The organism is Sorangium sp. So ce128 (genome assembly GCF_051525245.1).
Lineage (GTDB): Bacteria > Myxococcota_A > Polyangia > Polyangiales > Polyangiaceae > Sorangium > Sorangium cellulosum_B.
Window position 1 is genome coordinate 10,229,030 of the sequence record NZ_CP150313.1, and the last position, 115,343, is coordinate 10,344,372.

Consider the following 115,343-nt stretch of genomic DNA (forward strand, 5'->3'; position numbering starts at 1 on the left):
CGGCTTCGGCATGAACGTCACCGACTTGCCGTTCTTGCGGCCGACGTTCTTGATGACGTACTTGAACCACATGAGGTTGTCGGCCATCGCCGTCAGCGTCGAGAACTTGATGCCGATCTCGCACTGGCCGGCCGACGCCACCTCATGGTGGCCGACCTCGACCCCGATGCCGGTCTCGATCAGCGTGGACATCATCTGCCCGCGCAGATCGCCGAGCGTGTCGGTCGGCGCGACGGGGAAGTAGCCCTCCTTCGACCGGATCTTGTGCCCGAGGTTCGGGCCGGCCTTGCCGGAGTTCCAGACCGCTTCGTCGCTGTCGATCTCGTAGAAGGCGCCGCGCTGCGAGCTCTCGTAGCGGACCGAGTCGAAGACGAAGAACTCGGCCTCGGGCCCGAAGTAGGACGTGTCGGCGATGCCGCTCGCGCGGAGGTGATTCTCGGCCTTCTGGGCGATGTAGCGCGGGTCGCGGCCGTAGGGCTGGCCGGTCACCGGATCGCTGATCTTACAGATCATGCTCAGCGTCTTCTGGGCATGGAACGGGTCGAGCTTCGCCGTCGACGGATCGGGCGTCATCAGCATGTCGCTCGCGTTGATCGGCTGCCATCCGCGCACCGACGAGCCGTCGAAGCCGATCCCCTCCTCGAAGAGATCCTCGTTCAGGCGGGACGCCGGGATGGTCGTGTGCTGCCAGATGCCGGGCAGATCGATGAACTTGAGATCGACAAATTTTACGTCGTTTTCCTTCGCAAACGCGACGACATCTTTCGCCTTCATGATCTTCTCTACCTCGCTGACTCGCTGCTCTCGCTGTATGTGACTCGACGGTGTGCGGGCTCGTGCTCGCTTCTCGGTTGTCGATCTATCGATCTATCGATCTGTCGATCTCTCGATCTCTCGATCCTCGAGCCTGTGACCCGCCGCGAATGCCCTGTGACGCTCTGCCGGCGGCGCGCCTCCTAGATGGCGTCCTCGCCGCGCTCCCCCGTGCGGATCCGCACGGCCTCCTCGACGGGGACGACGAAGATCTTGCCGTCGCCGATCCGACCCGTCTTGGCGCTCTTCTCGATGGCGTCGATCACGTCGCTGACCATGCTGTCCGGCACGACGATGTCGACCTTCACCTTCGGCACGAAGTCGACGACGTACGCCGACCCTCGATAGACCTCTTTCTTGCCGCCGGTCCGACCGAAGCCCTTTACCTCGGTCACCGTCATGCCCTGAATCCCGACCTCGGCGAGGGCGTCCTTGACCTCGTCGAGCTTGAACGGCTTGATGATCGCCTCGACCTTTTTCATTGCGCACGCCTGTGGTGACCGGGTGCGCGCCAGGGTAGAAGACCCGGGCGCTCACCCGAAAGGCCCCGCTGGAGCAGAGCTGGTAAAGGGGGGACACCTCCGCCGGCGGCCTCCCATCGATGTGCCGGGCGCCGCCCGGCTTCCGATCCGTGACGGGGGCGGCCCGGTCCACCGAGCCTTGCCCGACACTGTCAACGACTCAGGGACCCATCCAGCGGAGCCGGATCGGCGACCCTTCACCCCGGACGCTGGCGCGCGACCGAAGGTCCAGGCTGGTGTACCCAAGCTCATGTTTCCGGAATGTTTCGCGCACCGCGCGAGCGTGAGAAAAGTGCATCGGGCGTCAGAAAATCGGAGCCTGCTTACTTTTTTCACAGCTCTACCTGAGCAAGGCAGAGCTCGCCTGCGCGGCGATGGCGCCGGGGGTGGGAACCTGCCTACGCACCGCGCCACCAGAGCGGTGGCCCCGCCCTGGTCCATGACCGGCCCGGGGTGGAATCCGCTTTCACGGTGCCCTCGTGGAAGCGCTGAGCCCGCTCGCGCGGCGCCAGGGAGAGGATCGGGCCCCTCCCCGACGGTCATGCTGCGCTCGCCATTGTTCTTGTGACGCGGCTCGAATAGGCTGCGCTGGCGAATCCAGTCGCGGGACAGCCCTGCCTGATGGCTTTGCCGAACAAAGCGAAGATCCCGGTAGGCACGGTCCTCGCCGGAAAATACCGCATCACACGCGAGATCGGGCGCGGCGGCATGGCTGCCGTGTACGAGGCCGAGCACATCGACATCGGCAAACGCGTGGCGATCAAGGTGCTCGCCCAGGAGCTGACGACCTCAGCCGTCGTGGTCGAGCGCTTTCTCCGAGAGGCCCGGGCCGCCGCGTCGATCCGCAGCCCCTTCATCTGCGACGTCTACGACTCGGGCAAGCTCGACGACGGGCGGCCCTTCCTGGTGCTCGAGCTCCTCGAAGGCGAGTCGCTGTACGAGCGGATGACCGTCATCAGGTACCTCGACCCCGAGACCACCGTGACGGTGGTGTCCCAGGTGTGTCGAGGGCTCACCAAGGCGCACGCCGCCTCCATCGTCCACCGCGACCTCAAGCCGGAGAACATCTTCCTCACGAAGGATGAGGAGGGCCGGCTCTGCGCGAAGATCCTCGATTTCGGCCTCGCGAAGTTCTACGCGCCGGTCGACGGCGGCGACGCGCAGGCGCGCCTCACCCGCGAGGGCGCGGTCTTCGGAACGCCGGCGTACATGAGCCCGGAGCAGGTGCGCGGCCAGGGAGCGGTCGACCACCGCGCGGATCTCTGGGCGCTCGGCTGCATCACCTACGAGTGCCTCACCGGCCGCACCGTCTGGCAGACCGAGCAGGGCGTCGCGATGACGTTCGCGCAGATCGCCAACGCGCCCCTGCCGCAGCCCGCGGCGCTCCGCCCCGACCTCCCGGCGAGCTTCACCACGTGGTTCGAGAAGGCGCTCGACCGCTCCATCGATCGCCGGTTCCAGACCGCGAAGGAGTTCGCCGACGAGCTGTCGGTCGCGCTCGGCGTCGCGCAGCCGCCGCGCGGCGCGGAGCCGTCCCAGGCGGGGCTCGTCATGCCGGGCGGCGACGCGCCGGCCGACCTGTCGTTCGACCCGCCGGGGGTCGTCCGTGTGACCCCCAACGAATCGCGGCGGACCGTCCCGTCGGGTCCGGCGGAGCGCGGGGGAGATCCGTTCGCCGGGCTGGACACCTCGGGCGCGCCCGGCGCCGCGATCGCCGGGCGCATGAGCCAGGGCGCGGGGCAGCAGATCACGTTCTCCGGGGGCTCGGGCGAGACCTCGGTCCCCGATCCGCTGGCGCACGCATCAACGCCGAAGCGAGGCGGCGCGGGACGCGCGCTCGTCGTGTTTGGCGTGCTCGCGCTCGTCGCGGGCGGCGCCTACGCGGGTTACCGCCAGTTCCTCAAGCCGACGGCCCTGCCGCCCGTCTCGTCGAGCAGCGCGGCGCCGCCGGCCATCAGCGCCCCCTCGGCGTCCGCCGGGGCCAACGTGCCAGCGCGCACCGACGCCCGCGTCGAGCCGCCCGCCCTGGCGTGGCCGCCGCTCGTCGCGCAGGCGCAGGAGGCGGTCGCCGCCGGCGATCTCAAGGCCGCGCTCAGGCTGCTGAAGGACGCTCAGGACAAGGGCAACCACCCCGTGCCGCGGACCCTGATCGAGCACGTGCAGGTCGCCCTGAAAGACGCGAGCGGCAAGGCGCCTTGCGCGCTCACCGGCCTCGCGAGGCCGCGCACGCACGATCTGGTGCGCGAGGGCGGCCGCGCCGTCGGGGCCAGCCGGCCCTCGATCGCGCTCGGGCCGCGCGGCGCGGTGGTCACCTGGACGGACTCGCACGAGGGCACCGAGCACGCCTACACGACGACGCTGGACGGCGCGATGCGGCCGTCGTCGCCGGCGCTCGACGTGACGCCCGAGGGCCGCGCCATCGGGCGCCCCGAGCTGACCTCCGCAGGCGATCGGCTGGTGCTCACGTACTGGGACGGCAAGGGGCCGGAGGCCGGCGTGCACGTGCGCTGGCTCGACGCCAACGGGCGGATCGATGGCCCCGCCGTGATGGTCGCGCCCTTCCCTCGCGGAGGGAACTCGTGGCCCTCGCTCGCGCGCGCCGCCGAGGGGTTCCTGATCACGTGGTCGGACGACGGCGACAACGCCTCCGAGGACCTCTTCATGCGCCGCCTCTCGCCGAACCTCGATCCGGCGGGCGAGATCATCCGGCTGACCGACGTCACCCCGACGGGCCCCTCGAAGCCGCGCGTCCGCTTCCCCTCGGTGGCGGTGGCGAACGACGTGATGCACCTCGCCTTCCGCTTCGATCGCGAGCCGACGCGGGTCATCCAGTACATGCGCCTCCCGCTCGCGAACGCCGGCAAGGGGCTCCCGCCGGCCAGCCCCGGCAAGCGCGCCGACCGCGCGCTCGGCGACCTGTCGCTCGTGAACAGCGATCGGGTCCGGAGCGACAGCCCCTCGCTCGCCTGCGGCGCGGGCGGCTGCTTCGTCGTCTGGCACGGCGAGGCGCCGCTCGGGGGCGCATCGGCCGCCTACATCGATCCGGCCAAGGGCCAGCCGCTCTGGCGCAAGCGGTTCTCGAAGTCGGGCGCGCGCCCGTCGATCGCGATCGCGCCGAGCGGGCAGGCCCAGCTGGTCTGGTTCGAGGGGGGCCGCATGCTCACCGCGTCGATCAACCGCGACGGCATCGGCACGCCCACGAAATTCGCCCGCATCAGCGGGGATCAGCCGGCGCCTTCGATGAGCCCCGGCGCGAAGCCCGGAGAGTGGTATGTCGCCTGGCTTGACTACGAGGCGGGTCATCTCGAGCCCTACGCCGCTCGCATCCAGTGCCGGTGACCCCATGCTCATCCTCCCACCTCGAAGCGAGGTTCGCGCCCGTCCCATCGAGACCGAGCGGCTGATCCTCGTGCCGATCGACCCGTCCGACGGGCCCGAGCTCTGGCTCGCGGTCAACGGCTCGCGCGCAATCCTCCAGCGCTGGCTTCCCTGGGTGCAGTTCCACACGGATCCGGCCGCGAGCGTGCGCTTCGCTGAGGCGTGCGCCGCCGACTGGGATCACGGCAGGGCGCTGCGCTTCGTCATCCGCGAGCGCGCGCACCGCTCGCTCGCCGGGGTGGTCGGGCTCGAGGCGTGCGTACACCTGCACCGCTCTTGCGAGCTCGGCTACTGGCTCCGCAAGGAGGCGACCGGGCGCGGACTCATGACCGAGGCCGCGAGGGCCGCGCTCGGGTTCGCGTTCGGCCACATGGGCGCGCACCGGGTGCGGGTTGCGGCCGCGACGGACAACCATCCTTCCCTCGCGGTCATCGGCCGGCTCGGCTTCCGCTTCGAGGGCATCGCCCGGCAGGCCGAGTGGTGCGACGGTCGCTGGCTCGACCACTCCGTCTTCGCGCTCCTGGCGACCGATCCCAGGTAGAACCGCCCACGAGCGCGCTCGCTCCCTTCGGGCGACCGAGGTGGCCCGTGCGCCGCCCGAAGCGCGCTAGCATCCTGACTCCGCCTTGGCCCGCCGTCGTCGCCTCATCCGCTGGCCCCGCGGCACGACGCCGCTCGTGCCGCTCGCGCCCGCGATCGTGATCGTCGTGGGGATCGCCACGGCGGTGGCGATCGCGCTGATCGGCATCGGCCAGCTCGCGAAGATGAGCGATCAGGCCGCGAGCCTGCGCGCCGAGGTGCTGGCCGCGACGCTCTCGGCGCGGCTCCGCGGGACCATCGAGGGGGAGCGGGCGGCGCTCCTGAGGGAGGCGGCGCGGCGGGCTGGGTCGGAGATCCTGCTCGTCGATCAAGGCGGCCACGTGCTGATCAACGAGAGCTTCAGTGCGCCGGCCAGGGCCGGCCTCGTCCAGATGCTCACGCTGGGCAAGGGCGAGACGACGACCTCGCTCGGCCGCGTCCGGTTCGCGGCGCGCCCGCTGCACCCGCCGCTCTCTCACCTCTCGGTGCTCACCTTCGTCTCGGCGCCGAGCCCGCCGCCCGACTCGATCGCGCTCGGCAACGCCGTCGCGGCGCTCACGGTGCTGCTGCTCGGCGTGGCTGTCGCGGTCGCGCTCTCGTTCACCAAGTCGGCGCGCGACGATGTCGACTACCTGCGCGAGCGCATCACGGCGATGGCGCGCGGACAGGGCCAGAGCGCGCTGCCCACGGACGTGATCCAGGCCGAGCCCGTGCCGATCAGGTCGCTCGACCAGGTCGGCCTCCTGACGGCGGCCTTCAACCTCCTGATCACCCGCTTCGCCGCGGCGGAGCGCACCTACCGGGCGGACCTCCAGCAGGCCTCCGCGATGGACCGCGAGCGCTCGGCGTTCCTCGCGGGGCTGAGCCACGAGCTGCGCACGCCGCTCAACGCCATCCTCGGGTTCGCCCACGTCCTGGAGAGCGAGGTCGACGGGCCGCTCAGCCAGGACGCGCGCGAGGCGCTGTCGGTCATCCGGCAGAGCGGCGAGCACCTGCGCACGCTCATCGACGACATCCTCGACCTCTCGGCGCTCGAGACGGGCAAGCTCCAGCTCTCCCGCCGGGCCGTCAACCTCCGCGCCCTCGTCGATCAGGTGATGCGCGAGGCGTCCGCGGCGGCGCGCGACAAGCCCCTCCAGCTGCGCGTCACCGGGGACCACGCCCTGGTCGCGCACGCCGATCCGCGGAGGGTGCGGCAGATCCTCACCAACCTCGTCTCGAACGCCGTCAAGTTCACGGCGCGCGGCTCGGTGACGGTCAACATCACGGGGCGCGGCCGCTATGCGGCGATCGTCGTCCAGGACACCGGCCCCGGCATCCCGCCGGAGGAGACGTCGGCGGTCTTCGAGGAGTACCGGCAGACCGGCGACGTGCGCTCGCGCCGGGCCGGGACGGGGCTCGGGCTCTCGATCGCGCGGCGCCTCGTGCTGATGCACGGCGGGACGATCCAGCTGGAGAGCGAGCTCGGGCGGGGCTCGACCTTCACGATCACCCTGCCGATGTGGATCGTGCAGCGACCCCTGTTCGCGCCGACCCCGCCCGCACCCGACGTGGCGGCGCCGCCGGGGAACGACCCCGGCGCCGGCGGCCCCCAGGGGAGGATCGCATGACCGAGGAGCGCATGAGGGACGACGCGATCCACTTCGCGAGGCGCGTGCTCGTCCGCCAGGCGCTGGTCGGCGTCGCCGCGTTCGGGGCGATCGCGGCGCTCGCGCCGAAGCTGCTCATCCTGGAGCCGCGCGTCGCCGCCAGCGTGCTCTCGGTCGGCGCCAAGATCGCGCTCGCCGCGATCTGCGCGACCACGCTGCTGACGCTGCTCCGGCTGCGCACCCACGAGAACCTGCTGCGCTCGCTCGTGATCGGCTCGCGCGACATCGATCACGAGGAGCTCGAGCGGGTCGCCGGGCTCCCGACCTCGCTGGCGCTGCGCTTCGTGCTGGCGAGCTCGACGATCTCGGGCCTCATGATGATCCCCGGGATCAGGCCAGAGAAGCTCGACGACGGCCGCGCGGTCAGCCTGCTCATCCTCGCGATCACGATCCTCAGCGCGTCCGCGATCCCGCACTACGTGCTGACGCGCGCCGCGGCGTTCAGCCTCTTCGAGATCAGCCCGGCCGAGGCGATCGGCGCTTTGCTCGAGACCGCCGAGCTTTACCAGACGCCGCGCCGGCGGGTCACCTCCAAGCTGCTCCTGGCCGTCGCCACGCCGGTGCTGCTCGTCGGCGTCGGGGCGGTGCTCATCGCGAACGCGCACCTCCAGACGTTCATCGAGCGCAGCCGGCGCTCGACCGCGGGGCTCATCGCGCGCACGGCGCTCGACCCGTCGCTCGGGGCCATCGACGCGGCCGGCCGCAACGACGTCGTGGCCTCGGCGGCGGAGTTCGGGTTCCTCGCGCGCCTGGAGCACGACTGCGTGGGCTCGGAGCCCTCCTTCGGCCGCGAAGCCGACGGGCAGATCGCCGTGATCACGCCGCTCGACTACGGCTGCGTCAACACCCGGTTCTCCGCCGACCTCGAGCCCTCTGCCGCGATCTGGGGCGCGCTCGTCGCGCTGCTCGCGGTGCTGGTCGCCGGCGCGCTCGGCAACCTGTTCGGCCGCGTCCTCGCGGCCGATCTCGTGCACGCCACGAAGCAGGTGCGCCTGCTCGGCACGGACAGCGTGCTGCGCGGCGCCACCCAGATCGCGCGCCCCGCCCGGTTCGCCGTCGTCGCCCGGCTCGGGCACGCCATCGAGGACCTCGCCGAGCGCTTCCGCGTCTTCGCCGCGGCGCAGGAGCGCGCGCTCGAATCCCGCGAGGCGGCGCAGCGCATGCGCGGCCTCCTGTTCGCGAGCGTGAGCCACGATCTCAAGAGCCCGCTGAACGCCATCCTCGGGTTCGCCGAGCTCGTGGGCCAGGAGGACCTGACCCCCGCGCAGCGCGAGAGCCTGGAGCTCATCGCGACGCGCGGCCGGGAGCTCCTTGGCCTCATCGAGTCGATCCTCGACGCCGCCCGCGTCGAGGCCGGGCAGCTCACGCTCGAGCCGCAGCCGACGTCCGTCGGCTGGCTCATCGCGGGCGCGCTCCGCAAGGCGCGCGAGCTCGCGAGCGACGCCGGCGGCGAGGTCGTCATCGAGGTCGGCGACACCCTGCCGCTGATCCCCGTCGATCAAGCCTACGCGACGCGCGCGATCGCGGTCATCGTCGCGCACGCGCTCCGGACGGGCGCGGCCGACCCGTCGGCGCGCCTCGTGCGCCTCACGGCGACGATGGCCGGCGAGTTCAACAACGAGGTCCGCATCGACATCGAGTACGGCAGCCGCGACGTGCCGCCGGACGAGCTCGAGGCCCTGTTCAGCCGGCAGACCACGGCGCGCGGGCGCGGCCTGACGCTGGGCCTCAGCCACGCGCGATCGGTGATCGAGCTCCACGGCGGCTCTCTCGAGGTGGACGGCGCCCCCGACGGCCGGCCGCTCTGCCGCGCTCGTCTGCCGCGCATCCCGCCCCCCCGCCGTCCCCGCCTGTCCTCTGTCCCTGCGCTCGGCTGACCTCGACCAGCGCCCCGCGGCGACCCACGCCGCCGCGCGGATCGCTTCCCTTCGCTGCTTGCACGCGGTACGCCCGTGGCATGCCTGAACGGGCGCTCTCTCCTGCCGAGACAGGCGACGACGATCGCTTCGACCGCCTCTTCCGGCCTGCCTCGCTCGCCGAGTACGTCGGCCAGGTCAAGCACACGGAGAACCTCAAGGTCTTCGTCGAAGCCGCGCGCCGGCGGCGCGAGCCGCTCGACCACATGCTGTTCTGTGGTCCGCCCGGCCTGGGCAAGACCACGCTCGCCCACATCATCGCCCGCGAGATGGGCGTCGCCCTCCATGTGACGAGCGGACCGGCGGTCGAGCACAAGGGCGCGCTGGCCGGCCTGCTGACGAAGCTGGAGCGCAACGACGTGCTGTTCATCGACGAGATCCACCGGCTCACGCCGGCGGTCGAGGAGAGCCTCTACCCCGCGATCGAGTCGTTCAACATCGACATCATGACCGGTGACGGCCCCTACGCGACGACGATCCAGCTCGCGCTGAAGCCCTTCACGCTCGTGGGCGCGACGACCCGCACCGGGCTGCTCACCGCGCCGCTGCTGTCGCGCTTCGGCCACGTCGTCCGCCTCGACTTCTACCCCGTCGAGGAGCTCGAGCGCATCGTGCAGCGCAGCGCCGGCCTGCTCGATGTGCCGATCGACGCCGGCGGAGCGCGCGAGATCGCGGCGCGCGCGCGGGGGACGCCGCGCGTCGCCAACCGCCTCCTGCGCCGCGTACGCGACTTCGCCGAGGTGCTGGGCGACGGCGCGATCACGATGGAGATCGCGCGGAAGACCGCGGAGCGGCTCGAGATCGACGCGGCCGGCCTCGACGAGATGGATCGCCGGCTGCTGCGCGTCATCGTCGATCACTACGACGGCGGCCCTGTGGGCATCGACACGCTGGCCGCGGCGCTCAGTGAGCCGCGCGACACGATCGAGGACGTGTACGAGCCGTTCCTGCTCCAGCAGGGCTTCGTCGGCCGCACGCCGCGCGGCAGGGTCGCGACCCGCCGCGCCTACGAGCACCTGGGCCTCGCGGCTCCTGCGACGAAGCAGGGAGATCTCTTCTCCTGATCCCAGCGCCGCGCGGGCAGCGCAATGCAGTGCGCAACGCCGCGCGCAACGCCGCGCCAAGACCCGGAATTCTCTCATCGCTCAAGCCTGGAGTCGCTAAGCTTGGCGTGTGCCTCGCCGTGATCCTGTGCTCGTCGTGGACGACGACGCCGTCAGCCGGCAGATGCTGCTGCACGCGCTGGCCGACGCGGGCATCGAGGCCGTCGCGGTCACCTCGGGCGCGGACGCGCTCGCCTGGCTCAAGGCGAGCGTGCCCGCGCTCGTGCTGCTCGACCTCGTGATGCCGCCCCCTGACGGCTACGTGGTCCTCAGCGCCGTTCGGGACGCCCCCCGGACGCAGGACGTCCCCGTCGTCGTGCTGACCGCGCTCGACGCGGACGAGGACGTCGCCCGCGCCTTCGAGCTCGGCGCCGACGATTTCATCCGCAAGCCGTTCCGCCCTGCCGAGCTGATCGCGCGCATCCGCGGGCAGCTCCGGATCCGGGACTACGTCGACGCGCTCGCGCGCAAAGAGCACGACGCGAAGGTGGTCCTCGAGCTCACGCAGGCGCTCTCCTCGACGCTGGACTTCCGGAACATCCTCTTCACGGTCGTGCGGCGCATCGCCGAGGTGGCGCGCGTCGACCGCTGCAGCATCGTCCTCGTGCGCGACGCGGGCGACGTCGGCTACGTGGTCGCCGCGAGCGACGACAAGGAGCTGCGGGATCTGCCGATCGATCTCGGCAAGTACCCGGAGATCCAGCGCGTCATGCGCACGGGCGACGTGCTCGTGATCGACGACGCGAAGGCGCACCCGCTGTTCGACATCGTGCGCGCGGAGCTCCCGGAGAACGCGTTCCGCTCGCTGGCGCTCCTGCCGATCTTGTTCGAGGACAAGCCGCTCGGCGTGCTCTTCTTGCGCGGCCGGCAGCCGGTGGCGCCCCACGCGCACGAGCTCTCGCTGGCCCGCACGGTCGCGAGCGCCACCGCGATCGCCCTGCGCAACGCGCGCATCCTGCAGTCGCTCCGCGACCAGACGCAGCAGAGCACCTTCGCGCGGTTCGAGGCGGAGCGCCGGCTGAAGGCGCTCCAGCGCTACGCCGACTTCTTCTATTCGACGGCGGACGGCATCGTCGTCGTCGATCCCGATGGCCACATCCTCTTCTCCAACCCGCGCGCGCAGGCGATCACCGGGCGCACGGCGGAGGACCTCGAGAGGGCGAACCTGGCCGATCTCGTCGACGCGCGCGAGCACCCTCTCCTCGAGGAGATCCGGGCCGGCTTCGCCAGGGGATCGTTCCCGCACATGGTGGATTTCACCGTGCGGCGGGGCGAGCACGAGCGGCTCATCCTGAGCTTCAGCTTCAGCAGCGTCCTTCGCGAGGAGAGCGGCGCCGTCCTGGTCAGCTTCCGCGACGTCACCACGGAGCGCGCCACCGAGGCGGAGCTCACCAAGACCAAGGAGTTCCTGGAGCGCGTCATCGACAGCTCGGTCGACGCGATCGTCTCGGCCAACATGGAGGGCGTCGTCCTGCTCTTCAACCGCGCCGCCGAGCGGATCTACGGGTATGACGCGAAGGAGGTCGTCGGCGTGATGAACGCCCGCGCGCTCTACCCCGACCACAACGCCGAGCACATCATGAGGCTCATCCACGCGAAGGAGCACGGCGGTCCCGGCCGGCTCGAGGGCTACCGGACCGAGGTCCTGGCCAGGGATGGGTCGCGGATCCCGGTGCACCTCTCCGCGGCGCTGATCTTCGAGAACGGCGTCCCGGTCGGCTCCGTCGGCATCTTCACGGACCTGCGGGAGCGGATGCGGATGGAGGCCCGCCTCACCGAGGCGCAGGAGGAGCTCCGCGCTCGCGAGAAGCAGGCCATCATCGCCGAGCTCGCGGGCGCGGCCGCGCACGAGCTGAACCAGCCGCTCACCAGCGTGCTCGGCTACGCCGAGCTGATCTGTCGCCGGATCGACGACGCGTCCCCCATCAAGGGGGCCGCGACCACGATCCGCAGCGAAGCCGAGCGGATGGCGGAGATCGTCCGCAAGATCGGCAAGATCACCCGCTATGAGACGAAATCCTATGTCGGCGCCGCGAAGATCATCGATCTCGACCGATCGAGCGGCGACGACCCGAACAGGGTGATCGGGTGAGCGGAAAGACCGCGGAGCGCCTGGGGGAGCAGCCATTGTCCGACGCTCCCGTCACGCTCCGGAAGCCCCTCACCCGGGACATCCCGCTCGAGTGGGTGGACAGCCTGCTCATCGCGTCGAGCGAGCTGGATCCGTCGGCCTCCATCGAGCAGCGCGCATCGACGCTGCTCGGCGCGGCCGCGAAGGTGCTCACGGCCTGCGGGCTCGGCATCTACATCCCCGGCGCGACGGGGGCGCAGGTGGCCGTCCGGGTCTCGCCGCGCGCTCGCCGCGACGACGGCCACGATCCGGCGCGGCTCCTCCCGGAGTTCGCCTTCGAGCGCGTCGTGGCGATCGAGCCCGGAGGTCGCTCGACGATGCACATCGCGGCCGACGACGCCGCGTACCTCGACAGCGCGCCTGTAGAGGCGCTGGTCGACCGGCTCGTGCTCACCCTGGGTGCGTCGCTCCGCGAGGCGCGCGCGCACGAGTCGCTGCGCGCTCAGGTCATGCAGGCCGAGAAGCTGGCCTCGCTCGGGAAGATGGCCGCAGGCGTCGTGCACGAGCTCAACAACCCGCTCACCTCGATCCTCGCCTACTCCGAGTACCTGCGCCGCAAGGGCGAGCGCGGCGGCTTCGACCCCTCGGACATCGAGCGGCTCGCGAGGATCAACGACGCGGCGGATCGAATCCGCCGGTTCTCGCGCGACCTGATGGCCTACGCGCGGCCGTCCACGGAGAAGCCGGGCGCCGTCTCGCTCCACGACATCATCGAGCGCGCGCTCGTCTTCTGCGAGCACCTCCTCGACCAGACGGGCGTCACCGTCGAGCGGCGCTTCGACGAGATCCCTCCGGTTTGCGGCGTCATTGATCCGCTGACGCAGGTGTTCGTGAACCTGTTCACGAACGCCGCGCACGCGATGAACGAGCGCGGCGGCTGCCTCGGCATCTCCACCGCGATGTCGCCGGAGGACGGCTACATCACGGTGACGATCCGCGACGACGGGCACGGGATCGAGCCCGAGCACCTGCCGAGGATCTTCGACCCCTTCTTCACGACGAAGACCGACGGAACCGGCACCGGGCTCGGCCTGAGCATCGTAAGGAACATCGTTGCCTCGCACGGCGGCAGCATCCGCGCGGATGCGCGCGCCCCGCGCGGGACGGTCTTCTCTCTGGATCTGCCGATCGCGCTGCCGTCCTCGGCCCGCCGCTGAGCAGGGGCGAGCTCCCCTCGACTCAGGGCGCGACCTTGATGCCCAGCACGAGCACGCCGCCCATGTGCTGCTGACCCGCGACGAAGAAGCTCTCGCCGGCCTTGGCGTTCACCTCGAGCAGGGGCAGGAACGTGGTGCCACCTGGCTTCTGGATGCTCGCGCTGACGACGAAGCGCCTCGGCTCGTCCTTCTTCTTCGCGGCGACCACGTCCTTCAGCGACACCATGAGGACGCTGCCGTTCGGCAGCTTCGTCGTGGTCGGCTTCCCCTTCTGCAGGGTGACCTTCAGCCGTTCGAGGAGCTTGTAGCTGTTGTACGCCGAGAACGGCGGCTTCCCGAGCTCGGGCATCTTGCCGATCTTCGGGTCGATGCCTTTCCCATCGTTCGTCGCGTGGAGGATCACGATCTCGGACGTGACCTCGGCGTCCGACGGCGCCGCTTGCGGGGGGGCCGGCGCCTGCTCTTGCGCGACGGCAGGGGAAGGGCTCACGCCGAGCGCCAGGGCCATGGTCGCGGTGATCGCACTCGCAAGAAATCTCATCACTGTCCTCCCGGACCGTCATCGGAGAGCCAGACCACCGTGGTCGTCGGGCCTGAAGCCACGGCCTCCTGCGGGACGTAAAAGATGGTGCCCATGCGTGCCCCGAAGTCGACCGCGGCGATCTCGACGCCGGGCTCGACCTCCCCCTCGAAGCTCGGCGCGGCGTCCGGCTCCTTCGCCGGCGCCGCGAGCAACGCGGAGGGCGTCTCGGGCGGCGGGGCGAGCAACGCGGAGGGCGCCGACGTCGTCAGCTCCGCGGTGGGCGTCTCCACGCCCATCTTGCCCCAGACCATCAAGGCGGCGGCCGCCGCCACGGCGAGCGCCGTCAGCGCGAAGATCCCGCGCGCGTTGTCGTTCGCTGGCGATCCCTGGAGCCGCGCCCGAGCGCGGGGCGGCTCGCCCGACGGCGGCGCCGCGAGCGGCCGCACGGCGCCGCCCCCGTCGGCCCGCACGGCGCCCGCCTGCCCTTCGAGGATCTTCGCCATCACCCCATCGGCGATGCCGTCAGCCGCGCTGGAGGCCAGCGCGCTGTCCCGGACCATGTCGGCCGCGGTGACGAGCGCTGCGACCTTCGCCCGGCAGCGCGGGTCGTGGAGCACGTACTCCTCCACCTGCCGGTGGCGAGCCTCATCGAGCTCACCGTCGGCATAGAGCATCAGCTCCAGATCCGTCGGCGGGGCGCTCGCTTCCCCGTGATTCGCCTTGCTGCTGTTGGCGGTGCTCACGCGATCTCCTCCGGGTCTTCTGCTGGGGCCTTGCCCTCTTCCTCCGCGTAACAGTCGGCGAGGGCGCGCTGAAGCTTCTGACGGGCGTGGAACAGGCGGCTCATGATCGTCCCCTTCGAGACCCCCATGGCCTGAGCCATCTCCTCGTACGACATACCCTCCACCTCCCGCATCAGGATCACGCCTCGGTGGTAGGGCGGCAGCGCGTCGAGCGCGGCCTGGATGCGCCCGGCGATCTCCCGGCGCCGGACGACGTTGAGGGGGTCCGCGCCGTCGATCCGAGCGACGAGCGGGAAGTCGGACTGCTCGTCCGCCGCCTGGTTCTCCTGGAGCTCGAGGTCGCGGCGTCCCGGCTTCCGCATGAGGTCGATCGCCAGGTTCGTGACGATCCTGTAGAGCCAGGTGAAGAACGAGGAGCCCCCCTGAAAGGAGCCGAGGCCCTTGTAGACCCGGAGGAAGGCGTCCTGCACGAGCTCGCGCGCGTCGTTCTCGTCGCGGACGAGCCCCATCGCGATCGCGAACGCCCTGCGCTGGTGCCGTTCCACGAGCGAGCGGAAAGCCGCCTGGTCCCCCTTCTGCGCTCGCTCGATGAGCTCACGATCTTCCTCCGCTTCCCGCCGTCTCGCCTCGCGATTGGACGCACGGGCGGGAGCGCTATTCAGGCGCGGGTGGAACTGCTTCGTTTCGGGGTGGTCGCCCTCCGCGGACAGGTCGTCGCCTTCCGCATCGCCCTCGCCGGGATCACCGGGAGGTGCGACCGGCTCGAGCTCGTCCGGGTGAGAAGGTGCAGTGGCCACGGGGTCAGCTTACCTGAGGAGGCTGGGGGACGAGGGAGGTCGCGGAGCAGGCGGCCACGCACGGCGCGCGGCTGCCGGCGGACGTGCCGGGCGGCAGACAGCGGCCGTTCGGCTCACGGCTCATCGGCCTCGTCGCTGAGCTCGGGCAGCTCGCCCAGCGTGAGGCGGACATCGAAGACCCGCTCCAGCCGCGCGACGCGGAGCGTAACGACCTTGTTCACCCCGGCGATGCTCGCCATCCACCGGAGCTCGTTCGGGTCGGAAATCGTCTTTCCTTCGAAGCCGATGATCACATCGTCCGGCGCGATGCCGGCCCGGTCCGCGGGTCCCCCCGCCACCACGGTCTTCACCCACGCCCCCTTTCGATCGGGGCGCTTGAGCCGCCCCGCCTCGATCGAGTTGAGGACGTCGACGATCACCCCGACCTGGCTCCGCCGGATCTTGCCGTCGCGCAGCAGCATCGGGAGCAGCTGCCGGACCATGTTGATCGGGATCGCAAACCCGATGTTGTTCGCGTTGGCGCGCACGGCCGCGTTGATGCCGACCACCTCGCCCTTGAGGTTCAGGAGCGGGCCGCCGGAGTTGCCGGGGTTGATGCTCGCGTCCGTCTGGAGGAAGTTGAAGTAGCCGCTCGGGTCGAGCCCCTTCACGTCGTCCCGGGTGCGGCCCTTGGCGGAGAGGATGCCCGCCGAGACCGTGTGGGAGAGGCCGAAGGGGTTGCCGATCGCGACCACCCAGTCGCCGACCTCGATGGTATCCGAGTCGCCCAGGGGGAGCGACGGGAGCCCCCTCTCCTCGACCTTCAGCACGGCGACGTCCGTGTGTTTGTCGCGGCCGATGACGGTCGCCTTGATGTCGCGGCCGTCGACGAAGCTCACGAGGATGTCGGTCGCGCCCTCGATCACGTGGTTGTTCGTCAGCAGGAAGCCCTCTGGATCATAGACGAAGGCGGTCCCGAGCCCCTCGGCGACCGTACGGCGGCGGCCGCCCGGTTGCTGCTGCCGCTCGACGCGCGCCTTGACCGTCGCGACCGCTGGATCGGCCCTGCGCGCGAGCGGCGCGAAGGAGCCGGGCATGCCCTCGGAGCGGACGATCGGAGGAGGAGGCGGCGCGGATGGAGGCAGCGGCGCGGTCGCCACCGGCACGGCGCCCGAGGGGACGGTGGAGCTGCTTGCGCTGGAAGAGTGGCCCGGAGAGGCCTTGCTGCACGAGGCGACCAGCGAGGCGAGGAGGACCCCCAAGAGAGCCCTGGCGCCAACGGTCACGATCGTTTCGAGACCTCGAGGTAGCGCATCCGCAGATCGTAGAGCGCCTGCTCGAGCAACCTCTCCTCGTCGCCCGAGAGGTTCCCCTTCGTCTTCTCCTGGAGGAGCGACAGCAAATCGATGTCCTGATGCGCGAGGATCAGGTTCTGCTCTTCCCTGCCGTCGGGGCTGGGCGCGTCGCCGAGGTGCACGTACGCGGAGCCGATGATCGACAGCACGAAGGTCGAGAAGTCGAGCGTCGGCAGCTCCGGGGGGCTCCCTGGCGGAGGGAGCTCTTCCCGATTCTTCGCGTCGCTCACTCTGCCCCTTCGTCGTCGAGGTCGGGCTCGATCCGCGACCCCTGCGCTGACGCGCCGAGCGCCGGCTGGTCGACGGCGATCCCCTCGGCGTGCTCCTCCAGGTCCTGCAAGCCCGCGAGGTGCGCCTCGATGGTCCCCGCGCTGAGCGTCCCGCTCGCCAGGAGGCGCTCGCGCACCCGGCGATCGAGCTGCAGCTCCGTCAGCTTGCCCTTCTCACCTACGGTCATGATGTGATCTCCTCGGACAACCCACCCGTTCGCGGTGGGCTTATGACGACTTCTTCGAGAGCGTCACGAGCACCCCACCATCGCCGTGCTCGTGATGGTGGCTGTGGTCGTGGTCGTGGTCGTGGTCGTGGTCGTGACCGCAGCAGCCCTCGCCCTCGGAGTCCTCGATGCGCTCCTCCAGCTCGGTCTGAGCCTGCGCGATCTCCTCCTCGCTGGCGGCGCGCACGTCCTTGACCTGAACCTGAAAGCGCACCTTCTGGCCTGCCAGAGGGTGATTCGTATCCACCCGGAAGCCCTCGGGGAGGATCTCGATGACCCGGAGCGCGATCGGCGAACCGTCCGGGCCCTGGGCGACGAACTCGTCGCCGACCTCGACAGCGCCCCCATCGGGGAAATCCGCCTTGTCCACCTCGAAGACGCCGGCGTCATCGCGCTCGCCGAACGCATCTTCCGGCTCGACGGTGATCTCGCGCTGCTCACCGGCGCGCAGACCTTCCAGCGCGCGCTCCAGCCCAGGCACGATCTGAGCGTAGCCGTGCGTGTAGACGAGCGGCTCTGCGGTCGATGCCTCATCCACCGTCTCTCCGCTTTCGTTGAAGAGGACGTAGGACAGCGTGACGACCGTATCCGTTGCGATGGGCAGCGACTCCATGGGCGGCGGTTGGTCTGCCACGGCGGTTCCGCGGTTTCAAGCGAGGCGCGCTTGCGCGGCAGCATGCTATGAGGACGTCCGATGGCCGACACCATGGCTCGGGCGACCGGTCGCGACCCCTTCGACGCGTCGCCCCCTGCTGCGCAGGCCACCACGGAAACGGAGCGCCTCCGTCCCGGAGAGGCGGCGCCGGGCGAGACGCGACCGGCCTCGACCGCGCCGGCGCCCCCCGGCGGCGCGGCAGCCCGGGGCCTGCGCGAGGGCGGACCGCGTCCTCGACGCGGGGGAGAGAGCCTGGAGCAGGAGCTCTCCCGGGTAGGCACGAAGCGCTGGCTCGCTCGCCTCGGCGTCCTCGCGACGATCGCAGCGCTCGTCGCGGGGCTCGTCGTCTGGAGGATCCGGACGAGGCCCCCGCCGCCGCCGCGCTACGTCACGGGCGACATCACCACGGGCGACGTGCTCGAAGTGGTCCAGTCGACGGGTCAGGTCAAGCCGCTCACCGAGGTGCAGATCGGCGCCCAGGTCTCGGGGCGAATCACCAAGGTCTACGTGGACTTCAACAGCATCGTGAAGGCCGGCGACGTGCTGGCCGAGATCGATCCGACGCTCTTCGGGGCGCAGATCGACTCGAACCAGGCGCAGATCGCGGCGGCCAACGCGAGCGTCGTGCGCTCGGAGGCGTCGCTGGGGACCGCCAAGCAGCGGCTCGAGCGCGCGAGGAAGATGGTCGCGGAGGGGGTGGGCTCGCAGGCCGATCTGGACACGGCGCAGGGCGCCTACGACGTCGCGCTCGCCGACCTCGCGGCCTCGAAGGCGCAGGTGGCGCAGCTCAGGGCGGTGCTCCGCTCCTCCACGACCAACCTCCAGTACACGCGCATCTTCTCGCCCATCGACGGCGTCGTCATCAGCCGCGCGATTGACCCCGGGCAGACGGTGGCGGCGAGCTTCCAGGCGCCCACCCTCTTCGTGATCGCCCAGGATCTTCGCAAGATGCGCGTGCTCGCCGACATCGACGAGGCGGACGTCGGGCGGCTCCGCGAGGGCATGACGGCGGACGTGAGCGTCGATGCGTTCCCGGGCGAGACGTTCCGAGGGACGGTGAGCCAGGTGCGCTACAGCCCGTTGAGCCAGTCCGGCGTCGTGACGTACGCGGCGGTCGTCGAGGTCGACAACCCCGACGTCAAGCTCCGGCCGGGGATGACGGCGACGGTGAGCGTCCGGTCCGCCGAGGCCAGGGGGGTGCGGCGGCTGCCGAACGCGGCGCTCCGGTTCAAGCCAGCCCCGGCGCGGGACAAGGACGGCAAGGAGATCAAGGCGCCGCCCCTCGATCCGCTCCCGCCGAAGAAGGGCCGAATCTACGTGCTGACCGACGCGACGCCCGGCGCGGAGAAGATCGAGCCGCGCGTCGTCGACGTCGGGATCACCGACGGCATCTTCACCGCGCTCGGGTCCGATCTCGGCCCGCTCAAGGTCGTCACCGACGAGAACGACGATCCGTCAGCGGGCGGCAGGGGGCGCGGCCCTCGGCTGTTCTAGGCGTGATGCTGCCCCAGAGCCAAGGCGTCGCCGCGGCGCCCCGAGACGAGCCGCTCATCGAGCTCGCGAGCGTCGGCAAGGACTACACGACCGAGGCCGTCATCGTGAGGGCGCTCCGGCACGTGGATCTGACCATCCAGCACGGCGATTTCGTCGCGATCGTCGGGCAGAGCGGCTCGGGCAAGAGCACCCTGATGAACATCATCGGGTGCCTGGACCGGCCGACGCATGGCACGTACCGGCTCGACGGCCTCGACGTCACCCGGCGCAGCAACGACGCGCGCGCGATCGTCAGGAACCGCCTTATCGGGTTCGTCTTCCAGGGCTTCAACCTGCTGCCGCGCACCACGGCGCTCGAGAACGTCGAGCTGCCGCTGGTCTACCGGGGCGTCGGCGCGGCGGAGCGGCGCAAGCGGGCGCTCGAGGCGCTCGGCGCGGTGGGGCTGGCCGAGCGCCTGCACCACACGCCGAACCAGCTCTCGGGCGGACAGCAACAGCGCGTCGCCATCGCGCGGGCGCTCGTCACCTCGCCGCCGCTGCTCCTCGCCGACGAGCCCACGGGCAACCTCGACACGCGCACGAGCTACGAGGTGCTCGGGCTGCTGCAGCGGCTCAACCGGGACGGGATCACGATCGTCCTCGTGACGCACGAGCCGGACATCGCCGCCTGCGCGAGCCGCGTGATCACGATGCGCGACGGCGAGATCCGCAGCGATCTCAGGAACGATCGCCCCGTCGACGCGGCCGCGGCGCTGGCCGCGCTGCCGCTCTCCGCGGCGGAGAGCGACGAGCTCTCGCCATGAGCGGCTACCTCGCCGCCGTCCGGATCGCGCTGCGCGCCATCGTCCGGTCGAAGCTCCGCGCCGCCCTGACGGTGCTCGGCATCCTGATCGGGGTCTCGGCCGTGGTGATCGTCGTGGCGCTCGGGACGGGCGTGCGCAACCGCGTCCTGGGCGAGATCTCGGGCATGGGGGCGAGCTCGATCTACATCTTCCCGCAGTCGACGCAGGCGTCGGGGCTGAAGCGCCGCGAGAACGCGAGGATGTCGGAGGCCGACGGGATCGCGATCCTGAAGGAGTCGACGAGCGTGGCCGCGCTGAGCCCGTTCAGCTCGACGTCGACGCAGGTCGTGGCCGGAGAGGCCAACGTCGCGACCCAGGTCATGGGCGTGACCCGGAGCTACCTCTCGATCCTCTCGTACAGCGTCGGGATGGGCGAGGGCTGGACCGAGGCCGACGAGCAGCTCAAGGCGAAGGTCTGCCTGATCGGCGAGACCGTCCGGGAGAACCTGTTCGGCTCGGGCGAGGCCGTGGGCCGGTACATCCGGATCGGCAAGCACCCGTTCCGGGTGATCGGGGTGCTCGCGAAGAAGGGGCAATCGCCCTTCGGTGAGGACCAGGATGACCGGCTGCTCATGCCGATCGGCAGCTTCCGGTCGCGGATCGTGCCGAGCGCGCCGGGCAGGGTGCAGATGCTCGTCGCCGCCGCCACGAGCGAGCGGACCGTCGATCGCGCGGTGGAGCAGATCGACAGGATCCTCCGGCAGCGCCACGAGATCGCGCCGGACGACGAGCCGAATTTCGTGATCCGCACGCAGGCGGAGTTCCGCGCGTCCCAGGAGCGGATCCTGGACACCTTGACGATGCTCCTGTCCTCGATCGCCGCGGTGTCGCTCCTCGTCGGCGGGATCGGCGTCATGAACATCATGCTGGTCAGCGTCACCGAGCGGACGCGCGAGATCGGCATCCGCATGGCGATCGGCGCCTCCGAGGGAGACATCCTCGTCCAGTTCCTTGTCGAGGCCATCACCCTGTCGCTCATCGGGGGCGTGCTCGGGCTCGGCGCGGGGCTCGGCGTCATCAAGGCCCTCGCCGCGACGCTCGGCTGGAACATGACGTTGCCGGCCAGCGCGGTCGTCGTCGCGGTGGGGACGAGCGCGACGATCGGGATCGTCTTCGGGTTCTTCCCGGCCCGCCGCGCGGCCCGTCAGGATCCCATCGCCGCCCTGAGGCACGAATGAGCGCCACGCTCACCCGGGTGTTCTCGGCGGTCGTGATCGCGCTGCGCGCCGTCCGCCGGAACAAGCTCCGCGCCGGGCTCACGATCCTGGGGATCACGATCGGCGTCGCGGCCGTCGTCACCGTCACGGCGCTGGCGAGCGGCGCGCGCGCCAACGTCAACGCGCAGATCTCGAACCTCGGCTCCAACTCGCTCATCGTCTTCGCCCGATCCGCCCGCGCCTCGGGCGTCCGCAGCACCGCGGGCGCCAAGCTCTCGGAGCTCGACGGCCAGGCGCTCGCGCGCGAGTCGACGAGCATCCGGCTCGTGGCGCCGTTCCTCAGGTCGAGCGCCCAGGTCATCCACGAGGGCCAGAACGCGAGCCCGACGCTCGTCGGGACGCGCCTGAACTACTTCGAGATCCGGAGCTGGAAGGTCGCGCAGGGAGAGCCGTGGAGCCCCGCCTCGGAGAACCTCTCCGAGAAGGTCGTCGTGATCGGGGCTCAGACCGCGCGCGATCTGTTCGGATCGCTCGATCCGGTCGGCCGGATGGTGCGGATCGGCCGCCAGATGTACCGTGTGCTCGGCGTGCTGGAGGAGAAGGGAGCGTCGCCCTTCGGGCAGAGCCAGGACGAGATCGTGCTGATGCCCATCACCACGATGCGGTCGCACGTCATCGCCACGCGACCCGGGGAGGTTCATGCCATCTTGCTGAGCTCGACGTCGGCCGAGACGTCGGAGCGCGCCAGGCAGCAGGCCGAGGCGATCCTCCGCCAGCGGCACCGCATCGGCGAGAACGACGAGGACGACTTCGCCGTCCGGAGCCAGGCGGAGTTCCAGGCCATGCAGGACGCGATCTTCGCGGCGCTCTCGGCGTTGCTCGTCAGCATCGCGGCGGTGTCGCTCGTCGTGGGCGGCATCGGCGTCATGAACATCATGCTGGTCAGCGTCACCGAGCGCACCCGGGAGATCGGCATCCGGATGGCCATCGGCGCCCGGGAGATCGACATCCTGCTGCAGTTCCTGCTCGAGGCGCTCGTGCTCGCCACGCTGGGCGGCATCGTCGGCAGCGCGCTCGGGTACGGCGTCATCCTCGGGTTCTCGCGCGCGTTCGACTGGCCGATGAGGCTCGAGCCGGCTGCGCTCGCGGTCGCGCTCGGGGTGAGCACGGCGATCGGGATCGTCTTCGGGTTCTTCCCGGCGCGGCGGGCCGCGCGCATGGATCCCGTGAACGCGCTAGGGCGCGAGTAGCGCGAAGCGCGCCGGACCGCGGGCGGTGGCTGGAGGAGGAGGGAGGCGGAGGCGCCGCCGCACGGGCGGCGCGCGCCTCCCCGGGATCAGCTCTTCTTCATCAGGTCGGCGAACGTGCCGAACTTGGCCTCGCGCGCGACCCCCGCGCGGTACTGCTGGTACGCCTGCTTCTCGGCGTCCTCCTTGAGGGCGCGGATCGACAGCTTGGCCTCGCCCCGGCGCGGATCCACCTCGATGACCTTCGCGTCGAGCTGGGTCCCGATGGGGAACTCCTTCCGGAGGTCGGTGCCACGCTGGGTACCGGTGTGGCCGGCCGGGATGAAGCCGCGAGCCGCTCGCCCCGTGGTGCCGAGCACCCGGACGACGAGCCCCCCTTCGGTCACCTGCGTGACGGACACCTTCACCGCCTTGCCCTGCTGAACGCGCTGGCGCGGCTCGCTCTCCTCGCCCTCGGGCGGTGCAGGGTGGAGCCCGATGCGCCGGCCCGCGGCGTCGCAGGTCGCGACGACAACGTCGACGTCGTCACCGACCTTCACGACCTCGTCCGGGTGCTGGATCGGCTTCATCGAGAGGTCGGCCGTGTGAATGAGCCCATCGATGCCCGGCTCGAGCTCGATGAACGCGCCGAACGGCTGCAGGCGAGCGACCTTGCCCTTGTGGCGCGTGCCGACCGCGTACTTCTCCTTCACCGCGTCCCACGGGTCGACCGTGGCGGCCTTGCGGCTCAGCCAGAGCTTGCCCTTGTCGTCGACGCGGAGGACCTTCACGTCGATCTCCGCGCCCGGCTTGAACAGGTCGGCCAGCTTGGCGCCGCGGTCGTGGCTCGCCTCGCTCATGTGGACCAGCCCCTCGACGCCGCCGGCGTCGGGGAGCGCGACGAACACGCCCCACGCGACGACCTTGCGCACGATGCCCTTGTGCAGCGAGCCGGGCTCGATCGACGTGAGCGCCTCGGTGCGCGCCTTCCGGCTCTCCTCTTCGAGCATCTTGCGGCGGGACACGACGATGTCGCGCCCCTTCTTCGCGAACTGGGTCACGCCGAAGTCGAGCCGCTGGCCCACGAGGTAGTTGAGGTCGGCGCCGTGGCGCAGATCGACGTGCGACGCCGGCGCGAAGGCGCGGAGGCCGCCGAGGTCGACCTCGAGCCCGCCCTTCACCGCCCCGGTCACGAACCCCTCGATCGACTCGCCGCTCTGGAGCGCAGCCTCGGCGCGCGCGCGCGCCTGATCGAGCTGCACCGGCGCCCTCGACAGGAGGAGCATGCCTCCGCGCACGCCGGTGCTCGCCACCGTCGCGATGAACTGATCTCCCTCGACGGGCGGCTCTTCCTCGAGGATCTCGCGACGGTCGAACAGCCCCGTCGCCTTCCCGGCGATGTCGATCCAGATGGCATGGTCGGTGGTCTTGCTGACCCTGCCGAACACTTCCTCGCCGATGCTGAAGGCCGGGCGCTCGCGCGGCGGCGGCGCGCCCTGCCCCTTGCGCCGCTTGCGCTTCTCGCCACCGGGCTGCGGCTGCCCGCCCGCCTCGTCGGCCGCCTGCTCCTCCGCGCCCTCGTCTTCTTCTGCCGCGTCGGCCGCCTCCGCGCCGCTGGCCTCGGCCGCCTCAGCTGCCTCGCCCTCGGGCTGGCCGGCCTCCTCCGCGCCCTTGCGGCGACGGCGGCGACGGCGCTTCTTTCCAGCGCCACCCTCGGTCTGCGCGGCCGCACCGGCCTCTCCGGCCGGCGCGGGCTTCGCGGCCGGCGCGGGCTTCGCGGCCGCCGGAGGGGTCCGTTTGCCGGACGAGAACCCCGGCTTGCGGTTGCCGATATCATCCCGCGGCAGGCCTGGAACGCGGTTGCCGATGTCGTCGCCCGGCTGCTCTTCCCACTCGTCGTCGGCATCACGCGCCGGGGCGGCGCTCGCCGCCGCGGCCGGTGTCGCCTCGGACTGGGCCGAGCTCGCCTGCGACGACGCTTCTCCGCCGGGCTCGTGGCTCGCTTCGGTTGGGGGGGTGGACCCCCCTTCATGGGCTTGGGCTGCTTGCTCGGGCGCAGCGTTCGACGACTCGAGCGGGCCGCCCTGGTCGGCCGGAGCTCCCGGCGCGTCCGCCGGCGTGGTGGTATTTTCGTGGGTATTCATCCGCGCCTCGCGCGACAACGCATGCCGATGGGGGCGAAACGTGCTCGCGTTCTCTCCAACGGCCCCCTCGGTTGAATGGGGGAAGGGGCCGGAACCATATCGTATCCGGGACGTTTACGCGAGAGCCTACCGCATGATGGGCAGGTGCTTGTTGGTCCCCCCGCTCCGATCGATGCGGATGCCGCCCCCGCTCGCGAGGTTGTGGGCGCTGACCTGGCCGGCCAGCCGCTCCGCCACATCCACGAAAGCGCGCGCAATCGGGCTGCTCGGGGCAGCCTGTACGACCGGCGTGCCGGCGTCGCCCCACTCCCGGATGGCCGGATCCATCGGGATCTGGCCGAGCAGCGGCGCCTCCGCGAACTCCGCGATCTTCTGCCCGCCGCCGGCCCCGAAGAGCTCGTGCCGCTTGCTGCACCCGTCGCACACGAAGTAGCTCTCGTTCTCGACCACGCCGAGCAGGGCGATCCCGACTTTCTGGGCCATCGAGACCGATTTGTACACGTCCTGGAGGGCCACCTCCTGCGGCGTTGTCACGACGATCGCGCCCGTGGTCCTCATCTTCTGGGAAATCGTCAGCGCGATGTCGCCGGTGCCGGGCGGAAGATCAAGCACGAGGTAGTCGAGCTCACCCCATTCCACGTCGCGCATGAACTGGATCAGGGCGTTCTGGAGCATCGGCCCGCGCCAGACGACCGCCGATCTCGGATCTTCCAGCAGGAAGCCGATCGACATGAGCTTCACGCCGAAGCGCTCGAGCGGCAGAAACTTCTGCCCATCGGCCGACGTCGGGCGGCCCATCACGCCGAGCATGGTCGGGACGCTCGGCCCGTACATGTCCGCGTCGAGGAGGCCGACCTTGGCCCCCTCGCGGCTGAGCGCCAGGGTGAGGTTCGCGGCGACCGTGCTCTTGCCGACGCCGCCCTTGCCGCTCATCACGAGGACGATGTTCCGCACGCCCGGGGACGGGTCGTCCTGAAGGATGGTGCGCGCGGGGATGCCGACGTCCCACGCAATCTGGACGCCCTTCGCGCCGGCGCCCTTCAGAGCCGCCTCGATGTCCGCCGCGAGCCGCTGCTTGAAGTAGCTGGTCAGCTCGACGGTGAGCGAGACGGCCTCGCCCTCGACCGAGAGCTCCCGGACGCGACCGAGATCGGTGATGGGGCGCTGGAGGTCCGGCGCGATGACCTTTGCCAGCGCGGCGAGCGCGGCGTCCTTCGTGATGGGCATGGGGCGAAGGAGTTAGGACTGCTCGGGATTCCCGTCAACCGGCGAGCGCGGCGTCGCCGCGGGCGCTCGCTCTGGCCTGGCCGGGCGCGGCGCGACAAAGGCCGTTCCTGCGCCCGGCCGGCGCCGTTACCAGCAGGTAACGACGCTGGAATCGGGGTCGCCGCGATCGAGCTGGCGCGACGGCAGGTAGCACCGCGAGTCTACACAGTCCCCGCTCGAGTTCTGCTCGACGCACACGCACGCGCCGACGAGCCCGCTGGGCGACTTCGGGCAGACCTCAGCCGCGTTCTCCGCGGTGCACCGGATGGGGAGCGCCGCGTCCAGGCACGCCCGCTCGCCGCGCAGCGTGGTGGTGCACTCCATCGTGGAGTCCGCGTCGCCGCAGTCGGTGTCGTTGCGGCACGGCTCGCAGAAGTTGCCCTTGCCGGTGCAGGCGCCGAACCGCGGGATGCACGCGCCCTCGTCGCACCGGTAGTCCAGGTCGCAGTCGGAGTCCGCGCTGCAGGACCTGGCGCACCGGCGCTCGCCGTCGATCGCGACGCAGCGCTGCTCTGCGGCGAACGAGCAGTCGAAATCGGTGCTGCACGGCGCGCACTGGGTGCGCTTGACGCAGGTGCTGCGCAGCAGGCACACCGGGCCCTCGACATAGGTGTTGCCGTCCCCGAACGTTGACGGGTCGATGCACTCCTCGTCGGTCTCACCGCAGAAGCCGTCATCCCCCTTGTCCGTGCCGCAGATCGCGTGAGGATCGCGGGACACGGCGCACTCGAAGCCGCCGGGGCAGTCCGCATCGCCCATGCAGTGCGGCATCGTGCAGTAGGCCTCGGCGTCGCCCTGCCCCTTGCCAAGGCACTCCAGGCCGAGCGAGGTGCACTGGTCGGGAGAGCAGGCCGGGACGACGCAGGCGCTGCCGTCGCTGCACTTGCCGGCGGAGCAGGCGGGGTCGTCGCCGCACCGCTCCGTGTCGCGCTGGCACTCGCCTGGGTTCCCGTTGCATTGGCTCGGATCGCACGGCGTCTCGTCGGGGCAGCGCCCGAACTGGCCGCACTCGGTGCCGAATGGACAGGGCGCACCGAAGCCCACCATCTTCTCCTTCTGCGTGCAGACCAGGATCTCGGCCTTCGTGTCGTCCTCCGCGGCCGGCGCACAGTCCTGGATGCCTGGAATACATTCGCGGTGGCTGCTGCACCTGAGCACGCAGCGGTTGCCGACGCAGGTGTTGCCCTCCTGGCAGAGCTCTGGCTTGCATTTGCCCTCGCAGACGCCGTCGACGATGACCCCCCCGAAGCATTTGTCCTGTGGCGTGCCCGACGAGCATGCGCCGCTCGCGATGGCCGCCCCGCTCGCCAGGCAGCACAGCATCAGGAAGGCGTGGATACTACGGAGACGGGGCCGACGGGCGCTGTGAGAAGCGACAACCTGCTGCATAGGACCTCAGCGCGGGAAACACCCGCGGATCGGGGCAGGCACGGCGGGCCTGGCCGGAGATTGCGGAAACGCGCTCCCGAGCGAAGCGGCGACGCCAAGGTTGCCCTTGACGCCCCCCGTGCCGCCCAGAAGAATGAGCACTCCTACACCATACTTCAGGCGGTGGCATCATGCGAATCGACGCGGTTCTCGGTGGGATGGGCCTTTTCGTCGTGGCGGCTCTAGGGCTCGTCGGCTGCGCAGAAGAGGATCCCATTCCTGCGCCTCCCTTTCCCGAGGGGACGGGTCAAGCTGCGAACGCTCGATATCCGGCTGGGCCGTATGGGGTGAGCCTCCACCGGGTGATCGCGAACTATCAGTTCGTCGGGTACGCCAACGCCGCCGAACACAACGACACGATGCAGCCGATTCAGCTCGCCGATTTCTACAACCCGACCGGGACGGAGGTCTTTCCGGAAGGCTCGCTTTACGGCGCGGGAGAGCCGAAGCCGAAGGTGCTGCTGATCGACGTCTCGTCCGTATGGTGCGGCCCCTGCAAAATCGAGGCAGAGTCCGTCCTGCCCGAGCTCTACAAGAAGTATCAACCCCAGGGCGGCGAGTTCCTTGTTCAGCTCGCAGACGGAAGGACCCCGGGCGAGGCGGCGGTCCCGAACGACCTGTACCGCTGGACGACCCGGTACGACGTGCAGTACCCGTCGGCGATCGACCCTTCGTACAAGCTCGGCGCGCTTTTCCAGGCCGACGCGTTCCCGGCGAACATGATCGTCAGGACGCAGGACATGACGATCATGGAGATCGTCGCTGGCGTGCCCGAGGAAAACAGCAATTTCTGGCGAACCTTTGAGAAGATCATGAACGGCGAGCTCTGAACGAGCTTCGCCGTGGGCGCGTCGTCGAACCACCGGTCGGCGCGCGCGTGTAGGGAGAATCTGCCAGGGCGCCGCAGAGGGGCGCCCGCGACGTTGAGCCCTCATGCCGGTCGGCCGCTCAGGCCGGCCCCTTCGCGACGGAAACCCAATGAACCGAAAAACCCGCTGCGCGCTCTCGCTGGCGTTCATTGTCCTCGGCCTCGCCGCCGCCTCGTGCGGAGCGGCCTCAGGCGGCTCATCGGCGAGCCCGGCCCCGGACTTCTCGCTCCCCGCCCTCGACGGCAAGACGGTCAGGCTCTCGGACTATGCCGGCAAGAGCGTGGTGCTCATCGACTTCTGGTCGACCACCTGCGATCCGTGCCTGGCGGAGATGCCCCACCTCGTCGAGCTCTACAAGAAGCACAGGGACAAGGGGTTCGTCGTGCTCGCCGTGTCGCTCGACGGACCGGAGTCGCGGGCGCAGGTGAGCAGCACGGTCCACGACAGGGAGATGATCTTCCCTGTGCTCCTCGACGAGGAGACGACCGTGGCCGCCCGGTACAATCCGAAGCGCGAGCTTCCGTTCTCCGTGCTCATCGGCCGAGACGGCTCGATTCTTCACAAGCGCGGCGGGTACCAGCCCGGCGACGAGGCGGCGCTCACCGAGCAGGTCGAGAAGGCGCTTGGCCTATAGCGCCAGGGCGGCCGTCCGGCGCGCCTTCTCGGCGCGATCGACGGCTCGCTCGCTCCACGGCGGCGAGGTCCATGGTAGAGATCGGGCGGTGCGCAGCCCGCTCCGCCTCGTCCGTTCCTGCCTGACAGCGACGCTCCTCCTCGCGGCCTCGCCGGCGGCGGCGGTCGATCTCCCGAACGTCGGCGGCGAACCGATCTCGCTCGATGTCGTGAACACCACGGCCATCAGCTACCACTTCGACAATCGCAACGACGATGGCCGCTATCCTTCGCGCTATCTCGACGACAACTACGGAGAGATCGTCGATCGGCTCGACGCCCAGCTCAACTGGTGGCGCCTGCAGCTCGGTATGCGGCTCAACGGCTCTTTCTACGTGCCCAGGCCCTCGGCGACCGACATCGATCTGCAGCGGAAGGTCCTGAACAAAGAGGTCTCGTTCAAGCTGGACGACGCCGCGCGGGAGCTCCACTCCCGGTATTTGACGACGGTCTACCCGGCGAAGCTCTGGCTCACCTACACGCAGCCGGGCATCGAGGCCACGGTCGGCGACTTCTACGCACAGCTCGGACGCGGCCTCGTCTTCAGCGTGCGGAAGATGGACGAGCTGGCCATCGACACGACCGTGAGGGGCGGCAGGCTCGTGCTCGACAAGGATTTCCAGCTGTTCAGGCTGGAGGCCACCGCCTTCGCCGGACAGATGAACCCCCTGCGCGTCGACGACGCGAGCGGCAGGCGGCTCCACGGGGACGGGTCGCCGCTCTTCTTCGCCTTCCCTGGCGCGAGCGACCTGGCCACAATCGACTTCAACCAAAGCAACCGGCCTTACGATGCGATCGAGGGGGCCCGGCCGAACTACCTGGAGGACACCGTGTTCGGCGGACGCCTGGAGGCAGGAGTGAAGGGCGTCGAGCTCGCAGCAAACGGCGCGCTGCTGCTGCGCACGTCACACACCGAGGAGTTCAACCGATGCATGGCCGCGGCTCAGCTCATTGAGGACGTCGATGCGCGCAGGGAGCAGGGACGCCTGTGCGCTGGTGAGTTCCCGGAGTTCGTCAACAACGCCCCCGAACGGCAGCGCAACGCGATTCGCACCTTCAGCGGCTCGGTGAGCATTCCGTCCATCGCGGAGCGCGGGGACGTCTACGTCGAGGTGGCCGGTCAGCAGCTCCGCAGCGGTCGCCCCGATCGGGATGGAAACCCGGAGAAGGACATATCCGGCTACGCGATCTATCTGGCGGCGAACGGGCGCGGAGGTCCGCTCGCCGTCGCCCTCGAAGGGAAGCACTACCGGCGGTTCTTCCCGCTCTCGGCCAACATCGACGTCTCTCCGCTGTCGAACCCGGGGTTCAATGCGCCGGAGTTCGCGGGCGTGGCATACAACCAGCCTCCGACGGCGGAGCCCATCTACGTCGAGCCGATCGGGAGCCCCAATGTCTGCGTGACCGGCGGTCGCGCCCGCGTGGACTACCGCTTCAACCGGAGCGCGGCCATTTACGCCTGGCTCGGGCGCTATGTGAGCTTCTCGGAACGCCGGGACAACATCGACTGCGACACGGCGGATATCAATCGGACCGATACCTGGGATACCGCGGCAGGCACCGAGATCGACTTCGATGGCCGCCGCTCGCACGTGCGCGCCTGGGCTGGAGTTCGGCAATCCGATGCGGCCGACACCGGCGACGTCTTCTACAGCGAAGGCTACGTCCGGTACGACATCGTGAAGCACCTCGCCGGCGCGTTCTCCCTCCAGGCACAGGGCAACAGCCGCCGGCGCTACAGGCCAGAGAATTTCGAATCGTCCTGGGTCGAAGGGGACAACTACGTCGCGCTCCAGTGGTCGCCCCATCTCGCTGCGATCTTTGGCTACGAGTACACGAACGCGCTTGGGTGTGCGCCGGGCAAGGGCAGCGAGCTCTGCCATTACTTCAACGGGGGACTTCAGTGGAAAGCCGGGTCGAGGGAGACAGCGCTCGACCAGGTCGTCGACACGGTGCAGCTCTTCGTAGGGCAGCGGCGCGCGGGCCTACGTTGCGTTTCGGGCGTGTGCCGGAACTTCCCACCGTTCGAGGGGGCGCGGCTCGAGCTCGTCTCCAGGTTCTGAGCGACCGGACCACCTCGGGCGCCGCCTCGGCAACGCTCAGAACGCCTCGAGGATGGCGCAGGCCACCGAGGTCCTGACCTGGGGCTCGGCGTCGGCGAGGAGCGATGCGGCGCGCGGGATCTCGCCGAGCGCGACCAAGCCCGCCCCCGCCGCCTCGCGCACCGGGATCTCGCGGGATCGGACGTCGCGCTCCAGCAGCGGCACGACCGCGCGGATTCCCGCACGTGCGAGGACTCCCCGCGCGAGCACCGCGCGCGTCGACGTCCCCGCGGCGAGCTTCATCAGCCAAGCGACGGCCGCGGAGCGCTCGCGCGCCGCGACGTCCCGCGGCGCGGCGTCGACGTGGCGGCTATGGACGGCGAAGGCCACGGCCTCATCCGGATCGCCCTGCGCCTCGATGAGCGCAGATCGCACCGCCGGGTCCTGGAGCGGCGCGGAGAGGATGGCGTAGACGCGATCCCGGCTCTGGCTGGAGCGGATGGAGCCGATGAGGACGGAGACCGCTTCGCCGGCACCCTCGCCTCCCGCGCGGACCAGCGCGCGCGCGGCGGCGATCGCGGGCGCGCCGCGCTGGGTGGAGATCGCCCAGCGCAGCTGCGCGCGTCCGCCGCCGTCCAGCGCGCGCGGCGTCGCCCACGCTTCGGCGATCGCCTCGCGCCCGGGTTCATCCGAGAGGGTCCAGACATCGCGCAGCGCCAGCACGAGGTCCTGACCGCCGAGCGCCCCGGCGGCGCGGATCGCCAGCGTCCGCGCGAGCGGGTAAGGGTCGAGCCGCGCCGCCTCGAGAAGCGCTTCCCGATCGCTCGGGTCCGCCGCGGCGACGGCGGCGCGAAGCGCCGAGACGCGAACCTCCTGATCTCCGTCGAGCATCCGCGAGCGGCGCACCGCGCCGTCCTCGGCTGTGATGAGCGCCCGCGTCTCCAGCGCGCGGAGCGCCGTGTCCTTGCCGGGGTATCGCCCCGCCGCCGCGTCGCTTGCGTACCGCTTCACGCTCTCCGGGTCGGTGAGCCCCGCCTCGAGGAGGATCATCGCCGCGGCGGTGGCGATCGCGTCCGAGCCCGCGGCGCGCTCGGCGAGCGCGTCCTCCAGCGCGCGCGCGCACGTCCGGAGCTCGCGCAGCCGATCGGCCCCCGATGGCGGCGTCGCGCGCGCGATCTCCCCCTGCGCGACCGCGCGGGCGATCGCTCGTGCGTCGTCGCTGTCCAGCGTGCCGCGGCGGAGCTCGTCGCTCAACGTGCGGCGCAGCTCGTCGAACCTGCCCGCCTCGGCTGCGCGTAGGGAGGCCGAGCTCGCGCAGCCGGTGACGGCGGCGAACGAGAGGAGGCCGGCGAGGATCGACCGGGAGAGCACGCGGCGCATGACGCGCCTCTTACCGCGCCGAAGTTCGCGTTCGAAGCCCCTTCGGCTCGACCACCCGGGGAATCCGTTTTATAGGGCGGTCACGTTCCGGCACCATGCGTATCGACGTCATCGTCAACACCACGGCGCGCCGGTACCGCGCGAGGCCGTCGCTCATCGACCGCATGGCGGCCGCGTGCGCTGGCGCGGCGGAGCTCCATCCGACCTCGAACGTCGGGGAGCTCGCGGAGGTCTGCGAGCGGCTCGCCCAGCGAGGCACGGATCTCGTCGCGCTCTCGGGCGGCGACGGCAGCTTCATGGCCGGCGTCACGGCCCTCGCGCGCGCCTTCGGCGATCGCTCGCTGCCGCCTCTTGTCCTGCTGCCAGGCGGCACCGTGGCGACCGTCGCGCGGAACTGGGGCATGGCCGGCGATCCGGCTGTGCTCCTCGCGCGGACGGTCAGCGAGGTTCGCGGCCTCCCGAGCGGCGCGGCCATCCATGGCGCCGTCCGCCGGCCCACCTTGCGCGTGCGCGCGACGACCCGCAGCGGCGTCGAGGAGCGCATCGGCTTCATCTTCGGCACCGGGCTCGTGGCCAGCTTCTTCGATGTCTACTACGAGCGCGGAGGCGACGGCTACGGCGCCGCTGCGCGCATCGTGGCGCGGGTGTTCATCGAGTCCTTCTACGGCGGCGCCTACGCGCGCCGCGTCCTCGACCCGCTGCCCTGCACGATCGAGGTGGAGGGGCGGCAGCTCGCCCCACGCGCCTGGTCGCTCATCTGCTCGTCTGCAGTGCGTGACCTCGGGATCCACATGCTGGTCACCTACCGGGCAGGGGAGGATCTCGATCGCCCTCACCTCGTCGCCAGCGCCCTGCCCCCTCGAGAGCTCGGGCCGCGCGCTCCGCTCGTCCTCGCGGGCCGCCGGATCGGCGGCAAGGACCACTTCGACGACCTCGTCCAAGATTTCACGGTCCGGTTCGGCGCCGAGGCCCGCGCGACCTCGCTCGGCGACGGCCCCTACATCCTCGACGGCGATCCCCTCCGAGCGAGCAAGATCCGGGTCTCCGCCGGGCCAGCCATCGACGTCCTCTCCCTGCGCCCCTGAGATCGCGCGCTCGTCGACGCCCTGCGCCGATCCGTCGGCGAGCCGGCTGCCGCATCGCATGACGGAATCATGACCAGCGTCGTGAGCCCCAGTGACGCGCGTGCTCGATGCTCCATCCACTTTGGAACCCATGACGCAAGCGCCTGCATCGAGCCCTACACGAGTCGTCGTACCGAAACCTGGCCCCAGCCTCGGCCAGATCTTCAACGTGCTGGGGATCACTGCGATCCACGTGGGCACCGTGGTCGCCATCCTCCGAGGTGCCACGTGGAAGCTCGCGGCGCTCGCCGCGGCCACGTACGTCGTCCGGATGTTCGCGATCACGGCGGTCTACCACCGGTACTTCTCGCACCGTAGCTACAAGACGAGCCGCGGCCTGCAATTCCTGCTTGCGCTGCTCGGCACCACGGCGACCCAGAAGGGCCCGCTGTGGTGGGGGGGGACGCACCGCGTCCACCACAAGTACTCGGACACCGAGCGCGACGTCCACAGCCCGCTCCGCAGGGGGTTCTGGTACGCGCACATGGGTTGGTGGCTCGGCCGCGAGCACGAGGAGCTCGACCTGAAGCGCATCCCTGACTTCGCGGGTTTCCCTGAGCTCCGCTGGCTGGACCGCTACCACGTGGTCGGGCCGCTCGGCATGATGGCGCTGCTCTTCGCGGTGGGCGGCTACGACGCGTTCCTGTGGGGCTATGTCGTGTCGACGTGCGCGCTCATGCACGGCACGTTCACGATCAACTCCCTCGCACACGTGTTTGGCTCGCGGCGCTACGCAACGACCGACACGAGCCGCAACAACTTCTGGCTCGCGCTGATCACCCTCGGCGAGGGCTGGCACAACAACCACCACCACTACATGAGCAGCGCGAACCAGGGCTTCTTCTGGTGGGAGATCGACGTCAGCTTCTACGTCCTGCGCGCGATGGAGAAGCTCGGCCTGATCTGGGAGCTCAGGACCGCGCCGGCGCACGTGCTGCAGCGGAACCTGATCAAGGAGGTCGGTGAGCGTTCGCCGCTCCTCGCCCCTCAGGCAGCAAACGCCGAGCCCCTTGACGCCCCGCCGCTGGGCCGGCCGAGCCTCGGCGACGTCTGATCGCGCGCGGCGTTCGTCATCGAGGATCTGCGGACGGAGGCTGCACGGCCGCCTTCGTCCGCAAGAGCTCGCGACAAATCCCTCGACGACCATCGCAGCGCCGCCCGTCTCGCCGTCGATGCGGCGGCCAGAGACCCTCGTGAGCTCTGGCGCCGGCCGCTAGAGCGCAGGCGCATCTTCGCGCGCTGCGCGCTCATCCGCGTCGTTCGGCTCGCTGCGGCGTAGCTTCGTACGCCTCACTCGCCCGCCTAGCGACTGAGCCCGTAGCGCACGAACCCGTGCACCCCGCTCTAGTTGACGGACGAGGCAGCTTGCTGGGTGTGGGCGGCGGCAGAATCGCCGGGCTTCGGCTTCTCGGCCTTGTTGCGCTCGCGTTGGCGCTCCAGACCGGCGCGCACGAAGCGCGCGAAGAGCGGGTGCGCGCTATGGGGGCGGCTCTTGAACTCGGGATGGAACTGACAGCCCACAAAGTACGGGTGCTCACGCAGCTCGATCATCTCGACGAGGCGCTGGTCGGGCGACGTCCCGGAAAGCACGAGCCCCTTCTGCACCATCGCCTCGCGGTACTTGTTCGACACCTCGTACCGATGCCGGTGCCGCTCGCTGATGCTCGTCTGCCCGTACGCCTCCGCGGCGATCGAGCCCTTGTCCAGGACGCACGGGTACGCGCCGAGGCGCATCGTCCCGCCCTTCTCGACGACCCCCTTCTGGTCGGGCATCAGATCGATCACCGGGTCGACCGCGTTGCGATCGAACTCCACGGAGTTGGCTCCCGTCATGCCGCAGACGTGGCGCGCGTACTCGACGACCGCGAGCTGCATGCCGAGACAGATCCCGAAGAACGGGATCTTCTCCTCACGCGCGTAGCGGATGGCTTCGATCTTCCCCTCGGTCCCGCGATCGCCGAAGCCGCCGGGCACGAGGATGGCGTCCAGGTTCGACAGCAGCTCGGGCGCGCCGCGCGCCTCGATCTGCTCGGAGTCGATGTACTCGAGCTCGACCCGCACGTCGTTGTGGAGCCCGCCGTGGACGAGCGCCTCGTGCAGCGACTTGTAGGAGTCGCGCAAGTGCACGTACTTGCCTACGACGCCGATCTTCACGATGCCGCGGGACGGCTTCTTGAATCGCTCGACGATGCGCTGCCACGGCGACAGGTCCGGCTGCCTCGCCCAGATGTTGAGCAGCTCCGTGATCTTCTCGTCGATCCCCTCGGCATGGAGCACGAGGGGGAGCTCGTAAATGCAGTCGACGTCGACGGCCGCGATCACGCAGTCGACGGCGACGTTCGAGAAGAGGGAGATCTTCTCCTTCATGCTGCGCGGGAGCGGCCGATCGCAGCGACAGAGGAGGATGTCCGGCTGAATGCCGATCTCGCGCATCTCCTTCACCGAGTGCTGGGTGGGCTTCGTCTTCAGCTCGCCCGCTGTCGCGATGAACGGCACCAGCGTGACGTGCACCGAGATCGCGTTCTGCGCGCCCGACTCCACCTTGAGCTGGCGGATCGCCTCGATGAACGGAAGCGACTCGATGTCACCCACGGTGCCGCCGACCTCGACGATCGCGACGTCAGCCCCGTCCGCAGCAGAACGGATGCGCAGCTTGATCTCGTCCGTGACGTGCGGGATCACCTGCACCGTCGCCCCGAGGTACTCGCCGCGGCGCTCCTTCGAGATGACCGCCTCGTAGACGCGGCCGGTGGTGAAGTTGTTCTGGCGGCTCATCCGGGCGAGCGTGAAGCGCTCGTAGTGCCCGAGATCGAGATCGGTCTCCGCCCCATCGTCTGTGACGAAGACCTCGCCGTGCTGGTAGGGGGACATCGTGCCGGGATCGACATTGATGTACGGGTCCAGCTTGAGGTGGGTGACCTTCAACCCACGGGACTCCATCAGCGCCCCGATCGAGGCCGCAGCCAGTCCCTTGCCGATCGACGATACGACTCCGCCTGTGACGAAGACGAATTTGGTCCGCTTGCTCATGACCCATCGCTCCGCTGCGCCGTGTGCGCGCCTGTAACCAGTCCCTCGAGCGGCGCTCCAAGGTGAGCGCCGCCGAGGGTCGGCTGTCCACGGCAAATACCTTGCCCGGCTTACAAGCCGCACGGCCCCGTCAGCAGGACCGAAGCCGGAGGAAACCCCGAGACGGGGAACCCCGCGCCGGCAACAGAACCTGACCTGCCGTACGAGCCCATCTGCAACCGGCAGGGACCCACGGCAAGCCTGCGCGACGTGATGCCGCTCTGAATCCGCCGGCATTCTAGGCCGCTCTCCCAGCGCGTCAATGCAAAGGACAATCCGATGTCCCAAGAAGGGTCGAGTCCCTCGGGATCGGACGCCGACCGCCGGCCGCAGGCGTAGGTGCTGGGGGCTCCGCCGGCCTGAGAGCTTCGGCGGACCGGGATGGTACGCTCCGCCGGCTCCCGGCGGGCCTGGTCACGCCATGAGAATCGCGCACGTGCTCCAGCTCGCGACGTCCACCCCGATCGTAGCGCTCGAACGGGACGGAGCGCTCTACGACGTCGCGGAGCTAGAGCGCCACTTCGGGACGAAGCTCGCGGACATCCGCGGCGTGTCGGACTTTCACACGCGCGTGGTGGCGCTCCGTTGCGCCGGCCTTCACGCGCTGGATGATCGGCTGCTCAGCGGAGATCGCCCCGCGTCGACGCATCTGCACCCAGCCACGATCTTGTGGCTGCCTCCCTGCGCCACCGACCGCGCGGCGTACATCCAGCTCGGCCCCTACGCGCACGGCGCCGAGCGCCCCTGGTATCGGTTCGGCAACAGCCGCGCGCTGCTTGGACATGCTGCCGAGATCCCCTTCCCCCCGCTCGAGGACAGGCCCGACTACGAGCTGAACCTCGCGGTGGTCCTCGGCGAGGATCTGCGGCGCGCCACCCCGGAAGAGGTGGAGCGCGCGATCGCTGGCTACACCGTGCTGAACGACTGGACCGCGCGCAGCCTGGAGGCGCGGTCGCTGGTGCGCGGGCTCCCACCGTCGGAGGCGAAGGACTTTGCGACGCAGCTCGGCCCGGTGCTCGTCACGCCCGACGAGCTCGGCTCGGTCGAGGCGCTGCGGACCCAGGTCCGCGTCGACGCCGAGACGCGTTCCTGTTCGCGCGTTGGCGAGTGGACCTTCTCGCTGGCAGAGTCCGTCGCGTACATCAGCAACCACATCGAGCTGCGCGCGGGCGACGTGATCGGAGCGGGCCGCGTCTTCGGTGGGAGCGCTGATCAGCGCGTACCGTACGGCGCCAGCGTCGAGCTGATGATCGAGCGCATCGGACGGATGACGGGCAAGCCCGTCTGCGGCCCCGCGCTGTTGCCATGGCGCCGCCGGTGAGCGAGCGTCGGCGCATCACCGCGCGGCCCGCGTGGTTCTCGGTAGCTCAGAACGTGCCGACGACGCCGATGCCCATGCCGGTCGCGGTGATCACCGGGGCCGGCCGCACCGTCAGCGCCGCAGGGGTCGAAGGCTGCGCCGAGCGCGCCTCCGTGGTCATGAAGATCCCTTCGCCGACGAGACCCAGACCGGCGAGCTGCGCGAGCCCACCGATGGCGGTGAGAGCCCCGCGAACGTACAGCGTCGCTCCGCAGTCCGGATCGTCCGCGGCGCAGCCGTTCTTGGCGAGCGCGAGCCATGGACCAGCGATCGGGATCTTCAGCTCACTCGCCCCAGGGACCTCCGGCCATGACGATGCGGCGAGGAACGCCGCGCCGTAGGCGAGCGCCGTCACGGCCACCCCGCCGACGATGACCTTCACGCGTGCCGAGGACGGCGGGTACCGCGGAGGCGCCGCCGGCTCCTCCGCGCCGGCAGAGGCAGCGGCCAACCCCAGCGCGGCGACGACGGCGATCGAGGCGAATTTCATGGCGTCTTCGTTCCGGAAGCTCCCGCGCCCGACTTCTTGGACGGCAGCTTCACGGTGTACGGGACCTCGAGCGGATCACCCTCGAACGGCAGCACGATCTCTCCGACGAAGGCGCGCTTCACGCAGGATTCGGCGGGCGTCCCTGCGAAGGGCGGCCCGACCAACACGTCGGTCACGCGTCCCTTCTGGCCGTCGAACACGACCTTGACCTCTCCCTCGCCCGTCGGCGCGTTGGACACGACCTCGGCGCAGTTCGCCGCCTTGTCCCCTCCGCGTCGCAGGGCGATCTCCATCTGCTTCTTCTGATCGGGGTTGAGCCCGCCCCCGCTGTCCGCCGACGCGCCCGCCTCGGAGCCGGAGCTCCCCGCCTCGGCGCCGGAGCTCCCCGTCTCAGCGGGTGCGGCAACATCAGACGGTGCCTGATCGAAGTTGTAGTCTTCCCCTGCCTGCTTGGGCTTGGCGCCGGAGCATGCTGCAGCCGCGAGGATGATGAGCGGCAAGAGCGCGCGGGTCGAATGCTGCTGGGACACGGTGTCCTCCCTTCGAACAGAGCGTGAAGGAGCGTCTGCGCGCACCCTAGCAAGCTCTCCTTTCCGAGGACAACCCCGAGCGCACACGCGCGCACCGATGAGCGACGCCGGGCTGCGACGACCGGTCGACCGGAGGAGGCGTCCGCGGTGGAGGCGTTGTAGAGGCGGAGACATCTCATGCCTCGACATCCCCGCCGTACAGTCTCCGCGGTCGCGCTCGTGCTCTCGTCGCTCCTCGCCCGCCCCGGCGGCTCCCAGCCGCTCGACAGCGGCGCCGCTCCCGCTGACCGCTCGACCCCCACGGCGAGGCCGACCCAGGGAGCCCCCGTCTCTCCGAGCGCGCCCCCAGCGCCCCTCGCGTCGCACGAACCTCGAAAAATCGACCCTGAGCGCGCTCGAGCGCGGATCGAGACGCTCGTTACCGACGTGCGCCGCCTGGGGGGACGGGTCGGCGTGCTCGCCCTCGACGTCGCCAGCGGCGCAGCGCTCGCGGCCTTCGATCAGCGCGGCCTGTACAACCCTGCATCCAACGCGAAGCTCTTCACGGCAGCCGCCGCGCTTCGCCTGCTCGGGCCGAGCTACCGCTACCTGACCGGCCTCTATGGGGACGCGTCGAACGGAACCGTCGCCGAGCTCGTGCTCCGGGGTTCGGGCGATCCCTCCCTCAGGACGCGTGATCTCTGGGAGATGGCGCGCTCCTTGAGGGCGTCCGGCGTCCGGAAGGTCGCGGCGATCGCGATCGACCAAGGCTACTTTGACACGCGCTACGTGCCTCCAGCCTTCGAACAGCAGCCGGAGGAGTGGGCGGCCTTCCGCGCCCCGGTCGCGGCAGCCTCGCTGAACGCGAACGCCTTGCTCTTCACGGTGCGCCCGTCGAAGGCGGGGCAGGCTGCCTCCGTCGCGATCGATCCCCCGGGCTTCACGCTGCTCCAGGGCACGGTGACCACCGCGAGGCGCGGCACACCAGAGAAGCTCGGGGTCCGGCTCGAACCGAACGGCGAGCGCCTCGTCGCGCACCTCAGCGGGCACATCCCAGAGGGCGGCCGCGCGGTGAGCCTGGCGAGGCGAGTCGACGATCCCCGCCTGGTCGCAGCGTATGCGCTCAAGGAGATGCTGCTGGAGGTGGGCGTCGACGTCTCCGGCGAGGTGCGGCTCGGCGGTGAGCGCCAGAAGCGGCTCCTCGTGGCCCACCGCTCGGCGCCGCTCGGCGAGCTCCTCTCCGCCCTCGGGAAGGACAGCGACAACTTCTACGCGGAGACGATCTTCAAGACGCTCGCCGCAGAGAAGCGCGGGCGCCCCGGCACGGCCGAGGGTGCCGCGGAGGTGGTCGGCGAGACCCTCAGGGAGCTCGATGCGTTCGGACAGGACGTCGTCTTGAGGAACGGCTCGGGCTTGTTCGACGCCGCTCGCGCATCACCGGAGGCCATCGTCCGGCTGCTGCGCGCCGCGCTTCTCGATCCGGCGCTCGGCGCAGATTTCACCGCGCAGCTCGCGATCGGCGGTGTCGACGGCACCTTGCGCAGCCGCTTCCGTGGGTGGTCGAAGGAGCGCGCCATCCGTGCCAAGACGGGAACGCTCGCCTCGGTCGTCGCATTGTCTGGCTACATCCTCGCGCCCCCTGGTCGTTCCCCGATCGCCTTCGCCGTGCTCGCCTCCGACGTCCCAGGGAAGATCGACCCCGCGCGAAGGGCCATCGACCACTTCGTCGAGTCGCTCGCCGACGAGCTCTGGAAGGACGCACGCACGCCGTGAGAGCGCGGGCTGTCTCGTGTCGGCCCGCTGGGCTGCGGTGAGCTCCGGCTCCCGCTCACCTCGGCGCGCCCCCACGCAGGGGCGTGTTCGGGCGGCTCACGCAAAGCGGCCGCGCAGCATGACGCCGCGCGGCCGCTTCACCGACTCGTGCTGAGCTCGTCGCTCAGTAGTCGCGCATCTGCTTGCGGATCTTCCCGAGCGCCTGCTCCTGGAGCTGACGGATGCGCTCGCGCGACAGGTTGTACTTGTCGCCGATCTCCTTGAGCGTGAGCTCGTCCTCGTCGTCGAGGCCGAAGCGCCAGCGGATGATCCGCGACTCGATCGGCGTGAGCGTGGTCAGGAGACGCCGGACCTCGTCGCTCCACTTCCTGTTGGCCAGGTGATCGAACGGCGACAGCGCGTTCTCCTCCTGAAGGAAGTCGATGAACTTGCGTCCATCCTCGTCACCGACCGGACGATCGAGCGAGAAAGGCGTCTCCGCGTAGAAGTCCTTCACCTTGTCGAGCTTCTCGCGCGGAACCCCCGTCTCCTTCTCGAGCTCCTCGATGGTCGGCTCATGCCCCGTGCGCGCGATGATCGCCTGCGTCGCCCGCGCCACGCGGTTGTACGTATCGAGCATGTGGACCGGGATGCGGACCGCGCGGCCCTTGTCGGCCAAGGCGCGGCTGATCGCATGCCTGATCCACCACGATGCATACGTCGAGAAGCGGTAGCCACGGCTGTGGTCGAAGCGCTCCACCGCCTTCATCAGGCCGATGTTGCCTTCCTGGATCAGATCGATGAGCGGCAGGCGCCCGCGGTTGTAGCGCCGCGCGATCGACACGACGAGCCGCAGGTTGGCCTTCACGAAGCGGTTCTTCGCGTCGTGCTGCGCCTGGAAGGATCGCTCGACCCGATCGAGGTAACGGCGGTAGGAGCCAGACATCGGGAGCCTCGGCCGCGTGGGGCGGGTCTCCTCGGGATCGCTCACGTCGTCCTCGAAGTCGGGCTCGCGCACGAGATCGCGCGCGATGCTGAAGGCACGCGCCATCCAGAGGCGATCCGAGTCAGGCAGGCGGACAGCCGCAGCGAGCTCCTCGGAGAGCTGGGTCCACGGCTTCTCCTGCTCGGCGAGCAGCTTTCCCTTCTGCTTCTTCGCCAGGCGAACGAGCTTCTGCATCTCCGCGATCTGAGGAGCCTTCACCTCGTCCTCACCCGCCTTGGCGACATCCTCCTCGAGCGCGGTGAGGATGTACTCGGCCGCAGGCAGGTAGGAGAGGAGAGCCACCCAGTGCTCCACCTCCGTGCGCTCGACCGCCCGCGCGGTGTCGAGCTCCTCGTCCGGCCCCATGACGGGGTGGAGCGCCATGTCGCGGAAATAGCGGGCGAGCATCGAGTCACCGCCCCCGTCCTCGACATCCTTCAGCTCCCGATCCTGGTTCCTCGCGCGCTCGGGCTGAGGCAGCCGATCGAGCGGTCCAAGGTCCAGATCGATGAAGTCAGCCGCCCGTTCCTCATCGAGGATCTCGGCCGGGCGGGGTCGCACAGCCGTCTCCTCCGTCTGGTCGTCTTCCAGAAGGCCGAGCGCTGCGATTTCCGGCGTGGCCGTCCCACCCTGAGCGAGCGGGTCGCCCTTCACTACAGTGGCGTTGCTCTTGGTCGACCTCATGGCGGCTCCCTCCACGGTGGTAGCTCCTTGAAAGTGCGAGCGCGGCGACTGGTTGTCCCCGAAATCTTCGACCTCGGAGACCTCCAACTCGGTGGTCTGCGATGCCCCCCGCCGGGGAGCCGATGCGGTCTCGGCCCCCTGCGAGCTCTTGGATGCCGCGAGCCGCGCAGAGGCACCTACAGCAGAGGACTTGGCGTTTCTCCGCGCAGTTTCTGGACGGCGGGCGGTCGACGTGCTCATCTTGGTCTTTGTGTCGGCGTTCACTTCTAAACGGCTGACCTTGCGAGATTGAAATGTCTCGCCACCTTTTGACGGCAGGCGAGACGATTTCGTGCCAAACAGAGGGGAGGAGCTGACCGAAGGAGCCCCTGTTGAAACTGGCAACCGCTGGTGCTTTCTTTTGATTCCGGTCGAACTCTTCTCACCTGAGGCAGGTCTGCTCTTGCAGAATGATGCTCCTGCGCCAGTCCCCGGTAGCAGCCCAGCTTCAGAAGCAAAAACAGTGCCTTTTTTAGCGTGCGTTCCCGCTTCTCCTGTTTGAGAGCTCGGCCTGGGTGCGCTATGTAGAGCGGAAGGCGCTGTCCATGTCCTGTCGAGCGAGACATTTCGCTGCGACCGAGCCGAACTGCATGGCTGGGTACGCTTTCGGGGACGCAACAACATCGGCAACCTGTACTCCTTGGGGACACCTCGAGCTCGCCAGCGTTCCGCGGTTCGGTGGGTCCGCCCTCGCAAGCACAGGCAGGGGAATTTCGCTGTCTTTTCCAGCGTGTAGGAACCCGCACCTAGCCGCTGAGGCCGTTCTCTCAGTGAGCTTCGATGTTTCCTGAACCTGGGCCTCCCGATGGCAATGTCGAGCCCTCACCCGACGGACGAAGGCGGAGAAGGTTATTTTTCGCGACAGACCGCCTGGAAAGTTAGAAATTCCGGCAATTTGTTTAGCCTCAGCGGAATTTATCGCTAAGTCTGTCCCCTGGGAAGGGACCGGGATCACGCCTTAGGTCGGTCAGGCCTCGGCTTGGGACGCAGAGCCCCTGAGAGACAACGAACGGTCGGCCAGTCGCCAGTGGACTGGGCTGGGTCGGAGTTTACCCTGATCGCACGATCATAGGGTGCCATCGGTGGTGCATAGCAGGTGCGCACGGAATGCACGCTGCGCATTTGCTCGGTGCCTAATTGCCTCACACTGATGATGCTGATCAGCGTCAGCGACGGCAGCCGCACGTCCCCGCCTGAGGGATGCACCCGAACTCTACGTCTGCGATGCAACCCAAGGGAGCGCTCGCAACGGAGGCGAGTCAAATATACGAAATATTAGGATAATCGGGCACTGACAAGGAACGGGAGGCGGCCTTGGCCAATTTCGACCGTTCCGCATCGGGGTGGTCGAACGGCGGGCTCAAGACCACCCCCGCGGAGCCGTCACTTCGCCGCTGCGGGCGAAGCGAGCTTCGCCACGGCGCCGAACGACGCAGGATCGTGGATCGCGATCTCCGAGAGGATCTTCCGATCGAGGGCGATGCCTGCCTTCTTGAGCCCGCTGACGAGGCGGGAGTAAGTCGTGCCGTTGAGGCGCGCGGCAGCGTTGATCCTGGTGATCCAGAGACGACGGAAATCCCGCTTCTTGAGCTTGCGGCTGATGTAGCCGTACTCCCAGGCGTGGCGGAGCACCTCAACCGCCTGGCGGAAGCGGTTCTTTCGGCCGAGGAAGTAGCCCTCGGTCTGGTTGAGGACACGGTTGCGACGGCGACGGGCCTTGAAGCCTCTCTTTACACGCGGCATCGGTAATTTACCTCACTGCTCCAGGGTCAGCCGTAGGGAAGAAGCAGCTTGACGCGCTTCTCCATCGCCGAATCGACCATGTCGTTCTTGCGGAGACGACGCAGACGCTTCTTGCTCTTCTCCTGCATGCAGTGGTTGAGCCCGCCCTTGCTGCGGCGAATGCGGCCGGAGCCGGTCACCTTGAAGCGCTTGGCCGCGGCGCGGTTGGTCTTCATCTTCGGCATGATGCCCTCGATCCGAATGCCTATCGCTCCCGGCGGCCACCGCTCCGAACCACCGGAGAGGCTGTTCTGCGCCGCAGGGATGCGTAGAGGGGGCGCTTTATGGCGATCCGGCGTGGGGTTGTCAAGTGCCCAGGCAGCGGCTAGGGGCCGGTCGGCGCGCCGAAGGGCCGGGGGTCAGGGCGTCGCTCAGTCGCTCACTTTCCGAACACCACCCGCTGACCGAAGACGCGGTCCGCCGTCTCGCAGAACGTTCGGAAGGCCATGTACTCGGACGGCTTGATCCGGGACTTCGTGAGGGAGATCTGACTGCGGACGACGATCTTCCCCGCGGACTGCTCGACCGAGAGCGAGAACTTGCCGAAGGGGGTGTCCACGTCCTGGGGCAGAGGCGCCCTGGTGACACGCCACCCGGCAGGGATCCGGATGGTCCATTCATCCCGGCGCGTGGTGAGCGCGGGGATGATCACGTCGCGGGTGCGCGCCGAGAGGGAGGCGAACTCGGTGGCGAGACGCTGCGTGGGGACAGCCGGGACCGACAGGCTGTCGCCCTCCCTTCGAGCAAGCGCGACGGCTCTTCCTCGAGCCCGCAGCTTCGCCGGCTGCTCGATGTCCTCGAGATCGTTCACCTCGACCCCGGCCTTCCCGGGGGCCAGCTCGACCGCGCCGAAATCCGTGGCGAGGTCACGAGCTGCTCGGTCGCGGCGCGTCCCCTCCGCCATGTAGCGGGTCCGCCACTCCGGCGCGGACGCACCGGCCACCTGGATGTCGACCCCGAGCTGAGCTGATCCGTCGGCGCTGACCGCGATGTCGACGTTCCGGTGCACGACCGAGGCCTCGGGAGCAGGCTCCGGGAGGCGAACGAGCTTCGGCTTGCCCTCGTTGATCTGAAGCGCCATCGCTCCGCGATCCATGATCGGAAGCTCGGTCGAGCCCGAGTGCTCCGCCGTTCCGTCGAGGTAAAGGTCGAGCGACGGCACGTACGCGATCGCGTGGTCGAACGGAGCAAGGCTCGCGGGCTCCGGCCCGATGTCGCCTCGCATGCGGGTGCGCACGAGCACGATCGTCGCTGGGATGCCGATCTCGCGGAGCATCGTGACGATCAGCGTCGCCTTGTCCTTGCAGTCGCCCCAGCCACGAGCGAGCGTCTGCGCACACCTCCTCGGGCGAATCCCCTCGATGCCGAACTCGAGCGCCACGTAGCGCGTCTCGGTCGCGTACTTGTAAATCGCGCGGACCTTGCTCCGATCGTCGGCAAGGTTCTTCGTGATCTCGCGCACCCGCTTCCGCACCTCATCATCCACATCGAACTGCTCACGCGCGAGGCCCCAGTACCAGGAGCCGACCTCGTCCCAGGTCTTGAAGGTCGAGACGTGGACGTGCGCGAGGATCTCGGACCACGCGGGCATCGCCGGCTCGGGCGCCACCGGCGGCACCGAGGCGGCAGAGAAGCGGAAGATGCGCCGCTCGGCGTCCTCCTTGGTCTCGCGCACGAGGCCAGGGAGGTCGGATGCGAAGAGGTGGAACTGCCTCGTCTTCGGGGTGATCAGCACATACTCGCTGCTGGCGATCGGCTCATCCCCCTGGAGGAACTCGATCTCGCCGAAGTGATCGGCGATCTCGTTGCGAGGGCTGACGTCATCGACGCGGTAGCGCAGCTCGACGACGTCGCCGGCGTTGAGCCGCGGGAAGCTGACGTAGAACGTGCGCGCCGATGTGTACATCGCGAGCGCCGGGTTGTTCGCCCCCGATTCCCCGCTCTCGATCGCCCCGTCGACCTTGCCGTCTGCTCGGTAGACCTTCGCGGCACGGAGGCTGACGGTCTGGCGATCGGCCTGGTACTCGAACGCGTACTGCCGGGCGCTCGCCGCAGCCTCGTCCGTCAGCGGCTGGAAGACGACCTGCCGGAACCGGCTCGCCAGGCCGTTCGGGAAGACGGTGGTGACCGTCAGGTTGCGCAGCGTGCGCTTGGGATACTGCCGGTCAGCGTTGCGCCGCATCGGGAGGAAGCGGTCGGGCGCCCAGGCGTAGGCCTCGTCAGCGCGCGGCTTCGGCGGCTCGATGTGCTCGATGTACTCGCGCACATCCTTCGCCTGAGGGCTGATCGCCAGGATCTGTTGCAGCATCTCCAGCTGCGATTCTCGGTTTCCCTCCTCGCCGTAGAGGTCCGAGAGAGCGCGCAGCGTTCCGACGTCTTCGGGCGCCATGGCGAGCGCGCGCTGATGGGCCGCGAGGGCGCGGTCGCCCTGGCCGAGCGCGCGGTACGTGCGCGCCGCGACCGTGCGAGCCCAGACGGAGTCAGGCTCGCTGCGGAGGAAGCGCTCGAGCCAGCGCTCCGCGCCGGCAGGGTCGCGGCGCGCCACCGCGAGCTCGACCTGCTGGTGAAGGAAGCTCGAGTCGTCGAACCGCAGCGCGGCGTAGCGCGCCTCCATCTCGGCGGCCTCCGTGTCGCGCCCGAGCGCGCGCAGCTGCGCCGCCGAGGCGCGGAGGAGCGAGACGCTGCTCGGCTGGCGCGCGAGCGCCCGCTCCAGCGTGGCGAGCGCGGTGCGCTTCAGCCCAGCCTCCACGTAGAGGTCCATGAGCCCGAGGACGGCCGCGACATGATCGGGATCGGAGGCCAGGATGCGCTCGTAGATCGGAGCCGCCTCCCGCCAGTTCGGGCTCGTCTGCGCGAGCCGAGCCTGCGAGAGCAGGACGTCGATGTCCTCACGACCGCCCGCGAGCGCGGCGGCGCGCTCGATCCACGCGCGCTGCTGGTTCCTGTCCTCGGAGAGCTGACCCGCGAGCAGGTAGCGACGCACGCTCGGCTCGGCCTCGGCGGAGCGCCGAGCGAGATCGCGCGCTCTGTGCTCCCCCTCGGCGTCGCCGCCGGTGAGCATGAGGTACCGCGCGAACGCCTCCAACACGGCGGGCGAAGGTCGAGCGGCGCTCGCGGCTCGCTCGAACGCTTGCATCGGCCCCTCGATGGCAGCCGCGCGCGCGGCGAGCTTCGCGCCGGAAGTTGACCCTTCGGCCTGCGCCCGCGCCCCGCCCGCGCGCCTCGCGTCAGCCGCTTCCCCCTGAGGCGCCGTGACCTGGGTTCCGATGTCCGAGGTCACATCCAGATCAAGATCCGGCGCCCCCTTCTCGTTGCCGATGCGCAGCGCGAACTTGGGCGCCGACGCACCTCCGCAGACCTTGATCGTCAAGCGGTTGTAGCCGGGCCGCAGCGTCACCGGCGCGGCGAACCGATCGATGTCGAGCTCGCGGTACCCCGGATCGGCCAGGACCTTCGCGCCGTTCCAGAACAGCTTGAACGCCCCGTCTGCCCCGACCCAGATCGAGATCGGCCGAGGAGCGCGCGTCCCAGCCTTCGCGCGGACGAACGTCGTCGCGTAGCCGCAGACGCTCTCCACCGGACGGATGAAATCGCCGAAATCAAACCACCCGTACTGGGGCGCCTCGGGGGGCACGCGCCAGCGGACCGCGCGCGCCTTGCCGTCGTACGTCCTGCCCGCAGCCACCGGCTGCTCGAGATCTTCCTCGGGCCCGAACGCCCGCTCGAAGCCCCCCTTGTTCTCGTTGTCGAACGGTCCGATCGTCGCCCAGCGGCCGATGAACCCGAGCTTCTGGATCCTCGCGACCGCTCCGTCGAGATCACCTCGACGCCTGCGCGCGTACGCCGAGAGGAGCTCCGCATAGACCTGGGTGGGCGCGCTGGTCGCGCCGGCCTCAGCGATCGACGCGATCGCCTCCTCGACCTGGGTCGGATCCGCGCGGTCCCACGTGCGCCAGAGCTCACGTAACGCGCCGTAGACCTCGGGGCCCCTCGCGGCGCGGACAGCCACGTGCGCGGAGAGCACCTCAGGGTGAACCGCGCCGAGCTCCGCGCGCGCGTCGGCGCCGAGCGACATGGCGCACGCCAAGGCCGCCGTCCCCACGGTGAGCGCGCAGAAGGAGCGCCCCCTCGTCGTCCCCGGGTTGAGCTCGATCTCACGGGGCTCGGCCCGGCTGAGCACGTCACGCATCCGAGGCGCTATCCCGTGGCCGAAGCCATCGGTCAAGCACAAGCCATGGCTGCAGAGGCGTCGCACCGGCCGAGGTCAAGGGGGTGCTGCCCACGAGCCGGCGGAACACACGCCGGCAGGAGGTCGTCCCCCAAGGCCGCGTTCAAGGCCGCGTTCATCGGGCCGCTTCATGAGCTCGCCGCGCCACGCGCGCCGATCCCGCGAATTTTGTCGATCTTCTGCGGGTACAGAGCGATGACACGCAGCGCGCCCCACACCAGCGCCCTCGGAAGAGGGCGCTGCGCCGTCGGACCGCATTCAACGAAGGAAACAATAACAATTCTCGATATTTATCATGCAGGCCTTCTGGGCGGACGGGCGCCTGGAAAAGGTCCGGAACCAAGCCTCCCCTAGGGGCAGGGGGAGCGAGCTCCGTCGGGGCCCGACAAGGCTCGGCGAGGTTCGGCCGTGCGATCCTCCAACTTCCAGAAAGGGCCGCCTTGCTCCGCCGCACCTGCTTCGGATAGAAACGTCCCAAGACGTACGGGTGCACGGTCGATGAGCAGCCGCACTGCGCGCTGCGAACCAGCCATGCAAGTCCCAAGGCAGTGAGCGTCACGCCGCGAACGTGGTACCGGTGGTAAGGCAAGCCCGCGCAGCGGGAAGCCAGTTGGATGACGATGGTCGGGGACCGCACGTGCGGCGCCCGGTGATGACAAGGGCGACAGAGCCCGCAATGCCCAGGGCCCCATCGCGAGAGCGCTGGCGGAGGAACGATGGTCAACCCTCAGATGGTGATGTACGAGGAGGAATTCAATCAGATCCAGAGCGTGGTGGATCGCCTCGTCAAGGACGCCAATGCGAAGGTCGTCTTCATCGTTGACAAAAACGGGCAACTGATCGCCGCGAGCGGAGACGTCGACAACCTCGACACCACGTCGCTCGCCTCGCTGACGGCGGGGAACATCGCCGCCACGGGCGGGATGGCGAAGCTCCTCAAGGAGAACGAGTTCGCCACTCAGTTCCACGAGGGTGAAAAGGCGAACATCCACATCCAGCTGGTCGGGAACCGCGTCATCCTCGTGGTGATCTTCGACTCAAAGTCGAGCCTCGGGTTGGTGAGGCTCCGGGTGCGAAAGGCGAGCGAGGAGCTCAACCACATCTTCGAAGCGCTGCTCAAGAAGGTGCAGGAGCCGGGCGCCGACTCGCCGTTCGCCGAGATCACCGACGAGGACATCGACAACCTCTTCAACGACTAGGAGCGCGGTCGATGAGCTTCATCAATTACATGGCGCGCGAGATCAACTGCAAGATCGTCTATTACGGCCCGGGTCTCTGCGGCAAGACGACGAACCTGCAGTACATCTATGAGCGCACCAACCCGGACGCGAAGGGGAAGATGATCTCCCTCGCCACGGAGACCGACCGGACACTCTTCTTCGACTTCCTCCCGCTCGCGCTGGGCGAGATCCGCGGCTTCAAGACGCGGTTCCACCTGTACACGGTGCCGGGGCAGGTCTTCTACGACGCGAGCCGCAAGCTCATCCTGAAAGGCGTCGACGGCGTGGTCTTCGTGGCAGACTCGCAGCTCGGCCGCATCGAGGCGAACCAGGAGTCGGTGGAGAACCTCCGCACGAACCTGGCCGAGCAGGGCTACTCGCTGGACAAGATCCCGTACGTCATCCAGTACAACAAGCGAGACCTGCCGGAGATCGGCACCGTCGAGGAGCTCCGCTCGCTGCTGAACCCGACGAACGTCCCCGATTTCGAGGGGGTCGCGCGGACCGGCGTCGGGGTGTTCGACACGCTCAAGGCGGTCGCCAAGCTGGTGCTGACCGAGCTGAAGAAGGGCGGCCCCTAGGTTCCAAGGGCCGGCCCCAGAGACTGGATCGAAGAACGCGCAGCGAGCGAGCCCGTGGACTCGCTCGCGCTCGGTGCAACGATCAGGTGCGCTGATAGATGCGGTTGCGCCGGTTGCGGTTCTTCGCCTTCAGCTTGGACCGGTGGCGCTTCGACTTGGAGCGCGTGGTCTTCCGAGGACCTTTCGACAGCATGAGGAACATGAACAGGCTCCGTTGAGGCGCCCGGCGCGGAGGCGTCGTGCCGCCGCCGCCGGTGCGAAGGGGCGGCAACGTACGGCATCACGGGCCAAAGTTCAACCGGAGAGCACCTCGACCGGGCGACCGGCAGGTTCCCGCGGCGGATAGGACAGGCCCTGGCACCAGGGCCGAGCTTTTCTGCTATCGGTGTTCCACGACGTGCGGTTCAGGACCCTCCTCTGCCTAGCCGCCGCCTCGGTGACCGCATGCGGCGCGAGCATCAACGCGGTCTACGAGGGGGACGTACGCTTCGAACACTGCATGGCGCTTGACTCGCTGGCCGACGTCAAGCCGACCCTGCGGCGCGCGTGCTGGGACGAGTGGCTTCAGTTCTGTACGTTCGGCCAGACGCGCGACCGTGTGGAGTACGCCACGCTGCGGGCCAGGCAGCTCAGCCACGCCAGCGATTTTGACGAAGGCGAGTGGACTCCGTCGAGCAGCCGAGCCCCTGCCGTGCCTGAGCCGACCAGCGCGCTCGCTCCGCCGCCCAGGCTCCTGACCGCCGACGTGGCCGCGCCGGCGGCAACGGAAGAGGCCCATGCAGACCCAAACGCGAACGACGGCGGCGCTGCGGCCTCGGCGTCGAACACCGCGGAGGAGGTTGCGCCGCCGGGAGCGAAGTGCAGCACGTCGTGCCAGACGGACTGGAAGGAATGCCAGGACGACTGCAAATCCGCCGCCTGCGAAAAAGGATGCTCCGGCAAGTACACGCGGTGCATGCGTCGCTGCTTCTGATCGACGTCGTCTGCTCTCCGCGCAGATGCCTCACCTTGTCACACCAAGATGGCCTGGAATCTTGACCCGCGATCGAGCGTAGAGCTATCGGCGTACACGATGTCCGCCTCGCACGCGCCCAAAGAGCTCAGCAGCACGACTCCTGATCGCAACGGCACGGCGTCGCCCCTCGATGGGCTCGGTGCGAGCGCAGGCCCCATGCGGGTGCTGCGACCACGGCGAGCGGCGCCCGCGGACGCCGTGCGGCCGACCCGCGCCGAGGTGAACCTCGCGCACCTGCGGCACAACCTGCGCGTCCTCGAGCGCGGGCTGACCGGCGCGATGAAGCCGCAGATCTGGGGGGTGCTCAAGGCCGATGCGTACGGCCACGGCGCGCCTGCGGTCGCACGGACGCTCGAGCGCGCAGGGATCCCCGGCCTGTGCGTCGCGTTGCTCGAGGAGGCCATCGAGCTGCGAGACGCCGGCATCCGGCTGCCCATCCTCGTCATGGGCGGCTACTACGGCCCGCGGCGCGACGGGTTCGAGGAGATCATCGCGCGCGATCTCGTGCCCGTCGTCTACGACGCTGGCCAGATCGAGCGCCTCGCGAGCGTGGTGCGGCTCGAGCAGCGCGGTCGCGTGGGCGTCCATCTCAAGGTCGACACCGGCATGGGACGGCTCGGGGCCGCGAGCTCGGAGATCGAGGCGGTGCTCGCGACGCTCGCCAAGCACCCGGAGGTGAAGCTCGACGGGCTCATGACCCACCTCGCCTGCGCGGACGCCGACGATCTCGGCGTGACGATCGAGCAGATGCGCCTCTTCGGGGAGATCGAGCAGCGAGCGAAGAGCTTCGGCCTCACGCCGCGGGTGCGGCACGCCTCGAACAGCGCGGCGATGCTGCGCCTCCCTGCGGCGCTGCTCGACATCGTCCGTCCGGGGGTCGCGCTCTTCGGAATATCGCCGTGCGCGGGGCTCGCGCCCGACCTCAAGCCGGTCATCCGGGTGCGCAGCGAGATCGTCGCGCTGCGCACGATCGCGAAGGGCGACAGGATCGGCTACGGCCACACCTGGCAAGCTTCCCGGGAGAGCGTCGTGGCCACCGTGCCGATGGGGTACGCCGACGGCCTGAGCCGCCAGCTCTCGAACCGCGGGGCCGCCCTCGTGCGCGGTCAACGTGCGCCGATCGCGGGCGCCGTGTCGATGGATCTCACGATGCTCGACGTGACGGATGTACCGGGAGCACGCCTGGGCGATGAGGTGGTGTTCCTCGGAACGCAGGACGGGCCGCTCGGGCGCGGCACGATCAGCGCTGAAGAGATCGCGGGGCTCACGGGGACGATCGCCTGGGAGGTGCTGACCAGCATCTCGCGCCGCGTGCCCAGGTTCTACCGCGAGCCCTGACCGCGCGCGGCGGCGCCAGCGCTGGCGCTGCCGGCTCGAACGGGCGTGATACGCTGCTCGCCATGAAGACGGCCGTGAAGCAGCGAGCCGGCGCCTGCGGCATGCTCCTCTGCATCCTAGCCGCGCTCGCGCTCGGCGGCGCGGCGATGACCGCATGCGAGGACGAGGTCACGAAGCAGCGCCCGCGCAGCGGCGCCGGTCAGGAGGCGCAGGAGCCGGAGGGCGGGTTCGATCCGGACACCGAAGAGCCGAGCGGACCACCAGCCGCAGATGCGGGAGGGCTCTGCGGCAACCGGATCCACCAGGTCGAGATCGCCGAAGCGCCGAACATCTACTTCGTCCTCGATGCGTCGGGCAGCATGCTCAGCCCCGCCTCCTCGAGCTCGAACGCGACCCGATACGACCGGGTCCATGACGCCGCGGTCGACCTCGTGCGCAACCTGGGCCCGCTGATCAACGTCGGCGCCGCCGTGTTCCCCCTGGACGCGACCGACGAGGCGCCGTGCAGGCCGGGCGGCGAGGTCTTCGCTGTCACGCCGGGGGCTCCCTTCGCAGAGGGACAGGAGGGCTCCACGACGACATCGCGGTTCCGCGCGGCGACGCGGGCCACGCCCTTCGGCGGCACGCCTACCGCGGCGACCCTCGCGGCGCTGACGCCGAAGCTCGTCGAGCTCCCCGGCAAGACCATCGTCGTGCTCGCGACCGACGGCGGTCCGAACTGCAACAGCTCGGCGATATGCGAGGCCGACGGGTGCATCGCCAACATCGAACAGCAGTGCCCCGACCCCGAGGAGAACTGCTGCTCGCCCTTGGGCCCCTCGGGCCCCGAAGGGTGCCTCGATCGCGACGATACGGTCGCCGCGATCGAGCGGCTCGCGGCGAGCGGGATCGAGGTCTACGTCGTCGGCATCCCGGGGAGCGAGTTCTACGGCGATGTCCTCGACCAGATGGCGCTCGCCGGCGGCACGGCGCAGTTCGTGAGCCCGTTCTACTTCAAGGTGGACAACCTCGACACGCTGGGGAACGTCCTCTCGAAGATCGCCAGCATCGTCGTCTCCTGCGAGTTCGACCTGGTCGACCCGCCTCCCGAGGCGGGACAGACGAACGTCTACCTGGACGACGAGCTGGTCGCCTACGACCCGGAGAACGGCTGGCGCTGGAAGTCGCCCGCCGTCGTCGAGCTCCTCGGGGAAGCCTGCACGAAGCTCAAGAGCGGGCGCGTGGGGCAAGTCCAGATCGTCTCCGGCTGTCCCACGGAGGTGGCGAGGTGAAGCGCGACGCGACGAGGCTCTCGGCCTCGCTGAGCCAGCTGACGGCCGACGCTGCGGACGAGGCTGCGCTCGACGAGATCGACGCCGTCGCGTCCGCGGCCTTCGACGTGCCGCAATTCTCCGCGCGAGAAGAGCTGCGCCGCCCCTGGACGCGCTGCTGGGTCGCGCGCGAAGAGCGGCGCGCGCTCGCCTTCCTCATCGCGTGGCACGTCGCCGACGAGCTCCACGTGCTGAACGTGGCCACCTGCCCGGCCGCGCGGCGGCGCGGGCTCGCGACGGCGTTGATGAATCGATCGCTCGAGTATGCGCAGCAGCAGCAAGTGCGGCTGATCCTGCTCGAGGTGCGCCGCTCGAACCGGGCAGCGATCCGGCTCTACCGGAAGCTCGGCTTCACCGCGATGGGGGTACGCCCTCGGTACTACAGCGACAACGGCGAGGATGCGATCGAGATGGTGCTCACGCTCGATCCAGCGACCGGCGCGGTGCAACCAGGCCACGACGAGATCCGCATCGAGATCTGAACCGCGCCGCGTGGCTCAGCGCGAGCCCGCAGCAGGCGCCGCCGCGGGAAAGCGAGACACCGCGGCGAGCGGCGGCAGCCGCGCCGCCACCACCTGCATCGGGGTGAGCAACAGCGGCCGGAGCAACGTCTTGGCCCGCTCGTCGAAGGGCTGGAGGAGCGCGTCGGCCTGTCGCGTCGCCTCGACCAACCGATCGGCCATGAGGCGCGCGTCGACGTTGGGGTTCAGATCCTCGAGGCGCTGGATCTCGTCGCGAAGAGCGCTGAGCAACGAGATGTACCTCGCCAGGGGCGTGTCCGTGATCGGCGCCGAGCCGCTCGGCGCGGCCGGCACGCCGAACTCGACGGTCCGCTTGAACTCATCCGGCACAGAGCTCGGCCGGTTTCTTATGAGCTTCACGTTGACGGGGACCTTCAGCCTCGTCTTCTGCTCGATCTTTCGATCGAGGTACTCCTTCCCCCGCTTGGCCAGGGCCGAGTCCTCGATCGCGCTGCGATCCCGCTTCCACTGCGTGTTGTCCTCGAGAGCGCGGATGATGCGGAGGTAGGGGTAATCCGCCTGGGTGAGCGCCTGGTACGTCTCCTTCGCCTCCTTCAGGTTGGCCGGGAGCCGCACGGTGAGGTCCGCCATCCAGTCGGTCCACTGCGCGATGTAGCTGACGTCGTAGTCGGCCGCGAGGCCGTCCAGGTTCTTGTTGATCGAGGCTTCCTCGCCGGGCGCGAGGTCCACGACCCACCGCTCAGCCATCAAGCTGCCGGCGCCGCTCTCGAGCCTCTCGAGCACCGCGAAGTGCCCCCTCTCTGTGTACGGACCGTCCACCTCCTTCCAGCGCTTCTCCTTCGCGTACAGCTTGCTGCCGATGATCTTCAGCACGGCGGGGCGGTCGGCGAACATGTCGCCGAGCGTGTGCGGAGGGTACTTGCGGTTGGCGCGGCTGTTGTCACCCGTCTCGTCGTACTTCTCCTCGATGATCGCGTTGACGAAGAAGTCGTAGTACCGCTTCCGCGGTGGCACGGCCTGGAGCGTCGCGCGCACGCTCGCGACCAGATCCTCCTTGCGCGCGATCGGCGTGACCCGCTTCTCCTTGATGAGCGTCAGGTAGTACTCGACGTGCCGTTCTAGCTGCTTCTTCAGCTCGCTCTCGGTGAGGTTCGAGGTCGCCCGCAGCACCTCGGCCCAGAGCGAGGTGAACCTGTCCTTCGCCCACGGAACGTCGAGGTGCTCGACGTCGCTCAGCATCAGGTACAGCTTGAGGTCGTTCCGCTCGCGGAGGTAGTGGTCGCCCTTCGCGAGCTTGAGGCGATCCTCGAGCCGCTGCTTGCACGGGATCACGAAGCCGTTCTGGAGGCTGGCGACGTAGACGTGCACGAGCGGCGGGTACACCGTCTCGCCCTGGAACATCGTCCACCCCTTCCCGTCCGGCGGCCCCTCCTCGCGCGCCTTGTCGATCTCCTTCAGCCGATCCAGCGCAGGCCGCAGCGCGGCGAGCTTCTCCGAGAGGGGTCGCGTGTCCTCCCATCGGAGCGCGCTGACGGTGCGCGCGTCCGCCTCCACGTCGCGCAGGAACGCGCGGTTGTTGGCGAACGACACCACGCTGGGGATCGCGAGGATGACCCCGAGCGCCGCGGCCGCCGCGCTGATCGCGCCGCGAACGAGCCGCTGACGCCGGATCTCGCTCGCGCTCCTCGCGGCGATGTCCCCGTCCGGGAAGACGACGTTCATGAAGACGTCGTGGAGGAAGTAGCTCTTCGACTCCACGTTCTGCTGCGCCGCGGCCTCGTGCGTGCGGATCCCCATCGCCTGGCCCATGCGCTGGAGGACCCGGTCGAGCGGCCTGCCCTCCTGCGTGCCGCTCGTGAAGTAGAAGCCGCGAAAGATGGGCGTCCCCTGGAACGCGTTGACCATGAAGACGGTCGAGACCAGATCGGAGAGGTTCCGCCGGATACCCGAGAACTCGAGCGGGAACTGGTAGACGCGCTCGCGCGCCTCGCGGCTGCGCTCCATCACGAGCCGCTTCAGCGAGCGGCCGTGGATCTGCTTCGCCAGGGCGTCGAACTCGGCGTCGAAGAGCCTCCCTGGGTTCGCCTTGTCCGCGCTCAGCTTGAGCGTCGCTCCCCACGCCTGCGCGCGGTCGCTCTTGCGCATGTCGCCGAAGAACTCCGAGAAGCCCGCGATGAGGTCGCATTTCGTGAACAGGAGGTAGACGGGCAGCACCATGTGGAGCTGCGTCATCACCTCGTCGATGCGCGCCCGGAGCTTCTTCCCCATCAGCTCGACTTGCTGCTCGCTCGCGTCGATGAGATCCGCCACGCTCACGGCGACCAGGATGCCGTTGAGCGGGCGGCGAGCGCGGTGCTTGAGGAGCATCTGCAGGAACGCGATCCACTCCTCGTGGTCGTCCTGCTCCGTCGTGTAGCGCCCCGCGGTGTCGAGGAGGATCGCCTCGTTGGTGAACCACCAGTCGCAGTTGCGGGTGCCGCCGACGCCGCGCACGCCGCCGCCGTTGCTCGGGTGCGCGTACGGGAAGACGAGGCCCGAGTGCTTCAACGCCGTCGTCTTCCCCGCCCCGGGCGGGCCGATGATGACGTACCAGGGCAGCGAGTAGAGCGCGGCGTTGCCGTGCTCCTTCCCCTTGCCGAGCTTCGAGCTCTTCAGGGCGCTGATGCCGCCCTGGACCTGCCGCTGGAGCTCCTGGATCTCGGCGCGGCGCTCGGGCCGCGCGTTGAGCGCCTGCTGCGCTCCCTGCCGGACGATGGCCTGCTCAAGCGCAGACGCGGCGCGGCGCGCGTTGATCCGGCGGTACACGAAGAGCGCGATCGCGGCGAGCGCGATGACGACGCTCGTCGCGATCGGGATCGCGGTGGGCAGGTCGAACGTGAAGAACGCCGCCCACGAGATGAGGAACAACAGCCCGAAGAGGACCCACAACACGGAAGCGACGATACCACCGGTCGCCGCTTCCGGAGCACGTCCACGCGGCGCCGCCGAGCGAGCGTGGGCGCCCGCGCGCCGCGATCCCCGCGTCAGCCGCCGCCGCGCTCGTAGTCGCCCGGCTCGAGCGCGGCGTCGGTATCCTCGCCGGCCTCGAGCCGACGCGAACGCATCGCGTCCACGGCGATGTCGATCACCTCGAGCCGCGTCGAGGGGGCGTAGTACTCGTTTTCCGAGACCGACGGCAGCTCCGCGAGCCTGGCCGCGACCGCCTCGCGATCGCCTTCCTCCAGCTCGAGCGCCGCCGGATCGCCGCTCAGGGAGTCCTCTGCAAGGTCCAGCACGGCGTCGGCTCGATGTCCGCGCGTGAGCGCCTCGCGCACGAAGAGGACGGGGCTGAACGCGAGGTAAACCGAGCCGAACTGCACCTGCCAGTAGGTCGGGTCTTCGCCATCCAGGCGCCACCACGACGCGTGCCGGCGCCGGATCACCTCGCCGAAGTATGCGCCTGCCATGTGCGCGATCATCGGCAACGCTTCGACCCGCTCCGACGTCGCACCACGCGCCTGGTCGAGGTAGTGGTCGAGCAGGGGCAAGGTCTCCGGCCGATAGTCAAGCCGTACGCCGAGGGCGCGCTCCACAAACCGCACGCACCCATCGGCGAGATCCTCCACGTTGGACGGCGGCGGCGCGACAGGTTCGACAGCTGCAGCGGACAGCGCAGACTCGGCCGGCTGCTCCGCAGAAATCGGAGACGTCCCTGCACCGTTCTGTTTGGTATTCATGGGCTCCACGCTATTCTTCTCCGGTGCGGGTGGCCGCTCGTCAACGTGGTCGTGCTGGGAGCGCCTCGGCAAGCTCCGCAAGGACCGTGTCCGGCCCTCGACCGTCCTCTGCAGATCCCCGGGCGCAGCGGAAGCACGCTCCATCGGAGCCGACAAAGCTGACGAGACCGACGGAACTGATGGAACTGACGGACCCGATGGAACCGCCGGAGCTAGCGGAGCCGCCGGAGCTAGACGAACCGCCGGAGCTAAAGGAACCGACGAGCCAGCCGACACAACGCCAACGAGCCGACAAAGCTCGGTGCCGGTCCTACCGGCCCATCTGTGGATCCAGGTTTGAATTCCTAACGGAAGTCGAGGCCTTCGTGCTAAGCTCCGCCCTCGCGTCGAAATGAGACTCGGGATTTTCAGCGATACGCACGCCAACTACGAGGCGCTCAGCGCTGTGCTCGAGTCCTACCGCCACGAACGTATCGACGTTTACTACTGCCTCGGGGATACGGTCGGCTACGGCGGCTCGCCGAACGAGTGCGCTGATCTCGTCCGCAAGGTGGCCAAGAAGACGATCCTCGGCAACCACGACGCGGCCGTCGCGGGTCGGATGGATTACTCGTATTACTACGAGGCCGCCCGGCAGGCGCTGGACACCCACGCAGCGATGCTGTCCTCCGAGAACGCGGCCTGGCTCCGGAGCCTGACGTACCAGGAGAAGTTGACGGACATCAACGTCGACCTCTGCCATGGCTCGCCCGTCCGGCTTGAAGAGTTCGAGTACATCTTCGCCCCCGAGCAGGCGCGCGAGTGCCTCCCGATGTGGAACGAGCTCGGTCACATCACGCTGATCGGCCACTCCCACCTCTGCAAGGTGTTCGCGCTCACACCGAACAGCGTCGAGGAGCTCCCTGCGGTGGATTTCCAGCTTGAGCAGGGTCGCAAGTACATCGTGAGCGTCGGCTCGGTGGGACAGCCGCGGGACTACGACAACCGCGCGAGCTACACGGTCTACGACAGCGACACGAAGCGCTTCGAGTTCAAGCGCGTCGAGTACGATATCGAGACAGCGGCCGAGAAGGTGCTGCGCGCCAAGCTCGAGCGCAACTTCGCCCACCGCCTCTACATCGGGGTCTGAGACTCCAGGCAACGGCGGCACTTGGCGCACGCTCGGTGCGGCAGGACCGAGGGGCACACGCGTGCTCGTGCGCAGACACGTCGCGTATGGCCTGATGCCGCAGGGCGGCGCGAGGCGCAGCAGGCGCCGGGCGTTCGCGCGCCCTCAGCGGCCCCCGTCATGTCCAGGGCGGCGAGCCCTGGCAGAACGGCGTGGCCGGCAATGATAGAGCAGCATGCTCGTCTGGTTGTCGGGCAGCTCGGCGCAGAAATCGCTGCGGAGCTCCGTGAGCTCGAAGCCGTTGTAGTGGAGCAAGGCTTCGAGCTCCTGCGGGTAGAACTGACGATGGGCGAGCGGCGTCATCCAGCGCTCGCCGCCGTCGACGGGCGAGAACTCCATGGAGACGAACAGGATCTGCCGGACCTTGTCGTAGTCGAACCGCTCCGTGTACCGGACGAACTCGCCAGGGCCATCCTTCGTGGGGTACCGGAACCGCGGCGTGGAATAAGCGCGATCCGGATCTCGCGCGAGCTCTGCCGGCTCGGGCATGGAAACGTCGAAGACGAGCTCGCCCTTCGGCGTCAGATGCTCGCGCGCTCGCGCGAGGAACCGCTCCACATCCTCGCGCGTGTACAGGTGCAAGAAGGCGTTGAACGGGCAGATCACGAGCGGAAAGCGGCGCCCTAGCCGCAGCGCCCGCATGTCGCCCCGCCGGAGGCTCACGCGAGAGGAGACACCGCGCGGCTCGCGTCCAAGCTGCACGCGCAGATCGCCGAGCATCGGCGCCGACAGGTCCACGCCGGTGATCTGGACCCCCGCCCTCGCGACAGGCAGCGTGATCCGCCCGTTACCACAGCCGTACTCGAGCACCGGCCCCGCAGACGCAACGGCGAGGTCGACGTAGTAGCGGACGTCATCCTTACGGCGCGCGTACGTCTTCGCGTAGTACGCCGGATCCTCGTAGTGGGCCGACGTCCCTGCTTCGAGCTCCGGATCGCGACGCTGGCCGGAGCCCGAAACGCGCGCCGGCCGCCTCGTGCCCGTCCCGCTCATGCGAGGCAACAGATCAAGCGCAGCGCTGGCACGGTCAAGGGAGCGAGCTGCGAAACGGAGCCCCTAGCGAGGCGCGCATCACCGGACGCGCGCTCTTCCGATGCGGCATCAGCGCTGGCCGCCAGCGTTCATCTGCTGGAGCCACTCGGATACGACCTCGTGGGAGCTCCGGTGGAAGTGCACCTTGCCCGCCGCGATCTCTCGGAGGCTGGTCACGGCAGGCTTGTTCTTCGTCTTCACGAGAGCGTCCGAGCCCTTCATGAGCTGCCGCGTCCGGTTGGCCGCGAGCACGACGAGAGCAAAACGGTTTTCCTCGCGCTCGAGGCAGTCTTCCACAGTCACACGCGCCATAGGGGGGCCGAGACTAGCTCCCCGCCCCGGCAAGCGCAAGGTGCATGCCGCCCCGGCGGGTCTTCCTGCTCAGTTTCCTCTGCTCCTTCTGCTCCCTCTGCTTCCTGTGCTTGCTCTGCTGCCTCTGGTTCTGCCTCCCGCTCTTCCTCCTTTGAGGCGCGCGCTGCCGCTTCGCCCGAGCGATGGTTCACGTTGTTCGTTGCCCTCCACGCAGGTCCCGGCTACGAGGTCGCACCGTGGCCGCTGACCAGGACTCTCTCCTTCCCCCTCCCCCTCGTCCGGCCCCCGGGCTGAAGTACCGCCGCATCGTGCTCAAGCTGAGCGGCGAAGCGCTCTGCGGCGAGGAAGGGGGGTTCGGCATTCGTCCCGAGACGCTCCACCACGTGGCCGGCGAGGTCGCCGAGCTCCAGCGGATGGGGGTGCAGATCGGGGTCGTCGTGGGCGGCGGCAACATCTTCCGCGGGCTGAAGGGCGCGAGCGCGGGGATGGACCGCTCCCAGAGCGACTACATGGGCATGCTCGCCACCGTCATCAACGCGCTCGCCCTCCAGGACGCGCTCGAGAAGACGGGCGTGCCGACGCGCGTGATGACCGCGATCGAGATCCGGCAGGTCGCCGAGCCGTACATCCGCCGCAGGGCGATGCGGCACCTGGAAAAGGGCAGCATCGTCATCTTCGCCGCGGGCACGGGCAACCCGTTCTTCTCGACCGATACCGCGGCAGCGCTGCGGGCCATGGAGATCCAGGCGCAGGCGCTGTTCAAGGCGACCAAGGTCGAAGGCATCTACGACCGCGATCCCGTGCGCCACGAAGGCGCGCAGATGTTCGCGCACCTGAGCTACGACCGCTTCCTCGCCGACAGGATCGGGGTCATGGACTCGACGGCGGTCACGCTCTGCCGCGAGAACAAGATGCCCATCCGGGTGTTCAAGCTCATGACCCGCGGCAACATCCTCCGCGTCTGCAGGGGCGAAGAGATCGGCACGGTCGTCGACTGAGCGCGCGTTCGAGCGCTCAGGGCGCGCGACGAGCCGAGGCGTCCGCCGACGCGCCAGCCCGAACGAGGCGCTGCGACCTCGAGCCACGCGGAAACCGTGCTAGACCCCGAGCCAGCAATGACCCGAGCTCCGGTGCGCCGACCCCTGCTCGCCATCTCGCTCGTCGCGCTCGTCGCGGGCTGCGATGAGCCCGCCCTCCAGGTCCCCTCGGACGCGGGGGATCCGGTCTTCGGCCTCACCGCCGAGCAGTCGGCGCGCGTGCTCGCGAAGGTCGGGGACAGGGTGATCACGCTGGGCGACTTCGGCAGGACGCTGGAGCGAATGGACCAGTTCGATCGGCTCCGGTACCAGACGAAGGAGCGCCGCCGCGAGCTGCTCAGCGAGCTCATCGACGCGGAGCTGCTCGCGCTGGAAGCCCGGCGCCGAGGCCTCGACAAGGACCCCGCGGTCGAGGACACGATCCGGCAGATACTCCGCGAGGCGATGATCGCCCGGGCGCGAAAGGGCCTGCCCGCGCCGGCCGACATCCCCGCGTCCGAGGTGCGCGCGTACTACGAGGCGAACGCCGACAAGTTCAGCGAGCCCGAGCGCAGGCGCGTCGCCGCCATCGTCGTCGGCGACCGAGCGCTCGGGGAGAAGGTCCTCAAGGAGGCGCAGAAGGCCGGGAGCAGCAGCGCGTGGGGTGAGCTCTTCCTCAAGCACTCGCTCACGGCGCCGAAGGACAAGAGCGCGGCCTCGCCGCTCGATCTCGCCGGAGAGCTCGGCATCGTCAGCCCGCCCGGCGATCCGCGCGGCGCCCACCCCCGCGTCCCAGAGCCGGTCCGCGCGGCCGCCTTTCGCATCGGCGGCGTGGGTGCGGTCGGCGAGGAGGTCGTCGAGGCCGACGGACGGTTCTTCATCGTCCGCCTGAACGGGCTCACCAGCGGGCACCGGCGCGAGTTCGCGGAGGCCGAACGCTCGATCCGGGTCGCGCTCATGCAGCAGAAGATGCAGGACCAGGAGCGCGCTCTCGAGGACGAGCTGCGGAAGAAGTTCCCCGTCGAGATCAACGAGGCGGCGCTCTCCTCGGTCAAGCTGCCGGAGCAGCTCATGGAGACCGGGAGCGCGGCGCAGCCCGATCCCGCGAAGCCCCGCACGCCACAGCCGGAGCGGTCCGGCGCTGTCGCGGCGCCGTCGAGCGATGCGGGCAAGTAGCGAGCTCGTCGCCGCCGCGCGGCTCGCCCGGCGACCCGGCGAGGAAAGCGCGAACGCCCGCGCCGTCGCGCTGCCGGAGCGACCGGGGCCGCTCGCCGCGAGCGCGCAGCAGGGAGCGCGACCAGCCCGCGTGAAGACGCGGAAGAGCGACTGGACATGGCAGCTGCGTCACGCTCTCTCGAGCGCCGATGAGCTCCACCGGGCGCTGTCGCTGACGCCGGAGGAGCTCGATGGCGCCAGGCGCGCCGAAAAGGCGGGGCTGCCCATCCGCGTCACCCCCTATTACCTGAGCCTCTGCGACAGCGGCGATCCGGCGTGCCCGATCCGGCGGCAGTGCGTGCCGCTCGCCGACGAGGCCGCCGAGGTGCCAGGCGATCTGGTCGACCCCCTCGGCGAGGTCGCGCACGAGGTCGCCCCCCACCTCGTGCAGCGGTACCCGGATCGCGCGCTGCTCCTCGCGACCGACCGCTGCGCCGTCTACTGCCGCTTCTGCACCCGATCACGCATGGTCGGCGACGGCGGCGGCGCGGTGGCGCTCGAGCGCCTCGCGCCGGCGATGGCGTACCTCGAGGCGCATCCGGAGGTGCGCGATGTCATCGTGAGCGGCGGCGATCCGCTCGCCGTCTCGACGGACCGCGTCGTGCGGCTCATCGCTCGGCTGCGGCAGATCCAGAGCGTGGAGACGATCCGGATCGCCACGCGCGTGCCGGTCACGCTGCCGCAGCGGATCACCGCGGAGCTCGTGCGCGCGCTCAAGCCGTATCACCCGCTCTGGGTGATGACGCACTTCAACCACCCGAAGGAGCTCACGCCCGCCGCCGAGCGCGCGTGCAAGCGCCTCGCGGATCACGGCTTCCCCGTCATGAACCAGACCGTGCTGCTGCGCGGCATCAACGACGACGCGACGACGCTGGCCACGCTCTTCCGGGGTCTCGTGCGCTGGCGGGTGCGCCCCTATTACCTGCTCCAGATGGACCCCGTGCGCGGCACGGCGCACCTGCGCACGCCGCTCGCGACCGGCGTCTCCCTCATGGAGCAGCTCCAGGGCCGGCTCACCGGCATCGCGCTGCCGAAGCTGATCGTGGATACGCCCGGCGGGATGGGCAAGGTGCCCATCGGGCCCGACTACGTCGTCGACCGTCGGCCGGGGCGCACCGTCCTCCGCACGCACCGCGGCGTCGAGGTCGAGTACGTCGACCCCCCGGCGGGGCCTGGCGGCTGAGCCGCCCGCTCAGCGACCCGGGCCCCGCGAGAGCGGCTTCGCGACCCGGAACGACAGGTTCAGCGCCCGCGCGATCCCGAAGAAGCGGGTGCGCGACGCGCTCCTGCACTGCTGCGAGTCCGCGGCCCAGCTCCCGGAGCGGGCGATGCGCCACGGCGGCGCGTCTCCGCCAGCGTCGGCGGTCGATTCGAGCTCACCCGACGTCTCCGCCCACGATCTCTCGCCGTTCACATCGGCGACCCACTCGCGCACGCCGCCCGCCATGTCGCGCACGCCGTAGGGCGAGGTGTCGATGGGAAAGGTCCCTACCGGCTCTGGCTGTGCCAGGAACGGCCGCGACGAGCGCATCAGACAGAACGTCGGGTCGAAGTGATCTCCCCACGGGTAGAACCGGCCGTCGGTCCCGCGAGCCGCCTTCTCCCACTCCAGCTCGGTGGGCAGTCGGATCTCGATCCCGTCGCGCTCGCTCCGGAAACGGCAGTAGGCCACGGCGTCGAACCAGTCGATGAGGATGACCGGCAGGTTCCAGAGGTGCCCTTCCTCCGCCGGGAACCGCTTCTGCGCGTCGCCCTCGACCACGCTGGGCAACGGCTCCCAGCCGCCGCTGCTGGCGGGCCGCGCGACGTAACCCTCGGAGCCGCGCGTCCCGTGCGGCGCGCGCTTGAGGGCGAGATCGAGATCGCGCGTCTCGAGCTCGTTCAGGAACTCGCAATACTCGCGGAAGGTGACGGGGAACTTCGCGATCGCGACGTCGGGGACGTGGAGCTCGGCGCGGCGGAGCGGATCGTCGGCCTGCGCGTCGCCGCCGGCGATGAAGGTCCCCCCCGGGATGTACACGAACCCCTCGCCGATCTCCGCGTCGGTGTAGAGGTTCACCTCGACGCGGTGGTGGGTGCCCCGCTTGAGCAGCAGCGGATAGCGCACGTCCCGACAGCCGGCGCGCTTCAGGATGAAGAGGTAGCTGCCCGGCTTGAGGTGCACCTCGCGGAGCGGGGTGCGGCCGAGCGAGCGCTCGTCGCTCGCCACGAGGATGCGATCCTTCTCGACGTAACGGTACGCGACGACGCTCGCGCCGGGCGGCGACGAGTCGAACGAGAGGACCGAATCGGCGGTGAGCAGCGCGGCGTAGCGGCCGACGTCGAACTCCGCCACGAGCGCCTCGTGGTAGATGCGCGCCGCGTGCTGGTGCTCCTGGTCCGCCCGCACCGCGCGCGACCAGTAGAGGTCCGCGAGCCCGGCGCGCGCCTCGACCAGGTCCGGATCGTACGCCAGCGCCTTCGTATAGAGATCGATCGCCTCCGCCGCGGCGCGCGCCTGCTCGCGCTCGACCCCGGCGGCCCTGTCCTCGAGCTGCCACCCCGCCCGCTTGCGCTCGATCGCCTCGTATTCCTTCACGTCCTTGAGCAGCCGCCGCGCCTCCTCGACGAGCCGCTCGCGCTCGCCGTCGAGCCGCCGGTCACGCTCGAGCGGAGCCTTGGCGAGCTCGCAGAGCTTGATGGCCTCCTCGCGGCGGCGCATCCGCTCCTTGGCGCCCTCGAGGAACGCCTCCGCCTCCGCCGCGACGCGGTCGGCGGTCGGCGGCCGCTGATCAGGGTCCTTCGCGAGCATCGCCAGGCAGAGGTCCTCGAGCAGCAGCGGGCAGCTCGGCGCGATCGAACGCGGCGGCCTGGGGTCGCGCGTCTGCGTCGCGAGGATCACGGCGAGGACGGTCGGCGCGTCGAACGGGTGCTCGCCGGTGAGGATCTCGTAGAGCACCACGCCGAGCGCGAAGATGTCCGCGCGGTGATCGATCCGCGCGTGGTCCCCTCGGATCTGCTCGGGCGCGATGTAGCCGGGCGTGCCCGAGAGCGCGCTCGCGATCGCCTCGTGCCGCCTGCGGCCGAAGTCCTGCCCGCTCGGATCGACGGAGATCGGCTCGCTCACCTCCGCCCTCGCGAGCAGCTTCGCGTTGCCCCAGTCGCCCAGGTAGACCTCGCCGTAGTCGCCGAGCAGCACGTTCTCCGGCTTGATGTCGCGGTGGGCGACGCCTCGCCGGTGCGCGTAGGCCAGCGCCCGGGAGATCTGCACGAACGCGCCGATGAGCCGGACGAGCGGCCATTGTCTGCGGAGCTCGGGGTTCGTCAGCACGTTCTGCAGGCTCTGCCGCTTGACGACCCGCATGGAGTAGTACGGCTGACCGTTCGGCAGCGTGCCGAGGTCATAGACCGGGATGATGTTCGGGTGCTCGAGCTGGGCCGTGATCCGCGCCTCGGTCCGGAAGCGGTTGCCTACCGCGGAGTCCTCCTCGGCCCCCGGCTTCAAGGTCTTCAGCGCGACCACGCGCCCGATCTCCCGATCGCGCGCCTTCACCACCTTCCCGGCGCCCCCGGCCCCGAGCGCCTCGCCCACCTCGTACCGGGTGCCGCCGGAGTTCACGGCGCGCGTGGCGGAGGTCGCGAGCGTCGGGAAATCGGCCCCGACGTCCTCTCCGGGCAGGTCGATCTCCCGCTGCGTGTCGAAGCGCAGCGCGTCCTGGTCCTCGCTCTGCGGCGAGAGGGCGCGCGCGACGGGCGGGCTGCGGCCCTCCTGCGCGAGCAGCTCCGGCAGCGCCGCCAGCTGCTCCGGCGTGAGGATCCCCTCGAAGAGCTCCTGGGGCGTCGACGCGCCGCCGAGGGTCCATCGGCAAGCCATATCCCAAAGGGCGTTGGGCTCGATGAGCCCTCGCGCCACGGCGGCGACGGCCAGGGCACGAGCCTCACGAGTCTGAGCGAGCTTCACTCGAGCGACCTCTCGTCCGAAACGATCTCACCCCGCGACGCGAGGCGGAAGGCCACGCTGAGGCCGTCGGGCGCAAGGCGCCGCGAGCCAGGAGCGCGTGGCGCTCCCGCGAACGATCGAGGGCTGCCGGTGACGCTGTTCCGTGCGCATCTCACGAGGCGCCGCACGTCAGTTGCCGTGGCAGGCGACCGCTCTGCTGCCACGCCGGCCCGAGCTGCCCCGTTCGAAGTCGCGGCGCGGCGGGTCCGCAGCGGCGATGGCGGCCCCCGCGTCCCGGTCTTCAGATGGTCTACGTATCGGGAATTCCTGCATTTACCATCGGCAGCTGAGCGCCGCTCAGCGTACGTGGTGTCCCCTCGCCCGCGCAAGAGAGTAGGGCGGAGCCGCTCGAGGACCGCGGTCATTTTTCGTCGCAGGTCCCGCGCGCCTCGCACGTCCCCGCGTCTCCAGGTCGCGCGCGTTTCACATGTTTCGCATGTTTCGCACGGTTCGCACGGTTCGCACGGTTCCGCCGGCCTCGCTCCCTTGGCGTACAGGCCGCAAGGGGTCGTCGCCCTGCCATGGCGTCGCGCGGTCGCGCGCGGCGGGATTTCGATCCCTCCGGGGGGGCATGGTGGGGCGCCGGGGCCGACGACGGCCGCCGCCTCGAGATCCACGAGCGCTTTGCGCAGAACATCGTGGTCGGGCTCGCCCGGATCGGAGGCGCGCCCATCGGGGTGGTCGCGAACCCGCCCCAGGTGCTCGCCGGCTGCCTCGACATCGAGGCGGCGCGCTTCGTCCGCTCCTGCGACTGCTTCACTATCCCGCTCGTCACGTTCGTCGACGTGCCCGGCTTCCTCCCGGGGCTCGACCAGGAATAGGGCGGGATCATCACTCACGGAGCGAAGCTCCTCTATGCGTTCGCCGGAGCCACCGTGCCCGAGGCGACGGTGATCACCCGCAAGGCCTACGGCGGCGCTTACGACGTCATCGCCTCCAAGCACATCGGGATCGATTACAACCTCGCCTTCCCGACGGCCGAGCTCGCGGTCATGAGCCCGGAAGGCGCCGTGAGCATCGTGTATCGCAGCGAGATCCAGCAACCGGCCGACCCGGCCGTCGCCCGCGCACGCTTCGTCGGCGACGACAAGGCGAAATTCGCCGCCCCGTACAAGGCGGCCGAGCTCGGCTTCATAGACGAGATGATCTACACGCGCATGCTCCGCACTCGACTGGCTCGGGCCCTCGACCTCCCGCGCGACAAGCGGGACAAGACCCCACCGAAGAAGCACGGAAACATCCCGCTTTAGCAGAATTTTGCGGCAGCTGGCAGCCCGCGAGAGGCGTGCTCTGGGAGAGATCAGCGAGCAGACCGCTTAGAGCGCCACGGCAGGTGGGTGCTGGGGCGAGCGACGCCGTTGCGCGGCCGATCCCGAGCGTGTAGAAACGACTTGCGTGGCTGTTTTTCTTTGAACTCCACGCGCGATGCTTCTCTCTGACCGACGATCTGCACAGGTGCACCCGGGGGCCGGTCGCAGGAAAACGGGTGGTTTGGCAGGCATGCCGAGCGTTGGGGGGGCGCCGAGTACACGAATGAAGGGTCGGTTGGGTTCTGTGGAGGTATTGAGCATGAAATCTTGGGTATTCGCTGCGGTTTTGATTTCCGGCTGCGCCCTCGTGGCTTGCGGTGACGACGGCAACACGTCGTCGGGCTCCAGCACCACCAGCAGCAGCGGGAGCAGCAGCTCTGGCGGCGGCGGCAACGGCGGCTCCGGCGGCAACGGCGGCAACGGCGGCAACGGCGGCTCCGGCGGAGAAGGAGGCACGAGCGCCACGAGCACTTCCTCGACGGGTACCCCGACCTGTGATGACACCGAGGACACGTGCGGCCGCGACACGAATACGGGCTGCTACAAGTGCGCCGTCGATGGTCCGTGCAAAGAGGTCCGCCAGGCCTGCGTGGGCAGCAGCGATTGTATTGACGTGGTGGTGTGTATCGATGGCTGCGCCGCGGAGGAAGACCCGGCCACGTGCATCGAGACGTGCCGCACGGACAACGCGGCCGGGGTCGAGGCCTACGACGCCCTCATCACGTGCACTGTTTGCGAGGAGTGCGCCGAGAGCTGCGATGCCGCCGGAGAGCCGGTGTGTAGCCTGTGAGCTTCTGACAACAGCAGCGCATCTCCGAAGGGGGCGCCAGATGGCCGCCCCCTTCGGCCTTTATGCGGGCCGAGCCGCGACGGACGGGTCGCCCGCGCCAGCCGTCGCGGCTCGGCCGCCGGCGGAGGGCGACGCAGGGCACGACACCGGCGGCTCCGGAGCAGCACGGAAGCGGCGGCGCGCCAGCGGGGGCGAGGGAACGGGGCGGTCCCGAGCGAGGGCCAGGTGCGCCTCCTGACGGACGTCGCCCCAGCTCGCGCGCCCTCGCCGCCGTGCGGACGCCTCGACCGGCGCTCCGGGCCAGGGCCTTGGGCCCAGCGGCAGGAGCCGCCGGTCCGCAGGCCAGGCGGCAGGCGACGCCGAGGCAGAGCGGCGGAGACGCGAGGTAGCTCACGGACTGGCGGCCGGCCTGCCTCGGCGACCTCCGGTCCCGGGCCCCAATCGCGCAGCATACTCCGGGTTGCGCCTTCATGGGCCGGGCAACCCGTGGTAACGCTTGGCGGCGCCGCCGATGTGCGGCATCCGACATGGGAAAGAACCTTCTCGTCATCAATGTGGACATCCGCGAGACACGCGTCGCGCTGATCGAAAACGGGATCATCGCTGAGCTGCATCTCGAGCGGGAGAGCTCCAAGGGGACGCTCGGAAACATCTACCTCGGCAAGGTCAGCCGCGTTTTGCCCGGAATGCAGGCCGCGTTCATCGACGTGGGGCTCGAGCGAGCAGCCTTCCTGCACGTCGAGGACCTCATCCGGCCCGACGATTTCGAGGCATACCTGGCTGGGCACCGCCGGACTGTTGAGGAAGAGCGCGCCTCCTCGCGAGGCCGCGCCGCGCGTGGCAGCGAGGCGCCTAGACCTGACGAAAGCGAGGTGCATGAGCTATCGGGCGCAGAAGCCGCGCCCGAGAGCCCCGACCTGACTCCCGGACGACACGAGCTCCGGGAAGGAGGGGACTTCGGGGCGGAAGAAGGGTTCGATGCCGGCGGCTCGCTCGATGCCGGCGGCTCGCTCGACGAAGGGAGCGACGTGCCGATCGAGCTGCCCACGGCGCTCGATGTGCTCGGAAGCCCCTCCGGCCAGGCGTTCGCCGGCGTGGGGACGATGGTGGCGCTCGACGAGGCCGACGACTCGGAGCCGGAGATCGACGACGGGCACGAGCACGACGGCGCGGACGACGACGACGAGGAGCTGGTCGCGCCAGGCGGAGACAGCGACGCCGACGAGGCCAGCGACGAGGAATCCGGCCCCGACGAAGCGAGCATCGAGGACGACGACGAGCTCGACGCGCCCGGTTACGACGTCGGGCCTGCCTCCCCGCCACCGGAGGATGCCGCGGACGCGTGGAGCGCGGCCGAGGAGCATCCGGAAGCGCTGAGCAACACCGCGGACAGCGGCGAGACGGAAGTGCAGGAGGCGAGCGCGTCGGACGAGCCCGCCGCGCACGGCGCCGCCGACGACTGGCCGGCCGGACAGGAGGCGAGCGCGCCGCCGGTCCCGGAGGCCGCGGCAGCGGCCCCGGGTGATGACGTCCCGCCGGCGGCGCGTGCGCGCAGCGGGCGCGCGCGCGGACGGCGCGAGGCGCGCGTGCGCCGATCGGGACGGACGCGCGACCGGCGCGCCAACCTCGAGGGCGGCGCCGCGCTCGCGGAGGCGGCCCCCGCGGAAGCACGCGAGGGGCGCGAAGGCCGCGAGGCGCCGCGCGAGGGCCGAGAGGCGCCGCGCGAGGGACGCCAGGCCCCGCGCGAAGGCCGCGAGGCGCCGCGCGAGGGACGCCAGGCCCCGCGCGAAGGCCGCGAGGCGCCGCGTGAGGGCCGAGAGGGGCGCGAGGCGCCGCGCGAGGGCCGCGAAGGGCGCGACCGGGGCGGCAAAGGACAGCAGGGCGGACGCGAGGGGCGCGATCGCGAGCAACGCGGGCGCGAGCAGCGGACGCGAGAGCGCGGGCGCGAGCAGCCGCGGGACGGCAAGGGCAAGAGCGCAGCGCGGGGCCAGCAGAGCTCACGCAGCTGGCAGAACGAGCCGCCGCGGATCTCGAAGTCGACGCCGATCCGCGAGGTCGTCCGCGAAGGGCAGGAGGTCATCGTCCAGGTCTCGAAGGAGCCGATCGGGACGAAGGGCGCCCGGGTCACGAGCCACATCTCGCTGCCCGGCCGCTATGTCGTGTACCTGCCGACGGTCGATCACATCGGGATCTCCAAGCGTATCGGCTCGGAGAAGGAGCGATCCCGGCTGCGGGACGCCATCGAGGCGATGAAGCCCCCGCAGGGCGGGCTCATCGTGCGCACGCTCGCCGAGGGTCTCACGAAGAAGCAGCTCAAGGCCGACGTCGGCTACCTCGTGCGCCTCTGGGGCGAGGTGGCGAAGAAGCGGGAGAGCGGCGTGAGGGCGCCTGCAGTGCTCTACACCGAGCTCGACCTCGTGCTGAAGACCGCCCGCGACCTCTTCACCGACGACATCGAGAAGATCGTGATCGACGACCGCGAGGAGTACATCCGGCTGCGGCGCTTCGTCGAGATGTTCATGCCCGAGCGCGCCGACGCGGTGGAGCTCTACGAGGGGACGGAGCCGATCTTCGACGCGTACGGGATCGAGGACGAGATCCAGCGGGCGCTGTCGCGGAAGGTCCCGCTGCCCTCGGGCGGGCACCTGATCATCGACCAGGCCGAGGCGCTCACCGCGATCGACGTGAACACGGGGCGGTTCGTCGGCAAGGGGTCGAAGGATCTCGAGGAGACGATCCTGACCACGAACCTGGAGGCGGTCGAGGAGATCGCCTACCAGCTCCGGTTCCGCAACATCGGCGGGCTCATCATCCTCGACCTCATCGACATGGAGCGCGCCCAGAACCGGGAAAAGGTGCGGCGCCGCCTCGAGGAGCTGCTCTCCAGGGACAAGGCGAAGACCACGCTGAACCGGATCTCCGATCTGGGCCTCATCGAGATGACCCGGAAGCGGACGCGCGAGAGCCTCGGGCGGACGATCCTCGAGCCGTGCTTCTACTGCGACGGGACGGGCCAGCTGCAATCCAAGCAGACCGTCGCCTACGAGATCCTGCGGCAGATACGGCGCGAGCGGATGAACCTGCCCGGCTACTCGGTCGTGGTCAACGCGCACCCGGCCGTGATCGACCTGCTGAAGAACGACGAGCGCATCGCCGTGCAAGAGGCGGAGCGGCTGTTCCAGCGCCGGATCGATCTCGTGCCCCGGAAGGAGTACCACCTCGAGCAGTTCGATCTGCAAGGCAGGTAAGGCGTCATGGTGGACGATCAGGGTTCTCCGGAGAGCAGCGACGCGAAGACGGGACGCAAGGAAGAGCGCGTCACCATCAACAAGGAGTTCGAGTCCTACGACGCGTTCATCAACGAGTACGTGACGAACATCTCGCGGACCGGCGTGTTCGTACGCTCGAAGACGCCGCTCGCCGTCGGGACGAAGGTGAACCTGCGGTTCACCGTGATCATGGACGACATCGAGACGATCGAGGGCGTCGGCGAGGTGGTGCGCGTGCACGACGATCCGCAGGGGATGGGGGTCGTCTTCACCGAGCTGTCGGGCTACTCGCAGGGGCTCATCGACAAGCTCCTGACCAGCCAGGGGCACCGCACCTCGAAGGGCTAGGCAGAGGGGCGTCGGCGATGTTCACCGGGCTTGTCGAGACGATCGGGGTCCTCCGCCGCCGGAGCGGCGGCGCCGTGGCCCGCGCGCTCGTCGAGGCGAGCCTCGGGCCGCTGACGCTCGGCGAGTCCGTGAGCGTGAACGGCGCCTGCCTCACGGTCGATCGCATCGCGCCCGGCGGCTTCGAGTGCGACATGTCCGCCGAGACCCTCGGCCGCACCACGCTCGGCGCGCTGCCGGTCGGCGCGCGCGTCCACCTCGAGCGCGCGACGCCGCTCGGCGCGCGGATGGGGGGGCACGTGGTGCTGGGCCACGTCGACGGGCTCGGCCGCGTCGTCGAGCACGCGCGGGCCGGCGACGCGATCCGCCTCCGGGTGAGCGCCCCTCCCGAGCTCGCGCCGTACCTCGCTCCCAAGGGCTCGATCGCCGTCGACGGCGCGAGCCTCACGCTCAACGCCGTGTCCACGCCGGGCGCCGCCGAGATCTGGTTCGACGTGATGCTGGTGCCGCACACCATCGGCCGGACTCTCCTCGGAGAGCTCCGCCCCGGCGCGGCCGTCAACCTTGAAGTTGACGTGCTCGCGCGCTACGTGGCGCGGGCGCTCGAGGTCGCATCGCTCGCCAGCGTGAAGGGCCTCTCGAGCCAAGACACGCGCGGCGGCGATGCCTCCGCCGAGCGCGGCGAAGAGCGCGGAAATACGGGAGAGCATGCGGATCACGACGAACGACTCCTCGCAAAGCTGCGCGCGGGGGGATTCTGGTGAGGCTGTGTCAGCCGCCTCGAGCGGCAGGCTCGACCAGGACATGACCTCCGGGGGCCCGATGCCTCATCGGCTGACCATCGACAAAGCGGTCCTCGACCGGGTGAACACCGCGCTCGATCACATCCGCGCGGGCAAGATGGTGATCCTCGTCGACGACGAGGATCGCGAGAACGAGGGGGATCTCTGCATGGCCGCGGAGGCGGTCACCCCCGAGGCGATCAACTTCATGGCGATGCACGGGCGCGGGCTCATCTGCCTCGCCCTCGACGAGGAGCAGGTCGCGCGCCTCGAGCTGCCGATGATGTCCGCGCCAGGGCGGAGCGGACCGCCGCTCGGCACCGCCTTCACCGTCAGCATCGAGGCGCGCACCGGGGTGACGACGGGGATCAGCGCCGCCGATCGGGCGCACACGATCCGGGTCGCGATCGCGCGCGACGCCGCGCCCGAGGATCTCGTCACGCCGGGGCACGTGTTTCCGCTGAAGGCGCGACGCGGGGGCGTGCTCGTGCGGACGGGGCAGACCGAGGGGTCCGTGGATCTCGCGCGCCTCGCCGGGCTCCGGCCGGCGGGCGTGATCTGCGAGATCATGAACGACGACGGCAGCATGGCCCGCATGCGGGATCTCGAGGTGTTCGCCGCGAAGCACGGCCTGCTGATCGTGACGGTGGCGGACCTCATCCAGTACCGGCTCCAGACCGAACGGCTGGTCCGCTGCGTGGGCGAGCGGACGCTGCGGCTCGACCTGACGGGAACGGAGTGGACCGTGTACGTCTACGAGGTGATCAACGAGCAGCGGCAGTTCCTCGCGCTGACCAAGGGCGCGGTGGCGACGCCGGACCCCATCCTGTGCCGCGTGCACTCCGGGTCGACCATCGCCGACCTCTTCAGCTCGACGCCCCTCGACGGCGGCTCGAACCTGCGCGAGGCGCTCCTCGCGATCGAGAGCGCCGGCGTCGGGGTGGTCGTCTACATCCCGTCGCGAGGGGACCTGGGCCGCGAGCTGGATCTGCTGAAGGGCTCGGGCTCCGACGAGACGCTCCCCGTCGTGAAGACGCAGCAGCCGTGGACGCTGCGGGAGTTCGGCCTCGGCGCGCAGGTCCTCGCGGACCTCGGGGTGCACCAGATCCGGCTCCTCACGAACAGCCAGCCGAAGATCGCAGGGATCACCGGGTACGGGCTCACCGTGATCGAGCGGGTGCCGCTCGTCTCGATGAAGGGCGATGCCTGACAGACGGGCGCGCTCGTTCGCTGGTAAAAGGACGCTCGGACAGGATCGCGATCGCGGCGATCGCGCATCCCGCGCGGCAGGAGAGAGGAACGGCGGATGGCAGAGCAAGCGGTCGGGCAGGCACAGGCGAGGGTGATCGAAGGGAACCTGGTGGTCCCGCCGGGGGCGCGCTTCGCGCTCGTGGCGAGCCGCTTCAACCACTTCATCGTCGACCGCCTGGTCGAGGGCGCGCTCGACGCCATCGCGCGGCACGGCGGCGCGCTCGGTCGGACGTCGATCGTGCGCGTCCCGGGCGCGTGGGAGATGCCCACCATCGTGGGGAGGCTCGCGCACAAGAAGAGCGTCGACGCGATCATCACCCTGGGCGCGGTGATCCGGGGCTCGACGCCGCATTTCGACTACGTGGCGGCCGAGGTCACGAAGGGGATCGCGACCGTGTCGCTCCAGACCGGGGTGCCGGTCACGTTCGGGGTGCTCACGACCGACTCGATCGAGCAAGCGGTCGAGCGGGCAGGCACGAAGCATGGCAATAAGGGGTGGGAGGCCGCCGTCAGCGCGATCGAGATGCTCGCGCTCGGCGCCGCGCTGGACACAGCTGGCCTGTAAACGAAGGTTCTGAGAGATGGGTGCGCGCTCTACCGGCCGCGAAGCGGCCTTGCAGATGCTGTTCGCGGTGGAAGCTGGTGGAAGCTCGGCGCCCCGCGTCGTCGCGACCTTCTGGCGCGAGACGCCGGGCGATCCCGAGGGACGCTCCTACGCGGACGAGGTGGTGGTCGGGGTCGCCGAGGATCTCGCGGCCGTGGACGAGGCGATCCGGAAGGCGAGCACGAACTGGCGCCTCGAGCGGATGGCGCGCGTCGATCGGAACGTCCTCCGGCTCGGCGCGTGGGAGCTCATGAACCGCCCGGAGGTGCCGCGCGCGGTCATCCTCGACGAGGCGGTCGAGCTCGCCAAGCGCTACGGCAGCGAGGAGAGCGGCGCCTTCGTGAACGGCGTGCTCGACCGGATCGCCGAGAACCTCGGCCGCGTCGACCGGGATCGCTGAGCGTCACGGCGCGCTGTCGCTCAGGCGCGCGCCTCGCTCACCACTTCAGCCAGGCGACCGTCACGCCGTCACCGCCCTCGCTCGGGCCGCCCGGCCGGAGGCGCGCCACGTAAGGGCTCCCGCGCAGCGCCTCGCGGACGGCATCGCGCAGGGCGCCCGTGCCGTGCCCGTGGACGAAGAACGTGACCTTGCGGCCCGCGCCGAGCGAGCGGTCGAGGAACTGCTCGGCCATCGCGACCGCCTCGTGCGCGCGCAGGCCGCGGAGATCCACGGTGTTGTCCGCCGTCTGGATCGGGACGTCGGGGTCGGCGGCAGCGTCCAGATCGACGCGGCGCTGCGGGGGCGCCGCGGCGGCCGGCGGCGCGCCGGTGCCGCGCAGCTCGGCGATCGAGGTCGTGAGCTTGAGCGAGCCGGCGGTGACCCGCAGCTGGCCGCCCGAGAGGACCTCCACCACCTCGGCCTCGGCCCGCAAGCGAGGTACGTAGACGCGGGTGCCGACGCGGATGGCGGCCGGATCGATCGCCGGCCGCGCCTGCGGCTCGTCCTTCGGGCGCAGCTCGAGCTCGCCGCCGATCGACGTCTTCTGCCCCACCGCGTCCATGGCGCGAGCGGCCGCGCGCACGTCCTCCTCGGTGGGCTTGCCGCGCAGGCGCGCCTGCGCCGCCTTGAGGTCCTCGCGCGCGCGCCGCAGGCTGGCGAGCAGCGCCTCCCCCTCCCGCGTGATCACGCCGCGCTCCTTGTCCCGGAGCCGCTCGATCTCTGCCTCGAGCTCCCGCCGCTTCGCGCGGGAGGCGGCCGCCTCCCGCTCGGCGTCCTCGCGCGCGAGCTCGAGCGCGCGGCGCTCGGCGGAGAGCTTCTCGACCATCTGCTCGAAGGTGACCGCCTCCTTCGTGAGGAAGCGCTCGGCCCGCTCCAGCACGGCGCCCGGGATGCCGAACCGCCGCGCGACCGCGAGCGCGCTCGAGGCGCCGGGCACGCCGACGACGAGCCGAAAGGTCGGGCTCATGGTGGCGAGATCGAAGCCGACCGAGGCGTTCTCGAAGCGCTGATCCCCGAGCGCGAGCGCCTTGAGGCCCTCGTAGTGCGTGGTGCTGGCGACGGTGCCCCCGCGCGCGCACAGCGCGTCGAGCACGGCCGCGGCGAGCGCCTCGCCCTCGCGCGGATCGGTGCCGCCGGCGAGCTCGTCGAGCAGGACGAGCGCGCCGGGGCGCGTCTCGCCGAGGATCCGCCCCAGGTTTTTCACGTGGGCGCTGAAGGTCGACAGGTTCTTGTGGAGGTTCTGCTCGTCGCCGACGTCGGTCAGCACGACGTCGAAGAGCGCGACGCGAGAGCCCTCCCCGGCCGCGACCGGCAGGCCCGCGCGCACCATCAGCGCGGCGAGCCCGAGCGTCTTCAGGGCCACGGTCTTGCCCCCGGCGTTCGGTCCGGAGACGATCATCGCGCGGCCGGCGCTCATCGCGAGGTCGCTCGCGACCACCTTCACGCCGTCGAGCGCGAGGAGCGGGTGGCGGCCCCCGATGAGCTCGATGGAGGTCGGCCTCGATCCGCCCTCCGAGGCGCCCCGTCCGGCCCCGAAGGCGTCCTCCGGGACGTCCGGGAAGGTGAGGTCGAGGTCCTCCGCGAGCCGCGCCGCCGCGGCCCGCACGTCGGCGTGGGCCAGCGCGCGGGCGGCGGCCGCGACGCTCTCGACGTCCTCGGCCACGCGGGCGGTGAGCGCCGCGTAGATCGCCTGCTCCTCCCGCGCGACCTCGGCGTCGACCATCTTCATCCGGTTGCCCGTCTCGACGAGCACCCGGGGCTCCACGAACACGGTGGCGCCGCTCGCGCTCGTCGCGTGGACGATGCCGGGGAAGCGCTCGTGCGCGTCGGATCGCACCGGCAGCACGTAGCGCCCGTCGCGCTCCGTCCAGTACCGGTCCTGGAGGATGTCCTCGTGCTTCTGGATGAGGTCCTCGAGGCGCCGGACGAGCCGCTCGCGCACCGCGCGCCGCTCCGCGCGAAGCGCCTCCAGGCGAGGCGACGCGCGATCGGCGAGCGTGCCGTCCGGATCGAACGCCGCCGCGAGCTCGCGCGCGACGGCGTCGAGCTCGGGGTCGGTCGCGCACGCGGCGTGGAGCGCGGGCGCGATCTGACGCCGGTTCTGCAGGTACTGCCGCGACGTCCGCGCGGCCTCGAGGAGGCCGAGCACGGCGCGCAGCTCCTCGTTCGCGAGCGCCGCGCCGATGCGGGCCCGATCGAGCGCGTCCTCGAGCTCCGCGACGTCGCGCGCCGGCACCGGCTCCCCGGCCCGGGCGAGCTCCACCGCCTCGCGCACCTCCGCGAGCGCGGTGAGGGCCTCGGCGCGCGTCGACGCGAACGGCAGGGCCCGGGCCAGCCGCTTCCCGCCCCGGGACGCGCATCGCTCCGCGAGCGCCTCGAGGACGCGATCCCACTCCAGGTCGGCGCGGGTCTTGGTGGGACAGGGATCTGCGAAGGGCCCTTCGGGGTTGTAGTCCATCACGCTTCGGTCGGATCGCGGGCCACGCCGCCGGCCCCGCTCGGCATCGGGTTCTGCTCCTTCTCGAGGTAGCGGAAGATGGTGCGCGGGTCGACGCCGAGGTCGCGGGCCGTCTGCGTGCGGTTGCCGTTGTTGCGCTCGAGCGCCTCCAGCACGTACCGCCGCTGGAACTCCTCCTTGGCCTTCTCCAGCGGCATGACGGCCGTCTCGGCGCCCGGGCCGAGATCGAGGTCCTCCACGGCGAGGAGCGCCTGGTCACAGAGGACGAGCGCCTTCTTGATGCGGTTCTCGAGCTGCCGGATGTTGCCCGGCCAGGGGTACTTCTTGATCGCGGAGAGCGCGGCCGGGCTGAAGCCTCGCACGGCGCTGCCGAGCTCGTCGGCGTACTTCGAGAGAAGGACCTTGGCGATGATGAGCACGTCGTCGCCGCGCTCGCGGAGCGGCGGGAGCCACAGGTTCACGACGTTGAGCCGGTAGTAGAGATCCTCCCGGAAATTGCCGGCGCGGATCTCCTCCTCGAGGTTCCTGTTCGTGGCGGCGACGATGCGGATGTCGACCTTCTCGGGCTTCGAGTCGCCGACGCGGAAGACGACCCGCTCCTGGAGCGCGCGGAGGAGCTTCACCTGGAGGTTCAGCGGCAGCTCGCCGATCTCGTCGAGGAACAGCGTGCCCTTGTCGGCGACCTGGAACTTGCCTGGGCGGCTGGCGATGGCGCCGGTGAAGGCGCCCCTCACGTGGCCGAAGAGCTCGCTCTCGATGAGGTTCTCGGGGATCGCGCCGCAGTTGATGGTGACGAAGGGGCCGCCATCGCGCGGGCTGCGCCGGTGCAGCTCCCGCGCGATGAGCTCCTTCCCGGTCCCCGTCTCGCCCGTGATGAGCACGCTGATGTCCGTCGCCGCGACCTTCTGCAGCTTGCGGAACACCTCGAGCATCGACGGGCAGGCGCCGATGATCTCGCCGAACTTCTTGTCGTGCAGCTCGGCGACGAGCTTGGCCTTGTCGGCCCTGAGGGCGTTCAGGAGCATCGCGTTCTGGAGGATGAGCGAGGCCTGGGACGCGAAGATGCTGAGCAGGTCGAGCTGGGCGCGGTCGAAGAGGTGCTTGATCTTGTCGTTGCCGACGTAGAGCGCGCCGATGATCTGGCCCTGCGACAGGAGCGGCGCGCACATCACGCTGGAGAGCTTCATCGCGATGACGCTGTCGCTCCGGCCGAACTGCGTGTCGGCGAGCGCGTCGGAGACGATCACCGGGCGGCCCGAGACGATGACCTGACGCACGATGCTGTCCGAGATCCCCCCGGCCGCGTCGGTGATGGCCTCCTTCCGGATGTTGCGCGACGCGCGCACCGCCAGCTTGCGATCGCCGCCCGCGGCCGGAGCGCCGCCGCAGACCGCCGTGTCGGCCGCCGCCTCCGCCCCCTCGAGGAGCAGGAGGAAGCCCTTGTCGGCGTGCGTCAGCTCGATGACGTCGTCGAGCATCGCCTCGAGGAGCTCGTCGACGCTGCGCCGGTTGATGAGCTTCTCGCTGAAGGCGAACAGCTTGCGGACGCCGGCGAGCTCCGACGAGCCCTGCAGCGGCGCGGGCCGCTCCGCCCCGCCGTCGCTCGCCGGGAGCCGCTCCTGGACGGTCGGCGCCTCGGCGAACATCGAGAAGCCGACCTCGACCGTGCCGAGCTGGAGCCGGTCGCCGTGCACCAGGCGGGCGCGCCGCTTCTTCTTGCCGTTGATCGCGATCTCCCCGTCGCGCTCACACTCCTCCAGCACGAAATCGCGTCCGTCGAACACGATCTGCGCGTGATGGTCCAGCACCCCTGCCCCCGCGACCGCGACGTCGTTTCCGAGCGCCTTGCCGATCGTCGTGACCGGTTTGTGGACGCTGTACAGGCGTGGCGCGCCCTCGGAGGCGAAATACTTCAGGGTCGGCATCGAGGGCAGCATAGCAGGCGTGCCGCGGCCTCATGCAGCCGTGTTGGACGGCACACCGCGGCTTACCAGAGCTCTCCGACGACGACGGCGCCGAGCCCGCCTCGATAGGGCGTGAGGCTGCCGCCGAGCACGCGCGCGAACGGGGGACGGCCACGATCTTCCTGGTCGTCCAGGGCGACGGAGGCGCTCGAGTCCGGCCTCCCGAGGAACAAGGCGCCCGCGACGAGGCCGAGGGTGCCCGCCGCGCCCTGGGCGATGAGGCCGCGGCGGGGGTCATGATCGCTCCCGATGTACGCGAGGTAGATGGGCAACGACACCACCGTGCCGATGCCGAGCCCGCCCCACATCCACGCGAGCTGGTTCCACGAGGGCGTCCACGCGACGGACAGGCCCACGGCGCCCGCGGTCGCGACGTTGAACCCGATGAGGCCCCCGAGCGAGATGCTGTCGTTCGACTCGCTCCAGTCGCCGTTGCTGGCGGCGGCCCCGAACGCGCTGCCGATGAGCGAGCCCCACACCGCGCCCGAGGCGACGAGCATGTTGGTCTGCGGCTTGGGCCGGAGGAGATAGTAGAAACCCCAGCCCGCCGCGCCGCCGACGGTGGAGCCGATCACCTCGGCGGTCGCGAGCCCGAGGAAGCCCCACTCCTTGCCCTTCCGGGCACTGACGTACTGGTAGGACGCGATGCCAAGCCCCTCGCCCGCGCCGATCACCATGCCCGTGGCGATCGCGGACGGCATGCCGCGCGGCATCGGCGGCGAGTCGAGGAAGTAGACGCCGACCGGCGCCGCGACGCCGAGGAGCGCGGGGGCGATGAACTGCGCGCCGGGATCGTCGATGCCGGCGAGCGCGTCGATCCAGATACCGGTCCCCACGCCGTAGGCCACGGAGGTGGCGTAGAGGTAGCCGACCTCGAGCGGCGTCGATTTGGGCTCGCTTTTCTTCTGCGGGGCGTACCCGTAGCCGCCGTACTGGCCTCCGTACCCGCCGCCGTACTGACCGCCGTACGCGCCGCCCTGCTGACCACCGTAGGGCGGCGCGCCGTACTGGGCAGCGGCCGTCGAGCTGACGCTCGACAGGAGGAGCGCGGAGAGGAGACTCACGAGAGGTCGCGTGTGCATCGCGCCGCCACTTTACACGCTCGCGAGAGGCGAGGCGCGCGACGGCGCGAGAAAGCGCCTTCCCGCGAGCCGGCCCCGCGTCTCACTCTCTCGTGAGGGCGCGGGTCATGAGGTCCACGACGGCCTGCTGCGGCGGCTTTCCCTCGTACAGCATCCGGTACACCTCGACCGTAATCGGCGCGCTCACGCCCAGCTTGTCCGCGAGGTCGTGCGCGCTCTTTGCGGTCTTCACGCCCTCGGCGACATGGCCGAGGCCGGCGAGGATCTCGTCGAGCTTCCGTCCCCTGCCCATCTCGATCCCGACGGTGCGGTTGCGCGACAGCTCGCCCGTGCACGTGAGCACCAGGTCGCCCATCCCGGAGAGGCCCGCGAGGGTGAGCGGGTTCGCCCCCTTCGCCGCCGCCACGCGGCCGATCTCCGCGAGGCCGCGCGTGATGAGGCCGGCGCGCGCGTTGTGGCCGAAGCCGAGGCCGTCGCAGATGCCGGCGGCGATGGCGATGACGTTCTTGAGGGCGCCGCCGACCTCGACGCCCACGACGTCATCGGACGAGTAGACCCGGAACCTGTCGGTCGCGAACATGCGCTGCACCGCGTGCGTCTCCCGCTCGCTCCTGCCAGCGACCACGACCGTGGTCGGCTGGCCGGCCGCGACCTCGCGCGCGAAGCTCGGGCCCGACAGGTACGAGAGCCGCGGCTCGGCCTCGCGCCCGAGCTCGTCGACCAGCACCTCGCTCATCAGCATCAGCGAGTCGTTCTCGATGCCCTTCGTCGCGCTGCACACGAGCGCGTCGCGGGGGATGTGGCGCCCTGCCTCCCGGACGACCTCGCGCAGCGCGTGCGACGGGACGACCACGACGGCGAGCTCCGCGCCGCGGAGCGCGTCCTCGAGATCGCCCGTCGCCCGCAGGCTCGCGGGCAGCTCCACGCCCGGCAGGTACCGGTCGTTGTGGCGCTCGCGGCCGATGCGCTCGGCGAGCTCGCCGTGGTGCGCCCAGAGCGCGGTGGGGTTGCCCTTGTCCGCCAGCAACTTCGCCAGCGCCGTCCCCCACGCGCCGGCCCCGATGACTGCGACGTTCGCCATGGCAGTGACCCTATCACCACCCGCGCGCGGGGGCCGACGGCGGCGCGCCTCACGGCGCGCGGCTCGACCCGCCGGCGCGCCGCTCGACCCGCCGGTGTTTCGACTATGCTGCGCCCATGCTCTTCCGCACCGCCGCGCTGCGCGCGCTCGGCCTCGCGCTCTGCCTCTCGCTGCTCGGAACGGTGTGCGGCGCATGCGGCCAAGGCGCGCTCGGCGTGATGCCTGGCGTCGTGAACGATCCGGGAAACCTGTCCCTCCGCAGGGCCATCCTCGCCTTCGCGACGAGCCAGCTCTGCACCGAGATGCGGAAGCGGAGCGTGCCGCTGCGCCTCCGCGACGAGGATCCGGTGACGGGCCGGTTCTACCCGGGCTCGTGCGTCGCCCAGGAGCTCGCGAACGGGCACCTGTTCCTCCAGTTCGGGGGGAGCGGCGTCGTCTGGACGAACCTGACGAAGCGCATGAGCTTCGATGCGAGCGCGGCCGTCGAGTACGACCACGACTTCCTGATGGATGGCGACACGATGTACGTGTACTTCCGCCAGCGCTCGACGACGGCGGCGAGCTTCACGACCAAGCTCATCGAGCAGCCCGCCGCGATCTCGCTCGGCGGCGTGTCGCTCGCCCAGGGCAGCGCGTACGCGAACGCGCTCGGCGCCCAGCTCCTGAAGACCGAGATCGCCCGGGGGTTCACCGTCATCCGCGACGACGACGGCGCCGTGCAGTTCGGGCTCGGCATCATCGAGAAGGGGAAGCGGCCCGACGCGCCGTACGAGCGCCGCGACAACGGCAAGCTGCTCCTGGCAAACGAGCGCACCGAGGTGCACCAGGAGCAGCGCGATATCATCGGCCCGCTGGAGATCGCGGGCAGCGACGAGGCCCTGACGCTCACGGTCGCCGTCGAGGGCGCGCCCGGCGTGGACGTCATCCTCGTGCCTCGCGGCACCGGGGAGCCGTGGCTCCAGGCGTACCTGACGCAGCCCGCGCCGGCGCCCCTGACAGCGGCGGCCCTGCTCGACGAGCCGGTGTACTCCGGCGCCCCCTGGCGGCGAACGGTGCCGCTGCCCAAGGGGCAATACTACCTGGTCATCGACAACACGAGCGCCGCAGGGCGGACGCAGCCAACGACGTACGCCCGCGACGACCGCGCGGCCCTCGTGAGCTACGCCGTCGAGGTCGGAGACGCGCCCTGACGAGGGCGAACGAGGGGCGAACGAGGGGCGAACAAGGGCAACGAGGGCGAACGAGGACACGCGGGCGACGACGCCGACGGACCGCGCGTCGCCCGCCACGCCTGCGCACTTGCCGCGGCGAGGGGCGGCGTATACATAAGCTCTCTCTTGCCGCCGCGCCCCGATGATCAACCCCAGAGCGTCCCGTCGGTCGCGGCCAGCCGGCCCGCAAGCTCGGAGTTCAGACCCTCGATGAGGGGAAGCGCGAGCTCGGAGCCCCGCGCCAGCGCGGCCAAGTCGACAGGCGGCGCAGATCCGCGCTCGACTGGCAGCTCTCCTCCGCCAGGGGGCAGGGACGGCCGGGCGCCGCTGCGCTTCCTGTTCCACCTCGTGTGGATCTGCATCGTTCCCTTCGCGCTCGCGGTCCTGAACGTCTGGCTGCTCACCCCGCCGGCCGAGGGAGGGAGCTCCCAGCCGCTCCGGGTCTTCGTCGGCGAGCAGCAGATCCCGGCGGGCATCGTGCTCTTCACGATCTTCGCGATGATCCTCTGGCGGTTCCGCCACGAGCTGCCGTTCGCTTCGGCGATCGGCGTGGGCGGCCGCCGGGACATCCCCCCGAAGGCGCGCGCTCGCTTCGAGGACGCCGCGGCGCTGCTCGAGGAGGCCCACCGGATCCTGCGCGGCCGCAAGCGTGACGTCGAGCGCGAGCTGACGAGCGGCGAGCGTGAGCAGGTGACGCAGGCGATCGCGGCCCTCGAGCGCGCGATGAGCGCCGAGACGTTCGACGCCGACGAGTTCGACGCCGCCCACAGCCGCGCCGATCGCGCGGTCGGCGAGCACCTCGGCCGCTGGCGCAAGGGCGAGATGCGCGAGTACGCGGAGTCGATCGGCATCGCCGTCGCCGTCGCGCTCCTCCTGCGCGCCTTCGTCGTCGAGGCGTTCAAGATCCCGAGCGGCTCGATGATCCCGACCCTCATGGTCGGCGACCACATCTTCGTCAACAAGTTCACCTACGGCCCGCTCATCCCGTGGACCGACCAGCGCCTCTTCCCTCGCCTGCCGCCGTCGCGCGGGGACGTGATGGTGTTCAAGTTCCCCGAGAACAAGGAGCAGGACTTCATCAAGCGGACGATCGCCATCCCCGGCGACACGCTGGAGGCGATCAACGGCCGCCCCGTCATCAACGGCTGGCTCGTCCCCCACTGTCACGTCGGCCCCTACCACTACGAGGGCCGGCAAGCGGAGCTGTTCGTCGAGTACCTCGGAGACAAGTCGTACTTCACGCTCTACGAGAAGAACCCCGACGGGATGATGTGCGTGGAGAGCGACGACTGCACGCCGGGCTCCTCGTGCCGGGGCGGCATCTGTGGCGATCTCCAGGGCCCCTTCAAGGTGGCCGCCGACGAGGCGTGGGTGATGGGCGACAACCGCAACAACAGCCACGACTCGCGCAGCTGGCGCGGCGGGCTCGGGGCGGGCGTGCCCTTCGATCACATCAAGGGACGCGCGATGTTCGTGTGGATGAGCTTCGGCCCCGGCGGCGGCATCGCGCAGGATCGCCTCTTCGTGAACGTCATGGGGCGCCCGAAGCTCCCCGGCGCCCACGAGGCGACCCTGCACGACGGCCTTGAGAAATGCCTCCGCGAGCGGCCCCCCGTCTCCGAGACGACCCCGCCGCCCCCGCCCGCGCGCCCTCAGTCGAAGCGCCGCTGAAGCCGCGCCGGCAGCGCGTGGGCGCGCAGCCTCCCCGACAGCGCGTGGGCGGTCTTGTCTCCTCGAGGTCGACGCGGCGAGTCATCCGGTCCAGGGCGACGGAGCAGACGGTGCGCCCGGGGCGCCGCGGGATCGAGCCGAAGAGGCCGAGGAGAGACGCCGGAGACGGGAGCAGCCCGAGCGCAATTTTCTGATGGGCGGTCGCTCGTTCACGCGCCACGCTTCCCATGCCCGAGGCGCCCGTGCGCCAGCTGCGTGAGCTGCGTGCGCCTCGAACCCCGAACAGGAGCCAGGTGCATGAGCGACGCGATGTGGGCGCTGACGTACAACCGCGAGAAGCAGCCGTGGGAGTCCACCGTCGGGCTGTCCAAAGATCAGGTCGAGCGCCCGGCGATCGACGAGGCCAGGGACTACCACGACCGCGCGAGCGTCCTCGTCAAGCCGATCATGACGGGCTTCTGCGGCTCGGATCGCGGCATCTGGTTCCGCAGCGCCTTCAAGGACATGATCCTCTCGTCGCTCGATCGCGATCGGAAGGCGACGCGCACGATCGGCCACGAGCTGCTCGGCCGCGTGGTCGACCTCGGGACCGACGCGCGCCGGTCCTTCGGGCTTCAGATCGGCGACATCGTGTCGACCGAGAGCCACATCGCCTGCGGCGCTTGCTACCAGTGCCGCGTCGGCGACACCCACGTGTGCGCGGACGACAAGATCATCGGGATCAGCGAGGATGGCTGCTTCGCCGAGCTCGTCAAGCTGCCCGCGAAGAACCTCTGGCGCACCGACATCGCGAGGATCCGGCCCGAGGTCGCCGCGGTGCAGGAGCCGTTCGGCAACGCCGTGCACGCGTGCACCAAGGTGAACCTCCGCGGCAAGCGCGTGGCCATCTTCGGCTGCGGCACCATCGGCCTGTTCGCGATCGCGATCGCCCGCGCGATGGGGGCGATCTACGTCATCGGCGTGGAGCCGGCGGAGCGGAACGCCGAGATGGCCCGCCGCCTGGGCGCCGACGCGGTCCTGCGCCCGCACCGCGCGAGCCCGGAGCGGCCCCACGCGAGCGATCCCGAGCTGACGGAGCGGGTCCGGAAGCTCACCGACGGCGTCGGCGTCGACGTCGTGCTCGAGATGAGCGGCGTGAACAGCAGCGTCAACAACGCGATCCACGCGGCGAGGCGCGGGGGCGACGTGATCCTCTTCGGCCTGAAGAGCGGTGACGCGGTGATCGAGAACTTCGACCGCCTCATCGTGGACGGCATCAGCCTCCACAGCGTGATCGGCCGGCGCATCTTCGAGACGTGGCACATCACGCGCCACCTGCTCGAGTCGCGCGATCCGAACATCCACGACCTCATCTGGGAGGTCATCCTGAACCGGGGCGAGGGGACGGTGTTCGACTTCGAGGGCTACGACGCGGCGGCCTTCCAGGAGGCGATCTCGAGCCACCCGAAGGTGATCCTCCGCTACTGAGCCGCTCAGGCGACGACGCCGAGGCGCCGGCCGACCCTCAGGAAGGCGTCGATCGCCTGATCGACGTGCTCGGGCTCGTGCGCGGCGGAGAGCTGCACCCGGATGCGGGCCTCGCCCTTCGGCACGACGGGGTACGAGAAGCCGATGACATAGATGCCCTCGGCGAGCAGCGCCCTCGCCATCTCGTTCGCGAGCTGCGCCTCGCCCAGCATGATGGGCACGATCGGGTGGATGCCGGGCTTGATGGTGAAGCCGGCCTGCGTCATCCCCTGCCGGAACCGGCGCGCGTTCTCCATCACCCGCGCGCGCAGCGAGGGCTCCGCGTCGATGAGATCGAACACGGCGATCGAGGCGCCGGCGATCGCCGGGGCGAGCGTGTTGGAGAACAGGTACGGCCGCGATCGCTGCCGGAGCAGGTCGACGATCGGCTGCCGGCCGGTCGTGAAGCCGCCGCTCGCCCCGCCCAGCGCCTTGCCCAGGGTGGAGGTGATCACGTCGACGCGGTGCATGACCCCGCAGAGCTCCGCGGTCCCGCGCCCCGTCGGCCCGATGAACCCGGTCGCGTGCGAGTCGTCGACCATCACCATCGCGCGGTACTTGTCGGCGAGATCGCAGATGGTGTCGAGCTTCGCCAGGTACCCGTCCATCGAGAACACGCCGTCGGTGGCGATGAGCCGGAGCCGCTTGCCGGCCGTCGCGCGGAGGATGTCCTCGAGGGCGGCCATGTCCCCGTTCGGGTAGCGGTGCCGCTCGGCCTTGCAGAGGCGGATACCGTCGATGATCGACGCGTGGTTCAGCGCGTCCGAGATGACGGCGTCCTCCTCGCCGAGGAGCGTCTCGAAGAGGCCGCCGTTCGCGTCGAAGCACGACGAGTAGAGGATGGCGTCCTCGGTGCCGAAGAAGCGGGCGATCCTGGACTCCAGCCGCCGGTGAAGGTCCTGCGTGCCGCAGATGAAGCGCACGCTGGAGAGGCCGAAGCCGTGCGTGTCGATTGCCTCCTTCGCCGCCGCGATGACCGCCGGGTGCGACGACAGGCCAAGGTAGTTGTTCGCGCAGAAGTTGAGGACCCCAGCGCCACCTTCGGTCCGGATCACCGGCCCCTGCGGCGTCGCGAGGATCCGCTCTTCCTTGTAGAGACCCGCCGCACGGATGTCCTCCAACGCCCGTACGTACAGTGACCGAGCGACATCGAACATGACGTCGTTATAAAACGGGGCTGTCGGCCGGTCGACGGGGGAACGCCGTCCGGACACCCAGGGCGGCGCTGCTCATGGGCCTGAGCGCCAGCAGGCGACCCCGGACACGGGAGGCAGGGTGCACGCGGCTTTGTCGCGCGCAGCGCGGCCGCGGCCTACTCGATCCGGGAGGCACGTGGCAGAACGGGCAGCGTCCAGCGCCGCGCGATCGCCGTGCGGCTCGCGTCGCGTGCCAGCGCGCGCCGCGCGAGCCGAGCGCACGAACGGCGCCCTCGGGAGGAGCAGGCATGACGGAAGCCAGGGGGGACTTCCGGCGAAGCGCCGGTGTGCTGTGTGCTGTCGCGTCGCTCGCGGCCGCCGCGAGCAACCCGGGCTGCAGCCGCGCGGAGGATCCGCCCGGACGGACCAGCGCGGGCTCCACCGGCGGAGCGCCAGGCACGACCGCGGCGAGCGGAACGGGAGGCGGGGGCGGCGCGGGGGGTGATGCTCCCTATGCGGCTTTGCCGCTCGTCCCGGCGATCGCGTTCGACGCGACGCCGGATGTCGCCGGGGCTTACGTGTACTTCACCGGTCTTGGCGCGGACGGCAGGGCCGGCGTCTTCAGGATCGGCGCGCAAGGCGGCGCGGGCGCCGCCGAGATCGCGGCCGGTCCGCCGCTCGTCGCGCCGCTCGGGATCGCGACGAGCGCGGACGGCGGTCGCGTCTTCGTGGCCGACCCAGGCGCGGGCGGCCCGGCGCTCGACGACGCGGGCGCCCTCTTCGCGATCGACTTGCCCGGCGGCGCCGTCGCCCCGATCGACGGCGGCGAGGGGCTGCGCGCGCGCGGCCTCGAGGTCGCCCGCGGCGCGGACAACGAGGAGCGGATCATCTTCTCGGGGCGCGATCGCGACGATGGCCAGCCCGGCGTGTTCTCGCTGCCGGCGCGCGGCGGCGAGGTGTCGGCGCTCGCCAAGGGGAGCCCGCTCGTCGACCCGAGCGGGATCGCGGTCGCCGGCCGGGGCGACGTCTTCGTGTGCGACCCCCTCGCGAGCCCCGACAAGACGGCGACCATCTTCAGGATCGAGGACGGCTTCGTGAGCCCGTTCGCGACCGGGCTCCACGTCGGTACTCCGTGCGGCATCGCGCTGACGCGCGACGACGCGGCGCTGCTCGTGCTCACGCGCGACCCGACCCGAGGCGCCGACGAGGTCGTGTGGATCGAGGTGGCGTCCGGAGCGCGCTCGGCGACGACCGCTGGCGCGCCTGGCCACGACGAGCCCGGGGGGCTGCACCGGGCGAGGGGCGCCGACGTCTTCGCGTTCGTCGATCACAGGGCCCAGGAGCAAGGCTCGGTGTTCCTGCTCAGGCAATGAGCCGCAGAGGAGCGATGGAAGGACCCGCACGCATGATCCACCGACCGTCGCGCGCCGTCGCCGTCTTCACGGCGTCCGTCGCGCTCAGCGCGCCCAGCCTCGCCGCAGCGTCGAGCCACCGCGAGGCGCCGGCCATCGCGAGGGATCCGGCCGCCGATAACACCGACCTGTACGCGTGGGTGGAAGGCGGCAACCTCGTGATCCTCGCGAGCTACATTCCGCTCGAGGAGCCCGCCAGCGGGCCGAACTTCCACGGCTTCTCGGACGACGTGCTCTACGAGGTGCACATCGCGCGCGGGCCGTCGAGCCTCGAGGACGCGCTGACCTATCAGTTCCGGTTCTCGACCAGGCCGTACGTGGCGGCGGATCCGGCCGGGCACACGCCGCCGCCGAGCGGCGGCAACGAGTTCTTCTCGCAGCTCGCCGGCGGAGAGCAGACGTACACCGTGACGAGGATCGAGGGCGGCGCGTCGACCGTGCTCCTGAGGGACGCCCCGGTCGCGCCGCCGAACATCGGGAGGAGGACGAACCAGCTCGCCTACCGGATCACCGGCGGCGGCTACCCGGCCTTCGCAATGTCCTCGAAGTTCCTCAAACAGATGGCGGGCGGCGCAGGGCGCGCCTGGGCCGGGCCGCGCGACGACGGGTTCTACGCGGATCTCGGCCGCGCGTCCGATCTGGCGGGGCTGTGCCCGCTCCTCGCGGCGCCGAACCCGTCGTGCACCGCGCGCGACAACCTCGCCGGCTTCAACGTCCACACGCTCGCGCTCGAGCTCCCGCTCGCCGCGGTCAACGGCGGCGCGGAGCCGACGCCGGGGCCGAGCGACCGGCAGACGCTCGGCGTCTGGGCCTCCGCGAGCCGCCGCAAGGTGCGGATCCTGCGCGCGAACGGCAAGGAAGATGGCCTCGGTCCCTGGGTCCAGGTGTCGCGTGTCGGCCTGCCGCTGATCAACACCTGGATCATCGGCCTGCAGGACAAGGACAAGTACAACCGCGCGCACCCGCGCGACGATCTCGCCAACTTCGGAGCCTACTTCCTGAACCCGATCCTGGTGCGGGACGCCGAGTTCGCCGGGCTCTACCAGGCAGGCCAGCCCCTCGCGGCCTTCGATCCCGAGGCGCTGAAGCAGAGCCGGACCGACCTCATCGACGCCTTCAACCTGAAGCCCGCGAGCCTCGGAGGGCACAGCCTGGAGACCGTCGGCGACGTGCTCCGGATCGATCTGGGCATGCCGTCGGGCTTCCCGAACGGCCGCGCGCTGGTCCCCGGCGCGGATCACGAGCAGACCGACGTCACCGACGCGCTGCTCACGCTCGTCCTGACCGGCGCGCTCGGCGCGACGGCGGGCGACGGCGTGGGCGCGAACGACGCGCGGTTCCTCCCGGCCTTCCCTTACCTCGCGACGGCCTGGGAGGGCGCGACCCAGGGCCACTTCCGGCCCTGAGCCGCCCGGCGTGGCGCAGCGCGCGCAGCTCGCCTGTCACGGCGCAGCGCACCGCATCCCGCACACGCCGCGTGCGGCGCCCCCGCGCGCTCGTCGAACACACGCGGCGCGGCACTCGCCGTCGCGCGTGCAGGCCTCGCCCTCGGCCTTCGGCGCCGCGCAGCGCCCGTCCACGCAGCGCGCGCCGGCCGCACAGAGCCCGCCGAGGCAGGCGGCGCCGGCGGGGGGCAGCGCCGCCTCGCTGCAGCGCGCGTCGACGCAGCGGCGGCCCCTCCCGCAGGCCGCGTGGGCATCGCAGCGGCCGCCGAGCGGGACGTCGTCCGCGCACGCGCGCCCGGCGCAGTGGCCGCGGCACTCGGGGTGCGCCTCGGCGTAGCGCGTCTGCCGGGTGACCGCGGCCAGCGCGTCGACCGAGAGGCCGCAGGGCCCCGCGGCGCGCGGGGCGCGGCAGGTGCCCGCGTCGGTGGGGCCGGCGCCTTCGCAGCGCAGCCCGCCCGCGCACTCGAGCGACGACCGGCACCGGGCCCCCTCGTCGAGCGCGCCCCGCACGATCCCCTCGCATGCGGGCGGGACCGGGGCGGCGAGCGGAGAGACCCAGTCGCACCCATCGAGCGATCGTTCCATCGCATCGACGCAGCGGCCCACTTCGTCGGTCGATAGCGTCACCGCCCGCGCGCGCACCGCGACGCTCAGCGCGCGCGCGCACTCGGCGGCAGCCTGGAAGCCCGCGGCGCCGCCGCAGCACGCCGCCTTGCGCCGCGCGGGCAACGCATGAAGCGCGTCGCATAGCCGGGCCGCGAGCGGCTCCGGCGCGCCCTCGGCCTTCCCGTAGACGGGGGTGATCTCGTCGCCCGGCAGGTTCTCCGCGGGCCCTGCCGGCGAGGGCGCCGCGGTCGCATCCGCCCCCGGCGAGGGCGCCGCGATCGCGCCTGCCTCCGGCGAGGGCGCCGCGGCCGCATCCACCCCCGGCGAGGGCGCCGCGGTCGCGCCCGCCTCCGGCGAGGTGCGGCGAGCACACGCGGCGCAGAGGTGCACGATCAGCGCCGCGGCGCAGAGCCGCTGCAGGCGGTGGCCATCCGTCTGGACAGGCAATGCGATCTCCTCCGCGCTGCGCGCTGCTGGTCGATCGAACGATGCGCTGGAGCGGCGAGCTTGCCGGCGCAGGCCGGCGAGGCAAGCTCTTTCGCGATCGGATCGAGCCTGTGACGCCCCCGGGTGAGCCGCGGCGCGCCCAGGGCGGAGCTCCAGCGCGAGGGGAGGTGAGCGCTCCGATGCTGCGACGAACGGGTTGCCTCTTCGCCTGCGCTGCCCTGAGCGGAAGCCTCGGTTGCACCGAGCGCCCGCGCGCCGAGGCCGTCCCCGCCGCGACGGTATCGACCGGGCGCGCCGCCGAGGCGCCGGCGCCCTCGAGCCTCGACGCGGCGCGCGCGCTCGCGCTCGCGGCCCCAGCGGGCGCGAGCGCTGTCGATCGCGAGATCGAGGCGCTGTCCCGACGCCTCGCGACGGCGCCCGGCGGCGCGGATCTCTGGAGCGCGCTCGGCCACGCGTGGCTCCGAAAGGCGCGCGCCTCGGGTGATCCGTCGCTCTACGGCCGAGCTCACGCGTGCGCGGAGGTCGGGCTCGCGCTGGCCGCAGGAGATCGCGCGTCGCTCAACCTGCTCGGCCTCGTGTTGATCCACGAGCGCAGGTTCACCGAGGCGCGCGACGCGGCGGAGCGGGTCCTCTCGCGGGACGAGGGCGACGCGCTCGCGCTCGGGACGCTCAGCGACGCCGCCCTCGCGCTCGGCGCCTTCCAGGTCGCGGCGCACGCGGCGCAGCGGATGGTCGACCAGCGGCCCGGCCTGCCGTCCTACGCGCGGGCCGCACACCTGCGGTGGCTCCAGGGCGACGCGGCGACGGCGAAGCGGATCATCCGCCTCGCGATCGACGCCGGCGACCCGGGCGAACCCGAGGCGCTCGCGTGGACCCTGACCCAGGCGGCCATGATGTTCTGGCACGAGGGCGACCACGACGGCGCAGACCTGGGCTTCGAGCGGGCGCTCGCCGCGCAGGCCGGGTATCCGCCGGCGCTCGCCGGCAGGGCGCGCGTCGCGCTGGCCCGCGGCGCGTGGGGCCGCGCCGTCGAGCTCCTCGAGCGGGCCCACCAGCAGAGCCCGGACGCGGAGACCGCGTGGCTGCTCGGCGACGCCAGGATGGCTGCAGGCGATCACGCCGGCGCAGCGCGGGCCTACGCCGGCGCGGTCGACGCGGGGCAGCGGTCGGACCGCCGGACCCTCGCGCTGTACTACGCGACCAAGGGCCTTGAGCGCGACGAGGCGCTCCGCCTCGCCGACGCGGAGCGCGCCGTCCGCGCAGACATCTACACCGAGGACACCCACGCCTGGGCGCTGTACCGCGCGGGCAAGCTGGCCGAAGCGCGCGCGGCCAGCGACAGGGCGCTGGCGCTCGGCACGAGGGACGCGCGCTTGCTCTACCACGCCGGGGCGATCCGGATCGCCCTGGGGGACGTGGCGCGCGGCGAGCGGCTCGTGCGGGACGCGCTCGATCTGAACCCCGGGTTCGACATGACAGGGGCCGCCGAGGCCGAGCAGCTCCTCGCGCGTCGCAACGCCCCCCGCGGCCCGGCGCGCTGACGGCCTGATCGAGGAGCAGCGCGCCAGGCGCGCTGAGGGTGAGCTCGCGAGGCGTGCCTTGTGGTGAGAGCTCGCGAGTCCGGCCGAGCGGGGACTCGACCTCAGGTGTCGTATTTCACCGTCGACGGGACCACCAGTGGTGGAGGAGCGATAGCGGGTTGCGACGGCGCCGGGGCGGGCTCATCAATGGGGCCCGAGCCTGGCTGGCTCTTGGGTGGCTGGCCATGGAGCTCCCGCAGCCGAGCGGGCGCGGGCTCGATCGCTGTCGGGGCCTCATCTCCTCCCGGCTCGCCCTGCGCGATGGGGGGCACGCTCACCGCGGGCGGCGGCGGGACGAACATCCTCGGCACCTGGATCGAGCGGGCGATCGACGCGACCTCGGGGAAGCTCATGGCCATCCGCTCGACAAACGCCGCACGGGCCGCATCATCGGGGGCGCTCGCCGAGGCCTTCGCGACCCGCAGCGCCGACCAGAGCTCGTAATACCAGGCGGAGAGGGAGGCATGCGCTTCCAGCAGGTCACGAATGGTATCCTCGGAAACGATGATGTTCTTGCCCATGGGCGAGAGGATACATGACCGAGCGACGCCTCCCACCTCGTTCGAGCGGCCCAACACCGGCGGAGCGGGTACCGGACCCGACCTCGACACGCGCGGCGTCCGGCGCTCTCCGCGGCCCCGGGACAACGCGCGACGACGCCACGTCGCTCAGGATCGTCACCTATAACGTCCGCTACTTCGGGCACGGGACGCGGGGCATCGCCTCGACCAGCGCCGCCATCACCCGGATCGCGACGACGCTCGCGCGGATGTCCCCGCTGCCCGATCTCGTGTGCCTCCAGGAGGTCGAGACCCAGTCGCTGAGGTCCTCGACGATGAACCCGCGCTGGCACCCGGAGGAGACCCAGCTCGATCGCCTGATGACCGAGCTGCACGCGGCGCTGGCGCAGGCAGAGCGGCGCGAGCGCTACGTCGCCTACTACTTCCCCGCGCACACCTACAGGCTTACCTCGCGGACGAACATCTACACGACCGGGCTCGCGGTGCTCGCGCGCGACACATTCCACATCGGACACCACAACGCGGAGCGCCCGCACGACATCACCCATCGGCGGGGGGTCAAGAGCCTGAAGCAGACGCGCATCTGCGCGCACGTGTCGTTCGAGCACGAGAGCGGGCAGAGCTTCGATGTGTTCAACACCCACCTCAGCCTGCCGAGCGTGTTCTCGCGGGAGTTCTGGACAGGCGATGCGCGGATGGGGTTCGGGCCCAATCAGATCGAGGAGGCGAGGGTGCTCGCCGATTTCGTCCGGCGCGAGCGCCGGAGCGACAACTTCGTGGTGGTCGGCGACTTCAACTCGCTGCCAGGCTCGCCGGTCGATCGCTTCCTGCGCGAGGAGATCGGCTTCGTGGACGCGTTCGCCAAGGTCCGCTGCCTCTCCGAGACCGAGGCGCGCGCCTTCCCGACGGCCGGCTTCATGAACCTCCGCATGCACCTCGACCACGTCTACTCGTCCGAGCGCCTCCAGTGGCTGGACTTCACGGGCACGCACCCGTTCGGGCACAGGGGCGCGTTCGCAGGGCTGTCCGATCATGTCCCCCTGATCGCGCGCTGCCGCCTGCCGGGCGCCGCCGGCTGACCGCCGCGCGGCGCCGCCGCCCTGAGCGCGGCGCGGCGGCCGGTCACCCCGGCAGCCAGAGCAGGTCGTCCATGATGGGCTCGAGGCACGCGGAGATCTGGGGGCCGAGATCGCCGCCGCACGCGAGCTTGCCGAAGCAGGCGCGGACCTCGTGCCGGCCGCGGCTGTTCATCGCGCCGATCGCTCGCTCGAGCTGCGGGCCGAGGCCGTCCTCCAGGCTCTGCCGGCAGGTGTCGTAGTCGAGGTCTCCGCACCCCGCGAGGCGGCCGCAGAGGACGGCCATGTACGGCGCCAGGTCGGCGCGCGGGAGCGTGGTGGCCGTCATGGCCTCGGAGCCGCAGCGGCTCACCTCCTCCGCATAGGCGGCGGTGAAGGGATCGCCCTCGAAGCGCCGCAGCGCTGCCAGCGAGCACTCCGAGGTCGCGCGGAGCATCTTCGGCGAGGCCATCGTCGTCATCTGCGTGCACTGCTCGAACTTCGGCCAGCCCTTCGCCTGCTCGGTGGCCCGCTGGTAGAGCGCCTCGAGGTACACGCACCAGGCGCGCTGGGCCTCGCGTTGATCGCGCTGCTCGACGCTCGCGCCCCGCGCGCCCTGCCCGTCGGGCGATGCCTGCGCGGGTCGCGCGGGCGCCTTCGCGGAGGCGGCGGGCGCCGGCGCGCCGCCGCATCCCGACGCGAGGGCCGCGGAGATCAGCGAGGCCGCGCCGAGCATGGAGACGGCGGCGCGGAAGCTGCGTTCATGGATTGTGCCTTTCACGGGAGCCCCCCCTTCGTCGAACAGGCTGCGCAGCAGCTTTCCTGGCCCATCGAGGCCACGCGCGTGCAGAACCGGCCCAGCGACGTGCACCTGCACAGCCCAGGCCACACGCGCGCCGGCCGAGGCGGCGTCGGGCGAGCGGAGGCGCTCGGGGCGCGCGGCGGCGGAGCGGCGCGCGGTCTTTGCTCGATCAGCGGCCAGACCGAGAGCCGGGCCGCTGGCCAATGAGCAGCTTGAGCTTGAAGAGCGCGCCGATCTGCCCGCGGTCCATGGCAATGCGCGGGAAATTCAGGGGGTCGAAGGACGAGAGCATGCAAAGGCCGGAGTTGTTGGTGAAGCCGATCTCGAAGCCGGCGTCCTTCACGGCGCGATGGAAGGCGCCGCACAGGCTGTATCCGACGGGGTACGCGACCGCGTACACGGCCTCGTTCAGGGCGTCGGAGAGCACGCGGCGGGAGCGCGCAAGATCGCGAGTGGCCTCTTCGGGCGAGAGCGTCTGGAGGACACGATGGCTGTGCGAGTGCGACTGCACGTCCATGCCCGCCCGGCGCAGCGCCCCGATGGCGTTCCAGTCCATGATCGTCCTGGTCGCGAGCGCGCGCTCCTCGCCGAGGTCGATCGACACCCCCGTGGCGCGCTCGATCTCGTCCCAGAGGCGCCCGATGTCGACCCCGGAGGTGTGCTTGATGGTCTGGCAGACGAGCATCGCCGCGGCGATCGGGTCGCGCAGCGGCTCGAGCACGAGCGTCGCTGGGTAGGCGATCTCGACGCGCGCCCGCCGGCACCGGTGCATGAGGAGCGCGACGCGATCCCACCAGAAGAGGCGGCCCCTGTCGGGGTACCCGGTGGCGATGAAGAACGTGGCCGTGACCCCCGCGCGCTCGAGGAGGGGCAACGCGACGTCGTGGTTGTCACGGTAGCCGTCGTCGAACGCGACCATGACGGGGTTCGGCGGGAGCTTCCGTCCCTTCGCGAGGAGCCGCACATCCCGGAGGGACACCACGGTGCCGTGCGTCTTGATGACCGCGAGCTGCTCCTCGAACTCGCGCGCGCTCACCTCGGCGACCCCCGGATCGAGCTCGTCCACCTCCGAGACGTCCGCGATGCGGTGGTAGGTGAACACGGAGAGCACGGGCAGCCGAAGCTTCGCGCGCAGCCAGAGAAAGCGATCCAGGAGCCCGAGGGTGTCGAGCACCCCGGCAGCCAGCACACGACGACCGCGTGGCAACCTCCTGCGAATCCACGTCAGTGGATGTGCGACGACGTACACGAATGTATTCCAGCACACATTCGACGTTCGTGCTTGCTCTCGAGACCGGCTCCGACGGCGAAGCTCCTGCGCTTCCGGCGGGTGGGCCGCCGACCGGGGAATCCGGCGCGGCAGTGATCCCGCTAAAGTGGCGCCCGATGTTCTCGACGGACGCCCCCCCGGACGCCCCCCAACCTGGGTCGGACGTACCTCAACCTGAGTCGACGGGCGCGGACGTACCTCAACCTGGGTCGACGGGCGTGGACGTACCTCAACCTGGGTCGGACGAGGGCCCCCCGTCGAAGCCGCCCTCCCCCGGACCTGGTTCAGCCCAGGCCCCTCTGTCGAAGCCGCTCTCGCCGCTCGGCACCGCTGGAGTTGCGCTCGCGACTGCAACCATCCTGTTTGCGCTGGGGGTGTACACCGTCGAGACGAGCCTGCCCGAACTGGCGGCGCGCAACCGAGCGTCTCGACCGGCGATCGTGGCCACCGGCAGTCCTGAAAGCATCACCGCGGTGGCTTCAAAGCAGGCGGCCGTCTCCGTGCAGCTGGCGGCCGCGCCCCCGGCGAGCGCGACCGACGCCACGGCGCAGCCAACGCCGACAGCATCCTCGACGCCGCATGCCGAGACGGCGGCACCTCCAGCACCACCAGCCACCGAGACGGCGGCACCTCCAGCACCACCGGCCACCGAGACGGCAGCCCTTCAACAACAGACATCCGTCGACGCTGCAGCGACGACTCCGACGACCCCGCGAAAGGGCCACGGCCTGCTCAAGCTCAACTCCTCCCGGAATGCGACCGTCTACGTGACGGGTGTGCCGGTGGGGCCCAGCGAGCGACCCGTCGAGGTGCGTTGCGGGCGCTTTTTCGTTCGACTCGGCGAGCCGACGCGCGACGGCACGCGATGGCTCACCGAGGGCAGGACCGTCCGCGTCAAGTGCGGTGTGCTGACGGAGGTGAGCTTCTGAGCTCGTCCGCCCCGCTCTCGGCGGTCGCGAGGACGAGGTAGGTCACCGAAGCTGCGCCCGCGCCGAGGAGCGCATCTCGACACGCCGCGAGCGTGGCCCCCGTGGTCGCCACGTCATCGATGAGCGCGACCCTCCGGCGCTGAACGCGCTCGGGCGCGTGCACGCGAAACGCACCTGCCACGTTCTGCAGGCGGAGATCGCGCGGGAGCTGCGCCTGCTGCGCGGTGGGACGGACACGGCAGAGGGCCCGTGGCGCGAAGGACACCGCGAGTCCGTCAGCGACGTGCGCGGCCAGCAGGGCGGCCTGGTTGTACCCACGCTCGGCGAGACGACGCGGATGCAGCGGCACCGGGACAATGAGGTCGACGCGCACCTCCGCATCGCGCGCCGCGCAGAGCATCAACCGGCCGAGCGGGCGCGCGAGATCCGGACGATCTCCGTACTTGAAGCGCCGGATACCTTCTGCAACCGCCCCGCCAAACGGAGCGAACGCGACGAGAGGTGCTCCCGCCGCGACGCGCGTGCCCGCTCCTCCTCGCGGCGCCCCCTCTGCGTAAGGCACGGAGGTCCGCGCGCAATCGGCGCAGAACACCGAGGCATCGGCGATCGGGGTGTCACAGCCCGCACAGGCCGGCGGGCTGAGCGTGCGCGCAGCGGCGGCGACCACGGAGCGGACTGCGGCGGCGAGGGCGCTGGAAAGGCTCATGAGCTACCAGCGCGATCTTCGTCGTGAGTGGACGTGCGGTTGCGTGGGCGCACGAAAGAAGATCTCTTTGCAAACGACGCGCGGTACGATCGCGATCGTCGTGGTTCACGTCCTGAAATTCCGGCGCTCTACCAGCTGGCGGAGGGGCCCCCGTTGAGCGCGTGGAGATGGACGGATGAGCGTGGCGTCCAGCGGAGCCTGAGCACCGCCGAGCTGCGCAGCGCGCTGGCTGCCGGGATCATTCCAGGCTCCACGCTCGTCTGGCGCAAGGGCATGGACGCCTGGGCGCCCGCGTCCAGGCAGCCGGAGCTCGCCGACGCCGCCCAGCTCCGACGCAAGCCCGAGGCGCGCACCGTTGCGCCCGAGGGGCCGGCCGCCGCGGTTGAAGAGGCCGCTCGCGAGGACGGCGCGGCGCTGGAGATCGAGCTCATCGAGGATCTGGGTCCGGCGCCCGCCCGCAGCGGTCAGCCCATCGGCCCGGCGCCCACGGAGAGGTCCTCGAACGGGCGGAGGCCCGCGGCGCCGCACGCGAGCCGGGCGACCACGCGACCGAAGCCGCCTCCCCTGCCGCCGCGCAAGCGAGAGTCCATGGCGACGCTCACGGGCGTCGAGGCGCCGGCAGACGCGCCGGCCAGCGGACAGAACGCGCCGATCGTCGTGCCAGCCGCGGGTGGAACGTTCGATGCGGGGGTCGCCCGCGCGATCACCCAGCTCCCCCGTTACGACGGCCCCTCGCCGGGCGACCAGGGGACGACCGAGATCCCGCGCGCGCCGAAGCTCCCCTCGGGGGCGGAGGACCCCGAGGAGACCTCCGCGGGTCAGCGCCCTGCCGCAGACACAGGCAGCGCCGCGGGCGGCGCCGGCGCGACGACGGACGGCGATGAGCCGGCGCCGCCGAGGCGCGCGGCGGGCGCTGCCGCGCCCAGCAGCCCGGGAACAGCGCCGAGAGCCGCGGGCGGTACGACGTCGCGCGCGGAGGCGAGACCACCCCGGCCGCCGCCTCTCCCCGTCGATCGCGACGCGGCGCCGGCGGGCGCTGCACCGCAGAACGATGGACGCGGCGGAGCGACGACCGGCGCGGATCAGGGCGCCGGCAAGCCGCTCTCGGCGACGCCACCGGCGCCGTCGAGCCCCGGCCGCGCCACGAAGCGCCCCGCGCCCACGGGGAAGCGCTCCGTGCCGCCGCCTCCAGTTCCGGTCCGGTTCCCCGCGGTCGCCGCGAAGCGGCCTGCAGGCCCGCGCGCGCCTGACGCGTCGGCTCAGACGGCGGCCGGCGCAAAGGCCCTCGTCCGTCTCGGAGCGCTCCCCGCGCCGCCTCCGCGCCCCCCTGCGGACGCGCCCCGCGCCACGCCCTTGATGGCAGCGCCCCCCGCGCCGTCGGCCCCGCTGGCGACGCCGACCTTGCCCCTCACTGCGCCGGCCGAACCTGCGCCTGTCACGGGCGCCGCCCCCACGGCGACGGCATCGCCTGGCTCTCGCCCTGCGAGCCCAGCGACGTCCACCGACGGCCCCTCGCCCCGCAGCGCCGAGGACACGCCGGCCGCCGACGGCCGCGATCCCGCGGCGAGCCGCGATCGCAGCGACGCCCCGGAGCCCTCCACCACGGTGCTGCGCCGCGAGAGCCCGGAGCTCCCCACGCCGCCCGTGCCCAGCGAGACGAAGCGCTCTCCTCTGGCCGCCGAGGCGCCGATGGGGCGCCGCGAGTACGCGACGATCCCGTCGGTCGGCGTCGGAGCAAGCGCGTCGCAGGGGCACCCGGCGATGCGCTCGTGGCCGGGGCTGTCGAACCCGCAGCGCAGCGCGACGGCTGCCGACGCGCTCCAGGCGTCGGGCCAGCGCTCGGATCGGGGCTCTGTCCCGGGATCGGGCAACGGCCCGCAAGCGCTCAACCCGCGCGCGCTCGCGGCGCGACGCGGCGACGGCAAGGGGCTCTCTGCAGCGGTGACCGTGCCGGTCTCGTCGCTCGTCGGCCTCTGCGGAGCGGCGGTGCTCATGAGCGTGGTCGCCTTCTTCGCGGGCCGCCGCTCCGTCACGACCGCGCGCCAGTCGCCGGTCGGGACGGCGCGCACGACGCTCGGCGCAGCGCAGGACGCTGCGCGCTCGGCGATCCCCGTCCCGCCGAAGCCTTGCTGGGTGGCGCGTCAGCCGCAGCCATGGGCGCCGCTCGTTGCGAAGAGCATCCCCTTCGAGGTCACGGCGACGAAGGGCGGCAAGCTCGTGGTGGGGTACGCGAAGAGCCCCATGGAGGCCGTCGGCCTCGAGATCGATCCCGCTACCGGGGAGCGGAGCGAGCGGTTCTCTAACCGAGAGGCCGCCGATATCGTGAGCATCTCGCCGGTCGAGGAGCGCTTCACCGTCCTCACGGCGGCGCAGCAGGCCATCCGCTCTCCCGTCAGCGTGCCGGGGCCGCGGTCGTTCGTCGTCGGTCTGGCGGACGGCGCTCTGGTGGCGGCCGATGCTCCCGACGCCGCCCCCTCCCCGCTCTGGCCGGTGCAAGGGGATGAGCCGCTCGAGGCGCCGCGCGCGCTCGCGGCGGGCGCCGGCGGCTACGCCGTCGCGTTCCGCCGCGAGAAGGCCGTGTGGGCAGGCTGGCTCGACGCCGAGCGCAAGCCCGTCGGCGAGCTCACCCGGGTGACCGGCTCCGGAGGCTCGATCGGCAAGCCATCGCTCGGATGGAACGAGCGCGCGCTCGCCGTCGTCTTTGCCGATCGGCCAACGGACGGGCGATGGGAGATCCGCGCCGGGCAGGCCGCTCCGGGGTCCATCCCCGGGTCGACCCAGGTGATCCCGCTCCCTTCCGGCGGCCCCGGGGGAGACGCCTTCGCGCCGGATATCGCGGGGCTCGGAGATGGACGCTGGCTCCTCGTGTGGACCGAGGGCCCTCCGGGGAGCCGCGCCATGCGCGCGCAGACCCTGGCCGCCAACTTCTCCCCGATCGGGGATCCGATCGCGCTCTCGCCGCCGGCCGGGAACTTCGGACAAGGCGTGCTCGGCGTATCGTCGCGCTCGGGTTACGTGGGCGTGGTGTTCCTCTCGAAGCCTGCCGCGAGCTACGAGCTCTGGGGGGTCATCCTCCAATGTGGGTGACGAGGCCGCCGGACCGCGCGAGCCGGATCCGCATGGCGGCGCTCGCGCTGCTGCTGGTCGCGCCGCACGCACCCCTGCTCGCCGCGTGCACCGCGCAGGTCTCGCTGCTCGATCAGGGACAGGCCCTGCGCACGGGCAAGCAGCCCTACGACGAGTTCTTCGAGGCCACCCGGGCGCTCCGCGATGAGTCGCTGAAGGCCGAGGAGCTCTCGAACGCGGCGCCGGCCGAGCTGTCGCGCGCGCTCGGGCTCGATCCGAAATCGGACGGCAAGGCGGCGCTCGAAGCGGCGCGCGCGCGGGCGGCGGAGCTCCGCGCGGCGGGCGTGCTGCTCCAGGTCGAGCTCGTGCCAGAGGCGCGGATCGTGAGCGCCCGAGGCGGGCGCTCGCTGGACGCGAAGGACAGGGACACCATCGCGGCGTTCGAGGCGTCCTTGAAGAGCTCCCTCGCGACGTCGAAGCAGCTCGGCGAGCTGTCGAACCGCGCCGCGGAGCTCGAGAAGAAGCGGGCGTCGCTCTCGGCCGCGTGGGCAGAGGCGCTCGCGGACGATCCGCAGCGTCGCGAGGTGAAGCACGAGCTCGAGGCGGCCGAGCGCGTGATCGCGGAGGCGGGCGCGGCCGCGGATCGACACGCCGGCAGGGCGTCGAAGCTCGCGCTCGATCTGGTGCTCGCCGTCGATTCGGGCGACGCTCCGGCGCGGCGGGGCGCGGCGAGCCGACCGCCGACGAGGCAACCCGCCGCGAGCGTGAAGGCGCCGCCGCGGCGCGGGAGCAGCACGGGGGCCGCCCCGAAGCCGCCGAAGCCACCGACGTCGCACGGCGAGGACGATTTCGATCCCTGACGTCGCTCGCATGGCGCGCGGCGCGCGAGCTGACCCCGCCGGACGCCGGGGCCGCCGGGGGGGAGCGGTGCCGCTTCCCCACTTGTCCGACGCGCATCGGGACGCCTATCCTCGCGCGAGCGATCCAGGAGCGCGGCCCGCCTGAACGCCGCGGTCCTGGCCGCACATCTGCAGTTCGACGCCCCCGCGCTCCGGCCCTCCTCGCTGATGATCCGATCCCTGCCGTTCGCCTCCATCGCTCTGGGATCGGCGCTCCTCGCGCTCACGTTCGCGCCCAGGAGGGCAGCGGCGCAGGCGTCGCCGCAGTCGGAGGGCTTGGCCGTCGGCGGGTTCACGTTCCGCCCCTCGGTGGAGCTCCGGCTCCGCGGAGAGTTCCGCCGGTACCCGGTCGACACGGGCGGCGACGTCTACAGCTCGAACGCGGTGCTCGCCGAGGGCTTCGGAGGCGCGCTGCCGCCGCTCAGCGACACGGGCAGCGTCGTCAAGACGCAGTGGTTCTTCGCCCAGCGCGCGCGCCTCGGGCTGACCGTCGGGCGCGGCCCCGTCACGGGCGTCGTCACGCTGCAGGACGCGCGGCTCTGGGGGAACGACGACGCGATCTTCGTCGGGCCGGGCGAGCCGGCCCTCCCGGAGACGGCGCCGTACGAGGCGTACATCGATCTGCGCACGCGCTCGGGGCGCCGCGCCTTCATCCGGCTGGGCCGGCAGCGGATCGCGTGGGGGGATGGCCGCCTCGTCGGAGCGGACGACGAGACGCTCACCGGGCGATCGCTCGATGCGGTGCGCGCAGGGCTGCAGCTCGGCAACGTCGACCTCGAGGCGATGGCCGTGCTCCTCGCCGCGCCGGGAGGCGCTCCGCCCGAGGTGGCGGGGACGCGCAAGCCCATCGCCGCCGGGACAGGGTCCCAGCTCTACGGCCTGAACGCGATCTGGCGGCTCGCTCCCCTGCTCCACCTCGAGGCCACGGCGCTCGCGCGCATCACCCGGGAGCCGCGCCCGACCTGGCTCACGCCCGGCGACACCGTCGTCCTCGACGCGCGCGTCTCCGGCGACCGCCGGGGCTTTCGCTACGCGATCGAGGGGGCGTACGAGCTCGGTCGTGTGGCCACGTTCGCTGCCGACCGCGCTCTCGGCGCGTTCGCGGCCGCAGCGCGGGCAGAGCTCGAGACAGCGCTCCCCGCCCACCTCACCTTCAGCGCCCGCGCCGCTTACGCGACGGGCGACGATGGTGCGCTCCCGGTGGGCGAGGCGCAGCGCCGCTTCGATCCGATCCTGCCCGACGCGCAGAACAACCACGGCCCCATGGGGCTCTACGCGTGGTCCAACGTGATCGAGGGGGGCGGAAGCGTCCGCGCCTCACCCTTCGACCCGCTGACCGTCTCCGCCGGATACACGTTCGTCGGCCTCGCCTCTCCAGCAGGCAGGTGGGTGACAGCGCGCCTCCTCCCTGTCGGCGCCGCCAGCGACAACGAGAGCCGGACGCTGGGCCACGAGATCGACGTCTCGCTCGCCTTGCAGCCATGGGAGCCGCTGCGCCTCGCGCTCGGCTACGGCCTGTTCATCTTCGGTGACGGCGCCCAGGCGATCTTCACGAAGGCGAACCGCGCGCACGACGACGGCCGCCCGGCGGATCTGCAGCAGTGGGCGTTCCTGCAGGCAACGCTGACCGCCCCCTGAGGCGATGCGGGGAGCGCGCCGGCTGCGCGCGCCGCTTTTCTGCTGGGGAAGGGAATCGAGGGGGCTCGGGGCGCCGCGCCGTCCCGCGTGGCGCCGCAGGTACGCGGGGGGCCGCCCGAGACATCGGGCGCCGCCCCGCGCTTCGGGATCAGGTGCTCGGGGCGGGCTTCGGGGTGCCGAAGATGCTGGCCGCGCGGCGCTTCTCCTTGGCGGCGCGATCGCGATCGCTGTAGCTCGGGATCACGACGCGCTGGCGCTGCGGCAGCTCGCGGCCCCCGACGATGGCGTCGACCTCCTCGGCGTCCAGCGTCTCGCGCTCGAGGAGCGCCGTGGCGAGCCGCTCGAGGATCTCGCGGTTGTCCGTGAGGAGCTGCCGCGCCTCGGCGTGGGCGTCGAGGATGAACCGCCGCACCTCGTCGTCGATCTGGTTGGCGATCGTCTCCGAGTAGTCGCGGCGCCGGCTCGTGAAATCGCGCCCGAGGAACACGCTCTCCTCGTCCGCGCCGTACGAGATCGGCCCGATCACGTCGCTCATGCCGAACTCGGTCACCATGCGCCGCGCGAGGTTCGACGCCTGCTTGATGTCGTTGCCCGCGCCCGTCGTGAACTGGCCGAACACGATCTCCTCCGCCACGCGGCCGCCCATCAGCACCGACAGCCGCGCCTTGGCGAAGTCGCGCGACATGCTGAGCCGGTCCTCCTTCGGCAGCTGCTGCGTGAGGCCGAGCGCCGGGCCGCGCGGGATGATCGTCACCTTGTGGACCGGATCCGAGAGCTTCTCCAGGAGCTTCGCGACGAGCGCGTGCCCGGCCTCGTGGTAGGCCGTGGTCCGCTTCTCCTCGTCGCTGATGACCATGCTGCGGCGCTCGGCGCCCATCAGCACCTTGTCCTTGGCCATCTCGAAGTCGGCCATCGAGACGACATCCTTGTCCTGACGCGCCGCGAGGAGGGCCGCCTCGTTGACAAGGTTCTCGATGTCGGCGCCGACGAACCCGGGCGTGCCCCGCGCCAGGATCTCCATGTCGACGTCCGGACCGAGCGGGACCTTCTTCGTGTGGACCCGGAGGATGCCCTCGCGGCCGCGCACGTCGGGGCGGTTCACGACGATGCGCCGGTCGAAGCGGCCAGGCCGCAGGATCGCAGGGTCGAGGACGTCGGGGCGGTTCGTCGCGGCGACGATGATCACGCCCTCGTTCGACTCGAAGCCGTCCATCTCGACGAGCAGCTGGTTCAACGTCTGCTCGCGCTCGTCATGACCGCCGCCGAGCCCCGCGCCGCGGTGGCGGCCGACCGCGTCGATCTCATCGATGAAGATGATGCACGGCGCGTGCTTCTTGCCCTGCTCGAACAGGTCGCGCACCCGGCTCGCGCCGACGCCGACGAACATCTCGACGAAATCCGAGCCGGAGATCGAGAAGAACGGCACACCCGCCTCGCCGGCGATCGCGCGCGCGAGCAGCGTCTTGCCCGTCCCGGGGGGGCCCATCATCAGGACGCCCTTCGGGATCCGGCCGCCGAGCTTCTGGAACTTCTTCGGGTCCTTGAGGAACGCGATGATCTCCTCGAGCTCGTCCTTCGCCTCGTCGATGCCCGCGACGTCGGCGAACGTCACCTTGTTCTGCGCCTCGCTGAGCAGCCGGGCGCGCGACTTGCCGAAGCTCATCGCCTTGCCGCCGCCGGCCTGGAGCTGGCGCATGAACAGATAGAACATCACGAGCAGGAAGACCGTCGGCAGGAGGTACATGATCGCCCCCGGCCAGAACGGCGACGTCTCCTCCTTCTCGAAGAACACCGCGACCTTGTTGTCGACGATCGTCTTCGTGATCTCGTCGGCGTTGTCCGGCCCGATCGTGACCTTCTTCGTCTTCGTCCCGCTCTTCGGGTCCTTGACCCAGAACGTGTACTCGCGGTCCTTGATCGTGACCGACTCGACGTGCGGATCCTTGTCCTTGGCCTCGACCTGGACCTGGGCCATGAACTCGCTGAACGCGACTTGCGTGGCGGGCCGGGAATCCGGGCTCAAGAACTGCCAGATCGCCAAGAACATCATGATCAGCAGAACCCAGAGCAGCAGCGTCTTGTGCGATTGCTTCACGAGGACCCTCTAAGCTCGCGCGGCGAGCCGGCGTGTACTGAAATTGTACGCGTGTTCCAGTCAGCATGCCACCCGTCAGCTCGGTCGTCGACCGCGGGTCTCCACCGTGGTGACACGGCGAAAAAAGGGGACTCGACAGGGGCCGCGGGTGGGGTGCATGCGGTCAGGTCCCGCGACGCGCAGACCCGTCCTCGATAAGCACGCTGGACTCCTCTGGAAAGCCCACGGCGATCTCTTCGCCGCCGCGAACCCGGACGCGCAGCGGCCGCCCCAGCTTGCGAGCTCGCTCGATCGCGAATCGCTGCGCCCGACCGAGCGGAATCGACAGCGGCTCGCTGCCGTCGAGGACGTCTGAATCGCCGCCAGGCGGCCGATCTCGCCCGGCGACGAGCATGTCCGAGAGCGCGCAGAGGTGGTCGACGATCGCCGGCGACAGGTCCTCGAGGAGCGGGAGGAGCTCGCGGCGGACGCGGACGCGGGTGAAACGGGGATCCCGGTTGCTGGGATCCTCGGCGAACGCCAGTCGATGTCTGCCGAGGTGAGCCAGGACGTCGGCGCGGCGGGCCTGGAGCAAGGGGCGGATGAGCTCGATGCTCGCCGCCGAGCCCGGCTCTGCGCCGCCGCACGCCGCGCCGGCGACGTCGGACGGGAGCGGGGCGCGCGGCGGCAGGACGGCGAGCCCACGCGGCCCCGCGCCCCGCAGCAGGCGCAAGAGCACCGTCTCGGCCCGGTCGTCCGCGGTGTGACCGGTCGCGATCGCGCGGGCGCCGTGCGCCGCCGCGGCGGCTGCCAGCGCGGCAAACCGGGCGGCGCGCGCCCTGGCCTGGAGGTTCGCGCCGGGAACCACGTTCACGCGGGTCTCGGCGTAAGGGACCCCGAGCTGCTCGGACAGGTCGCGCGCGATCGCGAGCTCGGCCGCGGCCGCGGCGCGGAGGCCGTGGTCGACGCCATGCGCGACCACCTCGTGGCCGATCCGCCGCCGGAGCAGCGAAAGGACGTGCAGCAGGGCGGTCGAGTCGGGGCCTCCGGAGCAGGCGCAGAGCACGACGTCGCCGCGAGCGAGCAGCCGCTCGTCCCGGATCAGCCGCTCGGCGAGGCGGATCAGCGACGGGGGGTGCGACCGGCCCCGCCTGGGCGGCGGGGGAGGTCCAGCCGGAGGGCTCATCGCAGCTCGAACGCTTTGCAGAAGATGATCTCGTGGCGATCCTCGAGCGATGTGCTCAGGTGCGGCGCGACCGGGTAGCCAAGCGAGCAACGAGGCCCGCGGCCAGGCGGCCCGGCGCCCGCCTCGTCGGGGTCGGCGACCACAGGGTCGAACGAGGCGCAATCGGGGCAGGCGAACACGAGCCGATAGCGCCGCGCCTCTTCGCGGAGTTGATCGTCGAGGTGGTGAATCATCCCTGGCAGCGTAGCGCAAGCCGCCGGGCGACGGCGCCACACGGCCGCGCGCGGCCCTCCGGCCGAGCTCGGCGGAGCAGCGCTCGGCGCGGAGAGCAGGCCGGCATTCCCGCGCGGATCAGCGCGCGGATCTGCGGGCGCGGGAGAGCCGCACTATCGACTCGATATGGCTCGTCTGGGGAAAGAGCTCGACCGCCTCGATGTCCGTGATCTCGAAGCCGCCGCGGAGGATCCCGCCGAGATCGCGCGCGAGGGTGGCCGGATCGCAGGAGACGTACACGACCACGCGCGCGCTCGAGGCGGCGATCGCGCGCGCCGCGCCGGGAGCCCCGCTGCGCGGCGGATCCAGCACCACGACGTCGGTGCGGGCCGGGATCGGGTACTGATCGGCGTCCGCCTCGATCGCCTTGCCAGCGAGGCCCCGAGCGGCGAGGTTCTGCCGCAAGCAAGCGACCGCCCCGGGCGAGAGCTCGACGGCCGTGAAGGACGCGGGCCCCGGGGGGCCGGAGGCCGCGGCCCCGCCGGGCTCGGCGGCCGGGGAGGGTCGCAGCGCGCCGCGCGCGAGCAGCACGGAGAGCGTCCCGCTCCCGGCGAACAGCTCCAGGACGTGCGGCGGGCGGGTGGAGTCGAGGTGGGCAAGCTCGGCGGCGCGGCGGGCGAGGACGGCTGCCCCCTCCTCGGACGGCTGCCCGAACCCGCCCGGCGCGAGGAACAGCGACAGGCCGTCCGCTCCCACGATCGCGGGCCGCGGATCGCCGAACGACGCGGCCTCGCGCGCACCGTCGAGCGTGACGCGGGCGCCGGCCCACTCGCCGCGCGCCGTGCGCTCGTCCAGCCGCTGCCACACGGCCGGCGGCAGCTGGCCACGCCACAGGACCTCGACCACCGGGCGGCTCGAGGCGCCCAGCGAGATCAGGACATCGCCCTCCCCCACGGCTCCATGGAGGACGCCGGGCAGCTCGCCGGCGAGCGGCGCGATCGCGTCGACCAGCACCACGCAGCGATCGACCGCCGCCACGGCGTGTGTCCTCGGCGCGCGATAACCCACGCGCACCTCGCCGCGCTCCGCGCGCGCGAACAACCTCGCCCGCGACCGGTAGCCGAGCGGAAGGGGGGCCGGATGGACGCGGATCGGCGGCAGATCGGCCTCGGTGAGCGACGTCGCCCGCGCGATGGCCTGCCGGACGATCTGCTCGTGCGCGGCCTGCTGCGCCTCGATACGGACGTGCATCCAGTCGCAGCCGCCGCAGGCGTCAGCGAAGCGGCACGGCGGAGCGACGCGGTCGGCGCTCGGCTCGACGACGCCGAGGAGCCTGCCCCTCGCCGGGCGTGCGCTCCTGTCGAGCTCGACCTCGACGAGATCACCCGGCGCGGTCCCAGGAACGAAGACGACCTCGCCCGCGAGCCGACCGACCCCCGCGCCTCCGGCGGCCAGCGCCTCGATACGCAGCTGAGCTCGCTCGCCGGGGCGGTGCCGCGCCCTGGCACCGTTCGAGCGGCGGTGGAGAGACTTCATCCCTTCATCGTAAGGCGCTGCAGGCGGATCGGGCCGGGGTGGACGACGGACGCTCGGTCGCGGATAGCGAGGCCGCGCGCGCGCCCGTCCCCCGCGGAGCTCCCCGGCACGCAGGAGCTCGACTGGCCCGTGGTGGTCGCGTCCGTCGAGGCGGGCGACGCAGGGACAGCGTCCACCCCCCTGGAAGGCGAGGGCTGCACGGCGCTCGTCTTCATGTAGATCAGCGCGCCGATACCGAGCACGCACAGCACGGTGAGGGTGATGACGGCGACGAGCACGAGCGTGTTCCTGCCGTTCCCCTTGGACGCCGCGTCCTGCGTGGCGGCCCAGATGGCCGCCGGATCCGGGCGCGGCAGGGAGAGCGCGGTCTCGATCTGCGACTGTGGAGGCTGCGCTGTCGCCGCGGACGCGAACAGCTGGGCCTGCCCCACGGTCATCGGCGCCTGAGGCGCCTGCACCGGCGAGCTGACAGGGGGCGCATGGGCTGCGGCATAGCCCTGGCCATTGAAGGGGAGCGCGTACGGGACTGCAGCGTGCGCCGGCGACGGCGCGGCGACGGCAGGGGTCCTGGTCATCCGGGCGTGACGCGCAGGCTCGCTCGCGCTCTGCAAAACCGGCGGTGGATCCTGCGACGGGAGCGCGAGCGTGGACGCGAGCGGGTTGCCCAGATCGCTGTCCAGGAGGCCTCCCTTGGGGAGGGGCGCGAGCTCGCCTGTGTCGAAGTCGCGCGGAGGGTACGGGCTCGAGGAGAGCGGAGGCGGAGCAGGATCGCGACCGCCGGGCACGCGCGGTGGGCTCGGGTAGGCCGGCGAAAAGCCGGGGCGCGCCGTCGGCATACCAGGACGCACCGTGGCAATGCCGGACTGGACGCCGGCCTGGCGAGGCTGCGCTGGCGCCGGCTCGGGCACCATGCCGGCCGCCGGGCGCACCATCGGGCGCTCGCCATGAGGAAGGGAGCGCACCGGCTCGGCTTGCTCGCGCGTCGCGACCGTCGTCGGGACATCCTCATCGTCATCCATCAGCGATGAGGCGACCATCTGCCTGTCGTCCGCGTCCCTCGGCTGCGGGCGCCCGACCGGCGCGATCCCGCTCGCCGGCGGAGCGTTGTGCCGCAGGATCTGCGGCGGCGTGAGGCGCTGCTGCGGCTCAGGCTCTCGACCGCGGCTGCGCAGCCCGACGCTGTCCGTGGCCGTCGTCGAGCTGCGCGCGCGCACCTGCTCGACGTTGATGGTCGACGTCACCTCGGCGGCCCACGCGAGGTGCGCCTCGCGCTTCTGGATGCGATCGACGAACACCTGCTGCACGAACTGCGCGACCTCTTCGGAGCCAACGAAGACCCCGCTCCTCATCAGGAAATTCTGCAGGGCTCGCGAGAACTCACGCGCGGTCTGGAAGCGGTCCTGCTTGTGCTTGGCGAGCGCCTTCATGACCACGCTCTCCAGCTCGATCGGATAGTCGGGCACGATCGTGGACGGCGGCGGGACCACGCAGGCCTGCACCTTCTCGAGCGTGTCGAGATCCGTATCCATCCGGAAGAGGCGCTGGTTCGTCGTGAGCTCCCAGAGGACGACCCCGAGGGCGAACACGTCCGTCGTGCGATCGATCTCGTTGCCGCGCACCTGCTCGGGAGACATGTAGGCCAACTTGCCTTTGAGTGTTCCCGCGCGGGTGGACGACAGCCGGTCGGCCACCTTGGCGATCCCGAAATCCACGACCTTGGTGTAGCCGTCGTAGGTGAGGAACAGGTTGTGCGGCGTGACGTCTCGATGCACCAGGCCGAGCAGCTGGCCGTTCTTTCCGCGCAGCTCGTGAGCGGCGTGGAGCCCCTCTGCGGCATCGGAGCAGATGCGCGCGGCGAGCTCGGGCGAGATGCGCAGCCGGCGCTCCTCCGCGCGGCGCATCACCTCCCGGAGCGGCTCGCCGTGGAGGTACTCCATGGCGATCCAGTAGGTGTTGTCGTCCTTCCCGAGATCGAAGACCTGCGCGACGTTGGCGTGGTTGATGCCAGCCGCGATGCGCGCCTCATCCAGGAACATGTCGACGAACTGATCGTCCTCGACCAGATGAGGGTGGATCCGCTTGATCGCGACCCACTTTTGGAAGCCGCCCGGGCCATCCATGCGAGCCAGGTGAACGCTCGCCATTCCGCCCACCCCGATCTCGTCGACCACACGGTAACGGCCCAGGAAGTAGGTCCCCTGCTGCTTCTCGGACTCCTTCGCGCGCGCTTCGAGCGATGAATTGGTCGACCCGGGGCTTGGAGGTCCGCCCATTCGCGATGCGGGTCGAGGCGGGGGTTGGGGCATGAGCGGTCACTACTTTACCGCGAGTTCGCGGCGCTTTGCCATGTCGTCTCGGCCAGGACACCTTCCAGATGGTCAGCTTCAATCCACCGGGGCGCTGAAGGCGCCTGTCCCGACAGGTAGGACACCACCTGAAACCCAGGACGGAGTCGTGACGGGCTCAGGGGAACGGTTGCCCAGGTTGACCCCGCTCGAAGTAGAAGCGGAACCCCCCGGTGACCCGCGAGAGGAGCTCCCGAGGGATGGCGTCGGCTGGATGACCGAGCCCTGCGTCGCGCGGATCGCCGACCCAGACGTCGAACGTCGCGTCGGTGTACTTGTCGACCGCGTCCGTCTCGTTGGGATCGCCGCTGAACAGCGCCTGGAACTTGATGGTCCCATCGACGGCGTAGAGCACGATGTTCTGGTTGTGGCAGGACCGCTGGAGGTAAAGCGCCATGTGCACGAGCGGCGCGAGCCCCTCCGGCTTCGGCGTCGGTGGAGGCGAGCCCGGCAGCTCGACGCCGGGCGGGAGCCCGACGCTCAGGTCGACGTCGAGCTTGTTCACGGTCCCGTCCCCGCGGATGAGGTCGACGTCATCGATCAGGACCGCGAGCCCGTCCGAGATCTCCTGCAGGTCGCTCCCCCGCTGCACCCGGACCTGCAAGGTGGAGCGGTAGGGGACCGCAGCGAAGAAGTCCGGGTTCATGTCGTAGCTGTCGTCCCAGCAGCCGGCCGCGCGCAGCCGTTCGCTGACGACCTCGCCTTCCCCCTGCCCGAGCGAGCACCCGAGCGAGAACGCGCAGGCGAGGGGCGCGAGCGCACGGGCCCTCATGACGCCGCCTGCGAGCGAAGGGCCGCCTTGATGCGGCCTCCCCCGAGGACGCGATCGCCCCGGTAGACCACGGCCATCTGCCCGGGGGAGACGGACCGCACCGGGCTCGCGAACCGCGCCACGAAGCTCTCCGCGCCCGTCGCGGGGTCGCGGCGCCGCTCGATGATGCCAGGCGCCGCCTCGTGCCGCGCGCGCACGCGCACCTCGGCCTCCAGGGGGAAGACCGCGTCGTCGCACCACACCGCGTCGGCGATCTCGGCGCCCGCGGCGTACAGATCGCCCTCGTCGCCGAGGTGCACCGCGCCGGACGCGGCGTCGAGGCCCACGACGAACGCGGGCCGGCCGAGCGAGACGCCGATGCCCTTGCGCTGGCCCACCGTGAAGCCGTGCACCCCGCCGTGCGACCCGACCACGCGGCCGTCCCGATCGACGATGGGGCCGGGGCGGAGCCTGTCCGCGGCGCGGTCGGCCACGAACGGCGCGTAACGGCCGGAGGGGATGAAGCAGAGCTCCTGGCTCTCCCCCTTCTCGGCGCCCGGGAGCCCGCGGGCGATCGCCTCGGCGCGCACCTCGTCCTTGGTCGAGTCGCCGAGCGGGAAGAGGAGCCGCGACAGCTCGTCCGACCGGAGCATGTGCAGGAAATAACTCTGATCCTTGTGCCGATCGCGGCCGCGGTAGAGGCGAGCGCCGCCCTCCTCCAGGACGACCCGCGCATAGTGGCCCGTCGCGACCCACGAGACACCCAGCCGCTCCGCCAGCGGGAACAGCTCCCGGAGCTTGACGGAGCGGTTGCAGGCCACGCACGGGCTCGGCGTCTCACCCGCGAGGTAGGCCTCGACGAAGGGGTCGACGACGTGCTCGCGGAACAGGGCGCGGCGGTCGAACGTGTAGTGCGGGATCCCGAGGTGGTCGGCGACCCGGCGGGCGTCGTGCTGATCCTCGGGCGCGCAGCAGCGGCTCTTGACGCTGCCGTCGTCGGGGTAGTCCCAGAGGTGCAGCGTCACGCCGACGACCTCGTATCCAGCGTCGCAGAGGCGCGCCGCCGCGACGGACGAGTCGACTCCGCCGCTCATCGCGATGAAGACGCGAGCCCTCGATGAGGCCCGCTCGCCGGGCCGCGCAGTACCATCGGCCTCTCGGACCAGAGTTGCCATTTCCGTTCTTATAGCGTGGATTCCTCGCCGCGGCCGGACGCCGCGGGCGAACCCGCGCGGGATGCCGCGGCGAGGGCTCGCGCGAGGAGCCGGGACGGCGGCGCGCCGGCGAATGAATGATCAGGCTGGCTCTCCGCCATTCACCCTTGGCCACCCCCGCAGGGCGCGTGTACCGTCTGCCAGATGCCGAGCGGGGTCGTGCTCGTGATCGAGGACGAGGAGTACATCGCGGACCTGCTCGCCACCGCGATCCGGGAGGCAGGTTACGAGGTCATCTTCTGCGCCACCGCGGAGGCCGGGCTCTCCACCGCCTGCACCCTGGAGCCCGAGTGCATCGTCTGCGACATCGGCCTGCCCGACCACGACGGCTACTGGGTCGCGCGCAACGTGCGCACCCAGCCGTCCCGGGTATCGGTCACCCCGTTCCTGTTCCTCTCCGCGCTCGACGACCAGGAGGCCCGCCTCGAAGGGTTCCACGTGGGCGCCGACGTCTACATGACCAAGCCGTTCCGGGTCGGCGAGGTCGTCGCGCAGATCGGCGCGCTCGTGCAGATGGCGTCGCGCCTGCGCCTGCGGCGGGACAGCCTCATGTCCATCCCGACCTCCGTCGATCAGACCGCGATCGAGGGCGATCTCAGCCAGATGTCCATCGCGACCGTCCTCACGGTGCTCGAGATGGAGCGGCGGTCGGGCGTGTTCGAGGTGAGCAGCAAGAAACGTCGGGCTCAGCTGGACATCGCCGAAGGGTGCATCGTCGAGGGGACCGTGGGAGGCACGCGCGCCTCGGCGCTCGCCGCGCTCCGCACCATGCTCAGCTGGAAGGTCGGACGGTTCGCGTTCGTGCCAGGCGTCCGCCCCTTGCCCGCGCAGCGGACATCCATCGCTGCGTACCTGCTCGAGGCGACCCGGCTCGAGGACGAGAGCGCCCGCGTCGAGCTGCCACTCCCGCCGTCGCGACGCCGTCCGGAGCCCCGGAGCGCGACGACGGCGCTCGGCGGGCCGTCGTCCATTCTGGACGACGTCGCGCCGCCATCGTCGCGCGTCGTGTCCGAGGAGCGCCTGCGCCGCGGGCCCACCCCTCTGCCACAGAGGGGCTCCGATCCCGCCGTGGCGATCGCCGATGGGCCGCCGTCGCTCGAGCTGAACTTCGAGTTCGAGCTGGCGACCCCAGCGGCCCCGCCGACGCTGCCCTCGCTGGCCCGCAGGACGGCGAAGCCGTCGAGCCAGCGCGGCATGCGCGTGGAGGAGACCGAGCCTCCGACGCTCCCGCGAAGCGGGAGCCGAACGCCGCCCTCGCGACCGTCCTCGCCAGGGCGCGAGCGGCAGAGCGCCGTGGACACGGGCGAGCTCTCCCGCGGGACCCTCGCTCCCCCGGAGACCCAGCCGGCAAGCCACGAAGGCCCGCCGCGTGCGACCCCGATCCCCCCGAGACCGGCGCCGGCCAGGCCTCCCCGCCCTGACGCGAAGAAGCGCTGACGGCGGGCAACGGGCACAAGAAGAAACGGAAGCGCCGATCTAGAGCGTCGGCTGCTGCTCCACCTCGCCCGGATCGTGATCGCGCAGGTAGCTCAGGTTGACCGCGTTCACGACGGCGTGCGCCAGGACCGGCCCGACGAGCGACCCGGTCGCCGCGAAGATGGCGCCGAGCCCCGCGCCCACGCCCACCGCCCAGCCGATCCACACCCAGCGGCTCGGACCGCGCATCTGGTGCATCAGACCGAAGAGGATCGCGCTCAGCAGCACGCCGAGGAGCGGCGTCAGGAGCCCGCGGAAGAGCAGCTCCTCCCCCAGGCTCGAGAGGCCCGCGAGGAGCAGGATCTGGCCGAGCGAGAAGTCGCGCGCGACCGGGCGGAGCTCCGCGTGCAGGCGCCGGGCCCAGCTGAACCGGGCCACGGCGACGCGCGTCGTCACGATGACGCCGGCCGCCAGCGTGAGGCCGAGCGCGGCGCTCATCAGCACCGCGGCCAGCGGCGGCAGCGCGAGCCACGGGCTCGGGTGGATCCACGGCCATCCATCCCGCAGCACCAGGCCCAGCGAGATCGCCAGCGCCGCGAGGAGGAGATAGCC

At 70.8% G+C, this 115,343-nt stretch carries 90 protein-coding genes and 1 pseudogene (2 of these 91 running past the window's edge); 48 read left to right on the forward strand and 43 right to left on the reverse strand.

The window, feature by feature from the left end; all coding sequences use genetic code 11:
• Positions 1-774, reverse strand: the 5' portion of a protein-coding gene (gene glnA / locus WME82_RS38705) for a type I glutamate--ammonia ligase (RefSeq protein ID WP_437545073.1). 639 nt of this gene lie to the left of the window's left edge; 774 of the gene's 1,413 nt are visible here — the first part of the coding sequence; the start codon lies at positions 772-774; its stop codon lies off the left edge, out of view.
• Positions 775-956: 182 nt separating this feature from the next.
• Positions 957-1,295: a P-II family nitrogen regulator gene (locus WME82_RS38710; protein ID WP_012239819.1), complete on the reverse strand. Its 339-nt coding sequence runs from the start codon at positions 1,293-1,295 to the stop codon at positions 957-959.
• Between the two features lie 660 nt (positions 1,296-1,955).
• On the opposite strand from WME82_RS38710, the gene WME82_RS38715 reads away from it, so the two are divergent.
• The 7 genes from WME82_RS38715 (at position 1,956) to WME82_RS38745 (ending at position 13,247) form a co-directional block, all read left to right on the forward strand.
• Positions 1,956-4,673 carry a serine/threonine protein kinase gene (locus WME82_RS38715; protein WP_437741546.1) on the forward strand — a complete coding sequence of 906 codons (2,718 nt, stop codon included), beginning with the start codon at positions 1,956-1,958 and terminating at the stop codon, positions 4,671-4,673.
• A gap of 4 nt (positions 4,674-4,677) precedes the next feature.
• Positions 4,678-5,253 carry a GNAT family N-acetyltransferase gene (locus WME82_RS38720; protein ID WP_437711120.1) on the forward strand — a complete coding sequence of 192 codons (576 nt, stop codon included), beginning with the start codon at positions 4,678-4,680 and terminating at the stop codon, positions 5,251-5,253.
• Positions 5,254-5,338: 85 nt separating this feature from the next.
• Complete coding sequence (locus tag WME82_RS38725; RefSeq protein ID WP_437741547.1) at positions 5,339-6,901, forward strand: sensor histidine kinase; 1,563 nt, start codon at positions 5,339-5,341, stop codon at positions 6,899-6,901.
• A complete protein-coding gene (locus tag WME82_RS38730; RefSeq protein WP_437741548.1) occupies positions 6,898-8,817 on the forward strand; it encodes a sensor histidine kinase in 1,920 nt (639 codons plus the stop codon). The genes WME82_RS38725 and WME82_RS38730 overlap by 4 nt, the downstream gene beginning before the upstream one ends.
• Before the next feature lie 80 nt (positions 8,818-8,897).
• Complete coding sequence (gene ruvB, locus WME82_RS38735) at positions 8,898-9,920, forward strand: Holliday junction branch migration DNA helicase RuvB (RefSeq protein ID WP_438039436.1); 1,023 nt, start codon at positions 8,898-8,900, stop codon at positions 9,918-9,920.
• A 109-nt stretch (positions 9,921-10,029) separates the two neighbouring features.
• Positions 10,030-12,051 (forward strand): PAS domain S-box protein, encoded by a 2,022-nt coding sequence (locus tag WME82_RS38740; RefSeq protein WP_437852998.1) that lies wholly within the window; start codon positions 10,030-10,032, stop codon positions 12,049-12,051.
• On the forward strand, positions 12,048-13,247 hold the full coding sequence (locus WME82_RS38745) for a sensor histidine kinase (RefSeq protein WP_437741551.1): 1,200 nt from the start codon (positions 12,048-12,050) through the stop codon (positions 13,245-13,247). The genes WME82_RS38740 and WME82_RS38745 overlap by 4 nt, the downstream gene beginning before the upstream one ends.
• A 22-nt stretch (positions 13,248-13,269) precedes the next feature.
• Here WME82_RS38745 and WME82_RS38750 read toward each other — a convergent pair whose 3' ends face one another.
• From WME82_RS38750 to WME82_RS38780, 7 genes are all read right to left on the reverse strand, one after another.
• Positions 13,270-13,788, reverse strand: coding sequence for a hypothetical protein (locus tag WME82_RS38750; RefSeq protein WP_438039437.1), 519 nt, complete (start codon positions 13,786-13,788; stop codon positions 13,270-13,272).
• Positions 13,788-14,513 carry an anti-sigma factor family protein gene (locus WME82_RS38755; RefSeq protein WP_438039438.1) on the reverse strand — a complete coding sequence of 242 codons (726 nt, stop codon included), beginning with the start codon at positions 14,511-14,513 and terminating at the stop codon, positions 13,788-13,790. The genes WME82_RS38750 and WME82_RS38755 overlap by 1 nt, the downstream gene beginning before the upstream one ends.
• A complete protein-coding gene (locus tag WME82_RS38760) occupies positions 14,510-15,310 on the reverse strand; it encodes a sigma-70 family RNA polymerase sigma factor (protein WP_438039439.1) in 801 nt (266 codons plus the stop codon). The genes WME82_RS38755 and WME82_RS38760 overlap by 4 nt, the downstream gene beginning before the upstream one ends.
• Before the next feature lie 113 nt (positions 15,311-15,423).
• Complete coding sequence (locus WME82_RS38765) at positions 15,424-16,386, reverse strand: S1C family serine protease (RefSeq protein WP_438039440.1); 963 nt, start codon at positions 16,384-16,386, stop codon at positions 15,424-15,426.
• A gap of 185 nt (positions 16,387-16,571) precedes the next feature.
• Positions 16,572-16,874 carry a DUF1844 domain-containing protein gene (locus WME82_RS38770; RefSeq protein ID WP_012239831.1) on the reverse strand — a complete coding sequence of 101 codons (303 nt, stop codon included), beginning with the start codon at positions 16,872-16,874 and terminating at the stop codon, positions 16,572-16,574.
• On the reverse strand, positions 16,871-17,101 hold the full coding sequence (locus tag WME82_RS38775; RefSeq protein WP_437741556.1) for a hypothetical protein: 231 nt from the start codon (positions 17,099-17,101) through the stop codon (positions 16,871-16,873). The genes WME82_RS38770 and WME82_RS38775 overlap by 4 nt, the downstream gene beginning before the upstream one ends.
• 40 nt (positions 17,102-17,141) lie before the next feature.
• Positions 17,142-17,774 (reverse strand): FKBP-type peptidyl-prolyl cis-trans isomerase, encoded by a 633-nt coding sequence (locus WME82_RS38780; protein WP_438039441.1) that lies wholly within the window; start codon positions 17,772-17,774, stop codon positions 17,142-17,144.
• Between the two features lie 60 nt (positions 17,775-17,834).
• Between WME82_RS38780 and WME82_RS38785 the strand changes: the two genes are divergently transcribed.
• From WME82_RS38785 to WME82_RS38800, 4 genes are read left to right on the forward strand one after another with little or no spacing between them, the layout of a single operon-like run.
• Complete coding sequence (locus WME82_RS38785) at positions 17,835-19,289, forward strand: efflux RND transporter periplasmic adaptor subunit (protein ID WP_438039442.1); 1,455 nt, start codon at positions 17,835-17,837, stop codon at positions 19,287-19,289.
• Between the two features lie 5 nt (positions 19,290-19,294).
• Positions 19,295-20,092, forward strand: a complete 798-nt coding sequence (locus tag WME82_RS38790; RefSeq protein ID WP_438039443.1) for an ABC transporter ATP-binding protein — start codon at positions 19,295-19,297, stop codon at positions 20,090-20,092.
• On the forward strand, positions 20,089-21,309 hold the full coding sequence (locus WME82_RS38795; protein WP_437741560.1) for an ABC transporter permease: 1,221 nt from the start codon (positions 20,089-20,091) through the stop codon (positions 21,307-21,309). The genes WME82_RS38790 and WME82_RS38795 overlap by 4 nt, the downstream gene beginning before the upstream one ends.
• Positions 21,306-22,538: an ABC transporter permease gene (locus WME82_RS38800; protein ID WP_437741561.1), complete on the forward strand. Its 1,233-nt coding sequence runs from the start codon at positions 21,306-21,308 to the stop codon at positions 22,536-22,538. The genes WME82_RS38795 and WME82_RS38800 overlap by 4 nt, the downstream gene beginning before the upstream one ends.
• Before the next feature lie 86 nt (positions 22,539-22,624).
• Here WME82_RS38800 and WME82_RS38805 read toward each other — a convergent pair whose 3' ends face one another.
• The 3 genes from WME82_RS38805 to WME82_RS38815 all read right to left on the reverse strand — a co-directional run bounded on the left by WME82_RS38805 (position 22,625) and on the right by WME82_RS38815 (position 27,247).
• Entirely contained in the window at positions 22,625-24,658 is a 2,034-nt protein-coding gene (locus WME82_RS38805; RefSeq protein WP_438039444.1) for a S1 RNA-binding domain-containing protein, read from the reverse strand.
• 126 nt (positions 24,659-24,784) lie between these two features.
• Entirely contained in the window at positions 24,785-25,885 is a 1,101-nt protein-coding gene (locus WME82_RS38810; RefSeq protein WP_438039445.1) for a P-loop NTPase, read from the reverse strand.
• Positions 25,886-26,011: 126 nt separating this feature from the next.
• A complete protein-coding gene (locus WME82_RS38815; RefSeq protein WP_438039446.1) occupies positions 26,012-27,247 on the reverse strand; it encodes a hypothetical protein in 1,236 nt (411 codons plus the stop codon).
• 407 nt (positions 27,248-27,654) lie between these two features.
• Between WME82_RS38815 and WME82_RS38820 the strand changes: the two genes are divergently transcribed.
• The 3 genes from WME82_RS38820 (at position 27,655) to WME82_RS38830 (ending at position 30,956) form a co-directional block, all read left to right on the forward strand.
• Complete coding sequence (locus WME82_RS38820; RefSeq protein WP_437711158.1) at positions 27,655-28,182, forward strand: TlpA disulfide reductase family protein; 528 nt, start codon at positions 27,655-27,657, stop codon at positions 28,180-28,182.
• 148 nt (positions 28,183-28,330) lie between these two features.
• Complete coding sequence (locus tag WME82_RS38825; RefSeq protein ID WP_437295034.1) at positions 28,331-28,855, forward strand: TlpA disulfide reductase family protein; 525 nt, start codon at positions 28,331-28,333, stop codon at positions 28,853-28,855.
• Entirely contained in the window at positions 28,845-30,956 is a 2,112-nt protein-coding gene (locus WME82_RS38830) for a hypothetical protein (RefSeq protein ID WP_438039447.1), read from the forward strand. The genes WME82_RS38825 and WME82_RS38830 overlap by 11 nt, the downstream gene beginning before the upstream one ends.
• A gap of 36 nt (positions 30,957-30,992) precedes the next feature.
• Here WME82_RS38830 and WME82_RS38835 read toward each other — a convergent pair whose 3' ends face one another.
• Positions 30,993-32,315 (reverse strand): hypothetical protein, encoded by a 1,323-nt coding sequence (locus tag WME82_RS38835; protein ID WP_438039448.1) that lies wholly within the window; start codon positions 32,313-32,315, stop codon positions 30,993-30,995.
• Positions 32,316-32,410: 95 nt separating this feature from the next.
• On the opposite strand from WME82_RS38835, the gene WME82_RS38840 reads away from it, so the two are divergent.
• The gene (locus WME82_RS38840) at positions 32,411-33,400 is read left to right on the forward strand and encodes a diacylglycerol/lipid kinase family protein (protein WP_438039449.1); all 990 of its coding nucleotides are present in this window, start codon (positions 32,411-32,413) and stop codon (positions 33,398-33,400) included.
• Positions 33,401-33,608: 208 nt separating this feature from the next.
• The gene (locus WME82_RS38845; protein WP_438039450.1) at positions 33,609-34,493 is read left to right on the forward strand and encodes an acyl-CoA desaturase; all 885 of its coding nucleotides are present in this window, start codon (positions 33,609-33,611) and stop codon (positions 34,491-34,493) included.
• 290 nt (positions 34,494-34,783) lie between these two features.
• Here the strand turns inward: WME82_RS38845 and WME82_RS38850 are convergent, their stop codons facing one another.
• Positions 34,784-36,469 carry a CTP synthase gene (locus tag WME82_RS38850; protein WP_437853021.1) on the reverse strand — a complete coding sequence of 562 codons (1,686 nt, stop codon included), beginning with the start codon at positions 36,467-36,469 and terminating at the stop codon, positions 34,784-34,786.
• Positions 36,470-36,929: 460 nt separating this feature from the next.
• Here WME82_RS38850 and WME82_RS38855 point away from each other — a divergent pair, with 460 nt between their 5' ends.
• On the forward strand, positions 36,930-37,829 hold the full coding sequence (locus WME82_RS38855) for a fumarylacetoacetate hydrolase family protein (RefSeq protein WP_437741570.1): 900 nt from the start codon (positions 36,930-36,932) through the stop codon (positions 37,827-37,829).
• A gap of 46 nt (positions 37,830-37,875) precedes the next feature.
• On the opposite strand, the gene WME82_RS38860 is transcribed toward WME82_RS38855, so the two are convergent.
• Together WME82_RS38860 and WME82_RS38865 are read right to left on the reverse strand one after the other, a co-directional pair.
• Positions 37,876-38,358 carry a hypothetical protein gene (locus WME82_RS38860; RefSeq protein WP_437711171.1) on the reverse strand — a complete coding sequence of 161 codons (483 nt, stop codon included), beginning with the start codon at positions 38,356-38,358 and terminating at the stop codon, positions 37,876-37,878.
• Entirely contained in the window at positions 38,355-38,888 is a 534-nt protein-coding gene (locus tag WME82_RS38865; RefSeq protein ID WP_437741571.1) for a hypothetical protein, read from the reverse strand. Before WME82_RS38865 ends, WME82_RS38860 begins: the two co-directional genes overlap by 4 nt.
• Before the next feature lie 177 nt (positions 38,889-39,065).
• On the opposite strand from WME82_RS38865, the gene dacB reads away from it, so the two are divergent.
• Positions 39,066-40,640 (forward strand): D-alanyl-D-alanine carboxypeptidase/D-alanyl-D-alanine endopeptidase, encoded by a 1,575-nt coding sequence (gene dacB / locus WME82_RS38870; RefSeq protein ID WP_438039451.1) that lies wholly within the window; start codon positions 39,066-39,068, stop codon positions 40,638-40,640.
• A gap of 163 nt (positions 40,641-40,803) precedes the next feature.
• On the opposite strand, the gene WME82_RS38875 is transcribed toward dacB, so the two are convergent.
• The 4 genes from WME82_RS38875 to WME82_RS38890 all read right to left on the reverse strand — a co-directional run bounded on the left by WME82_RS38875 (position 40,804) and on the right by WME82_RS38890 (position 48,298).
• Positions 40,804-42,288, reverse strand: a complete 1,485-nt coding sequence (locus WME82_RS38875) for a sigma-70 family RNA polymerase sigma factor (protein ID WP_437741573.1) — start codon at positions 42,286-42,288, stop codon at positions 40,804-40,806.
• A 1,422-nt stretch (positions 42,289-43,710) separates the two neighbouring features.
• Positions 43,711-44,070 (reverse strand): 50S ribosomal protein L20, encoded by a 360-nt coding sequence (gene rplT / locus WME82_RS38880; protein ID WP_012239853.1) that lies wholly within the window; start codon positions 44,068-44,070, stop codon positions 43,711-43,713.
• Between the two features lie 26 nt (positions 44,071-44,096).
• The gene (gene rpmI, locus WME82_RS38885; RefSeq protein ID WP_012239854.1) at positions 44,097-44,294 is read right to left on the reverse strand and encodes a 50S ribosomal protein L35; all 198 of its coding nucleotides are present in this window, start codon (positions 44,292-44,294) and stop codon (positions 44,097-44,099) included.
• 194 nt (positions 44,295-44,488) lie between these two features.
• On the reverse strand, positions 44,489-48,298 hold the full coding sequence (locus WME82_RS38890; RefSeq protein WP_438039452.1) for a DUF3857 domain-containing protein: 3,810 nt from the start codon (positions 48,296-48,298) through the stop codon (positions 44,489-44,491).
• A gap of 755 nt (positions 48,299-49,053) precedes the next feature.
• Between WME82_RS38890 and WME82_RS38895 the strand changes: the two genes are divergently transcribed.
• The 6 genes from WME82_RS38895 to rimI all read left to right on the forward strand — a co-directional run bounded on the left by WME82_RS38895 (position 49,054) and on the right by rimI (position 54,283).
• Positions 49,054-49,536 (forward strand): roadblock/LC7 domain-containing protein, encoded by a 483-nt coding sequence (locus tag WME82_RS38895; RefSeq protein WP_012239856.1) that lies wholly within the window; start codon positions 49,054-49,056, stop codon positions 49,534-49,536.
• Between the two features lie 11 nt (positions 49,537-49,547).
• Entirely contained in the window at positions 49,548-50,138 is a 591-nt protein-coding gene (locus WME82_RS38900) for a GTP-binding protein (RefSeq protein ID WP_012239857.1), read from the forward strand.
• Between the two features lie 499 nt (positions 50,139-50,637).
• Positions 50,638-51,111 (forward strand): hypothetical protein, encoded by a 474-nt coding sequence (locus WME82_RS38905; protein WP_438039453.1) that lies wholly within the window; start codon positions 50,638-50,640, stop codon positions 51,109-51,111.
• 99 nt (positions 51,112-51,210) lie between these two features.
• Positions 51,211-52,491 (forward strand): alanine racemase, encoded by a 1,281-nt coding sequence (gene alr, locus WME82_RS38910; RefSeq protein WP_438039454.1) that lies wholly within the window; start codon positions 51,211-51,213, stop codon positions 52,489-52,491.
• Between the two features lie 62 nt (positions 52,492-52,553).
• Positions 52,554-53,762 carry a vWA domain-containing protein gene (locus WME82_RS38915; RefSeq protein WP_438039455.1) on the forward strand — a complete coding sequence of 403 codons (1,209 nt, stop codon included), beginning with the start codon at positions 52,554-52,556 and terminating at the stop codon, positions 53,760-53,762.
• A complete protein-coding gene (gene rimI / locus WME82_RS38920; RefSeq protein WP_438039456.1) occupies positions 53,759-54,283 on the forward strand; it encodes a ribosomal protein S18-alanine N-acetyltransferase in 525 nt (174 codons plus the stop codon). Before WME82_RS38915 ends, rimI begins: the two co-directional genes overlap by 4 nt.
• Before the next feature lie 15 nt (positions 54,284-54,298).
• Here the strand turns inward: rimI and tssM are convergent, their stop codons facing one another.
• Complete coding sequence (gene tssM / locus WME82_RS38925; protein ID WP_438039457.1) at positions 54,299-57,214, reverse strand: type VI secretion system membrane subunit TssM; 2,916 nt, start codon at positions 57,212-57,214, stop codon at positions 54,299-54,301.
• A gap of 92 nt (positions 57,215-57,306) precedes the next feature.
• Positions 57,307-57,888, reverse strand: a complete 582-nt coding sequence (locus WME82_RS38930) for a hypothetical protein (protein WP_438039458.1) — start codon at positions 57,886-57,888, stop codon at positions 57,307-57,309.
• A gap of 502 nt (positions 57,889-58,390) precedes the next feature.
• Here WME82_RS38930 and WME82_RS38935 point away from each other — a divergent pair.
• On the forward strand, positions 58,391-59,128 hold the full coding sequence (locus WME82_RS38935; protein ID WP_012239864.1) for a metallophosphoesterase family protein: 738 nt from the start codon (positions 58,391-58,393) through the stop codon (positions 59,126-59,128).
• Positions 59,129-59,272: 144 nt separating this feature from the next.
• On the opposite strand, the gene WME82_RS38940 is transcribed toward WME82_RS38935, so the two are convergent.
• The gene (locus WME82_RS38940) at positions 59,273-60,160 is read right to left on the reverse strand and encodes a class I SAM-dependent methyltransferase (RefSeq protein ID WP_438039459.1); all 888 of its coding nucleotides are present in this window, start codon (positions 60,158-60,160) and stop codon (positions 59,273-59,275) included.
• A 108-nt stretch (positions 60,161-60,268) separates the two neighbouring features.
• Positions 60,269-60,511, reverse strand: a complete 243-nt coding sequence (rpoZ, locus tag WME82_RS38945) for a DNA-directed RNA polymerase subunit omega (protein WP_044966694.1) — start codon at positions 60,509-60,511, stop codon at positions 60,269-60,271.
• Positions 60,512-60,747: 236 nt separating this feature from the next.
• Between rpoZ and pyrH the strand changes: the two genes are divergently transcribed.
• The 3 genes from pyrH (at position 60,748) to WME82_RS38960 (ending at position 63,925) form a co-directional block, all read left to right on the forward strand.
• Positions 60,748-61,509: a UMP kinase gene (gene pyrH / locus WME82_RS38950; RefSeq protein WP_438039460.1), complete on the forward strand. Its 762-nt coding sequence runs from the start codon at positions 60,748-60,750 to the stop codon at positions 61,507-61,509.
• Positions 61,510-61,641: 132 nt separating this feature from the next.
• Positions 61,642-62,703: a peptidylprolyl isomerase gene (locus WME82_RS38955; RefSeq protein WP_438039461.1), complete on the forward strand. Its 1,062-nt coding sequence runs from the start codon at positions 61,642-61,644 to the stop codon at positions 62,701-62,703.
• Entirely contained in the window at positions 62,690-63,925 is a 1,236-nt protein-coding gene (locus WME82_RS38960) for a KamA family radical SAM protein (RefSeq protein ID WP_438039462.1), read from the forward strand. Before WME82_RS38955 ends, WME82_RS38960 begins: the two co-directional genes overlap by 14 nt.
• Before the next feature lie 9 nt (positions 63,926-63,934).
• On the opposite strand, the gene WME82_RS38965 is transcribed toward WME82_RS38960, so the two are convergent.
• Complete coding sequence (locus WME82_RS38965; protein ID WP_437741584.1) at positions 63,935-66,595, reverse strand: protein kinase domain-containing protein; 2,661 nt, start codon at positions 66,593-66,595, stop codon at positions 63,935-63,937.
• Positions 66,596-67,311: 716 nt separating this feature from the next.
• Here WME82_RS38965 and WME82_RS38970 point away from each other — a divergent pair.
• From WME82_RS38970 to nusB, 8 genes and pseudogenes are all read left to right on the forward strand, one after another.
• Positions 67,312-67,971 (forward strand): annotated as a pseudogene (locus tag WME82_RS38970) (carboxyl transferase domain-containing protein); the annotation flags it as partial.
• 319 nt (positions 67,972-68,290) lie between these two features.
• Positions 68,291-68,821 (forward strand): hypothetical protein, encoded by a 531-nt coding sequence (locus tag WME82_RS38975; RefSeq protein ID WP_437741585.1) that lies wholly within the window; start codon positions 68,291-68,293, stop codon positions 68,819-68,821.
• A 527-nt stretch (positions 68,822-69,348) separates the two neighbouring features.
• Positions 69,349-72,069: an Rne/Rng family ribonuclease gene (locus WME82_RS38980; protein WP_438039463.1), complete on the forward strand. Its 2,721-nt coding sequence runs from the start codon at positions 69,349-69,351 to the stop codon at positions 72,067-72,069.
• Between the two features lie 6 nt (positions 72,070-72,075).
• Complete coding sequence (locus tag WME82_RS38985) at positions 72,076-72,438, forward strand: PilZ domain-containing protein (RefSeq protein ID WP_012239873.1); 363 nt, start codon at positions 72,076-72,078, stop codon at positions 72,436-72,438.
• Positions 72,439-72,455: 17 nt separating this feature from the next.
• Positions 72,456-73,199, forward strand: a complete 744-nt coding sequence (locus tag WME82_RS38990; protein WP_437853047.1) for a riboflavin synthase — start codon at positions 72,456-72,458, stop codon at positions 73,197-73,199.
• 58 nt (positions 73,200-73,257) lie between these two features.
• Positions 73,258-74,427, forward strand: a complete 1,170-nt coding sequence (gene ribB, locus WME82_RS38995; RefSeq protein WP_438039464.1) for a 3,4-dihydroxy-2-butanone-4-phosphate synthase — start codon at positions 73,258-73,260, stop codon at positions 74,425-74,427.
• A gap of 96 nt (positions 74,428-74,523) precedes the next feature.
• A complete protein-coding gene (ribH, locus tag WME82_RS39000; RefSeq protein WP_272102824.1) occupies positions 74,524-75,033 on the forward strand; it encodes a 6,7-dimethyl-8-ribityllumazine synthase in 510 nt (169 codons plus the stop codon).
• Positions 75,034-75,049: 16 nt separating this feature from the next.
• Entirely contained in the window at positions 75,050-75,472 is a 423-nt protein-coding gene (gene nusB / locus WME82_RS39005; RefSeq protein WP_438039465.1) for a transcription antitermination factor NusB, read from the forward strand.
• A 37-nt stretch (positions 75,473-75,509) separates the two neighbouring features.
• Here the strand turns inward: nusB and WME82_RS39010 are convergent, their stop codons facing one another.
• The 4 genes from WME82_RS39010 to WME82_RS39025 form a co-directional block, all read right to left on the reverse strand.
• Entirely contained in the window at positions 75,510-77,969 is a 2,460-nt protein-coding gene (locus tag WME82_RS39010) for an endonuclease MutS2 (protein WP_438039466.1), read from the reverse strand.
• The gene (locus WME82_RS39015; RefSeq protein ID WP_438039467.1) at positions 77,969-79,906 is read right to left on the reverse strand and encodes a sigma 54-interacting transcriptional regulator; all 1,938 of its coding nucleotides are present in this window, start codon (positions 79,904-79,906) and stop codon (positions 77,969-77,971) included. Before WME82_RS39015 ends, WME82_RS39010 begins: the two co-directional genes overlap by 1 nt.
• A 50-nt stretch (positions 79,907-79,956) precedes the next feature.
• Positions 79,957-81,015, reverse strand: a complete 1,059-nt coding sequence (locus WME82_RS39020; protein WP_437741592.1) for a hypothetical protein — start codon at positions 81,013-81,015, stop codon at positions 79,957-79,959.
• Positions 81,016-81,097: 82 nt separating this feature from the next.
• Positions 81,098-82,096 (reverse strand): NAD(P)H-dependent glycerol-3-phosphate dehydrogenase, encoded by a 999-nt coding sequence (locus tag WME82_RS39025; protein ID WP_438039468.1) that lies wholly within the window; start codon positions 82,094-82,096, stop codon positions 81,098-81,100.
• A 116-nt stretch (positions 82,097-82,212) separates the two neighbouring features.
• Here WME82_RS39025 and WME82_RS39030 point away from each other — a divergent pair, with 116 nt between their 5' ends.
• From WME82_RS39030 to WME82_RS39040, 3 genes are all read left to right on the forward strand, one after another.
• Positions 82,213-83,286, forward strand: coding sequence for a hypothetical protein (locus WME82_RS39030; protein WP_438039469.1), 1,074 nt, complete (start codon positions 82,213-82,215; stop codon positions 83,284-83,286).
• Between the two features lie 231 nt (positions 83,287-83,517).
• Positions 83,518-84,978, forward strand: coding sequence for a signal peptidase I (gene lepB, locus WME82_RS39035; protein ID WP_438039470.1), 1,461 nt, complete (start codon positions 83,518-83,520; stop codon positions 84,976-84,978).
• A gap of 297 nt (positions 84,979-85,275) precedes the next feature.
• Positions 85,276-86,445: a zinc-binding dehydrogenase gene (locus tag WME82_RS39040; RefSeq protein WP_438039471.1), complete on the forward strand. Its 1,170-nt coding sequence runs from the start codon at positions 85,276-85,278 to the stop codon at positions 86,443-86,445.
• 5 nt (positions 86,446-86,450) lie between these two features.
• Here WME82_RS39040 and kbl read toward each other — a convergent pair whose 3' ends face one another.
• Positions 86,451-87,641, reverse strand: coding sequence for a glycine C-acetyltransferase (gene kbl, locus WME82_RS39045; protein WP_438039472.1), 1,191 nt, complete (start codon positions 87,639-87,641; stop codon positions 86,451-86,453).
• Between the two features lie 287 nt (positions 87,642-87,928).
• Here kbl and WME82_RS39050 point away from each other — a divergent pair, with 287 nt between their 5' ends.
• Positions 87,929-88,993, forward strand: coding sequence for a hypothetical protein (locus WME82_RS39050; protein WP_438039473.1), 1,065 nt, complete (start codon positions 87,929-87,931; stop codon positions 88,991-88,993).
• Positions 88,994-89,025: 32 nt separating this feature from the next.
• Positions 89,026-90,438 (forward strand): DUF4331 domain-containing protein, encoded by a 1,413-nt coding sequence (locus WME82_RS39055; protein ID WP_438039474.1) that lies wholly within the window; start codon positions 89,026-89,028, stop codon positions 90,436-90,438.
• 36 nt (positions 90,439-90,474) lie between these two features.
• Here the strand turns inward: WME82_RS39055 and WME82_RS39060 are convergent, their stop codons facing one another.
• Entirely contained in the window at positions 90,475-91,530 is a 1,056-nt protein-coding gene (locus WME82_RS39060) for a hypothetical protein (RefSeq protein WP_438039475.1), read from the reverse strand.
• Positions 91,531-91,709: 179 nt separating this feature from the next.
• On the opposite strand from WME82_RS39060, the gene WME82_RS39065 reads away from it, so the two are divergent.
• On the forward strand, positions 91,710-93,071 hold the full coding sequence (locus WME82_RS39065; RefSeq protein ID WP_438039476.1) for a tetratricopeptide repeat protein: 1,362 nt from the start codon (positions 91,710-91,712) through the stop codon (positions 93,069-93,071).
• Positions 93,072-93,172: 101 nt separating this feature from the next.
• Here WME82_RS39065 and WME82_RS39070 read toward each other — a convergent pair whose 3' ends face one another.
• A complete protein-coding gene (locus WME82_RS39070) occupies positions 93,173-93,631 on the reverse strand; it encodes a hypothetical protein (RefSeq protein WP_437853070.1) in 459 nt (152 codons plus the stop codon).
• Positions 93,632-93,645: 14 nt separating this feature from the next.
• Here WME82_RS39070 and WME82_RS39075 point away from each other — a divergent pair, with 14 nt between their 5' ends.
• Positions 93,646-94,710: an endonuclease/exonuclease/phosphatase family protein gene (locus tag WME82_RS39075; RefSeq protein ID WP_438039477.1), complete on the forward strand. Its 1,065-nt coding sequence runs from the start codon at positions 93,646-93,648 to the stop codon at positions 94,708-94,710.
• Between the two features lie 43 nt (positions 94,711-94,753).
• Here the strand turns inward: WME82_RS39075 and WME82_RS39080 are convergent, their stop codons facing one another.
• Both WME82_RS39080 and WME82_RS39085 read right to left on the reverse strand, forming a co-directional pair.
• Entirely contained in the window at positions 94,754-95,467 is a 714-nt protein-coding gene (locus WME82_RS39080) for a hypothetical protein (protein ID WP_438039478.1), read from the reverse strand.
• A gap of 190 nt (positions 95,468-95,657) precedes the next feature.
• Positions 95,658-96,662 carry a polysaccharide deacetylase family protein gene (locus WME82_RS39085; RefSeq protein WP_437913072.1) on the reverse strand — a complete coding sequence of 335 codons (1,005 nt, stop codon included), beginning with the start codon at positions 96,660-96,662 and terminating at the stop codon, positions 95,658-95,660.
• Positions 96,663-97,132: 470 nt separating this feature from the next.
• On the opposite strand from WME82_RS39085, the gene WME82_RS39090 reads away from it, so the two are divergent.
• On the forward strand, positions 97,133-97,687 hold the full coding sequence (locus WME82_RS39090; protein ID WP_438039479.1) for a hypothetical protein: 555 nt from the start codon (positions 97,133-97,135) through the stop codon (positions 97,685-97,687).
• Here WME82_RS39090 and WME82_RS39095 read toward each other — a convergent pair.
• Positions 97,653-98,393: a ComF family protein gene (locus tag WME82_RS39095; RefSeq protein ID WP_438039480.1), complete on the reverse strand. Its 741-nt coding sequence runs from the start codon at positions 98,391-98,393 to the stop codon at positions 97,653-97,655. The genes WME82_RS39090 and WME82_RS39095 overlap by 35 nt on opposite strands.
• A gap of 153 nt (positions 98,394-98,546) precedes the next feature.
• On the opposite strand from WME82_RS39095, the gene WME82_RS39100 reads away from it, so the two are divergent.
• The 3 genes from WME82_RS39100 to WME82_RS39110 all read left to right on the forward strand — a co-directional run bounded on the left by WME82_RS39100 (position 98,547) and on the right by WME82_RS39110 (position 103,996).
• Positions 98,547-101,480, forward strand: coding sequence for a GYF domain-containing protein (locus WME82_RS39100; protein WP_438039481.1), 2,934 nt, complete (start codon positions 98,547-98,549; stop codon positions 101,478-101,480).
• Positions 101,471-102,319 (forward strand): hypothetical protein, encoded by an 849-nt coding sequence (locus tag WME82_RS39105; protein ID WP_438039482.1) that lies wholly within the window; start codon positions 101,471-101,473, stop codon positions 102,317-102,319. The genes WME82_RS39100 and WME82_RS39105 overlap by 10 nt, the downstream gene beginning before the upstream one ends.
• 207 nt (positions 102,320-102,526) lie before the next feature.
• Entirely contained in the window at positions 102,527-103,996 is a 1,470-nt protein-coding gene (locus WME82_RS39110) for an alginate export family protein (protein ID WP_438039483.1), read from the forward strand.
• Positions 103,997-104,144: 148 nt separating this feature from the next.
• Here the strand turns inward: WME82_RS39110 and ftsH are convergent, their stop codons facing one another.
• The 7 genes from ftsH to mnmA all read right to left on the reverse strand — a co-directional run bounded on the left by ftsH (position 104,145) and on the right by mnmA (position 113,276).
• Positions 104,145-106,091 carry an ATP-dependent zinc metalloprotease FtsH gene (ftsH, locus tag WME82_RS39115; protein WP_437741609.1) on the reverse strand — a complete coding sequence of 649 codons (1,947 nt, stop codon included), beginning with the start codon at positions 106,089-106,091 and terminating at the stop codon, positions 104,145-104,147.
• 163 nt (positions 106,092-106,254) lie between these two features.
• Positions 106,255-107,256 carry a tRNA lysidine(34) synthetase TilS gene (gene tilS, locus WME82_RS39120; protein WP_438039484.1) on the reverse strand — a complete coding sequence of 334 codons (1,002 nt, stop codon included), beginning with the start codon at positions 107,254-107,256 and terminating at the stop codon, positions 106,255-106,257.
• Complete coding sequence (locus WME82_RS39125) at positions 107,253-107,489, reverse strand: hypothetical protein (protein WP_438039485.1); 237 nt, start codon at positions 107,487-107,489, stop codon at positions 107,253-107,255. The genes tilS and WME82_RS39125 overlap by 4 nt, the downstream gene beginning before the upstream one ends.
• Positions 107,490-107,607: 118 nt before the next feature.
• Positions 107,608-109,005, reverse strand: coding sequence for a class I SAM-dependent RNA methyltransferase (locus WME82_RS39130; RefSeq protein ID WP_438039486.1), 1,398 nt, complete (start codon positions 109,003-109,005; stop codon positions 107,608-107,610).
• Positions 109,002-111,278 (reverse strand): protein kinase domain-containing protein, encoded by a 2,277-nt coding sequence (locus WME82_RS39135; protein WP_438039487.1) that lies wholly within the window; start codon positions 111,276-111,278, stop codon positions 109,002-109,004. Before WME82_RS39135 ends, WME82_RS39130 begins: the two co-directional genes overlap by 4 nt.
• A gap of 190 nt (positions 111,279-111,468) precedes the next feature.
• Positions 111,469-112,122 carry a hypothetical protein gene (locus WME82_RS39140; RefSeq protein ID WP_437741614.1) on the reverse strand — a complete coding sequence of 218 codons (654 nt, stop codon included), beginning with the start codon at positions 112,120-112,122 and terminating at the stop codon, positions 111,469-111,471.
• Complete coding sequence (mnmA, locus tag WME82_RS39145) at positions 112,119-113,276, reverse strand: tRNA 2-thiouridine(34) synthase MnmA (RefSeq protein WP_438039488.1); 1,158 nt, start codon at positions 113,274-113,276, stop codon at positions 112,119-112,121. The genes WME82_RS39140 and mnmA overlap by 4 nt, the downstream gene beginning before the upstream one ends.
• Positions 113,277-113,459: 183 nt before the next feature.
• Between mnmA and WME82_RS39150 the strand changes: the two genes are divergently transcribed.
• Positions 113,460-114,752, forward strand: a complete 1,293-nt coding sequence (locus WME82_RS39150; protein WP_438039489.1) for a response regulator — start codon at positions 113,460-113,462, stop codon at positions 114,750-114,752.
• 39 nt (positions 114,753-114,791) lie between these two features.
• On the opposite strand, the gene WME82_RS39155 is transcribed toward WME82_RS39150, so the two are convergent.
• A protein-coding gene (locus WME82_RS39155; protein WP_438039490.1) for a CPBP family intramembrane glutamic endopeptidase crosses the window boundary here: on the reverse strand, positions 114,792-115,343 show its 3' portion. The gene runs 57 nt beyond the window's last position; the window shows 552 of its 609 coding nt (coding positions 58-609); its start codon lies off the right edge, out of view; its stop codon occupies positions 114,792-114,794.

Coding starts and splice junctions, on each gene's coding strand:
- WME82_RS39150 (WP_438039489.1), top strand. CDS start 113,460: ATGCCGAGCGGGGTCGTGCTCGTGATCGAGGACGAGGAGTACATCGCG.
- WME82_RS38975 (WP_437741585.1), top strand. CDS start 68,291: ATGAAATCTTGGGTATTCGCTGCGGTTTTGATTTCCGGCTGCGCCCTC.
- WME82_RS38860 (WP_437711171.1), bottom strand. CDS start 38,358: ATGAAATTCGCCTCGATCGCCGTCGTCGCCGCGCTGGGGTTGGCCGCT.
- kbl (WP_438039472.1), bottom strand. CDS start 87,641: ATGTTCGATGTCGCTCGGTCACTGTACGTACGGGCGTTGGAGGACATC.
- WME82_RS38805 (WP_438039444.1), bottom strand. CDS start 24,658: ATGAATACCCACGAAAATACCACCACGCCGGCGGACGCGCCGGGAGCT.
- WME82_RS38775 (WP_437741556.1), bottom strand. CDS start 17,101: ATGACCGTAGGTGAGAAGGGCAAGCTGACGGAGCTGCAGCTCGATCGC.
- tilS (WP_438039484.1), bottom strand. CDS start 107,256: ATGAGCCCTCCGGCTGGACCTCCCCCGCCGCCCAGGCGGGGCCGGTCG.
- WME82_RS38800 (WP_437741561.1), top strand. CDS start 21,306: ATGAGCGCCACGCTCACCCGGGTGTTCTCGGCGGTCGTGATCGCGCTG.
- WME82_RS39055 (WP_438039474.1), top strand. CDS start 89,026: ATGATCCACCGACCGTCGCGCGCCGTCGCCGTCTTCACGGCGTCCGTC.
- ruvB (WP_438039436.1), top strand. CDS start 8,898: ATGCCTGAACGGGCGCTCTCTCCTGCCGAGACAGGCGACGACGATCGC.
- WME82_RS38815 (WP_438039446.1), bottom strand. CDS start 27,247: ATGCTGTGCTGCCTGGCGAGCGGGGCGGCCATCGCGAGCGGCGCATGC.
- nusB (WP_438039465.1), top strand. CDS start 75,050: ATGGGTGCGCGCTCTACCGGCCGCGAAGCGGCCTTGCAGATGCTGTTC.
- WME82_RS38795 (WP_437741560.1), top strand. CDS start 20,089: ATGAGCGGCTACCTCGCCGCCGTCCGGATCGCGCTGCGCGCCATCGTC.
- ribH (WP_272102824.1), top strand. CDS start 74,524: ATGGCAGAGCAAGCGGTCGGGCAGGCACAGGCGAGGGTGATCGAAGGG.
- ribB (WP_438039464.1), top strand. CDS start 73,258: ATGCCTCATCGGCTGACCATCGACAAAGCGGTCCTCGACCGGGTGAAC.
- WME82_RS39135 (WP_438039487.1), bottom strand. CDS start 111,278: ATGGGCGGACCTCCAAGCCCCGGGTCGACCAATTCATCGCTCGAAGCG.
- WME82_RS38905 (WP_438039453.1), top strand. CDS start 50,638: ATGGCGCTTGACTCGCTGGCCGACGTCAAGCCGACCCTGCGGCGCGCG.
- WME82_RS38715 (WP_437741546.1), top strand. CDS start 1,956: ATGGCTTTGCCGAACAAAGCGAAGATCCCGGTAGGCACGGTCCTCGCC.
- WME82_RS38990 (WP_437853047.1), top strand. CDS start 72,456: ATGTTCACCGGGCTTGTCGAGACGATCGGGGTCCTCCGCCGCCGGAGC.
- WME82_RS39105 (WP_438039482.1), top strand. CDS start 101,471: ATGTGGGTGACGAGGCCGCCGGACCGCGCGAGCCGGATCCGCATGGCG.
- WME82_RS38720 (WP_437711120.1), top strand. CDS start 4,678: ATGCTCATCCTCCCACCTCGAAGCGAGGTTCGCGCCCGTCCCATCGAG.
- WME82_RS39025 (WP_438039468.1), bottom strand. CDS start 82,096: ATGGCGAACGTCGCAGTCATCGGGGCCGGCGCGTGGGGGACGGCGCTG.
- WME82_RS38710 (WP_012239819.1), bottom strand. CDS start 1,295: ATGAAAAAGGTCGAGGCGATCATCAAGCCGTTCAAGCTCGACGAGGTC.
- WME82_RS38790 (WP_438039443.1), top strand. CDS start 19,295: ATGCTGCCCCAGAGCCAAGGCGTCGCCGCGGCGCCCCGAGACGAGCCG.
- WME82_RS38835 (WP_438039448.1), bottom strand. CDS start 32,315: ATGCGCCGCGTGCTCTCCCGGTCGATCCTCGCCGGCCTCCTCTCGTTC.
- WME82_RS39050 (WP_438039473.1), top strand. CDS start 87,929: ATGACGGAAGCCAGGGGGGACTTCCGGCGAAGCGCCGGTGTGCTGTGT.
- WME82_RS38840 (WP_438039449.1), top strand. CDS start 32,411: ATGCGTATCGACGTCATCGTCAACACCACGGCGCGCCGGTACCGCGCG.
- WME82_RS38890 (WP_438039452.1), bottom strand. CDS start 48,298: ATGCGTGACGTGCTCAGCCGGGCCGAGCCCCGTGAGATCGAGCTCAAC.
- WME82_RS39075 (WP_438039477.1), top strand. CDS start 93,646: ATGACCGAGCGACGCCTCCCACCTCGTTCGAGCGGCCCAACACCGGCG.
- WME82_RS39110 (WP_438039483.1), top strand. CDS start 102,527: ATGATCCGATCCCTGCCGTTCGCCTCCATCGCTCTGGGATCGGCGCTC.
- rpoZ (WP_044966694.1), bottom strand. CDS start 60,511: ATGGCGCGTGTGACTGTGGAAGACTGCCTCGAGCGCGAGGAAAACCGT.
- WME82_RS38850 (WP_437853021.1), bottom strand. CDS start 36,469: ATGAGCAAGCGGACCAAATTCGTCTTCGTCACAGGCGGAGTCGTATCG.
- WME82_RS39015 (WP_438039467.1), bottom strand. CDS start 79,906: ATGCTGCCCTCGATGCCGACCCTGAAGTATTTCGCCTCCGAGGGCGCG.
- WME82_RS39040 (WP_438039471.1), top strand. CDS start 85,276: ATGAGCGACGCGATGTGGGCGCTGACGTACAACCGCGAGAAGCAGCCG.
- WME82_RS38750 (WP_438039437.1), bottom strand. CDS start 13,788: ATGAGATTTCTTGCGAGTGCGATCACCGCGACCATGGCCCTGGCGCTC.
- WME82_RS38875 (WP_437741573.1), bottom strand. CDS start 42,288: ATGAGGTCGACCAAGAGCAACGCCACTGTAGTGAAGGGCGACCCGCTC.
- alr (WP_438039454.1), top strand. CDS start 51,211: ATGTCCGCCTCGCACGCGCCCAAAGAGCTCAGCAGCACGACTCCTGAT.
- dacB (WP_438039451.1), top strand. CDS start 39,066: ATGCCTCGACATCCCCGCCGTACAGTCTCCGCGGTCGCGCTCGTGCTC.
- WME82_RS38765 (WP_438039440.1), bottom strand. CDS start 16,386: ATGCCCGGCTCCTTCGCGCCGCTCGCGCGCAGGGCCGATCCAGCGGTC.
- WME82_RS38810 (WP_438039445.1), bottom strand. CDS start 25,885: ATGCCCATCACGAAGGACGCCGCGCTCGCCGCGCTGGCAAAGGTCATC.
- WME82_RS38855 (WP_437741570.1), top strand. CDS start 36,930: ATGAGAATCGCGCACGTGCTCCAGCTCGCGACGTCCACCCCGATCGTA.
- WME82_RS38730 (WP_437741548.1), top strand. CDS start 6,898: ATGACCGAGGAGCGCATGAGGGACGACGCGATCCACTTCGCGAGGCGC.
- WME82_RS39030 (WP_438039469.1), top strand. CDS start 82,213: ATGCTCTTCCGCACCGCCGCGCTGCGCGCGCTCGGCCTCGCGCTCTGC.
- WME82_RS38825 (WP_437295034.1), top strand. CDS start 28,331: ATGAACCGAAAAACCCGCTGCGCGCTCTCGCTGGCGTTCATTGTCCTC.
- WME82_RS39020 (WP_437741592.1), bottom strand. CDS start 81,015: ATGCACACGCGACCTCTCGTGAGTCTCCTCTCCGCGCTCCTCCTGTCG.
- WME82_RS38915 (WP_438039455.1), top strand. CDS start 52,554: ATGAAGACGGCCGTGAAGCAGCGAGCCGGCGCCTGCGGCATGCTCCTC.
- WME82_RS38940 (WP_438039459.1), bottom strand. CDS start 60,160: ATGAGCGGGACGGGCACGAGGCGGCCGGCGCGCGTTTCGGGCTCCGGC.
- WME82_RS39125 (WP_438039485.1), bottom strand. CDS start 107,489: ATGATTCACCACCTCGACGATCAACTCCGCGAAGAGGCGCGGCGCTAT.
- WME82_RS38900 (WP_012239857.1), top strand. CDS start 49,548: ATGAGCTTCATCAATTACATGGCGCGCGAGATCAACTGCAAGATCGTC.
- WME82_RS38960 (WP_438039462.1), top strand. CDS start 62,690: ATGCGGGCAAGTAGCGAGCTCGTCGCCGCCGCGCGGCTCGCCCGGCGA.
- WME82_RS38980 (WP_438039463.1), top strand. CDS start 69,349: ATGGGAAAGAACCTTCTCGTCATCAATGTGGACATCCGCGAGACACGC.
- rpmI (WP_012239854.1), bottom strand. CDS start 44,294: ATGCCGAAGATGAAGACCAACCGCGCCGCGGCCAAGCGCTTCAAGGTG.
- WME82_RS38935 (WP_012239864.1), top strand. CDS start 58,391: ATGAGACTCGGGATTTTCAGCGATACGCACGCCAACTACGAGGCGCTC.
- WME82_RS38895 (WP_012239856.1), top strand. CDS start 49,054: ATGGTCAACCCTCAGATGGTGATGTACGAGGAGGAATTCAATCAGATC.
- WME82_RS39065 (WP_438039476.1), top strand. CDS start 91,710: ATGCTGCGACGAACGGGTTGCCTCTTCGCCTGCGCTGCCCTGAGCGGA.
- mnmA (WP_438039488.1), bottom strand. CDS start 113,276: ATGGCAACTCTGGTCCGAGAGGCCGATGGTACTGCGCGGCCCGGCGAG.
- WME82_RS39070 (WP_437853070.1), bottom strand. CDS start 93,631: ATGGGCAAGAACATCATCGTTTCCGAGGATACCATTCGTGACCTGCTG.
- WME82_RS39095 (WP_438039480.1), bottom strand. CDS start 98,393: ATGAGCCTTTCCAGCGCCCTCGCCGCCGCAGTCCGCTCCGTGGTCGCC.
- WME82_RS38985 (WP_012239873.1), top strand. CDS start 72,076: ATGGTGGACGATCAGGGTTCTCCGGAGAGCAGCGACGCGAAGACGGGA.
- rplT (WP_012239853.1), bottom strand. CDS start 44,070: ATGCCGCGTGTAAAGAGAGGCTTCAAGGCCCGTCGCCGTCGCAACCGT.
- WME82_RS39140 (WP_437741614.1), bottom strand. CDS start 112,122: ATGAGGGCCCGTGCGCTCGCGCCCCTCGCCTGCGCGTTCTCGCTCGGG.
- WME82_RS39130 (WP_438039486.1), bottom strand. CDS start 109,005: ATGAAGTCTCTCCACCGCCGCTCGAACGGTGCCAGGGCGCGGCACCGC.
- lepB (WP_438039470.1), top strand. CDS start 83,518: ATGAGGGGAAGCGCGAGCTCGGAGCCCCGCGCCAGCGCGGCCAAGTCG.
- WME82_RS39010 (WP_438039466.1), bottom strand. CDS start 77,969: ATGGACTACAACCCCGAAGGGCCCTTCGCAGATCCCTGTCCCACCAAG.
- WME82_RS38965 (WP_437741584.1), bottom strand. CDS start 66,595: ATGGCTTGCCGATGGACCCTCGGCGGCGCGTCGACGCCCCAGGAGCTC.
- WME82_RS38785 (WP_438039442.1), top strand. CDS start 17,835: ATGGCCGACACCATGGCTCGGGCGACCGGTCGCGACCCCTTCGACGCG.